Below are 115343 nucleotides of genomic sequence, written 5' to 3'. Positions count from 1 at the left end.
GATCATCTTGAACATCATAGTAAGAGTCTTGGTGTTCATATCCCGCCCTTATGACTTAAGACATGCATTTTCACTAGAGTTCATTCGTAATGGTGCGTTAGCCTTTTCGCTACAAAGAACGCTCGGGCATGTTGATATTACAATGACTAAACGATATGTAGCATTAGTAGACGATGATTTGTGATAGAGCACGCAAAGGCGAGTCCCGAGTAGGATGAGCGCTGGTCTCTTTGGAGGTCAGCGTTTTTGCCGATATTATCGAGCATTATACGAAGCGAGAGTGTAGTTAATGGCGCAGTTAACTAACGATATATCCGTGGGTTTAATCTGTATTTACATGATAAACCGAGTAATGTAGCGTTAAGCTGGCGAGATGCGGTCGCAGTATTTCAAGAACGGTAGAAAAAAGAAAACGTGCGTGCGGCGTAGTATTCGGGAGTAAACGGGAGATGATCGAGATAGATGTAAGGAAAGAGGGGAAGAGCCAGGCGGATATATGTTAACATTTACCGAATTATCGTTAACATTAACTGAAAAATTGTTAACAGTATTTCAACAGGTTATTAACGATTGTTAACATTAACTGATTTTTCCGAAGAATCGACTGACACTACGATAGTTTACTCAATCACCGGATTTGGAGTTTTACGATTTGCTATCTATCATTCTATAATCGGTGGTGTAGAGTCAGTAAGGCCAGTATAAAATAATACAAGAAAATCCGATTTCGGTCCAAAATTCACACAGATGGTCTAGACTACCATGGGGTTTTTCTCTTAAATACTCGATATATCGCAGAATCTCTAATTGGAAACTTTTATATATGAGGAGGTATACTTGTGCCATAGCTCAGATCACCGCCGACCAACGTAAAGACTGGCGCAATCTACCTCTCGCGGATTGGAATACGCTGACCGTCTAGGTGATGATTACGGAGCTAAATTGCGACCGTTACGGAGTCGAAACGTACATTCCGGCTGCGGGCGGTTATCGCTTCGAACAAGGCGTAATCAAACGTGCGCTCAAGCTGTACGGTGCGGGTCCTTTACGCGAAACGATCGAACGTGCCTTCGCAGAACATCGCGTAACAACGAAATATACGCAGTTAACGGCGGTTTTTTTGATAACGTATCTCTTGCCGCGTATAATGCCGCAAGTCCTTGCGAACGGGCAACGTAAGGAACGGGTAAAGGCAGCGCAGGAGTCGGCGGAGTTTTTGTAAGAAAAAACGTATAGGAAGTTGATCCTCTGACACATTATTTGGTAAATATGGTTGTGATAGAGCTGGTTTTATTCGATTTTGGTCCAAAAGCGCTAAATATAGCTTAAATATGGGCTTGTCAAGCTACAATTTCAAACCATATTTGTTGAATGACAGTTGTTTATATCTGAGATAAAGTAAATATAGAAGGAGGAACGCAATTGACGCACGCTAAAAACTGCATATTATCCGTACAGTGTACGTTGCGGATACCGCCGCAGTAATTAACTCGTATATTATCCGCATATATCGGATCTCACCAATGAAAAGGGGCAACCGTTGGAACGTTCGGCTTACTTTTTCGATGTGAATGCGCTCCTGGAGTTATATACAGAGTTATCCTACCAAAACCGTACCATCGCGGTTCTTGATGAGATCGGAGTACGCGTAGCTTCGGACAGATTCCACATAGCGGAATTAGTTATCGTGTGACGAACACCATGCCGGCTATATGCCATCGAATATAGCGATCGAAGATTTAGCGGAGGTATTCGACGCGAGTTTAGCGGATCGTATACGTGATATGCATGGTGAAGTGGATTTCATAGCGAGAATAAAGACATTTTCGAAAAACGGCGTCAGCATGAGTATTTAAGAGAAAATGAGAGATCGTTTAACTTAACATATCTCATGTAGACGGAAAAATGTACCCTAAATGGATACTTTTGTATACAAAAGTAACTATTATGTATACAAAAGTGGTTGTTTTGTATACAAAGTATAATAAGAGAGGTTTTAGTAAGATAGCTTAAATTCAACTTTGCAACAATACTGCTTGTTTCATATAATCTGAGGTGAGACGGGCGATGTCCAGGCGATAATGCGACTCGGCATTTAACGTACGGATTACGGTAATTCGTCATGAGAACGAAGACGATACTCGCAGATTCAACGTACCTGTTCGGAACTGATACGCTGGCACACGAAGGGCACGGCGTAATCGAACTCGGCAAAGGGCGTAATAGCGGCGAGGATACGCGCGTTGAGATCGTATATCTACCGAATTGGGGCATCGTGCAGGAGACGGATTTAGCGGATGAGGCTGCGCAGTTTGTGGCGTTGATTTTAGTGGGTTTATAAAAGTTTATTTTTATATGTAAAAAGTTTATTTTAAGTATTTACTCCAACCATTGGTGTGTGTATAATCAGAATATACCAAGGGAGGTAATGAAATGGATGCAAATACAGAATATTTTAAGAGGCTTGCCCAAGATCAGCGCATGAGAGAGAAGCGAGATAGAGGTGAGGAGAAACGAATTACGGTGGTGTTAAGTGAGTATGATTATAATCGTCTTGCTTATATTTCAAAACTATCAAGTCTTAAAAGAAGTACTATAGCAAAGAATATGATAATTAACGCCCTACTCAGTGCTGAAGAAGTTTTTGGATTGAGTGAGTATGTTGAGCTTGAAGACTCACAAGGTGAGCCGACAGGAGTGCTGACAAAATATGGGGAGTATATCAATGGTAGAGTGATTGGAGATGAGGCATACGAGGATGATGGCTCGAGAGATAAACCTGCGGCTAAGACTTCACCACGGCGTCCTGTCACAAGAAAAAATTTAACGATCGAGTGAGTACTTGGAGATATATGAACTCTATTAATCACGAAATCTTTTTCGCGGCCGTCGAACGCTACCCTTGGCGCAATCTCCATTACGCCCTCGACCTCCCAACTTCTGTAAGATCCTAACATTGACTACTGCGGTTTGGTTGAATTATGTTCGATGAAACAAGAGTAGAATTGATGCCTCGTTTCAATAAACAACGAGGATTCGCGTCAGTTGAAGGAGGTGAGGAAGATGTTGACTATAAACGAGGCATTAACGTTAATGATATCATTTGCTTCATTGGTATTAGTTATTGACAGAAAAAAGCGGAGTTAAAATAACCGATCATCCGACCAAAGAATCCGGTTACCCCTCCGCTATTTAATACTTAACGCCATTGTACGCTTATTTCTCGTCGGACACAACAGGGAGCGCCAGGAAAACGGAGAGATGGCGCTCTTTTAACAATCCTTACAGATGCTGAATACGTGTGAAAATACGAAATTGGACTCGCGCAGGTATGTTGCGGAGTCCGGTATTTACGGAGTTTATTGTATAAGGTTGATCTTTATTTCTTACTGTTAAATATTTGAGGGCGTCCTATTTCTGCTGCATGTATTTCTTCTATGTCGCGCTGGGCGTCCTCTTTTGTATAGTTGTTACGACCAACACGCTCTAGTTTCGCAAAGATGCGATAGAGCGTGTTTTTTGCCTGTGTCTCGGACATTTTTTCGATAGCATCGCGCAGTGCTTGCGCTTGTGGGTCCGTCATTTTGTCGCCTCCTTTACGTGAAATTCATGTGCGGATCTAACTTAGTACACTCCACCAATCTTGACGGTATTTTGCGTGTATTTTTCGACCTGGCCTCCGTATTCCGCTATTCGCCCGTCCTTTTCACGTGCGGTTACACGACCTTACGCCAGTGCCGCGGTAAATAATTCGATGTCCGTGTATACCTCCGTAACAATCAGCGCCTTTCTGGGGTGTTGATGAATAACATTCGACAAAACAGCGCCAGTTTCTTCCGAGGAGGAGGCGTTTTTATTTACGAAAAGGGGATCTTATGAGGGTGTGTTCATTTCTCAGGTGAGGCATTGTAGTTTCGTAGATTGTTACTAGGACACAATGCTAACATGGTGAGAGCTGGACATATCGAAGCAACATGATATGTTTTCGACGGTTAATACAATCTATAAATAATGAAGTCAAGCCGGAAAGCCCACATAGGGTCGACCGGTTTTTGCTTGTTGTGCGTGCCTTTTCGCAGGCTTATGTAACCCTCAGTTTGGTCGTGTATGTTCCGTGTCAAAGCTGCGATCGGTGCTGCAGACCATGTACATCCAGGTATTTCTTGACACGGCTGCCCGTTATCGCTTTTTAACTAATGGGTTAATTGATAATCCTAATTCATCCTCGAAATGCGATATTACATTTTCATCCCATACTTCAATTTTAAATTCAACTTCGGAGGTAACTTTTTCAAGCTTTACTGCTTTCTTTAGGAACTTTTCTGAAATATCTTGCAGATTACCGTGATCTCCGGGAATAGCGATGATGAAGTGTATAGGAACTCCTTCTGCATGCTTGTAGTTGTGTACAAAAACTCGTATTTCAGCTAAAGTTTCATTGAACTCTTCGAGAGTAATTTCTTTCACAATGAGTAGTTTTTGATAATATTGTTGATCGGGACTGAAAATATAGTATGGCGAGTAATCTGATTCTGGGTACTGGAGAATAATTGTAGATGACTCACCGTCTTCCTCATTTTTTTCTAATATTATCTCCCAACTAATTCCGGGATACGAACTGATGTATGAAGCGCTCAATAGTTTTAAAACTTTTTCTAGTCTGTCAGTTATTTCTGGAGGGCTGTTTTGTATCTGTCGCTCTTTAACCGTTGCTTGTTGGAGTGCCTGCTTTAGCTTTTCGTTTTCCCGACCAAGCTGATCCATCTCCTTTTTATAGTGCAGCACCGATGTTGCGTATTCTTCGCTATTTTGAACAGCCCTACCTGAGATCCAACCGTATAGGTTTTTGTCTTTAACAAGTTCATTTAAAGTCTGCATCACTGTTATCTGTATGTCCTTAGTATCCTCAAAGAATCGCGATACTTTAGATAGTACATTTGATTTGAAGTCTTCATATTTTTGTGCATTATCAAGTTCAATAACAGCTTTCCCCAATTTCTTAATTTTTTTTTGAAGAGCATCTGAAGAGATTACAACTGCGAATCTGGGTTTTTTTAATTCTCCTGCTAGGTCGTATTCCCAATGTGTATAACTCTTGCCAGTCGTTTCTTCTATAGAACCATATCTGCCGCCTAATATCAGCAGGTACACATCGGACTCTTCTATCCATTTTGTTATTGTGTCTTTTTGAGATTGATCGCCAGAGCGAAACAATTCCATTCCTGCAGGAATATGACCGGACTTAAGAACCGACTCAACGGCTGCCTGTCTTTCATCCTGAAGGTCAGTGAATGTTGAGGAAATAAAAACCTGCAGTTTTTTTGACATAAATTCCATCTCCCTTATAGCTATAAGTGCTTGCTCATGATTTGCTCGATACTTGTTTTATTTTCTCGTTTCTCTACTCCAACCCGTTACTTGTAGTAGTGTCTGATCCGTCGCCTACGTAGGAGAAAACTTCTATGCAGTCGTGAAACCGTTGATTATCGGCGAGGACGTTTATTTTATATATGTGGAGCCGAGGGTTAGAACGCGTGAGAACATAAAAAAATTGCACTATCACGTTTTTTTACAGAGTCCGATATTTATGGATTTTATCGTTTAATACCTTGCTTTACGCTGTTTATAGAAAGGGCTTGCACACCTAGTGAACCCTGAATGGTTATACAACTCAGACAACAAAGCCTCTACTTTTGACGGGGCGCTTACTGCAATATTCCTTAAAGTGCTCGTCGCGTAAAGTAAAGATTTGTTAGACTCGTTGAAGTGGGTGATTTTATTCCTCTGAGACGTTAATCTCATATAGTTACTAAGAGTGAGTTGGTCGATATTGCAGCTAAACAGTTCTTCAAACTTCTTTATTTTTGCTGAGATATTCTCGAATTCGGAGGGTACCTTGCTTCCATTTTGCAGTAATTTAAGAAGAATAGTATTATTCGGAGATAAATCTTCAGCCATTAATTTTAGCTTTTTATGAACAAGCTGAGTCAGTGCTGCTTAAACTGATGCGCAAAAATTCAGGATAGCCTGCCGATAATATCGTCGTTTTTGAAATTCGTCAATTGCTTTATTTCCTTCATCTTTATTGAATAACGCGTCGTTAAACATCTCGGCCGGATAGCTCAGGACAGAGAGGCTGAGACTTAAATTATTATCTCCCATTTTATCGCTCGCCCTCCTTCGTAACCGGAAAGTTATAATTAATCCGCATATAATAAGCACCGGAGTTCTTCACGCTAACCGGTGTATACTTTTGGATTGGTCCACTGTGCTCTTTAATTCTGACGTCTTCTTTTTCTCGTACCGTAACGTGTACTTGTGCTAACGCTGCCATGAATAATTCGTCGTCCATCTGTAATATCCGCATAGTTTCGAATGTTTCCAAATTTCTTCCGCAATAAAAGTAATATTCGACAAATTAGCGCTACTTCCTTTCGGGGATATGTTGTAATTTTAATGCATCTGTCGCTGATTGAGTTGTGTGTGGATGTGTACGCCACTCAGGTGAGGGCATTGTAATTTCGTATAGTATTAACGCGAAACATTGATGAGAAGTTTTATTTCCCGACTAGAGCCGGACAAAATCGTACTGGCTGTGGATAGGTATTTCGCGAAGGCGGTAAACATGCGGACAGGATTGCCGAAGGAGAGCGTATATTCTCCGGTGGGTCTGTTTTACGATGCATATACGGAGGGGCTCGCGGAGGGGAATGCGTTACGGTGTAAGCGGAGTGCTGCAGGCGATTGATTATGACGTTAATCTTGGCGTTCTCCTTTAAGGACTTGCGCTGGGAAGCCGCATAAACAAAGGGATTTTTCGGAGCTTTAGCACCTTTGATGTGCTAAGTTGTTAACGTAGTTAAAGCGCAGTCTTAGCGGAGAGTATCCGTTAGGGCTGCACCTTTATTTGTTCGTATCGTCCTATCTGCCTGCGTAAGCCCTTGAATTAGCGCGCCTAGCCCTTCGGGAGTATTAGCGTTAGGACATGGTACAGAGCGGCTAATTTGACGGTGATCTTAACGCTATTCGACATTGACCATGTTCGTGTCATCTACAAACTCAACAACTCCTCGATCTTACAATCCAAATCCTCACAAATACGCGCGATTACACTGAGCGCAACAAACTCTCCGTTGGACATCTTAGCAATAGTTGCAGGAGACAAACCTACCTAATGTATTCCGAAGATACGTTTTCGTCTTGTCTCGTCGTATTAGTGTGATCTCTATCGGCTTGTAGCTTGGACGAAGTTTCATATGTATTCCTCCTAAATATCTATACCTCAATTTTATATTTCTTGAACAAAAGTACAATAACGCAAACATTTTGTTTGTTAAGTGTTGAAATTGTGTTTTTTAATAGCATACTATATGTACAAAAAGTTAAACATTTTGTACGCAAAAATATATAGGAGGTTTCAAAAATGCCTAATCTTATTACTATCGCACCTGCTACTATAGACGTTTCCTCGTATCCAAGCCGCAGCCTTACTAGAAGCGCAATAGGATTAAGAACTATTTACTTATGAATACTTTACATTAACTAATCACCATTTTACACTTAAAAAATTAACATCAATACAAGAAGTAGTCTTTTTTTTATGATAGATACTATCAATAGATGCGCCGTTCAGCTCTTCAAAACGCACCATCCGTTGCAGCTATGTTCTTACAACTGAAGCTGTAGTGCATAATAGATTAAACCACTAATATACTGTTTTTTATAGTAATATGAATTGAGTGCAATAAGTTTAGTGCTCATTTAGGATTACATAATTGTTGTTTTCTGTAATAAACTATTTCGAACAGCATTGACAATAATCAATCAAAATAATACAGTTTGAATGAAATAATTTTTACCAACTAACTTTTTAATTCCAAACCGATAAATAACGAGAAAATTGAATCTGATACAATCGGGCGAGCTGGTTAAATAAACCAATCTTCTATCAGATATAGGGAACTACATTTGTGAGTTAAGTCGGAGGAATCTTCATGAATTATTACGAATCAGGTGTTGAAAGAATTAAGAATATTAATGCGAATTTATACATTGGAATTTCAAAAAAAAGATACGAAGAAGTAAGATCTAGAGGTGAATATGAAGCAGATGCTAATTTGATTGCAGAGTATTACCGTAGAGTCGGCGTGTTTTTGCAGTTTATCTCTAAGGAAGCAGCAAGTATATACATAGGTATGGATATGTTATTAGGTTTTAAAATGGAGGAAAATGAGTGGGACATTTTCTTAGAAACGTGTCCGAATTTTAATAAAATTGATATTATGCTTATGAAATTAATAAGTATACATTATTTACGCTGGTGCTCTTTGCTTGATGCGCGCGACAATATCGCATTACAGTTTCCAGATATATATGAACCGATGATCAAATTATTTGAGAGAGGTGGGGGACGGATTAATACCCATCACCACGAACTGGTTGGTGGATTTGGAGCTTTTTCACGCTCTATTTATGCAAATAGAGGAGATATGACCCCTTTTGATATAAGCGATGTTGCTCTAGAAAATATAATTAAGGAAGTAGAACTAGCAGAAGGTTACTTAGCGGACTATAAGAACGGAAATTTATCAGAAAATAATTGTATCCGCTGTGGTAACAAATTATTGATCCTACCAAACTTATCGGATTATGGTTATCAATGGTATAAAATTAAATGCGAGACCAAAGACTGTTTTGATAAAAATTTCTCATGATACTTCATTATAGTTATATCAACCAGAGAGGTGAAGAGAAGTTTGGCAAAAAATGTGTTGGGAAAGATTTTTAATGATAAGTGAACCACTGTCCCGGCATGAGCTATCAATAAAATCAATGCAGTAAAAAGACACTGAGATCTATTCATCAGTGTCTTTAATGTGGATACTTTTCCACCAACATTTTATTTCATCGTTCTTGTAATCATTTTCATTCAGAAGGTTGGAATTTAAAGTAACTTAATCAGCTCTTCTAGCTCGTCAACCATACCTTTCGCAAGTTCAAAATTATTGTCTTTTAAAGCTAATTCTATTTTCATTTCAACTGCTTTTTTATTTTGTTCATTTTCTAAATAATCTTTATCAAAATGACTGGCATAAATCATCTTTCTGAATTTTCGCATACTCATTTTTCTAATCGTCTTCTCGTCAATGATTAGTACATAATCCATCCCATTTACTACAGAATAGAAATCATGAGAAATCATGAGAATCGCACCTTTATAGTCTTCAATGGCTTTCTCCAGTGCGATTTGTGTATAGGTGTCTAAATGGCTTGTCGGTTCATCAAGAAGCAATAAGTTTGCTTTGCTAGCAGAAACTTTTGCCAATTGCAGTATATTTTTTTCGCCACCAGATAAAGATTCTATCTTTTGAGTAAGAATTTCTCCTTCAAAGCCATAGTTTGAAAGATGTGCTCTAATCTCGTCATAAGTTGCAAACCCGGCATCGATGAAGTCTTCTAGTATGGTATTAGAATCCTTTAGCACTTCGTCTTGAAGCTGAGAAAGATAAGCCACTTTAATATCAGCATTTATTTCAATTGAATCATGATTATTTTTAAAGATATCTCGGAGTAAAGTCGTTTTCCCGGTACCGTTTGGACCGATAAGGGCTACTTTATCTGTAGGTTTCATCTCAAAGTTAACATTTTCTAAAATCAACTCATCAAAGGAAACACTATAATTATTCACATTTAAAACAGTGATGTCTTCTTCAAATTCATTGTCCACACCAAAACTGATTTTTGGTTGCTTAATATCAACGAATGGCGCTTTAATTTTTCGCGCTTCCAATCTTTCTTGAAACTTAACCCTAGCTTTTAACGCTCTCCCTCTAGATGCTTCTGAATTATAGGTTGCGATCGCTCTAAGATTATCAATAATGTTATCGTATCTCTCTATTTCTTCTTGTTCAGCGACTGCGATTTCTTGTAACTCAATTTTCGTCTGAAGTAATGAGAAGTTATACTCAATATATCGCCCATCGAACTCTTGGATCTCCATGTTTTCAAGGTGTATGATTTTGTTAAAACAATGATTTAATAGATAACGGTTATGCGTAACAACTAGCAATATTCCTTTGTGAGCATTAATCAGATTTTTAAGTGCATTTAGGTTTTCAAAATCTAAAAATACATCGGGCTCATCCATAATCATTAAGTCTGGACTAGTCAGCATTTCCTTCATCACTTGAATAAGCTTGAATTCCCCACCACTTAGATCGGATACCCTAACATCTTTTAGCTTCAAGAGGTTGGCTAAATTTAGTTTCTTATTAATATTGCTTTCAAAATCATTTCCATCCATTAAATCAAAGGCATCTAGAGCTAATTGATACTTTTCGAGTAATGAATCAATATCTGATGATGTTTCCATTTCAGTGAGAATCGCTGTTATTTCATTTTGTATCTTAATAAATTCTTCTCCTATATATTCAAAAACGGTTGTTTCTTTAGATTTGTCTAGTTGCGAAAACTGACTTACATATCCAATTTTGCAGGTGGGGTCCATCTCTAGCTTGCCTTCGAACAAATATTTTTCTGGATCCATCAGTATATCGATCAGTGTACTTTTACCACTGCCGCTTGTTCCTATAAAAGCGCAATGTTGTGCTTCTTCAAGCGTAAATGAAATGTTTTTATATAGTTCTTTTTGCGGGAATGCGAAGGATAAGTTATCAACTTTTATCATAGTGTTACCTTTCTTAACTAAAAATAGTGACTATTATAAGATGTATTGAAGAGTACAGATTTTTGAGTTTACCGTTGATAGAGTAACACTGTTTACAAGCAACTTCAATCATTTCGCATTAAAGGTATCAAAATCATCTGATAATACAATCTTACAGACTAATAAATTATGGTCATAAAACCTATAAATACCTAATGGCTACAACTCGGAATTTATTGCCTTGGTAGAAGATAAGCATATTCCATTTAATGTTATAGTGGAGTTAGTAGGGTAAATCCTTTGTTATTTTAGATACGTACATGCTTGAATTTATTAAGGCTTGCCCTATATTTATATTTATATTTATATTTATCGTAGCGCTTCTGACTATACTAAATCTACGGCTATGATACGAGATGAGATAGCTATTGGTGGTTTAGAGAAAGGTTCAATTGGCCTTGTAATTAATAATACGCAAGTTTTAAAAGATGCTAAAACATTTTCAGTGGTGATTGACAGTAAGACTCGCGAGTATGAATATACAGGTGGAAAATATCTAATTATAAAAGATAGTAGGATTTGGAATCCGACTGCTCAATTAAAAATTATTTTCTCAAATGATAAAAACGAAACAATATTTGAATCAGATTATTAAAGAAGATTTATTGGTGTTTACTACTATTTACATATTCTTATTTTGCTGATTTTCTATTACATGAGTATCACTTGAAAATACATATAAGAACCTTCTTTGCGTATAACCTTCATGCGTAATCAACAAAGTAATTACGTAGATTATGATGATACTTATCTTCAAAGTTAAATTGGTAAACAAATAAGGAGAACTCTTTATGACAATCTCATCAGGAATAACACGTGAACACGTAATCAGTTATAAGAACAAGAGTCATATAAAGTGAATTTGAAAGAAGGAGAATAGTTTATGGATTTAAAGAAAATAAATTCTTTAACAAAGTACCCAAGCATTCTTACATATCATCAATTAGGTGAACGAGGTCGGTTAAATGATGTTTTAACGGAGTCAAGAGGCTTCGCAGAATTAGACGATGTTTTTATTTACGAAAAAGTAGATGGTGAAAATTCAAGGATCATTTTATTAAAAAATGATGATAACGAAGTTGATTATCTAATTGGTTCCAGAGAAGAATTGTTATATGCAAAAGGAGATAGAATCGGTAATCCTTATGGGAACATTGCGGAATTTCTTAAGCCGTTAGCAGAAAAAGTAATTGCAGATATCCTTCTTGAGGGTGACTGGGCATTAACCGTAATTTATCAGGAATCTTATGGAGGGAAAACTAAAGCATCCAAGAACTATTCTGACAGAAAAACTCAAGGGTATCGTGTATTTGATGTGTTCTCCTTGAATAAGGATGAATTATATAGACTTCTTGAGTTATCGCAGGAGAAAATTGCGGTGTGGCGTGATCACGGAAATCAACCATTTTATGATGAAATTGAGAAGAAGAGATTTATTGAAAGTATTGATTTGCAGTCTGCACCACTTCTTGAAACCACAAAGGGTTCCGAGTTTCCAATTTCTCTTGAGAGTACATATTCTTATTTAAAAAGATTCGAAAACACGCAAGTAGGAATCGACGCATCAGGCAAATCAGAAGGAATCATTGCTAGAACAACGGATCGTAAACAAATTAGAAAAATACGGTTTGAAGATTATGAAAGAACGTTTAGAAAGTAATAGTTGGAATTATTATCAATGCTGATACTTTCAGAATTTAGCATGAGGTTCCCTAAGCAATGGGGTTTGTGAACAGCCCCCAAAATACTGCTTATTCATTGGTCCAAAACCAATAAATATGCGGTATTTTTTTGTGCAGTTTTGAACTCCAATTAGATAAATCCCTATCGACTATAACTAATACTATGTCCTTGCCATTCGCAAAACCTACCCACTTCACAAGACATACAACCATTTGGCAAATAATGTTTGACATGTGAGGAATGTCACTGATAAGATGATGTAAATTAAACCTAGTTGAATAATCGGATAAGGTTCTTTAGAAGCTCTCATTATTTTTTTTGCTCTTAATACCTATTAAATACATAAGTATAGTTTAGTTTAAATTTATCGGAAAGGGTGAATGGAGTGACGGAGGAAACACTGGTTATCGAACATTTGAATAAAGTATTCGCCGCGCCTGCCGGTGATGTTATCGCATTAAGCAATATTCAGCTGAAGGTGAAAAAAGGCGAGTTGATTACGATTATAGGTCCCAGCGGCTGCGGAAAAAGTACCTTGCTAAAAATTGTGGCAGGATTGGATACGAGCTATAGCGGCACGGTTCTACTGAATGGCAAACAGATCGACGGTCCAAGTATTGAGAAGGGATTTATTTTTCAAGAACCAAGACTTTTTCCGTGGTTGACGGTGGAGCATAATATTGCAGCAAATTTATCGCTTAAAAATCCAGAGGTTCGCAAAAAAGTAGATGAATTGATTGAACTTGTACGATTAAAGGGTTTTGAGAAATCCTATCCACGTGAGCTGTCAGGCGGGATGGCCCAACGAGTATCTATTGCTAGGGCGTTGCTCCGTAATCCGGATGTATTACTGCTCGATGAACCTTTTGGCGCACTAGACGCTTTTACTAGATCACATCTGCAAGAGGTACTTCTTGATATTTGGCAGAGCAATAAGACGACTATGTTATTTGTAACTCATGATCTGGATGAAGCTGTATTTTTGGGTGAGCGGGTAGTCATTATGAATCCCCGACCTGGGCATATTCGCAATATTCTTCCCATTGATTTACCGTTTCCGCGAAAAAGATCCAGTACTTCATTCCAAGAGCTACGTCGACTGGTGCTGAGTGAGTTTGAGAAGGTTGAAGAACCGGCAATCGATGTTGGTGCTGGTATCTAGATAAAGAGAGTCCATTTTTTATAAAAAGGGGAGAAATGATCCATGAAATTATTTCGTAATTCACTACTTGTTATGCTTGTTTTGACTGTATTTGCAACGGGTTGTGCATCGAATGAAAAGAGTGCGGGAAAGAACGACGCCAACAAATATGAAGGTGTGACCATTAAGATTGGCGTGCAGGGCAGCGGGGGGATGTTTGGTAAAGCCCGTGAGGAAAAATGGTATGAGCAAGAATTTGATAAGCTGGGCGTAAAAGTAGAATGGACGGAATTTCAAAGTGGACCCCCAATGACAGAGGCGATCGCTTCTAATAAGTTGGACATAGCGACTCTTGGTAACATGCCGGTGATCGCAGCCCATGCTGCGGGTATTCCTATTAAGATTATCTCACAAGTATTAGAAGGTACGAATAACGTTGCTCTTCTTGTACCTGGTAGTAGTACTGCTCAGAAACTGGAGGATCTGAAAGGCAAGAAGATAGCTGTTACAAAAGGCAGCAATGCTTACAACTTCCTTTATCGCGGTATTGAGGAATCAGGTCTTAAAGAAGCAGATTTTGAGATTATCCAGCTACAGCCTGATGAAGCACAACCTGCATTTGAAACCGGTGGCGTTGATGCATGGGCTACATGGGATCCGTATATTACTCTAAACGCATTGACCGGTAAAGGGAAGGTTTTGACGGATGGTGAGCAATTGGGTGTCTTATCTCCTTCTTTTGTGATCTCCCGTTCAGCGTTCGCAGAGAAATATCCAGAACTAGTTACGCTTTATTTAAAAGTAACCAACAAAGCTATAGCTTGGGAGACAGATAATCGCGCTGAAGCGACTGAAAGATATGCAGCTGAGCGGAACATTCCGGCAGCGGTAATCGAAGGTACGTTTGAACGTTCCCAGATGATCAACATTCCAATTAGTGATGCTGTTGTTGAAGAATTGCAGAAGACAGCCGATTTTCAATTTGATATTAAGAACATTCGTAAAGAGATTGAAGTTTCTAAAATAACAGACAATCAATATATTGAAGCAGCACTGAAGGAACCTTTGAAGTAACGGATGAAACCACAGATGTAGAAAAGAGGTTGTTTACATGCAATTCAGTGCTGAAAAAGCTGTGATCTCGCCACTAATTCATAAGAAGAATCCAGTAAAGAAGCGCGGACTTTCCATCCAAACGACGAATATATTGCTTGGACTTATCTTACCAATTGCTTTACTCCTGATTTGGGAGATAGCCGGAGCGATGGGAAAGTTAAATCCTATATTGCTGCCAAGGCCAAGTGAAATATGGCGGGAACTGGTTAGCTTGACCGCGTCCGGTGAGCTGGCGAAACATTTAGGCATATCCGCTTGGCGGGCACTGCTAGGTTTCTTAATTGGGGGAGGGCTTGGCTTAGCGGCTGGTTTGTGGGTAGGCTTTTCATACAAAACAGAACGTTTGCTGGATCCGTCGCTGCAAATGCTGCGCACGCTACCCCATTTAGCAATCGCTCCACTATTTATTTTGTGGTTCGGATTCGGTGAAACCTCAAAAATATTGTTGATTGCCAAAGGTTCATTTTTCCCATTATACGTGAACACATTTCTAGGAATCCGTTCGGTGGACAACAAGTTGTTTGATGTTGGGAGAGTACTGCAATTTAGTAAATGGCAGATGGTGAGTAAGTTAATTATTCCAGCCTCACTGCCCAACATCTTTTTAGGTATCCGTTTGTCTGTGGGCATAGCTTGGCTTGGACTTGTCGTAGCGGAGATGATGGGCTCTAGCTCAGGTGTTGGCTATCTAATCAATGACGCGCGATCGTTTTCTTTGACCACAGTGGTATTTGTTGGGATCATCGTGTTTGCTGTAGTAGGTAAACTGTCAGATTCATTAGTGAAGCTGTTGGAATCGAGATTGCTAAGATGGCAGGACAGTTATAGAGGAGATAAAGGATCATGAGCAATCACCTATCCAGTAATAAAATAGAGCGTCACGACGATGGTTTAAGCTGGATTCCAAAAAAACTGCATGGTTGGATTGTACCTCTAGCTCTAGTGGTGATTTGGGAAGTGGCAGCTGCGCTCCATCTAGTCTCTGCGACGACATTGCCTGCTCCATCTACGATTATTGCGCAGTTCTTTTCTTTAATAGCTAGCGGTGAGCTGTTTCGACATCTGGGGATTAGCGCCTATCGGGCAGGGCTTGGCTTTTTATTGGGATCTGCTACTGGACTGCTGCTTGGCTTATCTACAGGACTTGGGAAGTTGGTAGAGCGTACACTGGATCCATCTTTACAGATGCTTCGGACGATTCCATTACTTGCCCTTATTCCGTTATTCATTTTGTGGTTTGGTGTAGGTGAATTTTCTAAAATACTAATGATTTCATTAGGTGCTTTTTTTCCAGTTTATCTGAACACTTTCCTAGGAATTCGTAATGTTGATATCAAGCTTGTTGAAGTATCCCGTATTTTCCAATATACAAGATGGCAGTTGCTTAGCAAAATGATTATTCCGGCTGCAATGCCTAATATTCTACTTGGTATTCGCTTATCACTTGGTGCATCGTGGCTTGTACTCGTCGTAGCGGAGATGATGGGAACAAGTGCGGGGATAGGCTATATGATTCAGGATGCCAGAGCTTATTCGCAAACAGATATAGTATTCGTTGGAATTTCAATCTTTGCAGTGATAGGAAAACTTTCGGATTCCGCAATTCGATTGCTGGAGAGAAGATGGCTGCATTGGCGTGATACATTCAAAGGTTAACGAACTCTAGAATTCGAAAGGCAGGGTCATTATGGGAACCAGAAAAGATCAGCTACATTTAGGTGCATTTATTTATTATTCAGGACATCATCATTATGGCTGGCGTCATCCGGAATCGGGAGCGGATAAGATCTTCAATTATAAATTTTATCGCGAATTGGCAAAAACCGCCGAGCGTGGGAAGTTCGATATGATGTTTTTGGCGGATTTGTTGTATGTGATGGGTGCGGATCAAGCAGCTTCGGGTATGCTGGACCCATTGACGCTGTTGTCAGCCCTTTCGACAGAAACAGAAAAACTCGGATTAACGGCTACCGTATCGACCACGTATAACGAACCTTATAATGTGGCTCGCAAATTTGCTTCTTTAGATCATATTAGTGAAGGCCGAGCGGGTTGGAATATTGTCACCTCCCAGCTTGATGTGGAAGCTTATAACTATGGGAAGCCGGAGCATCCAGAGCACGGACTTCGGTATAAAATGGCACGTGAATTTGTTGAGGTGGCAACGCTTCTCTGGGACAGCTGGGAGGATGACTCTTTAATCGTCAACCGCGAAGAGGGACAATTTGCTGACGCGAAGAAGATCAAAGAAGTGGAATACAAAGGGGAGTGGTATTCTACAAAAGGAACCCTCAATGTTCCTCGCTCACCTCAAGGGTATCCTGTACTTATTCAAGCCGGATCTTCTGGTCCAGGACAAGATTTTGCAGCTAGTTTTGGAGAGGTGATCTTTACGGCACAGCAGTCGCTTGAAGCGGCTAAGGCCTTCTATGAAAGCGTCAATTCCAAATTAGCAGATTATGGCCGTGAACGTGGTAGCTTAAAAATTATGCCGGGCTTGTCTCCGATCATTGGAGCGACCGAAGAGGAAGCCCAAAGTAAATATAAAGAACTGCAGGAGTTGATTCCTCCTGCCGCTGTTGTTGGTATGTTGTCTGGCATGTTGAGGTTTGACCTGTCCGAATACCCAGTAGATGGACAGCTGCCTGAGATTCCTGATCCAGTAGAAGCATCAAATGGAATGAAAAGCCGGGTTCAGCTGATTATGGATATGGCTCGTAAGGACAAATTATCGATATTAGAATTAGGCCGCCGTTTGCTTGGTGCACGCGGACATATGCAGTTTGTTGGAACCTATGAACAATTGGCAGATTTAATGCAATTGTGGTTCGAAGAGTACGGCTGCGATGGATTTAATATTATGCCACCAGTACTGCCGGGCAACTTGGATGAATTTGTGGATCATGTTGTGCCCATCTTGCAAGCACGCGGCTTGTTCCGCACTGAGTATACGGGGAGTACCCTTCGTGAACATCTAGGATTGGAGCGTCCGGATATTCGTCATTTTCAGAATCGTAGAGTGGCTGAAATAGGGGCTGGTAAATAAGGTTGGATTCACTCCTTTATCGGTTTTTGAAGAACCAATAGAGGAGTGTTTTTGTTATAATAGAATAATCTGAATTGTAAAAAATCATTCTATAAATGCCACATTTTAAATGTTTACCGCCCTACAATAAGGTTTATATATGGTAAATATTGTGATAGACTTAAATAGTATTAGAGCACAACTACAGTGTTTGCAGCTGCATTGGTATTCTGGTCTAAACCATACCAAAGACGGATATGCTTAAACCAAGCAATAAAATGCTTGGGAGGTGTCATTCTAAAATGTGTGAGAAGGAGGAGGAAAATGGTATGAGTCTTGTACAAAAGAAAAAAAATATCCCTAACTCATTGTCTGAACATCCTAACTTCAAATCGAAAGTACCGCGTTTGAATGTAGTTGATGGAAAGGCTAAAATTGACTCTGATAACCGTCTCCAACAAAAATGGTTTGAGGAATTTAAGAAGTAATAGATGAATCTAAAAGCCGGGCAAGTTTTTTGGTATGAAGTAGATTATCCAAAAACAGGAGAAACCGAAATAAGACCAGTCGCAATAGTGGAAATTATTGATGGATTACCAATTTTTGTTGTTTTCGTTGCATTGACCCACTCTAAAATAAAAAATTTTGAAGGAAAGTATGATAAGTGGAAAATTCCATTATTTAAAGGAAGAGACTGCGGATTAGGGAAAGTTCATTTGCAAAAGTGAATTGCGTAGCCCAAGCGGAGGCCTCCTCCTTTAATTCATCTGATTACATCGGTCAACTAAACCCAATCGATTTAAAGAACGTTAAGAAAAAATTAATGGAATTCCTCGATTCAGGGGATGGATTTTGGTAAATTATACATAATTTTTTGAAGAACACTTCTTCAACGAAGTGTTTTTTTGTACCATAAAGCTGGAGGATACTGTTCACTAGATAAGGACGTCATGAAGAAATGAGGTTCGATATGATAACTGTTTATCTTGATGACTTACGAGACTGTCCAGAAGGGTTTACCTTGGCAAGAACATTTTGAAGACGCTGTTAAACTTTTCGAAAATAATGAAGTGAACATCCTTACGCTTGATCATGATTTAGGTGAAGACGCCGAGGGAATTGAACTAAAGAACGGGTATGATTTTGTGAAATACTTTTGTGAGCATGGTTTAAGGGCGAATAAGATTTATCATCATACGGATAATCCTGTAGGCAGAAGAGATATGTACGAGACCTTATTGGCAGCTCAACGCAGAGGTTTTATAAAGAAGGATATAGAAATTTACTATTATCCCATAACAGTCAATAAGTATAGTGGAGATTGATGGGACTAAGAGATGTGTTAATCTTTACATAACTTTATACCAAAAAGCGAGGCGTAAGGAAATGAATGCAGCAGAGTTTCAACAGTATGTTAAGGAGTTCAGTGAAATCAAAGGGTTTGATACCAGCACCATTGAGCAGAGAATGCTGTACTTAATGACTGAGGTTGGGGAGTTGTCCAAAGAGGTTTTGTCGGTATCTTTTCATCCAGATGCGGAGCGGAAAGAAAACTTGGGATACGAGATGTACGATGTGGTGTGGAATATTTTTGATCTGGCCAATAAACTTGGTATTGATCTGGAGCAGGCGTTTAAACGTAAGCTGGAGATTAATGAACAGAGGACTTGGGAGTAGGGTGTATCTATTGAATACTTTTAAAAAAATCCAAGGACCTCCCTCGAGGGAAGCCTTGGATTTTTTTCACCCTATACTTTATTTAAATGAAGCATAACCTTCATCAGCCATTACAACACTACCGTTAATTGCACTAGCTTCTGGTAAGGAGAGCAAGTATACAGTGTCTGCAACTTGTTCAGGTAATGTTAGTTTGTTACCCATTACTTTGCTCTTCATTTGGTCAACCATTCCTTGATCTTTATATCCTTGGATAATTGGCGTATCTACAGCGCCTGGAGCAACGGCAAGCACGCGGATGCCATGAACCGAAAGTTCAAGTGCTGCGGATTTAGTCATCATAATGACCGCACCTTTGGAAGCGTGATATGCGAATGTACCTGGGGAAGCTAGGAATCCAAATACAGAAGCTGTATTGATGATCACACCTTTGATGCCGAGCTCACGCATTTTTTTACCAGCAGCGATAATCCCATGGGCTACACCATGCTGATTGACATTAATGACACTGTGATAATCCTTAAGGTCTTGGTCTAGTACAGGAGTGACGCGGCCGATTCCGGCATTGTTGAACATAACGTCAATTCTTCCATAAGTATCTACAGTTTTTTGAACCAGCGCTTCGACATCTTCATATTTGGAAACATCTGTTTTGACGAAAATTGCTTCGCCACCCTCTTTAATAATTTGTGCTACCGTTTCTTCACCTAATTGTTGATTGAAATCGGCAACGACAACTTGATCACCTTTACTTGCAAATTTAATGGCGGTTTGTTTCCCGATTCCACTGGCTCCACCTGTTATTACGGCTACTCTTTTGTCTGTCATTTGAGTTTCCTCCTCAAGAAATATAGTTATACTAGAAATGAAAGTTGATATAGTAAAAATGGTTACTTACTAACTTATTTACATTGTAACACTTGTCTAAATTAATTAAAATTTAAGTAAATTTAATAGTTATTAAGTAAAGATTAACTTAAGGGGTGATTCAAATGAATTTGGAGCAATGCGAGAATATTGTAGAAGTCGCAAAGATTGGTTCTTTAACCAAAGCAGCTCAGAATCGTCATATCACTCTATCCGCAATGAGTCAGTCCATTACCATGCTGGAGGCTGAGCTGGGAGTTACTTTGTTCATCCGTTCGCGCGGGCAAAAGGCGGTTCCCACAGCAGAAGGAAATGCCATTATTAGCAAAGCAAATGAAGTCCTGATGAAAGTAAATGAATTAAAAGAAGAAGCACAGATTTACAGCGATACGTTAAGTGGTCATTTGAAAATTGCTACGATACCTGGACCCATGCATCTGATGGTGAAGGTAATCTCTAGTTTTAAGGCAGATTTTCCAAATGTGAAAATAGAGATTTTTGAAAAAGGACCCAAAGAAATTCTGGATAATGTACTTCAGGATGAAATGGATATTGGACTTATGGTCTCACCGGAGGGAATGCCTGGCACATATAAGGGGGTTAAGTTTGAACGGTTAATGGAAGGGAAAATTGTAGTTGGTGTACATCCACACTCACCGCTAGCCCTGAATTCAATCCTTACACCGGATCAGTTAGTGGGGCAGACGTTGGTTTTATACGATGATCCTTACATTAAGGACTATGTAGAGCGATATTTATCTGGCTATGGGCCGATCAATTTGCTTTTTGTAAGTAACAACACACGGGCGATTGAGAATGCAGTTGCAGAAGGACTGGCCATCACAATTGGTCTGGATTATTCGTTTCTTAAAATATCAGAGATGACTTCTGCCTTCATGAAAACCATCGAGTTACGATCACCAGATACCCGTGCGAAATATTCAGGAGCTATTGTCTCTGCTTCCAAACAGACCTCCCAGACCGCCCGAAGATTTATCAACAGGCTAAAGCATGAATTTGATGAAATGATTAGACGAAGTTAACAGTATGCCTTGGTAAATTTTATCTAACCTTTACGCTTCCTAGTTAATATTAACCCTATGATGTTGTCCAAGCTCAGATCGATATTAGGACAGCCAAGTGGGGAGGATGTCAACACAGTGAGAAGGTATCTAAGGCAAATTAATGTTGTTGTTATCTTTGTTTTGTTGATTTCGTTGTTACAACCGGGGGCAATTGTTCACGCTTCCATCTCTGATTTACCAGCAACAGACTACGGAACCGTTATTGATGTTCGCCAAACGGAGCTTGCACCTGGGGCGATGTATACCTGGATGGATCTCCAGAATGATCGTGGTTTACAAAAGATACATGCAGTGGAGTTCAACCCGCAACAAGGAAATTTGGAGCTGCGGGCAGGTACGAAGGATGGAAAGGTATACGGTATGAAGGGCGTTACAGAAATGGCCACGTATGCGGATTCACCTGAAAACCGAGTGATCGCAGGAATCAATGGTGATTTCTATGAAATCTCCGGTTTTGCTACGGGTGTTCCTAATGGGTTATTTATGGATGAGGGTGTAATCCTGAACAGTTCGATTTCAGCTTTTACTTTCGGTTTAAAAGAAGATGGCAGCTCGATTTATGGGGTGCCGAAGCTGACCAAAAACGTGACGATAAATGGAAAAACAACCAATCTGACTAGCATCAACCGATACCGAAATACAAATGAGCTGGTTCTTTATACGGAAGATTATAATACAACTACAAAGTCAACCAATGAGGGTGACGAGGTTGTTCTAGATATTGTCGAGGGAGAAGTGAAAAGCGGCCAGACCTTGAAGCTGAAGGTATCTGAAATCCGCAACAATCAAGGCAATACGCCGCTTTCCCAAGGAAAAGTGGTTTTATCTGCCCAGGGTACGTCCCGTGCTGTTCTGCAAGGGTTATCTGTTGGCGATAACGTTACTGCCAGCTTTGCGCTCAGCGGAGAATGGAATGATGTGAAGGTAGCTATTGGCGGCGAGGGGCCGCTGGTAAAAGACGGAGTAGTTCAACAAGGTGTAGGGCCTTTAGGAATTCATCCGCGGACAGCCATTGGGACAAAAGCGGACGGAAGTCTCGTTCTATTCGAAGTGGATGGAAGATCTCCAGGTTTTAGTGAGGGCGTAGATACCGATGAGCTTGGCAACATTCTGAAGGATATGGGCGTAGTGAACGCCATGAATCTGGATGGTGGCGGTTCTTCTACTTTTGTGGCCAGAATGCCGGGTACATCTGGTGTCCGAATGATGAATCAGGGCTCAGATGGTTACGAGCGTAAAACCGGTAACGGTTTATTGCTTGTCAATACAGCCCCTGAGCAACCTTCGGCTTCTAAGCTGGTTGTGCAGCCGAATACGGAACGTATTTTGCAAGGCTCCAGCTTTATATTCAAAGCGGCAGGAGTGGACGAGAACGGCCATCCGGCGCATTATTCGGGTACGCTGAATTGGCAGGTGGACGCTAACCTTGGTACTGTCGATGCGAACGGAGTCTTCACCGGAGGAATCACTGCCGGCACAGGAAATGTAATTGTAGAGGCTGGGGCAGTCAAAGGCAGTGTTGAAATTGAGGTTGTAGATAAGCTTACAGAGCTTAGGTTTCCTGATGAGATCAAAACTTATTCTTCAGGTGCTGCTGCACAATTAACTGTGAAGGCGCTACGTAATGGACAAGTGATTCAAGCTGACAACCCTAGCTTCGAATGGCGGGTTGAGGGCGAGATCGGAACCGTGGACGAGAAGGGTCTGTTTCAGGCGACGAGTGAGAACGGGAAAAACGGAAAGATTTATGCTAAATACAGGGACGTTGAGACCTCTTTTGAAGTAAATGTGGGGTTACCGCCTGTAATGCTGGAGGATTTTGAGAATGGCATTGATAAATATATAGCCTCTAGTGCAGCAGCTAACAGCGTGGCGATTCAGGAAGTGTCGGATCTGGATTTTGTCCGCAACGGGGACAAAGCCTTGAAGCTGGAATATGATTTTGTTAATAAAACAGGCACATCCGGTGCTTATTTAGCCGCAAGCTCAACCGCCAATCGGATTCAGATTCCGGGGTATCCTGAAAAGATCAGTATGTGGATCTACGGAGATGGCAAAAAGCACTGGCTGCGGGGACAGATTCGGGATGGCAATAATGCGGCAGTGCCAGTGGATTTTACTGATCAGGTAAATGGTGTGAACTGGACGGGGTGGAAATACGTCGAAGTATCCGTTCCTAAGGGGAAAACCACCCCGTTAACGATGGATATGCCTGTCCGCTATATGGAGACAAGCAATCTTAATAAGAGTGCGGGAGCTATTTACGTTGATGATATTCGTGCCATTTATGGCCCGCTAGAGGAGGACAGAATACCTCCTATTCTTAAAGATGCATATCCCGGCGTGAACGAAATTGTCAAAACAGCTACACCGACCCTTTCCGTCAATGGTGAGGATGATGGTTATGATCCAGTGATGCATCCGGGAACGACCTTAATCGATCCTGACAAAATACGAGTATATGTGGACGATCAATTAGTGGAGCATGGCTTTTATCCTCCAAAAGGTCAGATTACTTATAAACCAAAGGTTCCACTGACAGAAGGCCGTCATAAAGTAAAAGTTGCCATTCGCGATTTAAGCGGTAACCAGACGATAAAAGAATGGTATTTTACAGTAAATTTGGGCTCTCCGTTCTATGTGTACAAAACACCAGAAGTAGTATATGCCGGCAACACTTACATTTTGGACGTAACGGCAGAGAAAGCGAGCAAGCTGAAGGAAGGACATCTTACGTTTGCTTTTAATCCGGCTGCAGTTAAAGATTTGCAGGTAATTCGGGGGAATATGTTATCAGAAACACAAGTGGAGTCCATCATTGATCCGGTATTGGGCACTGTGCGTCTTAACTTAACGAATATCAATTCTTCCAATCTGGGAGATACGGATCTCATCGGGCAAATTCAATATACAGTTCGAAATGATTTTGTGGGTCCCTACACTCAGGAGCAGTTGGCTGGAGATATTAGCAAAGCTTTTGTAATTGAAAATACATCCGGATCGGTAACTTCTACAGAGGGTACTGGGGTTCCTATTTCTTTTATTGGAGCAGCTGTTGAATCTGTTGTGAAGACACAGTTGATGCTCACTTGGAACCATTATGATCTTGCGAAGGGCTTTGATGCATCTTTTGCGGTAAAAGATCTGAATGGAAGTGTCGTTGAAGGAGCAAAGCTGCTGTTCGATGGAGTGGAGGTACAAGGTGTTGCTTCAGGGGCAAGTGGAACACTAACTACTGACTTTGTCACTTCAGCAGAAGGAACTTTTAAATTGCAGGCGGTAAAAGGAAATACCTATAGTCCTGTAATGACGTTCAAGGTTGCTCCATATGACGCTACTGCAGCTCCGCGTAATGTTAATGTTACGATGGGCCAAGATGCAGCAACTTCTCGCCAGTTCACTTGGCAGACAGAACCGTTGACCATGGATACTGTAGTAGAACTTGTGAAAAAAGCGGAGTTTACAAGCTTTCAAGCTGCGAATGTAATAAAAATTACCGGTAGCAGTTCGATTTACAACACCAACAATGACGGAACGATGCGAGTTCATAAAGCGGAGGCCACTGCGCTTACCCCCGGAACGGAATATGTATATCGTGTGGGTGATGGCGAGTCAAATGTAAGTGAGCAAGGAGCTTTTGTTACAAGTGGTGGTGAGGACACTTCTACAAAATTCCTGTTTATCGGAGATTCCCAAGCAGATTCTAAGGCTGGTTTTGGTCTTTGGGGAGATACGATTGAAGCGGCTTACGCGTATATGCCGGATGCGGAAATGCTGGTTCATGCTGGAGATATGGTGGATAAGGGCTTTGAACAAGAGCAGTGGAACTGGTGGTTTGATGCAGCTCAAAAGCAGCTGATGAATACGACACTTGTTCCGATTATCGGGAACCATGAAGTGATGGGAACCAATGGAGATGGGGATTATCTGGCGCAATTCAATAACCCGCAAAACGGTGCGGCGAGCGTAAAAGGTACGAATTATTCTTTTGATATTAAGGATACGCACTTTGTGGTTATGAATACAGAGCATTCAGGTAGTCCGTTCACTGAACAGGCCGAGTGGTTGGATCAGGATCTTTCCGCTACAGATAAAAAGTGGAAGGTGATTTTTTTCCATCAAGGACCGTACGGCAGCATCTATTCGAATGAGCAGGTACAAGCGAAGTGGGTTCCGGTCTTTGATAAGCACAACGTAGATTTGGTCATGAACGGTCATGATCATATCTATTTGCGAACTTTTCCGATGAAGGAGGGTAAACAGGTTGCAGAAGGCGAAGGCACTCGGTATGTTATCGGCGGTTCCTCGGGTCCTAAGTTCTATGCGCTGACACCACGTTTTTGGCAGGAAAAAATATATGACGAAGATGAGCAAATCTATACGGCTGTTGAGATTGAGAAGAACGAGATTACGGTTACCGCAAGAACAGTAGACGGGGTTGAGATTGACCGTTTAGTAATCGGCAAATTGGTTCCGGAATCCATTACGCTGGATCAAACTGCTGTAGAGCTTGAGCCTGGGGCTAGCCTGCAATTGCAAGCTAAGGTGGGGCCGGATGAGGCTAATCATCTGACAAAGCTTTGGACCATCGTTCCTGATCCGGCAGAATCAGTTGTTACTGTAAATGAATATGGCTTGGTTACAGCATTGAAGCCAGGGACAGCTAAGATAAGAGTCACAGTGGCAGGTTACCCGAATATTTTTGCCGAAAGTACGATAACTGTAGATGCGCTGCAAGCAATTAAGCTTCAGGGAAAGAGACAGCTTAAACCGGAAGAAGTCGACCAATCTGTAACAGAAGCTGTCTACGCATCTGGGAAACGTACCGCAATATTAGATGGACTTCATTATTTCAGCTTGAATGAGCATATTGCTACGATCAATGAACAGGGTTTAGTTCAGGCTCATCAGGAAGGCTCCACTGTGATTTCAGTAACCTATAGGGAGTTCGCCTCGGAGTATAACCTTGTCGTAACAAATGATGAGACACCTATTCTTACAGAAATAACGATGAATGGGCCAGATTCGCTGGAACAAGGAAGTAAAGGCTCCGTTGTTGTTCAGGCGGTATACAGTGACGGCAGCAAGCAAGAATTGTTCGAGGGAGTAATCTTTGATACATCTGATCATTCCATTGCAATGATTAGTGAGGCTGGAGAACTTCATGCTTTGAGTGCTGGTACAACAAAAGTCAGCGCTGTTTATAACGGTTTGAGCACTGAATATATTCTGATAGTGACTGAGGGCTCGCCGGGTACGACACCAAGCCCAGAGCCGACACCAACACCAACACCAACACCAACACCAAGTCCAGAGCCAACATCAACGCCGGGTGCTTGGGTGCCGGGACCTGCGGTGACACCAACGCCAACCGCTACACCAACTCCGTCGGCATCAGCACAAACGGGCGTAGTCACCATAACGGCTTCTCAACTGTCAGAGAGCAAGAATGCTCAAGGTGAAGTTGTGGTTTCTGTTAATGGGGCGGTTACGGAATTACTTTTGCCAGGCAATGCAGCAGAGCTGCTTGGACGCGCACCGCTTAGAGTGGTTATGCAGGATTTATCCGTTACGATTCCTGCTACAGTACTGGCAGAACTAAGTAAGCTAATCTCAGCTGAGGCTCTTGCCAAGAGTACGATTTCGCTACGGCTGAAACCTGTAGCTGATAATACAGCAGTGGATCTGTTGGCTCGTGCAAGTGCACTTGCGGGTGCACAATTGCGGGCGAAAAGTGATCTGCGGGAATGGTCGCTTAGCATATTCACACAAAATGATCAGTCCTTCTCGTTAAGACAGTTTGCAGAGCCGATTATGATTTCATATAAGGTCGGTGCAGATGTAGATCGAAGCTTATTAGGTATTTATTTTATCGAAGACGTGGGTAAATTAGAGTATATGAGCAGTACATGGACGAATGGTTATCTATCTGCTGCCGTCAGTCATTTTAGTAAATACGTTGTTTTAGAAGTTGATAAAACATTCAAAGATTTGAAGTCCGATCACTGGGCTTACCTTGCTGTGAAGCAGCTTGCGGTAAAACAGCTTGTACAGGGTGTAGCTGCGGACCGATTTGATCCGAACCGTGCGGTTACACGGGCGGAGTTCACAGCGATGTTAGTTCGTGCGCTTGGCTTGAAAGGTCAAGCGGAACCTGGTTTCGCTGATGTACCTGCAGATAAATGGTATGCAGAAGCAGTAGGGTTAGCCAAACAAGCAGGAGTGATTAACGGCCAGACTGCTTCACAGTTTGAACCGGAGGCGAAGATTTCCCGCCAGGAGATGGCTGCAATGCTGGCTCGTGCATATGCTTACGCGAAGAGTAATGTATCTGTAGCTAGCCGTAACATTTCGGCATTCAACGATATTGGTTATGCTCCACAGTGGGCTCAAGAGGCAATCAGCGAAGTGTACAGACTTGGTTTGATGCAAGGACGGGCTGAAGGACAATTTGCACCGAACCAAAACGGAACACGTGCTGAAAGTGCACAGATGATCCTCAACCTGCTGAGTGTTATGGAGTAATGATTGTGGCCAGTCTCAGGTTGATGGGGACTGGCTGTTTTTTTGATAATTGGATTAGTTGGATATGTGCAGGGTACGCACGCATGTACACAGAGGGGGAAAGCGAATTAAAAGTAAAAACAGGTGGTGAGACACAAAGGATTGGAGAAGGGGAAATGTAGAACGGAAAGTTAAGGCAGGCTCGCTGAGGCAGGCTAAAGTACGCTCGCTGAGGCAGGCTAAAGTACGCTCGCTGAGGTACGCTAAAGCTAAAGTACGCTCGCTGAGGTACGCTAAAGCTAAAGTACGCTCGCTGAGGTGTGCTAAAGCTAAAGTACACTCGCTGAGGTACGGATAAACCTAAGACACGCTCGCTGAGGAACGCTAAAGCTAAAGTACGCCAACAGCGATGCACACTTGGTAAGTTCGGCTCGGACGAGCTACTTTTATCAAGAAAGTTTGTTTTAACAGATAGCCTCGATGGTTTGGGATCGTAACGGACTGTATTGCCGCTATTTTAACTTTTTGGTCCATTTTTCCAAATTTTCGGACTCCATAGCTCTTATTGTCATACTTTTGCCCGGAATCGTAATATATTTTAATGAATAGCTGCATCTGAGTCCGATAGATGAGCAGAATGGCTGAAATCAGCTTAATAAGGTCTCCTCGGTCCGATGAGGTAGAATTGAGTGAGCTAGGTGAGTTAGTTGAGTCAGGTGAGCTAGTTGAGCTAGTTGAGCTAGGTAAGCAAGGTGAGCTAGTTGAGCTAGTTGAGCTAGTTGAGTTAGGTGAGTCAGGTGAGCTAGGTGAGTCAGGTGAGCTAGTTGAGCCAAGTGTGCCAAGTGAGCCAGGTGAGTAAAGTGAGCAGAAAGCGGAAGGTAAGACCAAGAAGATGGATGGGGCTTAAGCAGAAAGTAAAACTGAGGCGAGTAACGAGCATATTCCAAATCCTTACAGACGAGCGCTGAGTCTTTTTCCGGTATTTTGTAAAGATAGGGTTATATTGGGCGTGGAATACTGGGAATTACTCTTCAGAGGCAAGTAAAAACAAGGAATAATTGTTATTAGCCAACACAAATTGTTATGTTGTGTTATGATAGTAGGGAGGTGACTCCCATGAATGATTTTGAGAACTATCCCGATGAGCTGGGTAATTTCATTCGGCACATCAGAAAGACGAGAGGGTTAACCTTAAGAGGACTGGAAGAAAAGAGCGGTATAAGTTACTCACAGCTTAGCAAAATCGAACGTGGAGAGAGCATTCCGCTTAAAGACAATCTGGACAAGATCATTGAAGCGCTTGGAACGGATCTGAAGAATCGGATGTACCATTTGGCAGATTATATGCCAGATATTGAATATATCAAGACCTTGAAGCAAGGATATGAGCTGCCACAGCTCAAACAGTCTCAAGATTACATCTACGAGACAGCCTTTAACAAGCTTAAGGAATTCAGAGCGAAGGAAGGGAAAGAAACATCGTACGTTTCCTTTGATTCGAATGAAGTTATAGTTTACGAAACGGAATATGGGGCAGGAATGGTAATAGAGAAGATTGAGAAATACAATCTGACCGATGTCCTGAACGATAAGTTTGAGGGTAACCTCGACTCCTTAAGAAAGAGCCCCCGTAAAGGGCGTCAAGCCTTTCTATTTGGCGAGTGGCTACGGGAGTGCGTTTATGAACTGAAGGAAGAGGAACAGGATCAGGTCATACAAGCACTTAAAGAATTTACTCAGTTTAAAGTACAACAAATAAAGGGTGCTTATAAATAATGTATGCCTTTTGCTAATGATCTCAAAAATGAATGAATGTTGCCCTTTCTTGCAGCCATCTATTCATCTTGATCCATAAACTAACAACTAAAAATGGTTTGACAGAAAAGGGGATATTAATAATGAAAATTAACATGAAGTTTACCAGCAAGGGCAAAGTCGCTATAGAAAATTTTAATAACGAGGAATTGCTGGAGATCTTCGCACGTTACATCAAGACATTATCCAAAAAGTATGACATCGAAGTTGATGTTCCTCTTGAAGCGAATCAAAACATTGTTGGTGATGGTGCGGTAATCGCAACTGCAAAAAATGTGAAATGTGATGTTGAAACTTTCTTTAAAGAATTGGGCAGAGATATTAAAGTTCCCTTGAAGAAAAGACTCGGCGGCAAATTGGAAAATGTTTTCAAAACAGAAATTACAGAATAGAGCATTATTTTTATCTGAGATTAACCATCATATGTGCATATAAAAAAGGTAGGGCCGCGGAGGCTCTACCTTTTTTATGTTAATGTAGTTGACTTAAGGCGACCTAAGGAGCTTATTGTTGGTTGAAGCTGAAGAAAAATGTGTACCATGCGTCAGTGTGAATTTAATGGGGAAGGGGATGTTATATATTTTCAGAATCTATGAGATTTCTACTTCTCATGATCTCTTTAATAATTTCAATGAAATCCGGTAACGCATGGGCATCAATCGCTAGCTCATAGATTCTTAGTAAATCCTCGTCAGATATAGATTCCAGAGATGAGGGCCGTGGAGAGGGATGAAAATAGTAATTCATTATGATCCTCCATCATTAATTGTTTTTATTATAGGTTTATCTATATGGTATCATTTGGAATAGGATCCGTCTCCTGTCATTCATCCTACGAATTTATCTTTACATTTGAGGATTATTATGGCATAATGTGCGATTTTGAGGAAATTGCTAAAAAGTTTCAATTTTTAATAAAATAATCCCGGCATGCGTGAACATGCCGGGATTATTAAAAAACTGAATTTTATTCTGACGGTTTTTTCTTTTGTGAAGCAAGATACTTCTTAAGGCGAGGTTCATTGGATTCCGAAACAGTAGTGAACTGCGTACCTTGATTAAAGCATACAATCTTCCGCCCGGGATCATAGCCTTCTATGTTGTTGATATTGACGACATTGCTGCGGTCAAGGCGTTCGAATCCCTTACCCTCATACGCTACGGAAAGATCGGAAAGCGTGGTGGGGAGAATAAATTCGCCTTCTTTCGTATGGACGAATATTGTATTCTTATAATTCGAGAAATACAATATATCTTCCTCTAGAATATCACTAGAGGAACCGTCTTTCTGTAAGACACGCATCGTTTCCCCATCCTTGTTTAATTACTTGCGCAGTTCTTTTGGAATCTTAGGGCTGTGAGCAAATGGTTTCAGAATTGTTGCAAAAACAGTAGCAGAAGTACCTAAAATGTTAGAAGCATAACGAGCTAAGTTTTTTTTCATCTGATTGTCCTCCTTTGTAATGGGATTATGACTGTAAAGGATTGAACTAAAAATGCCAATCCAATGACAGGCGAATGGAGCCGAAAATTTAAAAAAACCAGAATTATGGAAAGTAGCTTTAAACCCAAATACCATTCTTTGGGGATTTGGGCATTAGCATCAGGATTCGGAGCACATAAGATCATTACAAGTAAAGAAAAAAGATTAATCCAAATCAAATGGTTATGTATTAGATAAGTTATATGAGGGATCAGTGAACAGATAAAGATAGATACAATATTGCAGGCTCTTGCGGATTTTAAATGCACACCACCAGATGACATTCTTAGGAGCATGAAGCTGAATAAGGCTAAGAATGTTTCCTTTAGCTGTCCAGTGAGCCCGCCAATGCATAAAGAAGTCATAATAATGAATAAAGTATTCAGAATAATGCTAAGGGCATAATGCATGATTTCAATTGAATGCGATTGCTCTGGATTACTTTTCTTAATGACCTCAACAATTTTAAGTGCTAAATGACTCATAGTTATTTCTGTCCTTTTTGTATGAGAAATATAGATATCCCCATAATATTACCCCATAGAAAATTGGGATCAAGAAAAAGAAATTAGATTCAATAAAGTAGGTGAATAAAGTAACGACAATTACTGTAGGAAGATTAAGAGCGAATAATATTTTTTCACTAGTTGTTGGTTTGACTTTTACATCGGGTTTATCAGGTACAAAGTCAAATCCAATACGTTTATAGCCCACATACATACCAATGAGAATCGCGGCTAATGCTGATAAAATCTGCATTGTCATTATGTTTTTTGTAATCGGGTCCGAAGTATTTAGAGGCATGGACATTACAGAGTTTAATAGATACACAATACTGGCTTGAATCACCGAGTAAGCTTGATAGGCCATCCCGGTTAATATTGAAGCGTAGAAGGGATGAATCCGGAATAACATCCACATAAAACAAAACATTAGTGCAAATTGTGAGAAAATATCTAATGGGAAAATCCCATAGTTGATCCTAATTGTATAAGAACAAAAGCCCATAATAAAACTAGCAAACACCATCTCTTTATGATATAGATCAATTTTGAAGATTTTGAAAGCCAGAAAAAACATTGCATAAGTCTCTAGTATTGAAAATATCATAAAAAGAATAAAATCTAGCATGCCGACACTCCCGATGACTTCTAGTTTAACTAACCCTATTATTGCAAGTATCGTATAAAATGAGCTAAAATACAACAACTACAGTATAATTTTCCTCCTATTTTTTCAAAAAAATTCAAAATGAGAGGGGTTTAGACATGGATCGACGTCCAGAAAGCAGTGAGTATCTCAAAGAATTATCAAAATATGTCGATTTAGTGCCAGCTGAAGGAGACATCATTACTATTTTTAGAGAGCAGACGGATGAGATTTTCACTTTTATTTCGAATCTTACGGAAGAACAAGGGGACTATCGTTACGCTCCGGAGAAATGGAGTATCAAGGAAATGGTCGGACATCTGGCTGATACCGGAAGAATCATGTCCTACCGTTTATTGTGCATCGCCAGAGGGGATACGACTCCACTGCCGGGTTTTGAAGAGAAAGACTATGTACTTACCGCCAATTTCGAAGCGCACACTTTAAAAGCATTGCTGGCCCACTACAAGCTTGTTCGAGAATCGACATTACTCTTAATGGAAACTCTGCCGGAGGAAGCATGGATCCGGAAGGGAATCGTTAACGAGGCTACTCTTTCTGCGAGAGCTCAGGCCTGCATTATGATTGGACATGACCATCATCATTTGAATATTCTTAAAGAAAGATATTTAGGGTAATATCTTCTTAATCAAAAAAGCATTCCAATAGCCTTTATGGCCTTGGGATGCTTTTTATACACGGCTATAGCGGTGGATTCTTGTGACATTTGCGGCATACCGGATAGTAAGCTTCATTGCCACCAATCTGGATTTGCTTGCCGCTATATACGGGCTTGCCGTTTTCTACTCGTAGAGCCATAGTAGCTTTGCGCTCGCAGAACCAGCAGATCGTCTTCATTTCCTCAATTTTATCAGCGTAGATCAGCATATATTTGCTGCCTTCAAATAACTGATTCTGAAAATCATTTTTAAGTCCGAAGGCCATTACCGGAATGCCCAGCTCATCAACGATACGCACTAGCTGGAGAATACATTCCTTGCTTAGAAATTGACATTCATCAATAAGTACACAGTGTGGTTTAGGTTGGTTACTGCTGACGATATTATAAATATCTGTGTTCTCATCGATGGGGATTGCTTGTTTCCGAAGCCCAATACGAGAAGAAATAAAACCAACCTCGTCCCGGTCGTCTATGGATGGAGTGAAAATGAGCACCGATTTCCCCTGCTCTTCATAATTATGTGCAACCTTGAGTATCTCAATAGATTTACCACTGTTCATTGCTCCGTATTTGAAAAACAATTGTGCCACTTCCATCTATCCTTTCGTAAAAAACATTGATTATATCTTAAAAATGCGACCATATTAGAGTATCATATTCGGATCAGATGTATCCAGTGAAAACATTGCGATTGATTGGATGTGGTATGATAAGAGGTAATAAGAGATGGGAAAGGAAGTAATAAGTGTGACTGAAAGATTAGACGAATATAAGGAACGGTTAGCTCTTTTGCAGCAGAATGGAGATTTATCCAGTGACACTGAAAGCTTGCTGGAAGAAATGATGGCGGATTTGGTGGAATTGAATCGGAGTAATAAAGCACTGCGTCGAGCAATACTGAAAACTGGACAGGCTTCCACGATGTCAACTCGGTTAAGGGATGCACTGTACGAATAGAAAAAGAGGGTATGCGAATGGCTTTGATTTTCTCTTTTCTCAAAAAATATAAGGTAGCTGCAATAGCTGCCCTTGTAATGATGCTCATTGAATTGACGGTAGAATTATCACAGCCTTTGATCATTTCCAAAATCATTGACTTGGGGATCCGAGAAAAAGATACCTCTGTAGTATGGCTGTGGGGCAGTGTATTGATCGGCAGCGCGGTAGTTGCGTTTACAGCCGGGGTACTCAGTTCTTTTTTTGCTGCCCATGCAAGTCAGAGCTTTGCGTTCGATCTTAGGGACAAATTGTACGAAAAGGTACAGTCTTTTACGTATGAAGTATTTAATCGTTTTGCTACTTCGTCACTGATTACCCGTCTGACTGGCGATGTATCACAGCTGCAGGATACTATTTTTATGAGCTTGCGCTTTATGACACGGGTGCCACTTGTTGTGGTAGGCAGTGTGATTATGGCGTTAGTTGTTCATGTGAAGCTGGGATTACTGCTGACGGTGGCGTTACCTTTGTTGATTTTTTTCCTCTATTGGATTATGAGAAAAGCTTCCTTGTTATTTCGTACGGTCCAGCAGCGTTTAGACGGAGTTAATGGCGTGATTCAGGAGAACCTTACGGGTATTCGCTTGATCCGCGTATTTGTGCGTATGGGGTATGAGATTGAACGTTTCACGGTATTTAGCGGGAATTTGATGAGATCAACAGTGTCTGCCTTGCGTTTGACTGAGACGACGATGCCTTTTGTTATGCTTATTGTGAATGCGGCGATTTTGGCGATTTTATGGTTTGGACGGATAGCCATTTCCAGCGGGGATGCTACTTTGGGTCAGACTGTTGCTGTTATTAATTACTCCTTGCGAACAATTGGAGCGTTATCAGCTATCTCTGGTCTTGTTGTAACGTTTTCCCGCGCTCGTGCCTCCTCTCAACGTGTTTCAGAAGTTATGGAAGCGGGAGCTGGAGTTCGTGAAGGCGGGACTTTGCAAGGTGAGCCGATTCAGGGCCACGTTAAATTTGAAGGCGTTTGCTTTAAGTATCCTAATAGTGATATCTCTGTCCTGGAGGACATTCATTTTGAAGTAGCTGCTGGTGAGCGAGTAGCGATTATGGGGGCGACCGGATCAGGAAAATCCTCACTCGTGAGTTTGATTCCGCGCTTGTATGAAGAGACAGACGGCACCATTTGGATTGACGGTGAAAAAAGTGCTGATATCGATATTTCCAGACTGCGGAAATCGATAGGTTATGTGCCTCAGGAATTGCAGCTTTTCAGCGGATCAATTCGCGATAATATTGCATGGGGCAATGAACACGCCACACTGGAACAAATCCAACAAGCAGCGGGAGCTGCACAAATTCACGAGACGGTAAAAGGGTTGCCAGATGGTTATGACACGATGCTTGGTCAACGAGGGGTTAATCTCTCCGGCGGACAAAAGCAGCGGTTAACGATTGCCCGTGCACTTGTTAGAAAACCGGCTATGTTGATCCTTGATGACAGCACCAGTGCCCTTGATGCGGTTACGGAAGGGCTTTTGCTGGAGGCGCTAAAGGATATCTCCTGTACAACCTTTTTGATTACTCAGAAAATCAGTTCAACGGCATCAGCCGATTTGATCCTGTTGCTGGATGAGGGACGATTAATTGGCAAAGGCTCGCATAAGGAGCTTATGGCAAGCTCCGAGCTGTACCGCAAGATTTATGAATCACAGGTAGAGGAGGCGAAGCAGCATGTTCAAAGCATTAATTGAACCTTTTCGTCATCCTAAACCGAATTTTGAACTTGGCGTGGGACGAAGTCTAGGGACAGCATCTGGCGGCAAACCCAAAGCAAAGGCGAAGGATTGGTCAGGGACGCTGATCCGGATCTGGAGTTATCTAGCTGAGCGTAAAGCCAAGCTTATTCTTGTACTGATCATGGTTGTCTTCAGCTCAGCGCTAGCGCTGCTGGGGCCATACATGATTGGCAGAGCGGTGGATAATTATCTGGAAGGTACCGGCGGGCGATCATGGGTTGTTTTTCTGACAAGCCTTGCTTGTGTGTACATTTTTTATTCTCTGACTTCTTGGCTGCAAAACATATGGATGATCGAAATTGCTCAAGAAACTGTATTACGGATGCGTACGGAGCTATTCTCCCATTTACACCGTCTGCCTATTTCCTTTTTTAATCGGAGACAGCAGGGGGAAATTATGAGCCGTCTTACCAATGATATCGAGAACGTCAGCTCTACGTTGAATAGCTCGGCTATTCAGATATTTTCAAGTGTCTTAACCTTGCTAGGAACCGTAGGGGTTATGCTGTGGCTTAGTCCCTTGTTGACGCTGCTCACATTCCTCGTAGTGCCTTTGATGTTGTTAGGCATGCGCTGGATTACACGCCGTACAGGCCCACTATTTAAAGAACGTCAGCGCAATGTAGGGGAGCTTAACGGTTATATTGAGGAGACCTTATCCGGACAACGGATTATCAAGGCTTTTTCACAAGAGGAACGCGTCATCTCTGGTTTTCATGAACGCAACAAGCGAATTATGCTGTCAGGCTACTGGGCGCAGTCCATTTCTGGTTTCATCCCCAAGCTTATGAATGGTCTTAATAATCTCAGCTTCGCCATAGTTGCAGGAATTGGTGGTCTGCTTGCGATCCGTGGGTCGATTACAGTGGGTGTGATCATCGTATTCGTGGAATATACCCGCCAGTTTACTCGTCCGCTTAATGATTTAGCGAATCAGTGGAATACCTTGCTCTCAGCGGTGGCAGGGGCCGAGCGGGTGTTTGAAGTGCTGGACGAAGAGACCGAGGCTAAAGATGAAGGTGCAGCCAAATCACTTGAAACTGTACAGGGTGCGGTGAAGTTTGAAAATGTAGCCTTTTCTTATGATGGAGGTTCTAACACGCTGCAGGATATCAGCTTTGTAGCGAAGCCTGGCGAGATGATCGCTTTAGTTGGACCTACCGGTGCTGGCAAAACAACGCTAATTGGGCTGTTATCCCGTTTCTATGATCCTAATCAGGGGAAAATCACGCTGGATGGCTTAGATATCACTTCGATTCGGCGGGAAAGCTTGAGAAGTCATATGGCCTTTGTATTGCAGGATTCCTTTTTGTTCAAAGGGAGTATCCGCGATAACATCCGATACGGGAGGCTGGATGCGTCCGATGAAGAGGTTGAAGAGGCGGCTAAGCTGGCCAATGCCCATTCTTTTATTATGCGAATGCCCGAAGGTTATGAACGGATGCTCTCGGCGGATGGCAGCGGTATAAGCCAAGGGCAGAAGCAGCTGCTCTCCATTGCGAGAGCGATTCTTGCTAACCCCTCTATGCTTGTGCTTGATGAAGCAACCAGCAGTATTGATACAGTGACCGAGATCAAGATTCAGGAAGGGCTGCAGGCGCTGATGAAAGGGCGAACGAGCTTCGTCATTGCTCATAGACTTGGCACGATACGTGCAGCTGATCGAATTCTTGTGCTTCAGGGCGGCAGATTATTGCAGCAAGGCTCTCATGAAGAGCTGCTGAAGCAAGGCGGACTGTACAGCGAGTTGGTACAGGGGCGGCGGAAAGAGGCGCTTGATAAGGCGGGTATTTAAGAAAAAGGCGGGAATTTTCAGGGAGCGCAGATTGCGTCCATGAAGTTCTCGCCTTTATGTTATTTGTGATAGATAACGAGCACCAGATCGGGTGAACTGGGAGGGTTTGAAATATGGGGGAATCTATTGTACAAATTACAATCAGCAGGGTATTAAGGCTTGATTGTGTGCGATTCGAGATTCAGATGATCAGGTGAATAAATGATGAGATGAAAAAGCTGATCCTAAGTTTAGCATAGCCTCTTAAGAGATCGTTTCCTGCGTTCCGGCTTGTTTCGCCTTTTGCTTCTCCTTGAACCTTGGACCTACGTAATTCTTCTTACGGTCCCTAGCCAGAATCCAGCCACCAAGGAAAGTCATGCCAGCTGCGAAGAGCAGCAATCCACCACCGAAATGCAGCCAAGCAAAGTGGGGCACTACAGAATCATCACCATGCATGGATATGTAATCAAAAATATCATCCTTCATCATGAGGAAGCCCTTCATTGCTATTAAGCCCGGAAACACAAGAATAAGGATGGCAATGAAGCGTGAAATTAACAGTTTCATAAGTGTCTCCTACCCCTCTTAGCCCTTTAGATTCACCCATATGATAACGCTTTAGCAAGAAAAAGTCCATTTGCATATGACGTTTATAAGTTTTGTAATAGAGCAAAAAGAGAGTACAATATACTAAGTAAAATGAACTTACGTGTAATGACTGGAGGATACATATCATGACAATTTCATGTGACGTGGCCATACTTGGCGGAGGTACTGGAGGGTATGTGGCGGCTATTCGCGCTGCACAGCTTGGAAAGTCCGTTGTCGTCATCGAAATGGACAAACTGGGAGGAACCTGTCTGCATCGGGGCTGCATTCCTAGTAAATCGCTGCTCCGTAGTGCAGAGGTATATGCTGAAATCAATGAGAGCGAGAGCTATGGCATTGAGACAAGCGGTGTACAGCTGGTATTCCCAAAGGTACAGAAACGCAAAGAAGCTGTAGTTGAGCAACTTCATCAAGGCGTACAATATTTGATGCGCAAAAATAAAATACAAGTTGTCAAAGGTAAAGGGCGCGTAACGGGTCCTTCTATTTTTTCTCCGCGCAGCGGTGCTGTAGCTGTGGAACTGGAAGATGGGGAGATGGAAACAGTAGTTTCCAGCCATCTTATTATCGCTACGGGCTCACGCCCCCGAGTATTGCCTGGTCTCGAACCAGACGGGAAAGTGATTCTTAGCAGTGATGAAGCTCTCACACTCGAAGAGCTCCCATCCTCTATCATTATTGTGGGCGGCGGTGTAATTGGGGTCGAATGGGCTTCAATGCTGGCTGATTTTGGAGTGCAGGTAACTGTGGTTGAAGCTGCAGGTCAGTTATTGCCTCAAGAGGATGAAGAGATAGCTAAGGAACTGCAACGGTTGTTGAAAAAGCGTGGGGTTAAGGTACTGACTGAAACTACAGTGGATGCTGCAACCTGCCAGGTAACGGAGGATGGAATTTCGATCGAAGCCCGTAAGGGAGAGCAAAGTCAAAGCCTAATGGCAGAAAAATTGCTTGTATCCGTAGGCAGAGTGGCCAACATCGAGAATATTGGTCTGGAAAACACAGACATTCGCTTTGACAAAGGGATTATTGCTGTAAACGCTAGTATGCAGACGGCAGAGCCGCATATTTATGCCATTGGCGACTGCATCGGTGGGCTTCAATTGGCTCATGCAGCCAGTCATGAAGGGATAATGGCGGTTAACCATCTATCTGGTGAGAAGCTACATCCTTATCATACACATTTAGTACCACGTTGTGTCTATACTCGGCCTGAGGTAGCAAGTGTGGGCTACACCGAGAAGGAAGCTAAAGAGCTTGGACATGATGTAGTGATTGGCAAGTTCCCATTCTCGGCCATTGGTAAGGCAATTGTATATGGCCAGAAGGATGGATTTGTCAAAGTTGTAGCGGATCGTAGCAGTGGAGATATTCTTGGTGTGCAGATGATTGGTCCTCATGTGACGGATCTAATTGGAGAAGCGGCCTTGGCACAGCTACTGGATGCAACACCTTGGGAGATTGGTGAAGCTATACATGCTCACCCTACCCTTTCGGAGATTATCGGAGAAGCAATGTTAGCTGTGGATGGAAGATCTATTGGATTTTAGTTTTTCTTAGCTTTTCTTTTTGGGTAGAAAGGGATTATAATATACTCAAGTCAAGTCTTAGTACCAGGTTTTAAGATCAGGGCACAATTGGTCTTAATTCCTGTAAGACTTCAGGCTTTATGAATAAGGAGGTATCTCTTTATGGAACCCCAAGGTACTGTAGAAACGATTAACAGACATAAGCAGCTTGGACTTAGTGACGGCCAGGTCATCGATATGTACAGATATATGTCGCTCGCTCGTAAATACGATGAGCGCAGTCTGCTGCTTCAGCGCGCTGGCAAGATCAACTTTCATGTCTCCGGTATAGGCCAGGAGGCGGGTCAGGTGGCGGCGGCGTTCGCGCTGGACCGGCAAAATGATTATTTTTTACCTTATTACCGCGATTATGCTTTCGTGCTCTCAGTGGGTATGACTACACGCGAACTTATGTTGTCCGTATTCGCTAAGGCAGAAGATCCAAACAGTGGTGGGCGGCAAATGCCGGGTCACTTTGGCAGTAAACGTCTGCGTATTGTGACAGGGTCAAGCCCTGTAACCACGCAGGTCCCTCATGCGGTTGGCTTTGCTCTGGCGGCCAAAATGCAGAAGAAGAAATTCGTCTCCTTTGTAACCTTCGGTGAAGGTTCCAGCAATCAGGGGGATTTTCATGAAGCTTGTAACTTTGCCGGAGTGAATAAGCTGCCGGTTATTATCATGTGCCAGAACAATCAGTACGCAATCTCTGTTCCTGTTCATAAACAGTTAGGCGGCAAGGTTAGCGACCGTGCACTGGGTTATGGATTTCCTGGTGTGCGTGTAGACGGAAACGATCCGCTTGAGGTTTATCGTGTCGTTAAGGAAGCGCGGGAAAGAGCCCTCGCGGGTGAAGGTCCTACGCTGATTGAAGCGATGATGTACCGTTTGTCTCCACACTCCACCTCAGATAATGATCTGGCTTACCGGACCAAAGAAGAGGTTGATGAGAACTGGAAGAAGGACGGCGTAGCAGGATTCCGTAATTACTTGATCGGTCTGGGATTGTGGAGTGACGAGCAAGAACAAGATCTTGCTGCTGAATGCAATCTTGAGCTTAAAGCGGCTATCGAGTATGCCGATAATGCTCCGTTCCCGAAACCGGAAGACACACTGCTGCATGTATACAGTGATTCCGACCTCAAAGGAGGGGCATAAACCATGGCTATAATGGAATATATCGATGCCATCAGGCTCGCGATGAAGGAAGAAATGGAGCGCGATGATTCCGTGTTCGTGCTTGGTGAGGACGTTGGTCTCAAAGGCGGCGTATTTACCACAACTAAAGGTCTACAGGAACAGTTTGGCGAAGAGCGGGTTATGGATACACCCCTCGCTGAATCAGCGATTGCTGGTGTAGCCATCGGAGCAGCTATGTACGGAATGAAACCAATAGCTGAAATGCAATACTCCGACTTTATGCTTCCGGCGACGAATCAAATTATCAGTGAAGCGGCTAAAATCCGCTATCGTTCAAATAACGATTGGAGTTGCCCGGTTGTCATTCGTGCTCCTATTGGCGGCGGGGTGTTCGGCGGTTTGTATCATTCACAGTGTCCAGAATCGATTTTCTTTGGTACACCTGGATTGAAGATTGTAGCGCCTTACTCCGCTTATGATGCTAAAGGATTGCTGAAGGCAGCCGTACGTGATCCTGATCCGGTGCTTTTCTTTGAGAACAAAAAGTGTTACAAGCTGATCAAGGAAGAAGTGCCGGAAGGGGATTACACCGTTCCAATTGGCGAAGCTAATCTGCTGCGTGAGGGAACGGATATTACGGTGATTGGCTACAGTCTCCCGCTGCATTTTGCTATGCAGGCTGCGGAAGAATTGGAACGCGAGGAAGGAATTACAGCACATATTCTTGATCTGCGTACCTTGCAACCGCTGGATCGTGATGCGATCATAGCTGCTGCCCGTCAGACCGGTAAGGTATTGATTGTGCATGAAGATAATAAAACAGGCGGAATTGGCGGCGAAGTGGCGGCCATTATCGCTGAGCATTGTCTGTTCGAGCTGGATGCACCAATCTTCCGTCTTTGTGGTCCCGATGTTCCGGCGATGCCAATCAGCCCGCCAATGGAGAAGTTTTTCATGCTAAGTAAAGAAAAAGTGAAGGCGGAAATGCTCCGGCTGGCACAATATTAATTTGTTGAGTAGATGCGAAGCTTCCTAAAACTCAGGTGATGCTGACGAAGCTTCGTAAAACTTTAAGAATATGCTTACGAAGCAAGTTTTACTATGTAGTCTTTCTAAGAGTCAATGCTTCGTAAAACTTTTAAGGAGTGAAAAGATGTCTGACAACCAAAAGTTGACTGACGTGATCATGCCGCAGCTGGCGGAATCGCTAGTATCGGCGACGATCGGTAAATGGCTGAAGAAACCGGGCGATCCGGTAGAGCAATACGAACCAATATGTGAGCTTATTACAGATAAAGTAAATGCTGAATTACCTTCAACGATAGATGGAGTTATGGGTGAACTATTGGCGGAAGAAGGCCAGGTTGTCAATGTCGGCGAAGTCATTTGTCGTATAGCCGTGCCTGTGACTGCATCTGCTGCTGCAAACGTGACTAACACTAACACAGTTGCAGCTAATTCCTCTAATAATGTTGCAGGACAAAGTGCGACTTCAACTGCTGGCGATATGATGCGTGCACGCTATTCTCCTGCGGTACAGACTTTGGCTGCTGAACATAACATCGATCTGACTTTAGTTGCTGGTACTGGTATGGGTGGTCGGATTACCCGTAAGGATGTGCTGACTTTCCTCGAAAGCGGCGGAGCTAGATCTGCAGCTTCGATTTCTGCTAGCCAGCCTGCCCCAATGGCGTCACAACCGCCTGCTCCACAGTTCGTTCAAGCCCAAGAGAAGAAGGCAGAAGAGCCACTTCGCCATTCGGGTCTACACTTGAGCGAATCTCCTCGTATTCCAACAATTGAAGTTGAGGGTGGCAGAGGCAGCAGTTCTGAATACCTGATTGATGTAACGCCAATCCGGAATACAATTGCTACAAGAATGCGTCAAAGTGTCTCTGAGATTCCGCATGCTTGGACAATGATTGAGGTTGACGTGACTAATCTGGTCGCACTGCGCAATAAACATAAGGATGAGTTCAAGCGTAAAGAAGGTATCAATCTAACCTATCTGGCTTTCATGATGAAGGCTGTTGTGAGTGCGATTAAGGATTACCCGATTATGAACTCTGTCTGGGCTGTAGACAAAATTATTGTCAAACGTGATATCAATATCTCGTTAGCGGTAGGTACAGAAGATTCGGTTATCACTCCTGTGATTAAGAAGGCTGATCAGAAAAATGTCGCTGGGTTGGCTCGTGAGATTGATGAATTGGCACAAAAAACACGCGAAGGCAAACTGAGCCTGGAAGATTTGCAGGGAGGGACTTTCACTGTAAATAATACAGGCTCGTTTGGCTCCATTCTTTCTTATCCAATCATTAACTATCCACAGGCAGCGATTTTAACATTTGAATCGATTGTAAAAAGACCTGTGGTCATTAACGATATGATAGGTGTGCGATCAATGGCTAATATTTGTCTGTCGCTCGATCATCGGATTCTGGACGGAGTCATTTGTGGTCGTTTCTTGCAACGCGTCAAGGATAATATTGAAGGATATACCCCGGATACGAAACTTTACTAAAATAATAACGAGCCAAACTGTGCAGGCATGAGACTGAAAAAGGGGACCTGACGGTATGAATAATTCGGATATTCGTAAGCTGCAGATTTCATATGACCCTATTATGGAGTATGGGACGGCCTGGGAGCTGCAAAAAGAAAGTGTGCATGCCATTGATTCTGGCGAGCAGCCGGAGAGACTTATTCTTTTGCAGCATCCGCCTACCTATACTATTGGTTCACAAAATCATCCTGAACATCTTCTCTTGGATCATGAGCAGCTCGAAGAAAAAGGAATCGCGCTGTTTGAAATCGATCGCGGAGGAGATATTACATATCACGGACCCGGTCAGCTTGTAGGTTATCCGATCCTTAAGCTCGGAGAAGATGGCAAAGTGGATTTGCATGGGTACTTGCGCAGTCTGGAGGCTGTTATTATTGATTATTTGGCATCCTACGGTATTGCCGGAGATCGTAAACCGGAGTACACCGGAGTATGGGTTGGCGATGAGAAGATCTGTGCTATAGGTGTGAAGTTTAATAAGAGTAAATTTAGAAGAGGTTTTATTACCAGTCATGGTTTTGCTTTTAACATTTCTGAGGGGATTGCGGCGCGCGGGTTTCAAGGGATTATTCCATGCGGGATCACCGATTTTGGGATAACTTCTCTAGAGGAATGTGCAGGTCGTCGATTTGAGCTTCAAGAGGTGGCTAGAGAGCTGGTTCCATATTTCTTGAAACATTTTCCATATGAAGAGCTGATGGATACTTTCTGTGATATGGCAAAGGCTGATTAAGAACAAACGTGCAGGCCAAATAGCGGCAAGGAGTTCCTAGCCGCTATTATTAATGCTTCCTGAGCAATGTTTAACCTGCAAGGAACGGCTCGATAACCATAAAGAGCGTAGAGGCAATCATGGCAAACAACATGACGTAGATGAAGATCTTGAACCATTTATTACGTTGCATGGGTAACTCCTTTAGATTTAGTTTAAGTTATTAACATGAAGATGGTAATGCCGTACAACCATTGTACCGTATTCACGAAAGAGAGGGAAGTCCAGTGATTTCACAAGACCGATTGATTCAGGAGTTTATGGAACTTGTCCAAGTTGATAGCGAAACAAGAAATGAACGGCAGATTGCCGATGTCCTTAAGAGTAAGTTTAACGAACTGGGTTTAGAAGTGCTCGAAGACGATTCCCAGGAAAGAACCGGACATGGAGCAGGTAACCTATTCATTACCTGGCCAGCTGAGAATGGAGGAGCTGCTCCAAAGCTTCTGTTCACTTGCCATATGGATACGGTTGTTCCCGGACAAAATATCAAGCCTACACTTGGTTCAGATGGATGGATTACAAGTGATGGCACTACGATTCTTGGAGCTGATGACAAAGCAGGGCTTGCGGCATTGTTCGAAGCCATTCGTGTGATCCAAGAGCAAAAGCTTCCGCATGGTCAGATTCAATTCGTGATTACAGCGGGAGAAGAATCTGGATTGCTGGGCGCACGTTCGATGGATCCAAGTAACTTGGATGCTGACTTCGGCTTTGCACTAGATTCCAATGGTGAAGTTGGAGCGATTGCGGTGGCAGCACCGACACAGGCTAAAATCACGATGCAAATCTTTGGGAAATCGGCTCATGCTGGCGTGAACCCAGAGGACGGCATCAGCGCAATTCAAGTCGCTAGCAAAGCGATTGCAGCCATGAAGCTGGGTCGTATTGATAACGAAACCACAGCGAATATTGGAAAGTTCGCTGGCGGCGGCCCAACGAATGTAGTGTGCGATCACGTCCAGCTGGATGCAGAAGCACGCAGTATTGTGCAGGAGAAGGTTGGCGATCAAATCGCTTCGATGCGCGAAGCGCTCGAGACAACTGTGCGGGAATACGGCGCAGAATGCGAATTCCGCAGTGAAATCATCTACCCTGCTTTTAGCTTTAATGAACATGATCCGGTAGTGCAGCTTGCACAGCGGGCCATTACTTCTATGGGGCTTACTCCACGTCTGTTCCACTCTGGCGGAGGTAGTGACGCTAACGTGTTCAACGGTCTAGATGTTCCGACTGTTAACCTTGCAGTGGGTTATGAACATATCCATACTACCAAGGAACGGATTAAAGCCGAAGATATCGTTAAAGTGGCTGAACTCGTTGTGAATATTGTAAAAGAGAGCGTAAAGGGCTAACCACCTTATAAAACAGCAGAGCAGCGATTCTACCGTAACGGAGGATTGCTGCTCTGTATTTTTTTTATGGGGAGTTTAGTGCAGCTATATTTAGGGTAATCCCAAAAAAGTCATGCGACCTCTAATGCCGCTTTTGGCGAGTCTCGAAGTAGAAATTTCCGGAATGCCCGGATGCCACCCCTCTCTTGAGGCTAAAAGACCCAGATGACGCTAAAAGCAAAATTATCGCCATTTGAGAAGAGTTTCGGACACCAGCGCAGCTATTCCATAAGAAGAGGAGCATATAGTGTGTTTTTCTTGCTGATAGCGTCACTAGGGTCCGATAGCATAGCAAAAGTGCGGAAAAGGTGTGTTTAAGTGCAACTGTGTCCGATAGCGCCAAGTCCGCCCCCTCTTTTGAGGCGAAAGGACCCAGATGACGCTAAAAGCAAAATTATCGCCAATTGAGCAGAGTATCGGACACCAGTGCAGTTATTCCTTAGGAAGAGGAGCATATAGTGTGTTTTTCGTGCCGATAGCGTCACTGGGGTCCGATAGCATAGCAAAAGTGGGGAAAAGGTGTGTTTAAGTGCATCTGTGTCCGATAGCGCGAGTCACACACAGCAAAGAGTCACATTCGATAACACAGAGACACATTACACAGCGCAGAGTCAGCAACGAGTCACATTCGATAGTACTGAGACACATCACACAGCACAGAGACACAACCGATAGCGCCAAGTCCGCCCCCTCTCTTGAGGCGAAAGGACCCAGATGACGCTAAAAGCAAAAATATCGCCATTTGAGCAGAGTTTCGGATACCAGCGCAGCTATTCCTTATAAAGAGTAGCATATAGTGTGTTTTTTGTGCTGATAGCGGTAATGGGGTCCGATAGCATAGCAAAAGTGGGGAAAAGGTGTGTTTAAGGTCAACTGAGTCCGAAAGCGCGAGTCACTTCCAATGGGCAGAGAGCGACAGCACCAAGTCCGCCCCCTCTCTTGAGGCGAAAGGACCCAGATGACGCTAAAAGCAAAATTATCGCCATTTGAGAGGAGTTTCGGACACGAGCGCAGCTATTCCTTAAGAAGAGGAGCATATAGTGTGTTTTTCGTGCTGATAGCGTCACTGGGGTCCGATAGCATAGCAAAAGTGGGGAAAAGGTGTGTTTAAGGTCAACTGAGTCCGAAAGCGCGAGTCACTTCCGATGTGAGAGAGCGATAGCGCCAAGTCCGCCCCCTCTGTTGAGGCGAAAGGACCCAGATGACGCTAAAAGCAAAATTATCGCCAATTGAGCAGAGTATCGGACACCAGTGCAGTTATTCCTTAGGAAGAGGAGCATATAGTGTGTTTTTCGTGCCGATAGCGTCACTGGGGTCCGATAGCCTAGCAAAAGTGAGGAAAAGGTGTGTTTAAGGGCAACTGAGTCCGATAGCGTACAAAGGTAGGCGCAATAGCAACCTAATCAAACAACTTGTGCTAGATATCAGCATCGTGAGCGATCAACAAGTTGTGTCTGACGCCAGCATGGTGAGCGATCAACAAGTTGTGTCACATGCCAGCATCGTAAGCCCATTAGTTGCTTAATCAATCAACCTGTGCCCAATACCAGCGGCCTAAGCGCAATTCCCCCTAATCGGGGCGACGCAAAAAGACTGGGGTGCCCCAGCAGCCATTTCATGGCTTTTGAGACACCCCTATAGTTGTGTGAACATGTATGGCTAAGTCCCAAAGGAGAGGATGAATTCATCCTGCCTTGGACGGAAGAATTGCGGATTGATCGTGCAGGGAAAGAATGTATGCCAAGGGCATATCGCGCCCATACTGCTGGATCCATCCAGCCAAGATGGCCTTTATTTCCTCCGGCTTACCTACCATCATCACTGCGGATGAGCTTGTACGGCTGAAGATTTCATTCATCTGAAATTCCTTCTTTCCCTTTAAGTTTGCTATAATACACCGTATGCACAATAGAGAAAAAGGAGACCAGAAACTTTATGGGAGAACAACATTTGCACAGCAAACCCGAGCTTGATGAAGTGACATTGTCTACACAGCCAGTTTTTGATGGGAAGATTATATCTTTGCAGGTGGACACAGTGAGACTGCCTGATGGAAATACTGCGACACGTGAAGTTGTGAAGCATCCCGGCGCCGTAGCGGTGCTTGCTTTAAACAACAACAAAATGCTTGTTGTAGAGCAATACCGTCAGCCCATGCAACGCACTGAGGTGGAAATTCCTGCTGGGAAGCTGGATAAAGGTGAAGATCCATTAGTTGCGGCTGGTCGTGAACTTCAGGAAGAGACTGGATTTCACAGTGGAGATCTGAAATTGCTTAAATCTTTCTATACTTCTCCCGGCTTCGCCGATGAGATTATTCATTTGTATGTGACTACTAACGCTCAACCAGGGGACATGTCACTGGACGAGGATGAATTTCTAGAGGTTTCGGAGCTTACCCTGGAGGAAGCGTATCAATATATGGCTGACGGGCGCATCGCGGATGCAAAAACGATGATGGCAGTGTACGCTTGGCATCTATACACGCTGACAGGCCAATGGAATTAACAACTGAACTGAAGAGTTTCTATTGCGATTTGCATGTTCATATTGGGCGAACGTCGGAAGGTCAGGCTGTCAAAATTAGCGGCAGCCGCGAGCTTACCTTTGCGGGCATTGCCAAAGAAGCTGCAGAGCGCAAGGGACTAGAAATGATCGGTATTATAGATAGTCATTCACCTGGCGTACTGCGGGATATTCAGCGCTCTTTGGAATCTGGAGAGATGACATTAGCTGAAGGTGGAGGCATTGCTTACCGAGGGACTACGATCATTCTGGGAACAGAGATTGAAATCCGCGAGCCAGGGCGAAAAGAGTGCCATGTGCTCGCTTACATGCCGGACGTGGAACGCATGACCGACTTTAGTGCGTGGATGAGCCGCTATATGCGGAACGTGAATCTAAGTTCCCAACGCCTGTATGCTCCGGCTAGGGAGCTTCAGGATGAGATTTACGGCCGGGGAGGCATTCTTATCCCTGCACATATTTTCACGCCTCACAAGGGCTTGTACGGCTGTGCTGCCGAGCGTATGGCGGACATCTTTGATCTGGACCGCATAGCTGCGGTTGAACTTGGGCTGAGTGCAGATTCCGAAATGGCTGGATATCTCTCTGAGCTGGATAATTTCACGTTTCTAACCAACTCAGATGCGCATTCACTGGGTAAGTTAGGGCGTGAGTATAATGTGATGGAGCTGGCACGGCCTTCGTTCGCTGAACTGCGGCTTGCACTGGAACGTAAAGATGGGCGGAAGGTAAGTGCTAATTTCGGACTTAATCCGCGGCTTGGCAAATACCACCGGAGCTATTGCGGGGGCTGTGGCAGTATTATTGATGAGGCTTATGTCAACTCGGACCGTTGCCAATATTGCGGCAGTCTTAAGCTGGTTAGAGGTGTCTTCGACCGGATCCTAGATATTGCGGACAGCAAGACGCCGTTAGTGCCTGCTGACCGTCCACCCTATCATTATCAGGTTCCGCTTGAATTTATCCCGGGGTTAGGGAAGGCGAAGATGAACGCGTTACTGCAAGCGTTTGGAACTGAGATGAACATTTTACATGGTTGTGGTGAAGCGGAAATTGCCGGCGTTGTAGGTGCGGATCTGGCGTCGATGATCGTCCAGGCCCGCTCTGGAATTTTGGAGCTATCAGCAGGCGGTGGCGGGACGTACGGTAAAGTGGTTCGGCCCAGAAAGTAGAGTCATTACCTGAAGGACAAGTCATATCGCGGGACGTTTTCTCATATGGTGTAACATGTAACCGGAAAGGGGAATGTCCCAAATGCGTAATTTACGGCTGATGATGAAGGAACAGACGCCTCTGTATATTTTTGTCGGCGTATTATTTCTGGTAGGTGTTGTATTTGGAGCTCTTATCGTTAGTGCGCTTACGATGGATCAGCAGCAGGAGCTGGGGGATTATCTGGGGAATTTCTTTGTTACGGTTGATCAGCAAGGTCTGCCAGCCGCACCTGATTCGTACTGGAGTATAGCGGCCTTGAATCTGAAATGGATCGGACTGATCTGGATTCTTGGGCTGTCGGTCATTGGGCTGCCGGGAATTTTGATTCTTGATTTTTTAAAAGGGGTACTGATCGGTTTTACGGTTGGCTGTCTGGTCAGTCAATATTCTTGGCATGGGATGTTGTTCGCGTTAGTCTCTGTGGCTCCACATAATCTGGTGCTGATCCCTGTGTTGCTGGTTAGCAGTGCAGCTGCGATAGCTTTTTCCTTGCAGATGATCCGCAGCCGGGTGATGGGACAGCGCCGGACGCCAGTGACTCGTCCTTTTACCATGTACACTATATTGTCATTTGTGATGGCGCTTTTGATCCTGGGTATTTCATGTTTTGAGACCTGGGTTACACCAACCATGATGCGTTGGGTCACGCCTTCACTTGTACAAGCGGTGACGACCTTGACTGTGCAGTAAAAGCGTTTGACTTCTGAAAGCGACACCCCCTATAATGGAAGAAGTGGTTTGAAGACCGGTGCGGTAATTATCCAAGGGGGAGGGAGACAGGTGGAAGCACGGATAGACAAGATTAAGCAACAGTTACAATCCCAAGGATACAAGCTTACACCCCAACGGGAAGCGACCTTAAGAGTGCTGCTGGAGAATGAGGAAGATCATCTTAGCGCGGAAGACGTATTTATGCTCGTGAAGGAGAAAGCTCCCGAGATCGGTCTTGCGACTGTGTATCGTACCCTCGAACTTCTCAGTGAGCTTCATGTCGTAGAAAAGATCAATTTCGGCGACGGTGTAGCCCGGTATGATTTGCGAACAGATACTGCGAAGCATCATCATCATCACTTAATTTGTGTGCAATGCGGCAGTATGGATGAGATTCGCGAGGATTGGCTCGGTCCGCTGGAAGAACGACTGGAGAAAGAGTTTAATTTCACAGTGCTTGATCATAGACTTGATTTCCATGGGATTTGCTACCGCTGTACTGATAAGAACAATACAGACGGAAATCCATCCTAAAGTTATCTTATATTAAGAATTAACTTCACAAGTCCTCCCCGGTTCCTATACCGGAGGGGGCTTTTTAAATGATTAGTCTATTAGAGCCATACATATCAGCCTTTTTTGGAGCATAAAATGAAGGACGAGCAGAATTCATTTATATGTAATAGGAGGCGTCCTTATGATTGTTTCTGTGCCCAAAACAGTGCGTAAGCTGTATTTTATGATCATGTTTGTGGCTCTGAGCTATTTACTCTACTATGCTATGAGCTGGTTAGGGGAATGGCTCAGTCCGATAGAGAACTATGGAATTCCTGAAGGCACCGCTGTTCGGGCATTTGATCACGCCGAGGTTGGTGATGATGGTCTGGATGCGCGGCAGCGCTTGCGTTTCTATTACTGGTTCGGAGAATGAAAGCTCCGCAGGAAGCAGGAACAAGCGAGAAGAATGTCGAAGAAAGCTAGGGTGGATTTATGCAGAGTAAGCGTTGTGTACACATCTGCTAAAGCCTCATGCTGAATGTGCTGCAGGAAGACACTAAGAGTAGCTGCGCCAGGACAGGAGCGTGAAATAATGAAGTCACACTTGCAGCCTTTTTTACATTATTTGTCCGGAGATAAAGGCTTGTCCCCGAATACACTGGAATCTTACGGTAGGGATGTATCGCAGTTTCTAGAGTTTGCTGAAGAGCGGGGGGTTGAGCAGCCTGAAGAAATCCGAAGATCTCATGTGATGTTATATCTTGGCTCCTTACGCGGAGCGGGAAGAGCCACTGCAACGCTCAACAGAAACGCGGTGTCCCTGCGGGCCTTTTTTCATTATTTGCTGAAGGAACGTTTAATTGAGCAGGATCCAACACTGGACATGGAAACCATGAAGCCCGATAAGAAGCCACCTATGGTGCTTGCGGTTTCGGAGGTTGAGCGGCTGCTAGCTGCTCCAGATGTGAGTACAGCACAAGGGATGCGCGATAAGGCTATGCTGGAATTGCTCTACGCAACGGGGATAAAGGTTTCTGAATTAATTTCTCTTAACGTAGACGATGTGCATACAGACATGAAGTTTGCGCGTTGTACAGGGACTTCGGGCAAGGAACGAGTGGTTCCCATTGGAACCATTGCTGCAGAGAGTGTAGCAGCTTACACTTCTCTTATGCGGGACAAGCTGCTTCGTGATCATCAGGAGGAGCCGGCTATATTCCTGAATAGCCTAGGTGGGCGTTTAACCCGCCAGGGGTTCTGGAAAATCATAAAAAAATACGCTCGGGAAGCAAACATTGAGCAGGATATTACACCGCATACGCTTAGGCATTCCTTTGCCGCCCATTTACTGGAAGGTGGAGCGGATTTGCGTTCCGTACAACAAATGCTGGGTCATGCTGATATTTCGACGACTCAGATTTATAACGGTATCGCGCGTAAGAATATGAAGGAAGTATATGAGAGCCATCATCCCAGAGCTCGCTGATCATGCTTCAAAGATGCTTTTTGTGAGTAAGATAGTTATGATGGAATCATACTTATAGGATAGACTGGGGAATGGGTAATTTTCCACAGGTTATCCTTTGGCAGAAACGGATACCTGACAGGCGATACATTGTATCGCTAGCTACGGAAGCGTCTGACTTCCGGGAGAAGGTACAGCCGTTTCTTCTTGTTGGTGCAAACGAATGAACGAACGATCTATATTAAAAAAGGAGTGAAGACAATATGTCCTCATTTAAACGAATTGGTTTTATTGTTTTGGATAGTGTAGGTATCGGAGAAGCTCCAGATGCTGCGAATTTTGGTGATGCAGGGTCGCATACGCTTGGCCATATTTTGAACCGTGTTCCCGGATTAAAACTGCCTAACCTTCAGCAGTTAGGATTAGCTAATATTGCTCCGCTGCCGCCGCTTGAACCTGTAGCTTCACCAACTGGATATTATGGCAAGATGCAGGAAGTATCTGTAGGTAAGGATACGATGACCGGGCACTGGGAGCTGATGGGGCTGAAAATTGAGGTTCCATTCAATACGTATCCGGATGGATTTCCGGCAGAATTGATTGAGAAATTCGAAGCAGCAACTGGCCGGAAAGTGATCGGTAATAAACCGGCTTCCGGTACGGAAATTTTAGTTGAATATGGCGAAGAGCAGATGAAGACCGGAGCTTGGATTGTGTACACCTCTGCGGACAGTGTATTCCAGCTTGCGGCACATGAAGATATCATTCCACTGGAAGAGCTATACAGCGCGTGTAAAATCGCCCGTGAGCTAACTATGGCTCCTGAATTCTCCGTAGGGCGCGTTATTGCTCGTCCATATGTTGGCGAACCAGGAAAGTTCGTACGGACCTCGAATCGCCATGATTATGCCGTGAAACCACCGGAACCAACGGTAATGAATTCGCTGGCTGATATCGGAAAAGATGTTATCGCGGTAGGAAAGATCAACGATATTTTCACAGGTGAAGGGGTTACAGCTTCTTACCCTACGAAGAGCAATGAACATGGTATCGAAGTTACCATTGAGCAGCTTCGCCAACCGTTCAACGGGTTGCTGTTCACGAATCTGGTGGATTTTGACTCTTTATATGGACACCGTCGCGATCCGGAAGGATACGGTCATGCACTGGAAGTATTCGATCAGGCGCTGCCTGAAATTCTATCCACGCTTGGTGAAGATGACCTGTTGATTATTTCAGCAGATCATGGGAATGATCCAATCCATAGTGGAACAGATCATACTCGTGAATATGTGCCGCTGCTTATTTACAGCCCACGCCTTAAGCATCCAGATAGCTTGGGTATTCGTGAGACCTTTTCGGATGTTGCTGCAACCATTGCTGATAATTTCGGTGCGAAGGCACCGCAGTATGGGACAAGCTTTTTAGCGAAACTGCAATGAAAGAATGTGGGTTGCGCCACAACATTCATTAAGGAGGATCATCCATAGCATGTTAACTCAAAAAGAAATTCAAGAAGCAGCCATTTATATAAAAGACAAATGTCCGGTGGCTCCGGAAATTGGATTGATCCTTGGTTCAGGACTCGGTGTGCTGGCAGACCTGATCACCGATGGAATCAGCATTCCATATGATGAGATTCCTCACTTCCCTGTGTCCACTGTAGAAGGGCATGAGGGAGAACTGCTGATCGGTATGATTGAAGGACGCCGTGTCGTGATGATGAAGGGCCGCTTTCATATGTATGAGGGTTATGGACCGGAGGTTACGGCATTCCCTGTTCGGGTTATGAAAGAACTTGGTATAGCCAGCCTATTAGTAACTAATGCTGCTGGTGGAGTGAACACAGATTTCACGCCGGGCGATCTTATGCTCCTTACGGATCATCTGAATATGACGGGACGGAACCCGTTAATAGGACCTAATGATCCTGCACTGGGCGTGCGCTTCCCGGATATGTCAACCGCTTATAGCCGCCGCCTGATCAAGGTAGCGAAGGAAACGGCAGCGCAGCAGAATTTCGAATTCAAAGAAGGTGTATATGCAGGTCTGCTGGGACCTTGCTACGAAACACCTGCTGAAATCGTAATGCTTCGTCATCTAGGGGCTGACGCTGTGGGCATGTCTACTGTGTCGGAAACCATTGTTGCCCGGCATGCAGGTATCGAGGTATTGGGTATCTCCTGTATTACTAACATGGCTGCGGGAATCCTGGATCAACCGCTCAACCATGAAGAGGTTATGGAAACTGCAGATCGTGTGCGTGAGCGTTTCCTGAAGCTGGTGTTGGGCTTTATTCCGAAAATGTAATTTCGGATACTGCATTTTGAATTTTTGGGAGGTCCAATCTATGACACAAGTGAATGAGCTTGAGCCATTGACGTTTGAACAGATAATGAAGGTAACTAATTTGACTAGACCAAAATTTATCGGACTTGCTCGCGCAATTGTCCGTGAAGTGCAGGTGTAATATGAGAGCTGTAGATATTATTCAGAAAAAAAGAGATGGTGGAGAGCTGAGTCGTGAGGAAATTTCCTTTTTAATTCAGGGCTACAGTAAAGGTGAAGTGCCTGATTATCAGCTCTCTGCATGGGCAATGGCTGTTTATTTCCAAGGCATGAACGCGCGGGAAACCGGCGATCTAACGATGGAAATGGCGATGTCCGGCGATCAAGTAGATCTTAGCCCAATCGCAGGCATTAAGGTTGATAAACACTCCACAGGCGGAGTGGGCGATAAAACAACTGTAGTACTGGCACCCTTGGTAGCTTCTGCTGGAGTACCGGTAGCGAAGATGTCCGGCCGCGGACTTGGGCACACTGGAGGCACGCTCGATAAGCTGGAGTCCATCAGTGGTTTCTCTATCGAGATGGCTCGTGAGCGTTTCTTTGACCAAGTAGGGGAGATCGGGGCTGCCGTTATCGGCCAGTCGGGTAACATTACACCCGCAGACAAAAAGCTGTACGCCCTTCGGGATGTAACTGCAACAGTTGAATCCATCCCCCTTATTGCAAGCTCTGTGATGAGCAAAAAGATTGCAGCAGGTGCGGATGCGATCGTGTTGGATGTCAAAACAGGCAGCGGTGCTTTTATGAAGACGCTGGATGATTCTATAGCACTCGCTCAGGCGATGGTTGACATTGGAACGCATCTGGGTCGCAATACCGTTGCGATTATCAGTGATATGGACCAGCCGCTTGGTTACGGGATCGGAAATGCGTTGGAAATTAAGGAAGGAATCGAGACCTTGAAGGGTCACGGTCCGAAGGATCTGCAGGAGGTCTGTCTTATTCTGGGCAGCCAGATGCTTGTTCTTGGCGGCAAAGCCAAGGATGAAGCGGAGGCACGTTCGATTCTTATGACGCATATTGAAGATGGCAGTGCGCTAGAGAAGTTCAAACAAATCGTGAAGGCACAAGGTGGAGATGTATCGCAAATTGATTCTCCGGAGAAGCTCCCTACGGCTAAGCGATTCATTGAAGTGATAGCAAAAACCAAAGGGTTCATAGAAGGGATTCAGGCCGAGGAAATTGGCGTTGCGGCTATGCTGCTTGGAGCTGGACGTGAAACTAAGGAATCCGTAATCGATCTGGCTGTGGGGATTCAACTTTCTAAAAAGGTTGGAGATGCTGTAGAGATCGGCGAGACGCTTGCAGTCTTGCATATCAATGATGCCAGTGAGAAGAAAGTAGAGGAAGCTGAAGGTAAGGTGTTAGAAGCCTACCGTATCACTTCTGAACCTGTTCCTGCCCAACCTTTGGTATTTGCACTTGTTACTAAAGATGGGGTAACACGGTACTAGCCTAGGCAATATAAATATTGTCATGGCTATGGCCTTAAACAAACAACAAAGCAGCGATCCTCCCATAACGGGAAGGTCGCTGCTTTGCGTTTTGCTCAATGGTGCAATATTTATAACTGATTATTAATCTTATTGAATATCAGCGAAGCCCCGCTGCTTGTATTACATAATACGACCACTGTCTCGCCACTAGCTGGATAGATAGCCGACCGGAAGGAAACACCGGGATCATAGCCCATAATGTGAAATTTGAACACTTTTTCTTCGCGGAGGGTAATCCATACACCATAACCATAATAGCCTTCGCCATCCACATGTACATGGGGAGTAAGCAATAATGAAGTGAGTACTGGACTCAATAATGTATGGTTGATTAACCCGCTCCAGAATAGCTGCATGTCGGGGGCAGTGACGAAAGCTCCACCGTCAGCGCCTCCTTTTACCGGGATTGAGTAGATGTTGGTTCTCCAGTTTCCGTTCTCTTCCTCTAAGTATCCTAGTGCACAGTTGGCAGGTAAGGCATCTAACGTAAAGTAACCGGATTGCTCCATTCCGCAAGGCTTAAAGATGTGCTGCTCTACATACTCGGAAAAAGTCATTCCACTCAATTCCTCCACCAGAAGGCCTAGCACGATATAGCCGGCATTGTTGTAGTGGAAACGTTCGCCAGGAGTCCACATCATGGGAAGGGTTCGGAACATCGGCACAAAATCCTCAAGCTGTCGCAAGGTGTACATAGGCCGTGCCTTCCACAGATCCTCGAAATCATCCATAATTGTTTCATCAAAATAATCCGGAATACCAGAGCTATGCGTTAGCAGCTGATGTATGGTGATGTCGGGACTAAAGAGAGGAAAATCTACTTTTTTAAGATAATCTATTAGTCTACTTTCAAAAGAAATCAATCCCTGATCGACCAGCTGGCAGACAGCGATCGCGGTAAATATTTTACACCCGGAAGCAATGCCGAACCGAGTATGAACATTGTTTTCGCGCTTATCCGACTTATTGGCATAACCGTAACAACTGCTGATGACTTTTTTATCAGGTTGTTGTACCAGCACTACACCAGAGAAATTGTTCTGTTTAGCTTCTGCTTCAATACAATCTGCAAGGTGGTTCATCTGTATATTCACTCCTCTATAAGCAGTTAAGTTCTTAAATACCATTCGTTAAAATATTACATTTTCCTTTAAAGGGAGGTTAATTGAGTACGGAAAAATTGGAAATACTTAAAATTTGAATTAACTTTTGATCTCCCCTATAATAAAAATGCTCTGCAACTGCTGCTGGGCTTTTTTTTATTGACAACATCATTACTTCTTGCGATAAATTATTATAGTTATTTACTTGGAAATGGAATAATTCCCACCCTTTCTGACGAAACTGGAACACAGTACCTGTGATATGAAGGTTAACGTTCAGGAGGGGAACCATTGTGAGAAAAATGCGTTTTGCTGTGCTTGTGCTCTGTATCGTTGTGTCGGTTCTAGGACCGATGTCAGGTGCTTATGCTGAGGAAAAAAGCAAGGATTCTGGCAGTAATGCTGCCGCTGTAGATCTTGCGCCTGGTGCGCGTTCTGCGATTTTGATGGATGCAGGCACTGGCACTATTATTTATGAGAAGAACAGCCATGATAAGCTGCCTCCCGCAAGTATTACGAAGATTATGACGATGCTGCTTACGGTGGAAGCACTGGATGAAGGAAGACTGCAACTGACGGATAAGGTGCGCACGAGTGAATATGCCGCATCGATGGGAGGATCGCAAATTTTCCTGGAGCCTGGTGAAGAAATGTCGGTGGATGAGATGCTCAAAGGCATCGCTATGGCCTCCGGTAATGATGCATCTGTGGCAATGGCAGAGAAAATAGCGGGTTCGGAGAGCGCTTTTGTCGATCTGATGAATAAAAGAGCGGAAGAGCTGGGTCTGAAAGATACCCACTTTGCCAATTGCAACGGTCTTCCAGCTGCTAATCACTATTCCTCAGCCTACGATATTGCGGTAATTAGCCGGGAGCTTTTAAAGCATGATAGAATTATCAAATATACCGGTTCCTATCAGGATTATCTGCGTAAGGATTCCACCAAACCATTCTGGTTGGTAAACACGAACAAGCTTGTACGTTTCTATACAGGCGCTGATGGACTGAAAACAGGATATACCGCTGAAGCAAAATTCTGCTTATCCGCTACGGCTGCAAGAGACGGTCTGCGTGCTGTTGCTGTTGTGCTGGGTGAGCCGAACACGAAGACACGTAACAGTGAAGTGTCGGGCATGTTTGACTATCTCTTTTCGCAATATAAGATCCACACTATTCACAAAGAAGGGGACGCTATCGGTACCCTTAAGATTGAGAAGGGTGTGAAGTCCGAGCTGCCGATTACGGCGAAAGAGACGTATAGTGTTCTTTTGAAAAAAGGTGTGACGCAAGAAGGCATTCGTCACGAACTAGTACTTCCAGAAAGCGTGAAGGCACCAGTGGCTGAAGGCCAGTCCATAGGCAAGCTGGTTGTCTACCAAGGAACCCAAGTGATTAAAGAGTATGAACTTAAAGCAGGGGAAGCTGTGGCAAAAGCAGGCTGGTGGAAGCTCTTTAAACGTACAACAGGCTCGATGTTCGGCATGGATTAAAAAGAGCTTTTTTGTAGATTGCGCCCATGTGCTTTGTAGATTCATAGGGGTTTTCTTCTAGTTTTGTCGTGAGGCAGGATTCCTGATTTGCCACGTAGAAACCTTGTCCTTGAAGAGAATGGGTACTGTCTCTTAAGGCCAAGTTTTCAAAGCAACGAAGAGGAGAGTGGCAAGCATGAATTCTAATGTGGAAATGGAGCATCACAGGGGTGTGCTGATTGTCCGTTTATCTGGGGAACTCGATCATCATGCCGCCGATTTTGTAAGAATGGATATGGATGAAGCGATTATGCGGGGTCAGGTATCGCATTTGATCCTTAGTCTTAAGCATCTGCAGTTTATGGACAGTTCGGGTCTCGGCGTAATTCTGGGAAGGTATAAACTGATCCATAGTAAAGGCGGCAAAATGGTGGTGTGTGATGCAACGGCACCTGTGAAGCGACTTCTGGAAATGTCAGGCCTGTTCAAGATCATGCCCCTATATGACGACGAGAGCACTGCACTCTCGGATTTGGAGGTTGCGTTATGACAAATGGTAAGGCTGGTAACTTCATGAACGTGCAGTTCGCTGCACTCTCGGAGAACGAATCATTCGCGCGTGTAGTTGTAGCGGCGTTCGTTTCTAGGCTTGATCCTACAATGGACGAGCTGAATGATCTGAAGACAGTCGTGTCGGAGGCGGTCACCAATTGTATTATTCATGGGTATGATAGTGATCCGGAAGGTATTGTGACTATTTCAGCTTCGCTGGACAACGAAACGGTACATTTAACCATTGAGGATCAGGGACGGGGCATTGAGGATTTGGAGCTGGCACAACAGCCGCTATATACCTCAAAGCCAGAGCTGGAGCGGTCGGGCATGGGCTTTACCATTATGGAGAATTTCATGGATGAATTTGAAGTCACTAGTGAACCGGGACACGGCACTTCGATCTCAATGAAGAAAACCATCGTTTCGAAAAAAGCTTTATACAATTAGGGGTTGGAGCCATGGATGCAGAGTCAAAAAAAGCTCCGCCGACCTATTTGGACGATGCGGAGGTCAAACGTCTTATCGCGCTCAGTCAGGCCGGAGATAATCTTGCCCGAGACACACTAGTTAGCTGCAATATCCGGTTGGTCTGGTCGGTAGTGCAGCGGTTTATGAACCGCGGGTATGAACCTGACGATTTGTTCCAGATCGGTTGCATCGGGCTCTTGAAGTCCGTTGATAAGTTCGACCTCAGCTATGAGGTCAAATTCTCCACTTATGCCGTGCCGATGATCATTGGCGAGATTCAGCGTTTCCTTCGCGACGATGGAACCTTGAAAGTTAGCCGTTCTCTTAAGGAGATGGCTAATAAGGTCCGCAAGATGAAGGATGAAATGTCTAAGACGCTGGACCGTCTGCCTACCATCGGTGAAGTTGCTGAGGCACTGGGGGTTACCCCTGAAGAAGTGGTATTTGCTCAGGAAGCTAACAAGCCACCGACCTCGATTCATGAGACGGTGTTCGAGAATGATGGCGACCCGATCACACTGATTGATCAAATCGCTGACGAATCACAGGAACGCTGGTTTGATAAGCTGGCACTGAATGAGGCTATCGGAGGTCTCAGCGAGCGTGAACGGCTGATTGTTTATCTTCGGTATTACCGTGACCAAACGCAGTCAGAGGTTGCCAGTCGCCTTGGGATTTCTCAAGTGCAGGTATCCCGGCTGGAGAAGAAAATATTGCAGAATATCCGCGAGCAGATTGCTCAGTAGATAATGGCTAAAATGTAAAGACGCTTGCGAAATAGCGAATAGGAAGAAAAAGCCGCCCCGAAAAGGGGGGGCTTTTTATGTGGAGGGAATCTCAATATGCATTCACTTGGCGACAAGGATATGACCTCATGGTCTATTGACATGGAAGCGAATTTGCTGACAATGTCGAATGTTTTGGAGAAATGGGTGGACTGTTCAGATCATGCTTTAACGCATAACCCCAATTTTTTACGTGAATATGTGTACGGTGAGGATCTTGAACGGTTTGATGCGTATATAGATAAATTATACTCTGGTCACCTATGTAATCTTGAGTATCGTATGCAGTTACCTGCAAAAGCGCTGAAGTGGGTTCAAAGTATAGGCACGCCCGTTTTTAATCAAGAGCATAAGGTTTGTCGAATAGATGGCGTCATCATAGATATCACGGAACAAAAAAATGCTCAAGCCCAGTTAGAGAGTAGCTTTTCTCTGTATCAGCAGATGTTTGCTACGATCGATGTGGCGATTTGGTCTTACGATTACGTATCACGGAAAATGTTATTCATATCGGATGCCATTTTCAATATCACGGGATATTCACCAGAACAGGCGAAGGAAGATGACTTTTGGCTAAGAATTGCTCCTAAAGAAGAGCGGCCTTTAATTCAAGAGATTATAACTACAGTGGGGCAAGGAATAAGCAATCTCAGTGAATATCGGATCATCCATGCCAGCGGTGAACTCCGATGGGTCCAAGTCAGGATCATTCCCAGTATGGATGAGACAGGGGCAGTGGTACGGCTCAATGGGATCTTAATCGATCATACGGAAAAAAAGCAGATGCAAGAGGTTCTATTAAAAAGCGAGCAGCGCTACAAATCCCTGTTTGACCATAATCCAGATATCGTGTGTGAATTGGATCTGCAGGGCAGCATTGTGACTATCAATCCAGCGGCAGAGCAAATTACTGGAGAAGCTTTTAATAGATTCGGAGAGAACTTATCCATTGTGAATTTATTTGGCGCAGAGAATTCGCATATGATGTCTGATTATTTTGATAAAACGGTTGGCGGAGTTCTGCAGCATTATACGGTTACTTCTGTCCGCGAGAATGGATTAGTTAACCATTGGTCGATGAAAAACATCCCTGTACATGAAAACAATCAAATTGTGGGTACCTTTGTTATCGCAAGAGATACCACTGCATCTGTGGAGGTAGAAAAGCGGCTGGCTCAGCGGGAGGCGGAGTACAGGCTTATTACAGAGAATATGGAGGATATGATTGGGGTTCTGGATCAGCAAGGGAACTTCATTATTGCTTCGTCCTCTTGTGAGAAAATTATTGGTCTTCCTGTAGGTTCAATAAAGAACACAACTATTTTGGAATATATTCATCCTGATGAACAAGAAGTGTTGCGGGAACAGATCTTGGATATTTTTCGGACAAAAGTATGTAAGATGTTTTACAATCGGTTTATTCACATCAAAGGTCACATTATAGACCTGGAATGCTTGGGTACACCTGTTCTTGGTGAGGATGGAGAAGTAGTTAGTATTGTGATCGTAGCGAGAGACATTACAAAAAGGGTCCAGATGGAGAGTGAACTTAGAGAAAGCGAGGAACTCAATCGGCTGCTTATTGATATGTCACCTGAAGCGGTAGTACTCCATAGTGAATATAAATTCCTTTATGTGAATTTTTCCTGTTTAGGATTGTTTGGAGTTTGCAGTGAGGATCAATTGATTGGCACCTCTATTTTTAATTGGGCCCACCCAGACTATATAACGCTGGCTAGAGATCGGATGCGTGAAATCTATTATGGACCCAATCGGATATTAGCTCCTATTGAACAAAAGGTCGTGCGGTCAGATGGATCTATTATCGATGTAGAAGTAACAGCTAGCTCAATTCTATACAAGGGTAAGGTTGCATGTATCTCTATCTTTAGGGATATCAGTGATCGAAAAAAAATTGAGGTGGAAAGACAGCTCACAGAGCAGATCATTCGGAACAGCGAGGAAAGGTATTTCAACTTACAGATGAGTCTTGATCAATTCTCGCAAGATTTGTTTGGTGCGATGAAGATCAGTCACATGGAACAACGATTACTAAAAGAAGTTAGAGAGGTCTTGCGGGTTACCAATATTTGTATGGTTGAAGTTGAAGATAACCATGATAAAATATGCGAGATTATTGAGACCGAGCGGGGCTATTCACTGAAGATCGGAGAGTTCCGAAGAAAAAGCTATATTCTATCCATTAATGAGAAGTCTATTTTATTAGAAATAAGTTCTGTTCGAGTGTGGCTGAAGACGATTACCCGTTATGTTAGTGTGTTATTTGATAATTTTTTGCTCATAGAAGATCTAACTAAGGACCTTGAGTTAGCGGCTTCCGAGCAAGCTCCGACATGGTTGCTGCGCTTTATGTTTAATTTATCCGAGAATGAACGCAAACGGCTGGCTCAAGATCTACATGATTCAGCACTTCAAGAACAGATCATCTGGTATCGTAAGCTTGATAATTTTTTAAGTGATAAATCCGTTACGGGGGAACTAAAGGAGCAGCTAGAACAGATCACAGAAGGTTTACTCGATGTTATCTATGAACTGCGGATGATCTGCAATGAGCTTAGGCCACCAGCATTAATCAATGAGGGGCTTGCTTCCTCACTTGAGACGTTGTTTGAATTTGCTCAGCTGCGGAACGACTATCAGATTTATTTTGAGTCAACAGCTTTTAAGCATAAGTTAAAAGACGAGATTCTCATTGGTCTGTACCGTATTGTGCAGGAACTTTTGGCTAACGCAGCTAAACATTCTTGTGCCACAGAAGTACGTATCTCCTTAGCTAGCGAAGGGCAACAGGTGCTTTTGGATTATGAAGATAACGGAATTGGAATGAGCCTTTTAGGAGAGGATTCTCTTAAGAGCATGGGGATTTATGGGATGAAAGAAAGGGTTCGCAGTATGGATGGGACCATACGATTTCTTTCGCCAGAGAATAAGGGATTAGCTGTCTTTATATCCATACCTGCAGATTAATCATGGGGCATAATAAGGGGATAGGGGTGTAATAGGCATGATTCAAATTTTGTTAGTGGACGATCATCCCTCTGTCATGGAAGGGACTAAGATGATACTGGAACAAGAGGGAGATATGAAGGTTACCCTAGCCAATTCAGCCCATGAGGCGCTTAACATGGTGGGTAGCCATACGTTTGACGTGATGCTGTTTGATCTTCATATCGCTGATGGGAATGGGATTGATTTGGCGAAGGAAGTCTTAAAAATAAACGCAGACGCAATTATCTTAATCTACACCGGATACGAAATTACAAACAAATTCAACTTGATGATCGAATCGGGTTTGTTTGGGTTTATTTCAAAAACGACAAATAGAGAGCAGTTGGTTGCAGCAGTGCGTTGTGCTTTAAGGGGAGATGTCATATTGCCTCATACCCTAGTTAAACAGTTAAGAAAAGTATCACCCAAAGGAATGGAGATTAATATTGACCAAGCAAACCCGAAGATAAGCAAAAAAGAGCATGAAATGCTGACAGAGATTGCAAAAGGAAAAAGCAACAAGGAAATAGCAGAGATTGTACTTATGAGTCAACGATCGCTGGAATACAGTTTAACGAGTCTGTTCCAGAAGCTAAATGTGAAATCAAGAATTGAAGCGGCAATAAAAGCTAAACGACTGGGCATATTGAAGGAGTCCGATTTCAACAATTCACTATGAAAATTCGTAACAAACAAATAGATCAAAATCCCGTTCACGGTGCTGTGAGGCGGGATTTTTTGGTCTGCGCTTTTTTTGCGGGATGACGCAATATTTTTGCGTGGTCGCGCTATTTTTTTTCGGTTACCTTAATCTGCTTACCGTATATGATGAAATAGTTCCTAAGAATTACTAAAAAATGACTAACGCCAATGAGGGGCTGAGGAAAATGAAGTGGTTTTATAATTTAAGAACAGCAGTGAAGTTAATCTCCGCATTTCTGTTAGTATCCGCAATATTGTGCTTTGTAGGATTCTATGGAATTACGAATTTGAGTAAGATGGACCGCTCTATCGTGGACATGTACGAAAATCGCTTAACACCTATAGCTTATCTGGGAGAAGCGAATGAACTATTTTTAACAAATAGAATTAATATCCGTGATATAAACACGATGGCTAAAACAGCGGCAGAAAAGAAAGAATACGAAGATAAAATACATAAAAACGTTCAAAGTATTGAAGAGATCATGGGTAAATATAGCAAGACTGCGTTGAGGGAAGAAGAATTGGCGATAATGAAAGATTATCCTGAGATCTGGCAACGTTATATCACAAGTCTTGATGATACTATTGAAATTGATAAAACAAATATTAGTAATGAGAAATATACAAATTTTTTGCTTGTAAGTGATTTGCAAACAGCTACAACAGAGCTGACTGACTTTCTGCAAAATTTAATAGACATCAATATGAAGCAGGCTCAAGGTTCGATTGTTAATGCCAATGACCTTTATCAGTCCTCTCGTTTGATTACTTTTAGCGTTACTATTGTTGCGCTGCTCATCAGTATTGGTCTGGGTCTTCTAATATCGCAGATCATAGCACGGCCTCTAAATCAAGTAATGCGCCTGCTAGGTAAAGTGGCTAATGGTGATTTAAGCGAAACGTCGAACCTGGAATCTAAGGACGAGATTGGAATGCTAGCTTATTCTGTTAATGAAATGGTTCTGAACCTAAGACGCACTGTTAGCGGCATTTCCTCTTCTGCGGAAAGTGTCTCAGCTGCTGCACAGCAAATCTCAGCAAGTACAGAGGAAGTAGCTAGTGGAAGTATGAGTCAAGCTAGTGCAGCACAAACGATGAATGAGTTGTTCCGAGAATTATCTGCGGCGATTAATTCAGTAGCCCAGAGTGCTGAACAGGCTTCTGAGCTTTCAGATCAAACGATGCGTATCGCTCAAGATGGAGGGATCGTGGTTAAGAACTCCGTAGAAGGAATGGCAGTACTGGATACACAAATGTCTAGACTTGCGGAAGACTCCGATAAGATTGGTGAGATTATCGCGGTGATTGAAGATATTGCCCAACAGACAAATCTGCTTGCCCTAAACGCAGCGATTGAAGCGGCCCGCGCAGGTGAACAAGGTCGAGGTTTTGCCGTTGTTGCGAATGAAGTAAGAAAGTTAGCTGAGCGGAGCAGTGGGGCTACGAAACAAATCACGGGCATTATCAAAGAAATGCAGAAGAATACGCAGCACAGTGTAAATGCCGTAGTAGAAGGAGTAGCTTTTTCACAAAAAAATGGAGAAGCCTTTGAACATATCCTTACGATGGTGAACGATACCGCTCATAAAGTAACAGAAATTGCGGCTGCCAGTGAAGAACAGGCTGCACAATCGTCTGAGGTGATGTTCTCAATTGAGAGCATATCCGCCGCAACTGAAGAAATGGCGGCAAGCAGCAGTGAAACGGCAACGACGGCCAATGCTTTGGCTCAGCTAGCAGAAGAGTTAAATAGTCTGGTATCTATTTTTAAAGTTAAATAAACAGTGTCAGGGGTATTATCATTGATAGGAGAGGAGAAGTAGTGCAAAAAATAAAGGTGCTCGTTGTAGCTGCTTCAGTAACCATGCGTAAACAGATCTCGAACCTAATTTCGGAGGATTCAACCCTCGAGGTCATTGGAGTAGCTCGAAATGCATCCGAAGCGATCAGCATGGTTCAAAGACTCAGGCCCGATGTCGTGGCTATAGATATAGAAATGCCGGAATTGAACGGTTTGGTAGCACTCACAAGCATAATGTCTCAGCGGCCAACACCTATACTTATCCTGAGCTCCGCTACAAAGGATGGAATAACAGCAACCATTACTGCTTTACAAAATGGTGCAGTGGATTTCATATCCAAGCCGGCTCAATCTTATGGACCTGGTCTATACAGCATAAAAGATGAGTTATTATTCAAAATTAAGAAAGCCGCTGAAATTCCTTTAAGAACTCTTATTCTTAACAATATAAACATCTCCAAAGTGAAAGCTCGACAAGAGAAGCAAAACAACGTTAAGAGTGGATGTACAGAAGTTATTGAGCAGATCGTGGGAATTGGGTGCGGAGTAGGGGGGCCGAAAGCATTAGAAATCTTAATTTCCTCGCTCCCGGCGAGCTTCCCGTATCCCCTGCTGGTTGTTCAACATATGCCGCCCAAGTACACAAAAGCATTGGCGGAACGACTGAATCGGTTCTCAAGTGTACGGGTGGTGGAAGCCAAGGACAAGCAATCGGTGCTCGGGGGAACCGTCTATATCGCTCCAGGTAATTCTCATATGACCATCATTCAGGAGGGGCAGGATCTCAGAATAAAACTTATGAAAAAGCCTGCAGTGAATGGGCACTGTCCTTCGGTCGATATCTTGTTTGATTCTATATCTGCATTAACTGGTCTACAGCAGCATTTAATCCTAATGACCGGAATGGGAAATGACGGCGTTAAAGGGATGCTGGCTGCTAAACACGCTGGCGCCCAATCAACGCTAGTAGAATCGCAAGAAACTTCTATTGAAAGTGAAATGCCTGAAGCAGCCGCGAAGCTGGGTTGTGTGGATTACGAGCTGCCCTCGCATTTGTTAGCCTCGAAGATTATGGAGGTTACGGGGGAGCTAAGATACCGGAGGGACGCATTTCCATTGGTTTGAACGGTCTTATTTTACTTCTAAAAAAGCGTTGGCAGAATAAAATCCGCCAATGCTTTTTTGTATTTCAGGTTGACACTTTCAAGTGATAACAATTATCATTTACGGAGCTAGAGTAGAGATCATGTAACTCATCGTATACAACGAGCGAAGAAGGAGAGGTTTGCGATGACTTTAAATATATTGAATATGGAAATTCATGATCTTTTTGATCAATTTACTGAACGGATAGAGGGGCATGTTGAGCATAACCAATGGGAACAGCGGCTTACTATTCCTTCACATATTGGTAAGGGAAGCGTCACCCGTACACGGATTCGTCCAGGTATGGAGATTATGTATACGGACATAACTTACGAACAGGATATGAAGCTCCACATTCAAGAAGCTTGTCCGTTGTTTGAACTAAGCTATAATCTAAGCGGAGAAATCTATTGCGAATGGAACGGCAAGGAAAGTTACACGGATAAACAAATGGGCAATGTCCTTTTTCTAGAGGATGTTCAGGTGTATGAAGAGAAAAAAGCAGGTGTCCCCAATCAATTGCTGGAAATACGGTTTGCTCCTAGTGAACTGCTGAATTACGCCGGAGATTTATCGGAGACACAGCAAATGGAAACCTGGCTTAGACATCATCGTGGAAATATTGATCGTTATCCAGATACTGCGGCAATCCGAAAATGTGTCTCCGAAATGATCCACTGTACCTATCATGGAACATTGAGACGTTTATATATGGAGAGCAAAGCCCTTGAATTTATTGCTTTGTTTGGTGAGTCTGATGGTTACGGTTCTATTAGCGATAGTATGACGCTGCGGCATGATGATATTACTAATCTGAAGCGGGTACATGAATTGGTGCAAATCCATTTCGAACAACCGTTATCTATACGTGAGTTGGCTAAGCGGGTAGGTATCAACGAATTCAAGCTGAAAAAAGGCTTCCGCGAATTATTTGGCATGACGATCTTCGAGCTTGTACGTATAAAAAGGATGGAGAAAGCGCTCTGGTATATGGAGGTTGAAGGTTTGAATATAGGGAAAACAGCTGTTTCGGTCGGATATAGCAATGTCAGCAATTTCACGACGACCTTCCGTAAGCATTATGGCTGCAATCCAAGCGAATACTTAAAACGTATCGAACAACAGAGTTTGGAACGAAACAGGCTGTAGGAAGATTTGTAAATGCAGACAGCTTAAAGCTTCAAGTGTTAGAACATAGGGTTCGGAATCGAACGTTATCTTCTGCATGCTTGAGGTTTTTTTGTGTTTGCTCCCTTATCAAGGAGTGAACCTCCCTTAACAGGTAGAGAAAAAGACCACTCTAAATGATAATAATTTCATAGATTGCAGATAAAAAGGTGGTCATACAATGGGACAACAACAAGTAGATTCACGCAGGTGGTATGCGCTGGGGGTTATTTTACTGCCAACATTACTTATTTCATTAAATACTTATATGATTCAAGTTGCGCTTCCATCTATGCAATATAGCTTGAACGCAAGCTTTTCGGAAGCACAGCTTATCGTTACCGGATTTTCGCTAGGATTAGCTGTGGCGTTGATTATTAGCGGAAAGCTTGGGGATATATACGGCAGAAAACGGATGTTGATGATCGGGGTGAGCGGGTTTACGGTCATGGCAGTGTTAGGCGGACTGACCTCAGATCCGGCACTTCTGATTGTTATTCGGATTGTGCAGGGATTGGCTGCGGCGCTTATTCAACCTCAGGTTCTATCTACGCTGCAAGTCAGCTTTCTGCCAAAGGAAAAAGGGCTTGTTTTCGGCATTTACGGCGCAATGATTGGCATTGGATTTGCATTCGGATTCATCCTCGGAGGTACTATTGTGAATTGGAATCCGTTCGATCTCGGTTGGCGGACAGTATTTTTTTTCAATGTGCCATTTGGACTTCTCGTCCTGCTGTTAATGCCGATTGTACCTGAAACACGGGCTGAGCAGGCGCACAGTATTGATTGGACTGGAAGCTTCCTTCTGCTGATCGGTTTGTTCCTGTTGATCTATCCGTTGTCAGAGGGACAAAAACAAGGGTGGCCGTTGTGGATTTTTGGCTGTCTAATGTTAGCTCTTTTCGTGTTGTTTACTTTTATCTGGGTTGAAAATCGAAAGGGAAAGCAGGGGACGTTACCGTTAGTCGATCTGTCTATTTTCAGAGATCGAACATTTAGCGCTGGTCTGGCAACCCTTCTTGTCCTTTATCTAAGTATGTTCTCTTTCTTTTTTATTTTGAGCTATTATATGCAATTTGGTTTGCACTATAGTGTTCAAGATACGAGTATGGTTTTCTTGCCTATAGGGATAGGCTTTTTTATGACTTCCCTAATCTCTTCTCGAATGGTCAAAAGATGGGGGATGAGTGTACTTAAGATAGGAGCGCTGATGATGGGGAGCTGTAGTCTGCTGCTTATGTTAGAGCTAAATGTGGACGTTACGCAGCTGCTAGACCCTCGTAATATCCTACTATTATTGATATATGGTTTCGGTCTTGGAATGGCTACTACGCCCCTAGTTAACGTCACGCTTAGTTCAGTACCCACAAAGATCACGGGCACGGGTTCAGGCTTGATCACTACCTTTATGTATTTTGCGAATTCGTTAGGAGTGGCGTTAATCGGTATTTTATTCTCCGCTTCGCTAAAGCATTCTCTTTTGGAAGCAGATCTAGCGGATTATGTAAGGGCGTTTTCCTTCTCATTAGCAGCAATCGGAGGACTTGCTTTTACTGGTTTTCTTTGCCTTTGTTTTTTGCGGGAGCGGAAATTGTAGAGGAGGTATCCTGCTTTTTTTGCGCTGTGAGCAATCTAACAAACGAACGCCCTTCTTAGCTTTATAGTAATACCGAGTGATTGAATTCCATTTAATGTAACTCACTCCAAACCTATCAATGAGAAGGTGCCAGGATGTCCATACTGCAAGTAGAGAATCTCTCGAAAGAATATAAAGGCAAAGGCAAAACGAATCGGTTTCGAGCGCTGAACGGGATTAGTCTTAGTGTGGATAGCGGCGAGTTTGTGGCGATTATGGGACCCTCGGGGAGCGGGAAAACAACACTTTTAAATATACTAAGCGGAATCGACACGGAGTATAGTGGGGTTGTAAGAATTGCAGATACTAGTATAAGTGAGATGTCCAAGAACGAGCTTGCGATTTTTCGCCGGCAGCGTATGGGATTCGTTTTTCAGGATTACAATCTGCTGGATAGTCTGACCCTACGGGAAAATATCATGGTGCCCATAGTGCTGGATGATCAAGAGGTAGAAGATATCAATGCCAAGACAGATGAGACGTTATCGCTATTCGATCTGGATGAGGTGAAGGACAAATATCCTTATATGGTTTCAGGGGGGCAACAGCAGCGGGCGGCGATCAGCAGGGCGATTATAAATCATCCAGATGTGATTTTTGCGGACGAGCCGACGGGGAATTTGGATTCCAAATCCTCGAGTACGGTGATGAAGACCTTCGCCAAGCTCAACACTCTAAAAGGAGCAACGATAGTGATGGTCACACATGATCCTTTTGCGGCCAGCTATTGTAATCGGGTGCTTTTTATCAAAGATGGGAAGGCTCTACTAGAGATTGCTAGAGAGAATAAAGAGCGCAGAGCATTTTTGGATCTGATTCTGGAGAACCTGGCCTTTATTGGAGGGGGAGAAGATGACCTTTAGGAGAATGGCATTTCAGATATTTAAGGCGAATCTTAGAAGATATTTGTTATTTTTCCTATGCAGCAGCTTTACGGTCATGATCTTTTTTACATTTTATTCGCTGTACAGTAATCCTGATTTTAATGACCCTTATCAAGTGAATGGGATGGTGTCAGGTAATTTATATGCTCCTTTTTTGGTGATAAGGGTGTTTGCTGTTCTGTTTATTGTATATGCTCAAATGGCCTTTTTAAAATTCAGAAAAAGCGACTTTGGGCTATTAATGGTACTTGGAATGACAAGCCACAATATCCGCAAAATCATTTTGTTCGAGAATAGCATGATCGCTTTAGCCTCGATTCTCACTGGTTTAGGTACAGGGACAGTTTTCTCCGGTATTTTTTTCTTGATTGTTTCGCTGTTTGTAAATATTGGGGACAGTGCTTTTATACTGACGCCCGATAGTTATCTGTATACCATTAAATTCTTCGCGGTGATTTACATAGTTGTGATTGCAGTCAATTTGCTACTAACTTTGCGATACAGTATTTTACGTCTTTTAAAAGAGTCCAGAACCGCAGAACGCAACCTGATTCATGGGAAAATCACCGGGGTCATCGGAGTTTTGCTCTTGGGAATCTCCGTTTATAATATGCTCACTCATTACAACCCTTCCGATGCTCGCATGATGTTAATAAATCTGGGAATTAGTATGTTAGGCGTTTATTTGCTGCTGTCAGGACTTGGGGACTGGTTGAAACTTTTTATATCGCGATCAAGCAGAGCATATCACAAGCACCTGCTGTTTAGTTCCAATTTGATCTATACCCTTGGTCGCTCCAAAATAGTGCTTTCTCTTATCACCTTCCTCGTCTTCATCACGATTTCTCTAAGCGGAATTATTTTTTATTTGACCTGGAATGCTGAGGATATTCCGGTTGCAAACAATCCATATGATATTGCCTATTCAGAAGTATTCGGAAAAAATAGCATCTCACCAAAAATACTAAGCGAGATCACGGATCATGGCGCCACGCCGCTGCTTTCACACCAAAAGCTGGAGTATATCGACTTGTTTAATTTCAAAATATTTCTGGACCAGAATATAAACGCATTAATCGGCACTGATTATCATGTGGAGAAAGATCACTTTCTAAATCTGGCCATAGTTGCACAAGGAGAAGAGTGGAAGAATCAAAGACTGGAAATGCCCACCTTTGATCTGATGCTTGCTTCCGGGAAGCATACGCTGTATTCACAAGGTATCCTATTTGACATGGTATTTAACCCTGTGCCGAATCTAATGAATGGTCTTCATATCATTGTAAACGAAGAGGATTATATGGCGCTGAAAGCGGAAAATAAAAAAGCGATCGGTAATCTTCAGCTCCTGAATTTTAAGGATTGGAAAAAAACTGCGGATATAGATGCTAAGTTAAATGCCGCTTTAGCCAAATATAACAAAGACAATACAGAGTCCTGGTATGGCAATGAACGGCAAGAGGCCCTCGTATTCTCTACGAAGTCTAGAATAAGTGACTATCTACAGTTACAGGAGTCTGGCCGATTTGGAATCTTCGTAATTTCATTTGTTGGTTTAATATTTTTCGGCGCCTCCGGGATAGTGCTGCATTTCAGTATTCAGACCGATTTAGAGCGTGAGAGGATCAAATTCAGGAAGCTGAACAAGATTGGAATTACTTCTAAGGACGTGGCTCGCATTATAGGCGGCCCTTTAAAAGTGCTGTTTTTTCTCCCGTATGCATTAGGTATTGCGTTGTCTTCTTTTTATGTTGTTAGTTCTTCCAGGGTTGAAATGTCTACAGCTCTGGAGCCGATGTGGTTTTGTTTGTTAGTAGGCGGAGCGTATCTTTTATTTCAAGTCCTCTTTTATCGTATATACACCAAAATATACACTCACAATATGCTGGCACATATTCAGCTACTCGATATTCCCTTAATAGACCAAAAAGAGATTTCAATTTAATCCCAAATATGATAATATTGGTGCACAAAACGTGGGGGGATTCCATTTGAAAAAGATTTTTTCCAGAATTGCAGTCGCATTAATGATCTTGACCCTTGTTGCGATAGTCACTTGCTTTTATATTGGTGAATTCACCTATGCGTATGGATTAATTTTGGTGCTGTTTTTCGTATTTGCGGGGATGGGGCAGCTCTATAAGCTTAAAAATGATGAGTATATGTACAAAAAACTAAATAACACCGATGAGTATAATGAATATACTAGATGATATAAATTTAACAGAAACTTCTTATGTATAGCCAAACACCCCACTTTAGACAATATTTAAAGTGGGGTGTTTTTGTATGTGCCTATGTTTATTTTTTACCGTTGCGTTCAAGAATCATATCTACGAACAGATCAATCTGTGCGGTAATCGCAATCGGATCATAGCGGTAGTAGGTATCAAAATCATTATAGAATAGATGATCGTTCTTCGCAGCATCAAGTCCGTTCCAAACTGGAGATTCCTTCAGTTCTTTCAGCTTATCCCCTTTTTTGTCAGGATCATAAGTGGTGAGGAACATGTAGTCAGCAGCATATTCGGGCAATAGCTCCATGGACAGCTGCAACGTTTGGTTATCGTTGCTGTTCTTAGTAGGCATTTTTAGCTTAAGTGCGTTATAAAGGGCTTGTCCACCCCGGCCAGCATTATTTCCGAAGGTCCATAGCTCACCTTTATCAGTCAGCTCATAGATTCCAAAAGTATCATTTTCATTTACGACACCTTTAAGCTTCTCGCGGCCTTCAGCAGCCTTTTTCTCAAAGTCAGCAATAAATTGTTCAGCTTTGTCAGGCACACCTACAATGTCACCGAACAGTTTAACAGTTTCATAGATATTTGTAGCGGTTCCGTATGGAATATGAATGGTTGGAGCAATTTTGGATAAAGCATCGTAGTTATCATCGTACATAACGACGATCAGGTCAGGTGTAAGTTCCAGAGCTTTCTCGGCGTTAACTGGAGCACCGACATCTTGTGTGTTTGCGAGCAGGTCTTTCAAGAAGGGATTATCAAATGTACTAGGTTCGACACCTACTACATTTGCTCCTACGGAGAGCAACTCCCCACCATAATAATCTGTAATAATCCGTTGTGGTTTTACAGGTATCTGTACAGTACCTTTAGTGGTTTCATAGCTACGCATTTCAGCAGCTGAAGCCTCAGGAGCAGCCGTTGGCTCAGTGCTTGGTGCTTTAGTTGCTTCTGTTGTTGCTGTTGTCTTATTAGATGAAGCGTTGTTCGTTCCCCCGCAAGCTGTCACAAATACAGACAATAACATTATGAGTGCCAGGATGGGGAAGAGGGTCTTTCTTTTTAGCATGATAAACCTCCCTATATATATGTACCAACAAATAATAATGAGAATCATTATCACTATTATTTTCAATTTGAACTTTATCAAATCCTAGATTTCCTGTCAATGCAATAAAATAAATGCCTCCTATTAAATCTATCTATTGCCAAACCTAGGAAGGCTCATTTACAATAGCATAGTGATAATGAGAATCAATTTCATAGAAATAGGGTGGCATTCATGAATCAACAGATATCTTCCAAGATTAGACCTAATAAAGGGTCAGCCATACAAGAGTTCCGTTCACGTCCTTGGGCTGCTACGTTAATCTTGGTTGGCGGTCTGGTACTATTAGCACTAGGTATCGCTGTTTCAGTCTCCTTCGGAGCGGCTGATATTAAGCTTTCTGTGGTGTGGGCAGCCGTGTTTCACTTTAATCCGGAGATCATGGATCATCAGATTATTAGAGAATTACGATTACCCCGTGTACTTGGCGGGGCCATGATAGGGGCAAGCTTTGCAGTTGCGGGTGCCATTATGCAGGGGATGACCCGAAATCCACTCGCAGATTCAGGTTTGATGGGCATTAACTCAGGCGCAGGATTTGCGCTGGCGCTTTGTTTTGCATTTTTCCCGAATTTATCGTTTATGTATTTGATCCTATATTCCTTCGTTGGTGCCGGAGTAGGGGCTGGGGTTGTGTATGGGGTCGGATCATTGGCCAAGGGAGGGCTGACTCCTGCTCGTCTGGTGCTGGCGGGTGCTGCTTTTAGTGCACTGCTGTCAGCGCTGAGTGAAGGGGTAGCTTTATATTTTCATATTGGGCAAGATTTGGCTTTCTGGTATGCGGGAGGCGTGGCTGGGACGAAATGGATTCAGCTTAAAGTCATGTTCCCTTGGATAGGAGCGGCGTTAATTGGGGCTATGGTATTATCCCGGTCGATCACAATGCTCAGCCTAGGTGACGATGTTGCTAAAGGGCTTGGCCAGCGCACAGGGCTTGTTAAGCTGGCAGGGACTTTAATTGTATTGATTCTGGCTGGATCATCAGTTGCCGTAGTAGGAGCCGTTGGGTTCATTGGACTAATTATTCCCCATTTGACCCGTTTTTTTGTAGGTGTGGATTACAGATGGATCATTCCATGTTCAGCTATTCTCGGCAGTCTGCTTGCAGTATTTGCAGATTTAACAGCACGGATGATTAATCCCCCTAATGAAACGCCGCTGGGAGCCATTATTGCACTGATCGGTGTACCGTTCTTCCTTTATCTTGCACGTAAAGAAAGGAGGGAACTGTAATGATAGAGAAAACTTCATTCGATTCCTTCCAAGCCGCCAAAAATAAACGTGGCTTAGTTATAATGATTATTTTAGCTGTACTGATTGTTATTGCTTTTATTATTAGTATGAATACAGGATACATACGTTTGACACCTATGGAGCTGCTTAATACGTTATTCGGTAAAGGGACGGATAAGCAAGAGTTAATCTTGTTTCAATTTCGGTTACCGCGTATTGTGATCTCCGTTCTGATAGGCGCAGGTTTGGCTGTATCCGGAGCTGTGATGCAGGGCGTCTTTCGTAATGCTTTGGCCGACCCCGGCATCTTAGGGATTAACGCTGGCGCAGGAATTATGGTTATGCTGTTAATTTCTTTTTACCCAACGGCAACCGCGGCTCCGGTGTATCTGCTGCCTATGGTAGCGTTTGTTGGTGCGGCAATTACTGCTGCCTTGATTTATGTCTTAGCTTATAAACGGCATGAAGGAATAAAACCCATGCGCCTGTTGCTGACTGGTGTAGCGGTTGCAGCTGGAATGAGTGCAGCGATGATCGTGCTGACTCTTCGGCTGGATCCGGAGAAGTATCAGTTTGTGGCTACTTGGCTTGCCGGGAGTATTTGGGGCACAAGCTGGAAGTTTGTACTTTCTTTACTACCATGGATCGTAATTCTTGTGCCGTATGTCATCTATAAAGCAAGGGTAATGAACGTCCTTAATTTGGGTGAACAGACAGCCGTAGGACTTGGGGCTGCTGTAACCAAAGAACAATTCCGGCTTCTTGCCGCTGCGGTTGGTCTAGCTGCGGCAAGTGTTGCTGTGAGTGGCGGGATTGGCTTTGTCGGACTTGTCGGCCCCCATTTGGCGAGACGACTAGTTGGACCCAAACATCAGCTCATGCTGCCAACCTCAGCGCTGCTCGGCTCACTGCTAGTCATTATAGCGGATACCATTGGACGCTGGATCTTACAGCCATCTGAGATCCCCACTGGAATCGTTGTTGCTGTAATTGGAGCGCCATACTTTTTGTATTTGCTAGCCCGTACTAAATCTTGATGAAAGAAGATGGTCACTCACCGGAAGGAGCGAATTTTTACAATGTTGCGTCGTTTTTTTGCTTACTATAGACCCTATAAGGGATTGTTTATTCTTGACTTCTCCTGTGCTATTGCTGCTGCACTGCTGGAACTAGTCTTCCCGCTGGCCGTTAACCGGGTAGTGGATGATATGCTGCCAAGTGGGAATTGGAAATGGATTCTCTATTCTTGCCTCGGTTTGCTGGGGATCTATATCGTCAGCGCCTTTATGCATTTTGTCGTCACTTATTGGGGGCATAAGCTGGGGATTAATATCGAGTCGGATATGAGAAAAAAGCTGTTTGATCGTGTACAGAAGCTCTCTTTCAACTTCTTCGATAATAATAAAACAGGCCATTTGGTCTCACGGATGACAAATGATCTGATGGACATCGGTGAGATTGCCCACCATGGTCCTGAAGATTTATTCATAGCAGTGATGACGCTGCTGGGTGTATTCGGTATCATGCTTAGCATTAATTGGCAATTAGCTATTCTGACCTTTGTAATTGTCCCGCTGATGATTTATTTATCCATGTACTTCAGTCGCAAAATGTCCAAAGCGTTCCACATCATGTTCGCGGACATTGCTGACTATAACGCACGCGTAGAGAACAATGTAAGCGGGATTCGTGTTGTGCAAGCTTTTGCTAATGAGAATCATGAAATTTCCCGCTTTGCAGTTAATAACGAACGCTTCCGTATTACGAAGCTAATGACCTACCGAATTATGGCTTGGAATTCATCCTTTAGCTTTGTGCTCATGAAGCTGGTCTCGTTATTCGTTCTTGTGTGCGGAACCTATTTTGTAATCCAGAAGCAGATGACCTACGGTGAATTTATTGCCTTTGTGATGTTGTCTAATGTCTTCTTAGGACCTTTGCAACAGATTAATTCGGTCATTGAGACCTATCCTAAAGGGATCGCTGGTTTCAAACGTTATCTTGAACTGCTGGAGACGGAGCCGGATGTTGATGACGCAAAAGACGCTAAGCCAGTGTCTCATCTGTCAGGGAATATAACCTTCCAGGATGTAGCTTTTGCTTATAGTGATAAAGAAAAGGTGTTAACCAATGTGAACTTATCGATTTCAGCAGGAGAGACCGTTGCGCTTGTGGGTCCATCCGGTGCTGGTAAGACAACACTTTGCAGCTTGCTGCCACGCTTTTACGATGTAAGCGAAGGCAACATCTCTATTGATGGAATAGATATTCGCTCCATGACGTTGGAATCACTTCGTTCCCATATCGGGATTGTACAACAAGATGTATTCCTGTTTGACGGAACTATCCGTGAGAACATTGCTTACGGCAGATTGGGAGCTTCCGATGAAGAAATCTGGGAGGCTGCAGGGCGCGCTCAGCTGGAAGAACTGATTAAATCTCAGCCCGCCGGGCTGGATACAATGATCGGAGAGAGAGGCGTCAAGCTTTCTGGCGGCCAGAAGCAGAGGTTGTCCATCGCCCGGATGTTCTTGAAGAATCCGACGATTCTCATTCTGGACGAAGCTACATCTGCACTGGATACTGAAACGGAGTCCGCTATACAAGAGGCGCTCGCAGAGTTGTCTGAGGGACGCACAACACTTGTTATTGCTCATCGCCTTGCAACGATCAGAAATGCGGACCGGATTGTTGTCGTTGCGGAAGGTGGCATCGCAGAACAAGGTAAGCATGAGGAACTGCTGCAGACTGCCGGAATTTACAGCCGATTGCATGAAGCGCAGTTTGGAGCTTAAGTAGCTGAAGGGATCACTAGAATATAATTTTGGAGGGACACAATGAATAAACAACTGGAATTATACGATGTAACCATTATTGGTGGCGGACCTGCTGGGATGTATACAGCTTTTTATAGCGGAATGAGAGACTTGAAGACAAAGTTAATTGAAGCGAAGGATGAGCTCGGAGGAAGAATGCTTATTTATCCCGAAAAAATGATCTGGGATGTAGGAGGCGTAACCCCAACTCTTTGTCATCAACTAATCGGTCAGCTCAAGGAGCAGGCTCAAACCTTCGATCCGACTATTGTGCTGGGTCAGCAAATTATGAATCAAGAGAGACAAGAGGATGGAACGTACATCCTGACCTCTTCTACTGGGGAACAACATTGGACCCGCACAGTCATTTTGGCCATTGGTTACGGAATTCTGCAGATGGCAAAGCTTGAAATTGAAGGTGCAGATCGTTATGAGGTGACAAATCTTCATTATACCGTTCAAGAGCTGGAGCCGTTCCGCGGTAAAAGAGTGCTAATCTCCGGTGGAGGCAACTCCGCAGTAGATTGGGCGAATGAATTGGAGCCTATCGCTGCAAGTGTGACGATTGCACATCGTCGTGAACAGTTTGGCGGGCATGAGAAAAACATTGTACGGATGAAGGAATCCTCAGTCAATGTCCGTGCGCCATATGCAGTAAGCCAATTACACAGCAGTAATGCTGAAACGATAGATCAGGTTACGATCAGTCATATAGAGACAGGTGAAACAGAGCAGTTTGAAGTGGATGCTGTCATTGTGAATCATGGTCTGAAAAGCGATTTTGGTCCGTTAAAAGAATGGGGTCTTGATATGGGCGAGTGGTGTGCGAATGTAACCGATAAGCTGGAGACCAATCTTCCGGGTATATTTGCAGCAGGTGACTTTGTGGATTATGCAAGCAAGGTTCGTTTGATCGCAGGTACTTTCACTGATGCGGCTCTGGCGCTTAATAGCGCTAAGCTGTACATAGACCCAACCGCGGCCAAAGTCGCTTACGTATCTTCTCACAATGAACGGTTCAAAGAGAAGAATAAAGCGCTTGGAGTCGTTGATGACCACTAAGGATAGAGGCTTCTCAAACCATAAAATCTGAAGTTTTATATAAGGCGTATAGGGGATCTTATCCATTTCGAGCGGAGAGAAACCTTATACGCTTGCTTTATATTTTATGGGTTATTAAGTCTAGCAGTCTGGAAGGGAGCAGGAATGAAGCTATCAAATAATAACCCGGTTCATAGAATTTATCTGTTAAAAGAGGTAGGGAAACGCCAATGCGGTGGCGGTCACATCAGTAAACCCCAAATTGCCCAGTCCCCACTCTTCCTGACACCAATAGAAGCTATCATTCAAATAACCATAGAAGGAGAGACAGTATCTCTTAAAAATGGTGAAATTCTTTTTCTAAGCGCAGGTGCGACATATCAAATTAATGCTCCATTAGAGACTGTTATCTCTGTTCTAGCAATTTCCTATGAGGTATATGGGCTAAGCAATAGCACGGAGCAAGAATTGGTCTATGGACTTTGCCGTGAAATTTTTCCGGTCAATGGGATTTTACCTATACGTACGACGAATAAAATAACTCGCTTATTCAGCGAATTGGAAGACGTTGCTGCCAATAATTTAGAAGCACAGGCAGATAGAATTCAATCCTTGCTGTATCAGCTACATCAACTGGTCGTAGAGGCTGACGCTGAAGCAGACATTACGGATAGTTCATATTTCAGAATGCTCTCTTATATCCACCAGAATTTCCAAAGGGAGATTACGCGGGAGATGATGTCTCGAATAATGGGCTTCAATCCTCGTTATTTCTCAGTATGGTTCCGCAAGCAGACGGGTTGGAGCTTCACCGAATATGTAGCTCATTTAAGAGTAAATAAAGCGAAAAAACACTTGATGTCCAGCAAAGCAACAATACAGGAAATTTCGCAAAAAGTAGGCTATACAGATGGACTATATCTGAGCCGCAAATTCAAGCAAGTCACCGGGATGACCCCAACAGAGTTCCGTTTGCGTCCCAAACCGAAGCGGATAGTAGCGTTGCAATTTTTAGGGGATTTACTTGCGCTGGGTGTGAAGCCTGTCGCAGTTGAAGAAGATGTGATGAATTACTCCTTGCTTTTGCTGCCGGAACTGGCGGGTGTACGATCATTTGAGCTGCAGGGATGTCCGGAGGAAGCGGAATGGCCTGGGCTGGAAGCCGATTTAGTTATTGCACCAACCTATCTGAGCCCCCGTCAGCTTAAATGCATGGAGAAGTTGGGGCCACTAGTTACGGTAGAGTGTGATAAAATGGACCGCCTGGAACAGATTCGTTTGTTCGGCAGACTGCTGGGTGAAGAGGAGCGGGCAGAGGCATGGATAAGGCACTATCATTTGAAAATAGATTTGTCCAAGCAGCGCTTGTCCTCACTAATTGAATCTGGTGAAACGGTAGCGGTGTATGAGATTAGGCAAGATAACAGTATTTATATCTGGAATCATACAGCCCGCGGGGTGTACAATCTGTATCCAATGCTGGGGTTAACTCCACCGGACAAGGTAAGGTCAGATGTTCTGGAGCGGAATGATCATTTATGCATCTCACTGTCGGAATTGCCAATATATGCGGCTGACCATATGTTTGTGGTCGTATCAGGACAAGAGGACTGGATGTCGAAGACGCGTAAACGGATTAGTAAAAGTGCGGTTTGGCGCAATCTTCCAGCATTCAGGAATGGACGCATATATTACCTGAAGCTTGAGGAATTTTGGGGCAGCGAAGGGCTTGCGCTCGAACGCCAATTGGAGATACAGACAGATTTGTTAACCGGCCATAATTTAAGCTGACAATCGTCCATAACAAAATTGATGTATTAGCGTGTATATATGTTTTCCCGCGGAGACGGTATATTAAATACAGATCTAAATGATATTGATTATCAATATCATGATAATATAAAGTCTCAAGGGGGATTTACATTGTACAAAATAATATCGTTAGGAAAAACAAGCATGATAGCCGTTATGCTTACGCTGGTGCTGCTGTTGAGCGCATGTGGACAAGCAGCTAATCAAGGGAATGCTCCAGCTAGCACGTCGGCTGAAGTGGCTAAAAGCACTAATAATGATTCTGTAGTTGCCAGCTCTGAGCCGGCTGCTGATGCAGAATACTGGACATACGAAAGCGATAAAGGCCCGGTGCAGATCCCGCGCAATCCACAAAGAGTTGTGATCCCGGTACAAGACTTTATTGGTGATCTTCTGACGCTTGGCGTGACGCCCATTGCTGTTGCCGGGAATGACATCCTGAACCATCCATATTTCAAAGAGGCGCTGACAGGTGTAGAAGTTGTAGGCGATGACATGACGGTGTCCCTGGAGAAAATAACGAGTCTCGAACCGGACTTGATTATCACTTATCAGGAAGATACCTATGAGCAAATCTCCAAGATTGCTCCAACGGTCTTTATTCCTTGGGGCAAATACGACTATAAGGAACGATTGATCGAAATCGGGAAAATCTTGAACAAGGAGCAGCAGGCTGTAAAGTGGGTGGAGGATTTCAATCAGAAGCTGGAAGCGAAGAAAGCGGAATTGTCTGATCTGATCGCAGCTGACAAAAAGGTGGCGATCTTTGAAATTGCCGGTAAAGAGCTGTATTTATATGGTTCGTCATATGGGCGTGGTGGAGAGATTATATATAACGGATTGGGGCTGCATGCACCTGATCTTGTCCAAGAGGCAGCCTTTAAAGAAGGCTGGGCTTCCCTCTCACTCGAAGCGTTGCCCGAGTACTTAGGAGAAGCTGATTATATCTTCCAAGGCTTCAGCCGTGGTGTGGAGCAGGATAAGCTGGACATTCTGGACAGTGTCTTCTGGCAAAGCCTACCTGCTGTTAAGGCGGGTCATGTATTCACCTACGATCTTAAAACGTATTATCTCTCCGATGCTTATGCGCTGGACAAGCAACTGGATGAGATAGTTACGTTGCTGAAGTCTCTTCAATAAGTTAATTTCAAAAGAGTATAAGGGGATGTTCGCGGAGCTATAGTAGCTCAAGGACATCCCTTTTGCGTGTTCATATTCCAAGTTAAGCGAGGTTATAGATTCCATTTGTTGCATAAAAAAGCGGTGTAGAACAAATAGTATGAGCAGGAGGTGTTAATGATGGATCCCTTTAACTCTACTATTTTGGACGATAATCTTAAAGAGCTTCAAGAAAGGCTTGGCCATAGCCCTGATATTGTTATTCGTAGAATTAAATCCATAACCACACAGGTTGAGGTAGCTGCCGTATATATTGAGGGATTAATAGAAAAATTGAGGGTCAACGAGTTTGTGGAGCATGCGATGTCGTTTGATAAACTAAGTGAAGAACACCCGGTGGTAAAATCCGCTGAAGATATCTTTTTGTATATGAAAGAAGTGGCGAGAGGAATCGGAGAAGAACAGACGCTTGAAGATTGGGATGTGCTTTTTGAGGCTTTATTCTCTGGAGATACCATTCTTTGGGTCAACGGGATAAGGGAAGCTATCAGAGGGAATACAAGCGGCGGTGAGGTTAGAACGGTATCGGACGCTACAACTCAAGTAGCCATTCGTGGCTCCAAGGAAGGTTTCACAGAATCTATTGGGACGAATATCTCTCTGGTGCGCAGGAAAATAAAAAGCCCTAATCTCTGGGTAGAGTCGATGAAGATAGGTGACGTCACGCAAACGAATGTATCTATTATGTATATTCATGGAATCGTCAATGATAATACCTTACAGGAGCTCAGAACTAAGCTGCAAAGCATTGATATAGACGGGATTCTGGAATCTGGATACATTGAGCAATTTTTAGAAGACACTCCCTTTTCCCCATTCCCAACATTATATAATACGGAACGTCCTGACAGTGTTGCAGGAAATCTTTTAGAAGGACGAGTTGCTATTTTTGTGGACGGGACCCCGTTTGTGCTGATTGCACCTACAACCTTTTTTATGTTTTTACATGCCGTAGAAGATTATTACCAGCGTTATGATATTACGACTTTGATCCGATTATTGAGATTTATTTGCCTTGTTATTTCGTTATTTGGCCCAGCACTCTTTATTGCGATTCTAAATTTTCATCAAGAAATGATCCCAACAGCCCTACTTATTAATTTTGCTTCGCAAAGGGAGGGGGTTCCATTTCCGGCTTTTATTGAGGCTATGCTGATGGAATTTACTTTTGAGATTATACGTGAAGCAGGAATTCGTATGCCATCCCCTATAGGTCAAACTGTATCGATCATTGGGGGCTTAGTGTTAGGACAGGCAGCCGTACAAGCCGGTATTGTCTCTCCTGCAATGGTTATTGTAGTTTCACTTACAGGAATATCCAGCTTTGCTACTCCTGCTTTTAATATGGCTCTTTCCATACGCATCTTGCGTTTCATCATTATGTTTATCGCAGCCTTTATGGGGCTTTATGGAATAACGATCTTTACTTTTATTTTGGTTGCTCATATGTGCAGCTTGAAATCGTTGGGTTTTCCATATATGTCTCCGTTTGGTCCTTTTATCGCTGAGAATCAGAAGGACGCGATCTTGCGTGTGCCCTTGAAATATATGAAAACTCGGCCGCGTCTTATTAGCCAAAAAAATAATACTCGACTTAAGGTGAATGATGGAAAGCCGGGGAGTGGCAAATGAAGGTCGGATGGATGATGCGTTCATTTATTTGTATATGCTGCTTAATGTTGCTGACAAGCTGCTGGAACAGTCGGGAGTTAAACAATTTAGGCATTGTGACCGGTATAGGTGTGGATAAAGTGCCGAATAAAGAGGAATATCATGTTACTTTTCAGATTGTGAATCCATCCTCAACAGCCACAAGTGCAGGAGCTAGCACCGGACAACCCACGGTCACTATTTATTCTTCTACGGACCGTACGATCTTTGGCGCTTTTCGCAAGACTTCAAAAAAGGCGGCAAGACAGATGTTTTTTGCACACACGCAGCTATTAGTTTTAGGCGAATCTACAGTGAAGAGCGGTATTGATGGGATTTTTGACATCTTTGAAAGGTCCCATGAGCTGCGGCTCAACACGAATGTTATTGTAGCCAGAGATACGGAAGCATCCTCTATTCTGAAACTATTGCTTCCCGTAGAAAGCCTGCCTGCAATTGGGATTATTAAAAAGAGTAAAAATACCGCTAGAATATATGGAGAAAGCCGGGATATCAATGTTTTTGAGCTAATTAATGGTATCAGTGGGGAAGGGTCAGTGGTGATATCCGGAGCCAGAATTCTTGGAGACGCTGAAGAAGGAACTAAAAAATCCGGGATGGAGCAAACTAAAGTAAAAGCACTTGTCACAATGAGCGGGCTTAGCGTATTGAAAAAAGGGGTTCTTCAGGGATGGCTGGATGGACCTCTTGCCCGGGGGGCACTGTGGGTACAGAACGAGATTAATGAAACCAGTATTAATGTAGATTCAGATGAGGTTAAGGATTCGATAGCCGTGAATATTAATCATTCAAAAACAAAAATTAAGATTGAACTCCGCAATAAAGTACCCGTCATTCATGTAAATGTTGTGGAAGAGGGGACACTTAGTGAGGCTCAGAGTTATATTGAGCTAAGTAATAGAGAGGTAATCGTTCAATTGGAACAACAAGTGGCTCTTAAAACTAAACAGGAAATAACCCAAGCCTTACAGGCTGCTCAAACTATGAAATGCGATATTTTCAATTTCGGGAATGAACTGAAGCGTATAAACCCAAAAGCGTGGGAGACCGTTAAGGACAATTGGGAGTCAGTGTTCGCCGAAGCGGAAGTGGACGTTTCTGTGGAGGCATATATTCGCAGTGTAGGAATGAGGTTAGAGCCAAAATTGTTAAAGGGAAAATGACAGGGTTCAGTGAGAAAGGTGGGAGAAGGCCACTTTATGAAAAAAGAAACCATCAGCGCGAGTCAATTATTTGCTTTGATTTTTTTGTTTGAATTGGGAACGGCCCTTGTGGTACCGATTGGACTTGAAAGTGGCCATGCCGTCTGGATTGCTATTCTGTTAGCTTTGCCCGGTGGACTTCTTTTGTATTTAATTTATGTTTATTTATACCGGCAATATCCGGGCATGATTATTAGCGGGTATACAAGAAAGATACTGGGCAATGTTATAGGCTGGCCGTTAAGCTTAACATACATTCCAATCCTTCTCTTCAATGGCTCCCGAAATCTGCATGAATCAGGTGAGTTGTTAATAGCTGCTTCTTACGACAGAACACCCGTGTTCATCATTTATGCAATGATGGTTGTTGCGGTAATTTACATCTTAAATAAGGGGATTGAGGTGTTTGCGCGGGCGGCTGAGATTTATATGCTGATTATAATATTGTTGGGCTTGACCAGTTGCTTTTTGGTTATTGCCGCCGGACTTGTAAAACTAGATAACTTGTTTCCGTTACAGGCCTCGGATTGGAAGAATGCATTAAAATCAGCCTATCTGAATATATGGCTATTTCCGTTCGGGGAGATGGTATGTTTCACTACGATTTTACCTCATATCAAAAAAACCAAGGTAGCAAAAAGAACCGGAATCATCGCAATGACTTTATGCGGATTATTACTCAGTTTTACCCATGCCATCGAAATATCCGTTCTAGGAACAGAAATCTACAGTAGAGCCAATTTTCCGATGTTCACTACGATAACGTTAGTAAATCTGGCCAATTTCATTCAACGTTTGGACGCGCTTGTGCTCTTAACCTTAATCATTGGAGTATTTTTTAAAATGTCAGTATATTGCTATGCTGCAATGGTAGTCACTGCAGATCTATTCAAGGTGCAAGACAGCAGGAAGCTCGCTGTTCCCGTTGGTATTGTTGTTTTGTTCGGGGCTTTTATTAGTTCAGCGAATTATCCGATACATATGGACGAAGGAAGGATATTTCTGAAATATATTTTGCCGTATTTCTGTGCCGCTGTACCTATTCTCTTGTTTATCGTTCATTACATCCGCAGAAAATTAGGAAGCATAGGTTAGTTTATTTTATTTGATGGATTTATTGCTTCTATTTCGGATAGAGGATGTAATTGTATTAACAAAAGGTAAGGAGATAAAAACGAGCATAGTTATTGATTCCTGTATGCTTGTAGCTGCAAAGGAGTCATAGATCGTCCGCATTGAAGCGGTGAGGGTTTCTCCTGATAAAAGGTCGATGATTACTGCCATCAGCAACCCCATGAAAGCAAGCATGAAATATAGTGATAGTAATTTCATAATGATCAACTCCATTTGCTAGATTAACCTTAGGCTAAATGTATTATTACCTCTTGAGTGTTTTTGTAGTCAAAAGACATAACAAATCCCCTACTGCTCCAACGTTGTTGGAAGCAGTAGGGGATTCTAATTTAAGCGCATTTTATTGTGTAAGCCAAGCAGCCAGCTCTTCGGTCTGGGATAACACGGCAATTGGATCATAGTACCAGGAACGTTCTTCTTTCCATACATAGAGATGGCCATTTTTTACAGCGGGTAGGCTACTCCAGATTGGATCAGCTTTGTATTCAGCTTCTGTACGGTTATTGGAAGTTAAGATAATATAGTCTCCTGCGTATTTAGCGAGTGCCTCTGTAGAGATTTCCGCCCATTGCTTCTCCATAATTTCTGCGGCCACAGCTGTAGGGGGCTTGCGACCCAGCGCCTGATAGACAGGCTGTCCGCCTCGGCCAAAGTTATCGCCATAGGCCCAAATGGATTTGCCGCCGTCTTCCATGATGGAAAACGTTGCATCTGCAGGGAGTACTTTGTCTACTTTGGCTTTAGCTTCAGCTATCCGTTTGTCGTAATCTGCAAGCCAGCTTTTGGCTTCCTCTTCTTTACCAAGGAGTTCTCCAAAATAGGTTAATTCGGCATGAGCATCTTTCAGATCACCATATGGCACAACGATGGTTGGAGCAATTTTGCTTAGTGCTTCATAGCTTTCAGCTTGTCCAGAAATAATCAAATCAGGATTAAGTGCGATGATTTTTTCAGGTGACATTTTGCCGTAAGTTCCAGTGTCTGCAACTCCAGTAAGTGCCTCCTTAAAATACATATTCTCCAGTGTTAATCCGGGAGCACCAACAGGGATGGTATCTAGCGCAATCAGACTGCCCAGATATTCCTCAGCGACAATCCTTTTAGGTTGAACAGGGATTTCAATATCACCATTTATAGTAGTGACCTTTTTAAGAGCAGCCGTTTCCGTTGTTTCTGTTGGTTGACTAGTTTCGGTAGGTGCTGTAGTAGCCGATGATGTGTTGCTGGTGTTACTGCCTGTATTCCCCTCAGAGTTATTGGAATTCCCGCAAGCTGATATGACTAGAATTAATGCCAGCATGAGGGGAAAAAGAAGCCAATGGGATTGTTTGGTGCTATTTTTTCCTGGATTATGCAATTTGTTGTTCCTCCTATGTATATTGATTATCATTCTCAATAAGAACTTTACAAGCTTCACCGGGTATTTACTATGGACGGATATGATCTCAGCTTATGCAAATTTATGATGTCATTACCCGTAGCAATTCTTGAAGCTGTGCCTGTGAGGACAGTGGGTCAAATCCGTAGAACATATCACCTTGGTTCAGAATATATACCCGTCCGTTACGTACTGCATCTAATTGCTTCCAAGCTTTAGAATGTAGTAGGCGAGTAAAACGTTGTCTTCCCTCAGAAGATGAAGGGATGCTGGTGATAATAATATGGTCAGCAGGAAACGATACGATATCCTCAATAGATGCCTCTAAATATCCGGAATCGGTGATCCCTTTTTCAATAATTACGGAGGGGGGCTTGAAGCCAAGATCACCGTATAAAATTTGGCAACCTCTGCCGAAGCTGCTACTGAAACAGTAGGCGGATCGGGAGCTAACCTCCCACACGATAGCCGTACCTCTCTCCATTCCTATTGCATGGTTTAATAACCCGTTGGCAGTAAGACAAAGTCTGTCATAATGACTTAGCCACTGTTCAGCACGCTGTCGTCGATTCACAACCTCGGCAATCAGAGCAAATTGCTCTCGCCAACTCATTTGCATAAAGGGCAGCTCAATAACCGGAGCAACAGGAGTCAGAATCTTATTGTCGGGTAGACTGTAGCCGATAATGACATCTGGCTTTACCGCAGCTACTGAGTCATAGAGTAATGAAAATTTGCCCTCGCTCATTTGAAGCTGTTTGGAAGCGGGAACTTGTTCCAAGCTATGCTGCCATTCGGAATAAACCCCGAGTTGAGGCATGATTTCCAGTACTCGCAGGCTAGCGGTGTGATTATAGTTCAGGGCAACGACCCGTTTATTCTTATTCTGGTAGGCTGTAGGTGAAACGCCAACAAGCTGCTTGAATTTTCGGCTCAAATAAGTTCCCTCTTCGTAACCAACCTCATGTGCCAGTGTTGTCAGATTGGGGGAACTGGTCAGGATTCGTTGCTGGGCTTTACGGATTCTAAGGAGTGTAATATAAGCACTGAAGGATAGACCTATTGATTTGCGAAAGGCTCGCGAAAAGTGCTCAGGGCTCACTTCAGCTAAAGCAGCCATTTGATCCCGTGTGATATCTTCATTGTAATGAGCTTCTATATACTCCGTCACTTGCTCCATCCAACTGCTTGATCTTTCTTTACGGGATGTCAGTTCACTATGAAGCTCCACGAGGAACTGGGTGAATAGCTGCTGGACCCTAAACGGCTTTTGCTTATCAGCGTCTATCCAGGCACTGTAAAGCTCACCTGCCAAGGCTGTCAAACGTGTAGAGGCATGGTGGACAGGGGAGTTGTCATTTATAAAAATGTCCTCATCTTTACTCTGGGGTATACAGGAATACTCAATCCATATCCCCTTTAACTGTAATTCAGGTTCCATCTTCAATAAAGAAGAACTACTAAGGGCTATTAAGCTTCCGGCCATGACCTTGTGTAGCTTACCGTCTATTTCAAGAAAACCTTTCCCATCCCAGATTATCATAAGGCTGGAATTAGTAGAAGAAATGTTTGAGGCTGTGTAGTTGGTTATTCCCGATAAGCTGATGACCCGAAGGGGCATATAAAAAGGATGGGATGAATAAGGCATCCCGTCGGATTGGATCTGCATGTAGTAATCCCCTTCTTTTCATTGATAATCATTCTCATTTATAGTATAACAGTCTTTCTTACTATTGACTATAATGATGCTTATGATAGTGTTTAAAATAATCCACGAACGGAATAGGGTTAGCTGATAGGAAGGGGTTGAAGTCATCCATGACGACCTGGAATTTACAAGGAACTGTAAGTCACTTATTAATATGTAACGGTAGCAGCTGCAAGAAACATAAAGGTGAAGAGGTAGCTGAAGCGATAGAAGATGAGATTGAGAAGCAGGGCGCACAAAGTCTTATACATACGACTGTGACCCGTTGTAATGGAAGATGTTCAGATGCTTGTGTGGTGATCGCTTATCCCGAAGGTGTGTGGTACAAAGAGATTACACCTAAGCTGGCGAAATCATTAGTGCGGAAAAATTTGCAGGGGGAGAAGCTTGAAGGTCACGTGCTATACACCTATGATGGACAATTGATTGCTTCAAATGAAAAGGACGCTAAAGGGAAAAAGAAAAAATAGCAAGGCTTGGGAGTACCTTTTAGTTGCGGTTCTAACCCTGTACAGAGGAATATCTCGTGCAGGGTTATTTATTTATAAACAGGGGAGGATTATGATTGAATCGGATCATGACCAGACTCGTAATAGGACTGTGTGCTTAATTAAGGACATCAAATTTGACTTGCAGGGCTAACGTTGACTATGCTATTAAAAAGTGAATGAAATAACACAGTATATATGATGGTTTATAGGGGAGAGGGTACGATGGAGAGGCTGCAGGTGTGGCCAGAGAAGTTCAAAAAATTTTTTCTGAATAATAAATTTGTAGTAGTGCTGCTCATTATGCTGCTGGTTGGAATTAATATTCTGGTATTCTCCAAAATACCGTTTATTTTTAAGCCGATATCAGTATTGCTGCACACCGTGGCCGCACCATTATTACTGGCAGGTATAGCTTATTATTTGCTGAATCCGTTGGTAGATCGGATGGAGAAAAGATCCCGAATAAAACGTGTATATGCAATAATCATCCTATATTTGTTGATTGCTGGTATCATCACGCTGGTTTTGTTTATGGTCATTCCAATTATACGGACTCAGCTATCAGGATTGATCGACAATTTTCCAAGGTATAGTGAATTAATTCAAGAACGGTTTATGGATCTGACCGGAACGGAGTTCTTTGGGCAAGTTCAAGACAGTATCGGAACGAACCTTAGTGAGATAACATCTAAGATAACAGCGTGGGGCAGTTCTTTTCTGAATAATGCCTTGACGGGTGTTGGCAGCTTTGTAGGAGCCCTTACAGAGATTGTCTTGGCGGTTGTAACGACGCCTTTTATTTTGTTCTACTTGCTTCGCGATGGAAAAAAATTGCCGGATTATATTCTGAAGTTTGTACCTACTTCTCTGCAGCCGCAGACTCGTATGGTCATGTCGGAGATGAACAGTCAGGTATCCTCTTACATACGCGGGCAAATTATAGTCAGCTGCTGTATTGGTCTGCTGCTCTATATTGGCTATTTAATCATTGGTTTGGAGTACTCTCTCGTTCTGGCTATTGCTGCTGCTTGTACAGCAGTTGTTCCTTATCTGGGCCCGGCAATCGCGATTACACCTGCCCTAATTGTGGCGATGGTCACTTCTCCATTTATGCTGCTGAAGATGATTATCGTGTGGACAGCTGTTCAGCTGATTGAAGGGAAATTCATCTCACCACAGATCATGGGCAAGACGTTGAAGATTCATCCGATAACCATTATTTTTGTAATTATATTCGCAGGTAAAATGTTTGGGATTCTGGGGATTATCCTTGCAGTTCCGGGTTATGCGGTACTTAAGGTGGTATTTACACATCTTTTTGAATGGTTCCGGTTTCGATCCGGCTTATATAAACAGATTGAAGAGAATAAGGAATAATGTGGAAGGGTGAAATGTAATGGGAGGACCAATAGCAGTAACCTCTTACGGTAAGCTTCAAGGAATACAGGAGGGGGACGTGAACATTTGGCGCGGGATCCCTTTTGCAGCCCCACCTGTTGGAGAACTTCGGTTTCGTGCACCACAGCCACCAGAGGCCTGGGATGGGATTAGAGATGCTTCTGAATTTGGTCCAGTTAGTCATCAGCCAGCGGATACGAGAGGTACTCGGTTCGGTGGCAAGACGCCGCTTCATTCCGAGGATTGTCTGTATTTAAATATTTGGGCGCCAGCAGTTCATGATGAGCCCCTGCCTGTTATGTTCTGGATTCACGGGGGGACGTTTGTGACCGGGGCTGGAAGTCAGCCGCAGTTTGACGGCACAAGCTTCGCTGAGCGAGGCAAAGTAATTTTAGTGACCATTAACTATCGGCTGGGTCCATTTGGATTCATGAATTTGTCTCCATTTGGCCATGGGCTTGCTTCTAATCAAGGATTATTGGATCAAATTGCTGCGCTGGAATGGGTAAAACTGAATATTGCTGCTTTTGGCGGGGACCCGCAGCGGGTAACTGTATTCGGAGAGTCAGCAGGGAGTATGAGTATCGCAGCCCTTTTGGCTATGCCAGCAGCGAAGGGGTTGTTCGCTGGCGCGATTATGCAAAGTGGGGCTGCTCAGACGCTGCCTAACGAGCAAGGAAAGTACATTGCAGCTGCACTGCTAGCTGAATTAGGGATTGCCCCAGATGGAGATGCCAGTCTTCTGCAAACATTTTCTTCTGAACAAATTATCGATGCAGCCGCAAGAATGACTAAAAAGTTAACGGGTGGCTCAATTGGCATGTTATTTCAGCCTGTCATTGATGGGGATATACTTCCTGTAGAACCTGCACAGGCTGTGGCAGAAGGATCGGCACATGGTATTCCGCTATTGATCGGAACCAATCGTGATGAGGGCAACTTGTTCTTCAGAGAAGAATCACCTGAGGCAGACTTTGACGAATCACTCAAGGCGCTGGAGCAGATGATGGGTACTGGGAGTCTGAAGGAAATTGCTAACCATTATTCTTCCACCTGGGAGGGACAAGCTGAAATTCTAACGGATCTTTACTTCTGGGCAACCTCGGTGTCTCTGGCGGAAAACCAATTGAATTATGCACCAGTCTGGATGTACCGTTTTGACGGCACGATCCCAGGTCATCCTTTGTTAAATAAAGCTGTGCATAGTGCAGAAATCGTTTATGCCTTTAATAATCTATCTCATCTAACCCATCTTAGGGCAGAAATTAATCCAACGATGCAGAAGTTGGCTGAAGTTATGCATGACGCTTGGATTGCTTTCGCTCATCAAGGAAATCCGGCTACAGCAGAGAGGGTATGGCCGAAATACAATCTGGAGGAACGGGCTACCTTGATCTTTGATGAAGATACGCATGTAGCTTATGATCCTGAGTCAGAGAAACGCAAAAGAATTGTCACTATGCTGGCTTAAGAAGTTTGAGAGGCTGAATAAAGATGCAGGTAGAAGGTTTTAACCATGTGACCGTAAATGTCAGTAATTTAGCAAATTCCCTGAATTTCTACACAGGAATTCTGGGCCTTCAGCTAGTTCATAGAGGTAAAACTGATGCTTATCTGGAATGGGGAAGTGCCTGGATATGTCTTCTTGAAAAGCCTGATTATATGGCGATTGCAGATAAAGGGGTCGGGGTAGATCACATCGCTTTTAGTATTGCAGAGGAACATTTTGAGGAAGCCGTCCAAGGATTGCAAACCCAGAATGTGCCCATAATTAGAGGGCCAATCAAACGGGGAATAGGCTGGACGGTCAATTTTCTAGATCCAGATGGTATACAGCTAGAGCTGCATACCTCGAATCTGCGGGAACGAATGAGTGTTTGGAACACTGCTACCGAATAAAGATGGGTGTCCTATCAGCCTAAACGGCTAATGGGACACCCATTTTTTTAACGACCTAAATATTCTTTGATTCCTAAAACTACTGCTTCGGCTATTTTATTTTGGATGTCCGGGGTAAACAGCAATGCTTCATCCTTGGTATTGCTTAAGTAACCACATTCTAATAATATTGCGGGCATTTTGGTTTCTCTTGTTACATGATAGTTTGCTTGACGAACCCCTCGGTCCTGTAGTCCTGTAGCAACTGCGAGATATTTGTGAACGGTTTGAGCGAATAATAAGCTATCATTACGTGTGTAATAGGTCTCTGTGCCACTAGGGTTACTTTTACTGCCCGCCGGAATACTATTGGCATGAACAGAGATAAATAGATCGGCTTTTACATTGTTGGCGAGGTTAGATCTGTCCTGTAGAGTTGGGTATGTATCGCCACTGCGCGTGAGTATAACCTCGATATTTGGTTCTTTCTTTAGTAATTCTGCAATTTTCAGTGCTGTCGGTAAGGTGAAATCTTTCTCTTTAAGCTTGTTAACACTTGAACTCCCTGGATCTTTCCCGCCATGTCCTGCATCGATGACGATTATCTTCTTGTCTGTGTTGCCGGTAGAAGGTGGAGGAGTTATAACCGGTACTTCTGGTAAGGTGGTTTCAGGAAGCGTAACGCTAGTCCCATTAAGATCCACAATAATAAGTCCATCATTAGCATTTATCAGACTGTAGCTATTAGCGCTGTTTAGATCAATTACGATCCGAATGGTAGATGGGGAACTGCTGAATAATGAATAGCGAACGGCAGAGACATTAGGATAGTCAGTAACCGTTAACTGTCCGCTTTGGTTCTTTCCTACGGACAGATTCTGATGGAAGTCGGTTCCAAAGCCAGTATTCGGTAAATCCACGACAATTCGGTCTTTGTCTGTCATAGTGAACACGGTAGGTTTTATACTGCCGTTCACTGCAATAACCAGCTGGTTATCGATGAAGCTTAGATTGGTGACTGTAGCTACTGAGCTATTCCCTTCATTTGCTGTATTCCCGTTTGATCCGTTGTCTGAAGGTGCTGTTGGAGTGGGTTGTGGAACCGTAATTTCCGGATCGCTTCCCCCAATCTCAGGTACTGGAGAGGTTAAATATACGGTTTTGGTTACATTGTCCCAACCGACAGTAGTTCCTGTCTGTTCCCCAACAAATCTTAAAGGAACAAGGGTTGTGCTGCCACTGAGAAACGGAGGATTGTCCAGTTTGACTTGTTTCCCTGAAGCTTCTGCCATCGTATTATCCACGATCAGCTTTAAAGTAGTTCCCTTTTGCTCAATGATCGCCGTCTTGGTCACATTATCCCATTTCACGGTATAACCAAGCTGTTCCGCAACAACACGAAGAGGAACCATTACACTGCCATTTACAATTTGTACCTGTGCTTCTTTTGAAATCTTAAGATCGTTGCCGTCTAGGTTGATGTGTGTTTCCGCAGAGCCGGCATAACCAGTTCCTGGATGAACCAGCACCAACAAAAGCAGCAGTAACGCCAAAAAACCAAACTTTTTCATCTGCAATCCCTACCATCCCCGTTTATTGGTCTCTAGCAATTCTTACTTTTTCTTCCTTTGATGCCGTTTAAGGCTCGTATAAAGTATAAACGACAATAGTTTCCAAAAGTTGCGCTCTACAACAGATAAAAAGGAAAATTTTCGGTATAAAAATAGAAAAAGAGCCTTCCCAAACATTTGGGATAGCTCTCATTTGCTAGAGAGATTTTATTTTAACGATGTATAACCTGTTTTCTCTACCAATTTCTGACCTTGAGCAGATTGAATCCAATCCAGAAAGGGCTGAATATTAGGGTTGTCGCTTCCCGCGGTCACTGCATAAAATTCTGTTGCCAAAGGGTACTGTCCACTACGAATACTTTCCTTGTCTGGTTGGATACCATCGATGGCCAGCAGGGCTATTTCCCCGTTTCGATTCATTTCTGAGGCGTAAAATAAGAAGCTGTAGCCCAGTGCATTTTTATAGTTACGATAGCTGGAGGTTTGTTGAATGATACCGCTCATAATATCCGCTACGTCTTCTTGAGGCGGCTTCATGAGTGGAGTGTCCTTCATAAACTTTTGCAACATCGTTTGGCTTCCGCTATCTTCAGGTCGTTGAAAAGCACGGATTCGGTTATTAGCTCCGCCTACATCTTTCCAATTTGTGACCTTGCCTGCGTAAATATCTTTAAGTTGAGCGGTGGAAAGTCCGGTTACGTCGTTTCGTTTGTTTACAAAAAATACGAAGGCCTCGCGGCCGATCGGCGTAAGCTTCAGTTCGACACCTTTTCTTTTAGCTTCTTTTTGTTGTGCAATTGACGGAGCCGCTACAAATATAATATCGGTTTCTCCTTCAATTAATCTCTTGTAAGCTTCAGGCGTGCTGCTGCAAATTACTTGACTTGCTTGAAAATCATACGGATTATAATAACCCTCAGGATAAGTAGATTGAACGAAAGCTGAATACAGTGGATAAAGTGCGGTTGCGCCGTCCAATCTTGGAAGATCGCTATCGATATGATAGGAAGAAGGCTCGTCCAGATTCACTGCTTTGGTCTTCTCAGCAAAGGGTTCATACTGTAGCAGATTAACCTCCCGATCATCGACAGTGGCAATTCTGTTGACGTACGCTTGCTTGATCTCATATCCTGCGGTCGCGAGCAGACTAAGTCCGAGGATAGATAACAATACAATATTGCTTGTTCTTCGGGACAACACATTAAATATGATGAGTACAACATAGATGGCTAATACGATCGCTAAGATCGCCACAAGTGGGGTATAAAACAGCAGTCCTCCGTAAAGCGCAGTAATTATAGCACCTATGAATCCTAAAAAAGCTATTCCTCCAACGGCAAAAATGGAGAACAATAATTTCGTCCAGAATGCTTCTTTCATAACAACCTCCTCGACATGATTACTAAACTATGGAAAAATCAACATAATTTCATTATACAGAAGTTTTTTGGATGAAGCAGTAGAACAATTACGAACAAACATGTAATAAAATGCTGCGAAACATGAAAGTAATGTGTACATTTTCATAAAGTACTGGACGAATGGCTTGAAGAGGTTTATTCTGAGATTGTGAAAAAAACAACGGAATACAAGATTCTCGGGGTAGGGTGAAATTCCCGACCGGCGGTAATGTTCAAAGCGAACTGAGCCCGCGACTCACTTGTTCTGCTTGCAGAGAAGTGACTGATCTGGTGTAAATCCAGAGCCGACGGTAAAGTCCGGATGGGAGAGGATCATAAGATAAAGACGCTAGGAGTCTATCCTTGTACGTCTTTATTGATAATGCCCCCGAGTTTACCTATTTGGTAATTCGGGGGTTTTTGGTCTCTTATCGAGGGTTTGTATCGACAAGGAGAAGGAAATTATGAGTAATGTTACAGCTTCATCATCAACTAAGGTTGGCAGTACATCAGCGCTACGCAGTGGATTTTGGCTCGTTGTGATTGGTGCAGCATTATGGGGCGTTGATCCGCTCTTTCGTATCATCCTGTTAAAATCCTTAACCTCATCGCAAATTGTTCTTCTGGAGCATGTGGTGCTTTTCTTGGCTGCTTCACCTGTTCTTTGGCGTCACCGGGCGGAGCTTAAAGGAATTGGATTTCGCCAGATTGGTGCTTTATTGATTGTTTCATGGGGAGGCTCTGCCGGGGCGACGATCCTATTTACGATGGCACTTTCCAGTGGGGATTTGAATGCAGTGCTGTTACTGCAAAAGCTTCAGCCAATATTCGCTATCGGTCTCGCTGCTTTAATTCTTAAAGAACGTTTGCCGAAAAATTTCGGACCACTCATTGTGTTGGCGCTGGTAGGAACCTATCTGCTGACCTTTGGCTGGAGTATCCCTTTCGGACATGTGAATAACTTTATTGGGGTTAGCAGTCTGATGGCCTTGGGAGCAGCTGCACTGTGGGGGGGATCGACAGTCATGGGACGTTATCTGCTCGGTTCTATGAAATATGAGACAGTGACTTCGCTGCGGTTTATCCTTGCGCTTCCTTTACTTTTCGTTATCACTACGCTAGAAGGTGCTCCGTGGCAGATTCATGGCGGGTTTGGTGCATCGGCAGCTATTGCGGTTAATTTATTGCTGCAAGCTTTGCTGCCAGGACTTCTTAGTATGTTGTTGTATTACAAAGGACTTAGCACGACCAAAGCTTCCTTCGCCACATTGGCTGAACTCAGCTTTCCTATGACGGGAGTAATCATCAACTGGATTGTGTTCCAACAGCTGGTCACTATCCCGCAGATTCTCGGATTTGCCTTGATCTGGGTCGCTTTATTCTTTTTATCTAATCAACAGTCCAAACCACAAACGCTCTGAGCAGATTGAAGTGGAATGGTTCTACCTATATAAAGATGATTCGAAGCCGTATGGCTTTCGAATCATCTTTTTTTGTATGTGATTTTACTCCTTGCTTAGATCAAATCGACTGCAAAAACTGCTGAAATGTTTCTAACGTAACATATAGCAGAGTTAATAAAGCGTTTACAATTAGGGAGTGCACAAAATGACTGTGCTGCTGAGTACATAATCCATGATTAAATTATTTAGGAGGAAGCAGACATTGAAAAAATCATTTGTATTATTTATGATTCTGACCTTTCTTATTTCCCCTTTTACGTTTGGGCAGTCTGCTCAAGCGGCAGGAGATGAGAATATTGCCCTAGGAAAGCCTGCTATATCCGATAGTGAGCTTGCAGGATATGAAGCGGGTAACGCAATAGATTCCGATGAATGGAACACACATTGGACGGCGAATGACGGGAGCTTTCCTCATTGGCTGGAAGTAGATTTGCAAGGTGCATATGATTTGTCAGGTGCAACCGTCATCTGGAATGCATGGAGTTACATTAATCAATATACGATTGAAGTATCACGTGATCATAAGGTATGGACAACAGTTGTGGACAAAAGTCAGAGCAGCAGTGTAGAGCAAACTCAGTACAATGCTTTTAAGCTGCGGAATGTTTCTTATGTAAGGGTCAACCTGACCGGCATCAACGGCGGAAAATGGGCAGCCATTAATGATCTGAAGGTCTGGGGTGTTCCCGCAGCCAGCGCGCCGCATGAGCCGGCACAGGGTGAAATACAAACTGTTCTGCCAGTACGGTTGGACACGGAAATTGGGCAAGCCCCTGAGCTTCCAAGTGTTGTAACTGTGGTATATAGCAATTCTGACACGGAGGATGCTCAGGTTGCTTGGGATGTGATCCCACCAGCAGAGTATTCCCGTCCCGGAACCTTTACAGTAAGCGGTTCTATCTCAGGTACTGTGCAGAAGGCAGTGGCGAAGGTAACAGTAGTAGGTGACAGCAGCACGCCTATTGTTGGATTTGAGAGTATAAATGTCAGCACAATTACGGATGTGCCTGCTTTATTGCCATCAGCGGTAACGGCTATATACGAAGATGGGTCAAGCAAACAGCTGCCTGTAACCTGGGATGACCTTACTGAAGCGGAGTACGCGGTTGAAGGAACTTACAGCGTAATGGGGAAAGTTGCAGGGACAGACCTACAACCCACAGCTGATATTCAGGTTACTCCGCTTGTGCTGCAATCCGGGTTCATAAAAGGTGCGGACATTTCCACACTGGAAGCGATTGAGGATGCCGGTGGAAAGTATTACGACAATGGAGTAGAAAAGGATTTGCTGGATATTCTTAAAAGCCGGGGTGTAAATTACATTCGGCTGCGTTTATGGAATGATCCTCAGGAAGCTGGCGGCTATAATGACCGTGAGCATGTTGTGGAAATGGCGCAGCGTGTTAAAGCCAAAGGCTTTAAGCTGTTGCTTGATTTCCACTACTCTGATTTCTGGGCTGATCCCGGAAAGCAAAACAAGCCAGGAGCATGGGCGGATTACTCCTATGATGAATTGAAGCAAGCGGTATATGACTATACCAAAGATGTTATGGATGAGCTAAAGGAAAAGGGAGCTTCACCCGATATGGTCCAAATCGGAAATGAGATTAATGGGGGCTTGTTATGGCCTGACGGCAAATCCTATGATCAAGAGAATGCTTTTGAGAAGGTTGTTCCGCTTCTGGAGAGCGGAGTGAAGGGAGTTAGAGACAGCGAGGGTGCAGGTCAGGATATCAAAATTATGATCCATCTTGCTGAAGGTGGCAAAAATGATATGTTTCGTTGGTTCTTTGACGAATTAACGAAGCGGAATCTTGATTATGATGTGATCGGCGCGTCCTTTTATCCGTATTGGAGCGGAACGATGGATAGCCTGCAGTTTAACTTGGACGATATCTCTAAACAATATGGTAAAGAAGTGATTGTGACGGAAACCGCGTATCCTTACACGCTGGAGGACGGCGACAATTTTGAGAATAACATCGCTCGCCAAGATCAGCTAGACGGCAGTGGCTTCCCAGCTACGGTTGCAGGTCAAATGGCTGAGGTCAAAACAGTAATGAATGTATTGTCCAAAGTACCCGATGGTAAAGGAACAGGCTTGTTCTATTGGGAACCAGCTTGGATTCCAGTGCAAGGTGTAGGCTGGAAGGTAGGCGAAGGGAATGCTTGGGAGAATCAGGCAATGTTCGATTTTGCAGGGAATGCACTCTCTTCATTAAATGTCTTCAAAACCCCGGTGGCCGGTGAGGGGGGCGAAGAGGAACCCGGAACGGGAGGGAATCCCGGTACTGGTGGTGAACCCGGAACGGGAGGGAATCCTGGCACTGGTGAGGAACCCGGAACGGGAGGAAATCCCGGCACTGGCGAGGAACCCGGAACGGGAGGAAATCCCGGCACTGGTGAGGAACCCGGAACAGGGGTTAATCCTGATCCTATCATCACCGTCAGAGATTCAAGCGTTATAAATTCAGCAAATAAAGCAGTGGTCGAACATACAACGGCAGGACAACTTCAGGTGAAGGCACAAGCAGGAATTTCCGGCATAGCTGATATCACGCTAAGTATAGAGGATATCAATAAGGCGTTGTCGACGCTTCCGGCGGATGGAAAACTGGTTATTTCTGTTCTGCCATCGACGGGAGAGCTTAAGGGAGCAGTCGTTCATCTTCCGTTGAGTTCTATACTAGAGCAGGGCAAACATCCTCAAATAGTAATTGTATATGGGACGGCCTCTGTTACGGTTTCTACGGAAGCTAGTGCAGGAATTATAAAGACGGGAGCTAAGGAACTAACGCTCTCACTGGTTCAGGTAGATACGCCAACTTTGCCTTCACCATTGGCAACTGGAGCAAAAGACTACCCGGCCTATAACATCCATGTGTCAGTAGACGGGACTTCTATCGATGTTTTCAAAAAAGGAGCAATATCGGTAGCCTTCCACTACAAGCTGAAGCTCGGGGAGCAGAGCCAGCGGATTGCTGTTTATTCGATACTTGCTGATGGAAAACACGAAGTTATCAAAGCTGTGCGGTACAACCCAACCGCGGAACAGATTGTGTTTAATCCAACTCATTTCAGCATTTATGCTGCGGGGTACGCAGAGGTGGGGTACACAGATTTAAAAGCAGCAGATTGGGCCACGTTAGCGATTGAATCCTTGACGGCTAAAGGGATCGTGCAAGGAATAGGAAACGGGATCTTTAATCCGCAAGGGGAGGTTACACGTGCTGAATTTGTCAGCATGCTGCTGCCCGCGCTGGAGCTAAATGCAGAAAGAGGGACAGGTAGTTTTAAAGATGTGAACCTTGATGCGTGGTATAGCTCTGCTGTGAATACTGCTGGGAAATTGGGTGTTGTACAAGGACATGCGGATGGCACTTTTGGCCCGAATGATAAATTGTCCCGTGAAGAAATGGCAGCTATTTCATACCGTGCGCTTAAGTTGGCGGAGAAAGTGAACGGTCAGAAAGATGTGAACGTTATTTCTTTTAAAGATAAAGACCTGATCTCGTTGTATGCCAGTGAAGGGATAACAGCGCTTGCGCAGGCTGGGATTATCAATGGATTCGAAGATGGCAATTTCCGCCCGCAAGCCCATACAACACGCGCTGAAGCGGCTTACATCATACTCAATCTTTTGCAGCAATAATAGGCAGACAGGCAATAACTGTGCTCGAAAAGGCAGTTAGGGCCTGTCTTTACCACATTTTTTAGATATTTATCTTTTCGCAAGTAGGGATTGTTTGTACAATAGGGGCTATGACATTTGAGCCGGAGAGTGAAGGAACGTGTATAGATATAATTTATTTACCAAAATCGTGAGTATCATGGTCATTATGCTGATCCCGATAACCATCCTTTACTTCTATTCCAATAAAACGACCACGGATGTGCTGCGTACGGAGTTAAATACTTCGAATAATAATCAGCTTAGTTTTTTTCAGAATCAGGTAGAAAGTAATATGGAGTTATTGTCTTCGTGGCCGATTCTGCTGATCCATGATCCTGATATCCTCAGCCTTAAGGATACTTATCTGGAAAAAGGGCGTTTGAATCTGGATACGATAAACCTGATCAAACGGATTCAGACCAAAATCAGCATTCAAGAAAGCTCCTCCAATTGGAAGAGTAAGCTGTATTTATACTCCCCGTCCATTCATCGTATGGTGTCTGAAAATGATGCGAAGTTATACGAAGATGAGGATCTGAAGCGGGAAGTGAAGTCGGGCTGGCATGTGGAGAAGATTGAAGGGCAGGAGGGTGACCGCTTCGTATTCTCATGGTTTTCTTTTACACCTTTTATGTCAGAATTCGCTCCGGAAAAAGTCAAAACGGTTATGAAGGTAGAGTTCGACAGCCGGAACATAGAGGATATGCTGGATAAATTCAAAAGTGATGGCAGAAGAGATCCTTTTTATTATAAGCAGGGAACAGGACTTATTTTTAACCGCAGTGCCGACAAGGTGTTAGCTAAAGAATTGGTAGACAGGCTGGAAGAGACCCAGCTGAAGCCTAGTGAGAATCGCACGGTCAAAATAGAAGGTGAATCCTACAGTGTAAATATCGTCTATTCGGACAAAATGGGCTGGTATTTGATCGACTATATGCCGCTGACTGAAATCCTACATCCGATCCTGACCTCTAATCGTTTATTTTATTTTGCGATCAGTGCTTTGTTGTTAATGAGCTGTCTCGTAGCCTATCTATTATATGTTCAAGTGCAGGTGCCTATAAGGTTATTGGTTGGAGGCTTTCAACGGTTGAAGCAAGGGGATTATTCTGCGCGAGTGGAGATTAAAGGGAAGAATGAATTCAGCTTCCTGTCCGGCCGGTTTAACAGTATGGTAGAACAGATTCAGATGCTGATCGAGAATGTGCTGATGGAGAAAATCCATGTTCGCGAAGCCCGCTTAAAGCAGCTTCAATCACAGATAAATCCACATTTTTTCTATAATTGCTTCTCCTTTATTACAAGTATGGCGAAGCTCGATAATATGGGGGCAGTCGTTGGGATGTCGCATAATTTGTCCCGATATTACAGATACACCACTCGTCAGGAACGTGATTTGGTTGCGCTGTCTGAAGAGGTGGAATTTGTGAATCATTATCTGGAGATCCAGAAGATGAGGATGAGCAGACTTCGTTATGAGATCAATATCCCACCGCAAATGCGCAAAAGAGAGCTACCGCCGCTCGTACTGCAGCCTTTGGTGGAGAATGCGGTTATACATGGAATTGAGCCCGTCGCCAAAGAGGGACTGGTGCGGATTACGGGTTCATGTGTAGGCAGAGAAATGACGCTTACGGTTGAGGATGATGGTCAGGGCATGACGCCAGAGGGAATTATAGAACTGGAAAATAAACTAAGCAGGGCGATGGATGAAGAAATGGGCTGCGGTTTATGGAATGTGCATCAGAGAATGCGGCTGCGTTTTGGGGAGACGTCTGGCTTGCGCATCTCGCCTTCTCCGCTTGGAGGATTACAGGTGACACTGCAGTGGTTGCTGCCCTACACAGACAATGAAATGGAATGACATCTAGGAGGGGAAAGAATGATAGAGCTGTTGTTAGTTGATGATGAGCCCTATGTTACGGAAAGTTTAGCTCGTACTATTCCATGGGCTGAAATCGGGGTAAAGCAGGTGCATCAAGCGGCATCGGGTGCTGAAGCTCTGCAAATTATGGAACAGCAGGCTATAGATATTATGGTTACGGATATTTCAATGCCAGGAATGACTGGCCTGCAATTAATTGAAGCCGTGAGCGAGAAATGGCCAAATATTCGGTCCATTTTATTGACAGGTTATTCCGATTTTCAATATGCGAAAAAAGCTATTCAACTGCAGGCATTTGATTATATTTTGAAGCCGGTAAGTGATGATGAGTTTATCAAAAGCGTATCCAGTGCGATTGAATCTTTGAAAGACGAATGGGAAGCTCATGATAGATATCATTTGCTGCTGTATAATCGCAAAGCCGATTACAGTGTTTTGCGGGCTAATCTGATGCATGAATTGCTTCTCGGCAGGGTGCTGTCTGAGCGGACACTAGCCATTAAGCTGAAGGAATATGAAATCTCCTTCCAGCCGGATGCTGAAGCGGCGATGCTGCTGATTCAGCTGGGTAAACATTATGCCGCAATGGATCATCATTCGGTCTCTCTCATGGAATATGCGATCGGCAACATTGCCGAGGAGCTTTTTAAGGAACAGTTCCATGTCTGGTTCTGCAAAGCGCCGCATGATTGCTTGATTCTGCTTGTTGAATTAAAGCCGGCAGTACAGCAGGAATTGGAGCAAATGGCTAACTATGAAGCTGCAAGGCAGCAAATCCTAAAAGCGGTGATCGCGAATTTCCGAATTAGTGTAAGCAATTACCTCAAGGGTGAGATTTCACTGATTGTAACAGAGTGGTTCACCTTTCCGGAGGGGATGACGGCTGCCTATAGAAGCGGTCTTAGCTCGATGTATTTGGCAGCACATGATGAATCCAGCTCCGTGCTGTTTTTGGATGACCGCCAGCATCAGGAGACGATCAGCATCAAATCGCTCGAATGTCTTTATCGTCCACCTACACTCATTCATCTGCTGGAATCCAAACAATGGGATTCAGCAAGGCAAAAAATTGCTGACGTGTTCCGGGATATGGAGAATGCACGGTTTTCCAGTGAACATCTGTACGAGGTCTTTCTATCGATAACGAATGCATTTATGTATATAGCGCATAAGAGTGGTCAGTTCATCTCCAAGATCGACCAATACGCTTTAGATCCGTTGTTGACGCAGAGTATTATTGTTTCTTTTGATAAGCTTAAAGATTGGGCGTTTGATATGCTCGATAAGCTTCAGAAGGAGCTATCCGAAAGCGATCAGAATACGAAAAGTTATATTATCAAGCAGGTGCATGAGCTGGTAGGAAACCATTCGGGGCATGAGCTGTCCGTCAAAACCATTGCCGATCATGTATATTTGCATCCAGTCTACTTGTCCAAGATTTATAAAGCTGAGACTGGGGAAGGACTAGGGGACTATATTATTCGGATGCGGATGGAACGGGCACTTTATCTGCTTAAAAATACGAATAAAAAAATCTATGAAATTACCTCTGAGCTTGGATATCAGAATCCGCAATATTTCAGTAAGATGTTCAAAAAACACTACAATATGACACCAAATGAATTCCGGGACGGATAGAGGTTGAGAAAGGTGCAGAAACCTTGTTTAAATGACGTATTCGGGCTCAGCGTCGTTCCCTATAATTAAAATGTAACCAACACTTATGGAATCCAAGGGGGAACAAAATGAGCGCGATGAAGAGAAAAAGATGGCTGCCGCTCCTGTGCATGAGCATGCTTTTGGCGGGTAGCCTTGCGGGCTGTTCAGGCAATAACGCTGCTAACAGTAAAGACACTGCTGGAGATAAAGCAGCTGGTGAAGCGACTGCAAATACAGCTTCCAATTCTGAAAACGCCTACAAGGATAAATACGATCCTGAGGTGACATTTACAACCGCATGGGGCGTGGACCCTGAGCTTAAATTCAAAAACGGTGAAAGCATTGAGAATAACGTGGCTACAAAATGGGCTAAAGAAAAATTCGGCATCAACATTAAGTCCCTTTGGTCCATCACAGATACGAACGGTGCATTTGGTACGAAGCTGCGTTTATCCATGTCTTCAGGTCAGGACATGCCTGATGTGGTAACCATCGGTACAGCCGACAACACGATTGCACAGGATTTGATCGATTCCGGCATGTATGCAGATGTAGGAACTTTGTTTGATAAATATGCTTCAGATACTTGGAAAGAAGCGATGGCACAGGATCCTAACGTTTGGAACCAATACAGCCGTGATGGCAAAAGAATGGGCCTGCCTGTTCTCGATTATGCATATAACCATGATTACATTCTGTGGATCCGCCAAGATTGGCTGGATAAGCTGAATATGCAAGCCCCTAAGACGATCGATGAGCTGGAAAAAGTGATGGATGCGTTCAAGAATGAGAACCCTGATGGTTTGGCACCAGACAAGGTAACTCCACTTAGTATCGGCTTCAAAACAACGATGAACACTTGGATGGGCGATCCATCTTGGATCTTTGGTGCTTACGGAACCTTGCCACAGCAATGGAACCTAGATGCTGATGGTAAACTAGAATACGGCTCGGTAAATGCTGGGATGAAGCAAGGGCTCGAAAAACTGAAGGAATGGTTGGCGAAAGGTTATATTCCTCAGGAAGCAGCTCTTTGGGATGAGAACAAAACTGCCGAACCAGCAGTTGCAGGTACAGCAGGTATTCTCCCGGGTCCTTACTGGATGAGCGGCTGGCCGCTTCAGGATACCGTGAAGAACTCTCCAGATGCAGTATGGGCTCCAATTGAAATTCCAGCGGGTCCAGATGGAAAGGTTATGCGTCATGGCACACAATTCACTAACGGTGTAACTTTGATCAGCACGAAAATGAAAAATCCAGAAGCCTTCTTTACTTATCAAAACTATCTGTTCGATAACTTTGCTAATCCAACGCCAGGCAGTGAACTGGATAACGGTCTTTTTGCAGGATATGACTATGAGCTAGACGCGAACGGCAAGATGATCGAAAATGATAAAATTGCTGGCGGTTATGTGAATAGTGTTCGTTATATGCTGGTTCGTGACGGTGCCCGGATCCCGGATGCCCAAATGAAAGCACTCCTTAACCTGGCAGATGGCGCAGAGCCAACAACCCGTCTGGAGAAGGACGTAGCTGTGAATTATGGTAAAGATACCCCTGCGGCTGCCAAAGTTCTGCTGGCGCAAGAGGATAAATCCTTTAAGAATATGTTCACAGGTCCTACGACCGAAACTATGAAATCGAAGATGGACTATCTGAACAAAATTGAGAACCAAACGTTTAATGAAATTATCTATGGCAACAAACCGCTGGATGCATTTGATTCCTTTGTAGCAACCTGGAAATCAGGTGGTGGCGATCAAATCACTAAAGAAGTTAACGAATGGTATGACAGCGTAAAATAAGGTTTGGATTTAGTTTGACTAGGTAAAAAGCAGTAAACGGGACCGTCTCTTCAGCCGTAGCATTAGGCTTTAGGGAGGGTCCCTGTTTGCGTTTGAAGTCTTCTTTTTTCAATGTGATAAAGAGATTGCTTTTGTACCATATATATTGGTTTTGCCCGCTATTTGAGGAATTCGGGCGTTGCTATAATTTGAGTATGGTTACAGAAGAACTTGACACGATATGGGGGACCAAGGATGAGAACACTAAAAAAAACATGGCCTTTTCACTTGATGTTATTGCCAGCGATGATATTCCTGATCATCTTCAGCTTTATTCCAATGGGCGGGATTGTGATGGCATTTCAGGATTATAAGCCATGGCTGAAAATTTCAGGCTCGGCATGGGTTGGATTGGACAATTTCCGTTATCTATTTGAACGTAATGACAGTATGCAGGTCATTTGGAATACATTGATTATTGCTGTTCTAAAAATGATTTTCAATCTGGCTGTACCGTTTGTATTCGCCATTTTGTTAAATGAGATTCGCAAGGTATACATACAGCGTACTATTCAGACACTGGTATACTTGCCTCACTTTTTATCTTGGGTTATTCTCGGCGGGATATTGCTGGATTTGCTTGCTACAGATGGTTTTGTCAATCAGATCTTAGGCAGCATGGGCTTCAAACCAATCTTTTTCTTAGGCGATAACAACTGGTTCCGGTTCACAGTTATTCTCACAGATGTGTGGAAGGAATTTGGTTATAATACGATCGTTTTCTTAGCTGCTCTAGCAGGAATCAATCCATCATTATATGAAGCTGCTGAAATAGACGGCGCTAACCGCTGGAAGCAGACACGTTTTATCACAATGCCATCTCTATTGCCAATGGTTGTGGTGGTAGGTACCCTGGCTCTCGGAAATGTATTGAACGCAGGGTTTGACCAGATTTTTAACCTCTACAATCCACTGGTCTATCAGAAAGGCGATATTATTGATACCTTCGTGTACCGCACGGCTATTCTGAATGGTGAGATGGGCTTTGGTACGGCAATCGGACTGTTTAAGTCGGCCATTAGTATGATCCTAATTCTCGTCTCGTACAGTTTGGCTAAGAAGTGGGCAGGATATCGCATTTTCTAATCTACCAAAGGAAGAGGGAGACAACTTATGTATTACAAAACAAGAGGTTATCGTATATTCAACGTGTTTAATACTTGCTTTCTAATCCTGCTCGCACTGATGTGTATTGTACCTTTGATTCACGTGCTGGCTGTATCCTTTAGCGCGAAGTCGGCAGCGGATGCCAATTTGGTAGGGTTATGGCCAAAGCAATTCTCTCTGGAAGCTTATAAAAAGACAATAAACAATCCGATCTTTCTACACTCCATCTGGGTATCTGTTCAAAGAACCATACTCGGGACTGGACTTACACTTTTAATTACTTTTTTGGCAGCCTATCCGTTATCCAAAGAAAACTCAGCCTTCAAGGGCCGTAATGTCTACTCTTGGTTGTTCGTTTTCAGTATGGTGTTCAACGGCGGCTTGATTCCATTTTACATTGTGATTCAAAAGATTGGTTTGATGGATTCCTTCTGGGTACTTGTTCTGCCAGGTGCGGTAAATACGTTCTTGGTGATTCTGATGCTGAACTTCTTCCGTGGTATTCCAAAAGATCTGGAGGAGGCCTCGCTAATAGACGGAGCCGGACATTTCCGTACGTTGTTCAGTATTTACTTGCCGATTTCTCTGCCGTCGATCGCTACGATTGCCTTGTTCAGCATGGTATTCCATTGGAACTCCTGGTTCGATGGACTATTGTATTTGAATAATTCCAAGCAATTTCCACTGGCGACATTCCTGCAGACGGTTATCATTCAACGGGATATGAGCTCCATGAGCATCAATCCAAAGGAAATGGAGCTGATCTCGCAGACGACGGTGAGAGCCGCGCAAATATTTATCGGAGCCGCTCCAATTTTGATCGTATATCCTTTCCTGCAAAAATATTTTGTTAAAGGGATGACACTTGGTTCTGTAAAGGAGTAGCAATGATGACAACCACATTTATCAATGGAATGGATATCTCGTTTCTGGATGAAATTGAGCAGGGTGGAGGAGCGTATTACAGCGGTGCTGTAGAGTCCGTTGAGAACGCTGAGGATTTGCTCTACATTCTGAAGGACAATGGCGTGAATGCCATCCGGCTGCGGATTTGGAATGATCCTCCGGGCGGCTTCTGCAATCTAGAACGTACGCTGATTATGGCTAAGCGAATTAAAGAAGCAGGACTTAACTTTCTGCTGGATTTTCATTATTCGGATAAATGGGCAGATCCTGCTAATCAATCGAAGCCAAAAGCTTGGGAGAACCTTGATTTTACGGGTTTAACATCAGCCGTGTATGAGTATACTCGTGAGGTTCTTGAGCTTTTGCAATCTCAAGGCACTATGCCCGACATGGTGCAGATCGGTAATGAGATTACTCCAGGCATGTTATGGAATGAAGGCAAGGTGGATGGTGAGTGGGATACTACGGAGCAGTGGGAACAGTTCATTACACTGGTTCAAGCAGGAATAGCGGGCGCAAAAGCTGTTGCTTCTGATTTGTCCATCATGATCCATATTGACCGTGGTGCTGATCATCCAGCCAGCCGTAACTTTTATGATCGGTTTTTCGAGCATGGCGTAAATTTTGATGTGATCGGATTATCTTTTTATTCTTGGTGGCACGGCACGCTGGATGACTTGCGATCTAACCTGAATGAATTGGCGGTGCGGTACAATAAGGATATTATTGTTGTTGAAACAGCTTATCCTTGGACGCTGAATGCACCTGAAGGTTTCCCCTTAATAGTAAGTGAGGAAAAGCAGCTGCATGAAGGTTATCCGGCTACAGTAGAGGGACAGACTAAGTATATGAAAGATTTTATTAGTGTAATTGAGAATATACCTAACGGTAAAGGTATCGGGTTTTATTATTGGGAGCCAGCCTGGGTTCCTTCGCAAAAGGAATGGTCCGTGGGACATGAGAATGGTTGGTCCAATCTGACCCTGTTTGATTTTGCGGGAGGGAAATTGGATTCGCTCGAATTCTGACGTATTTAGGATTGAAACAAGAAGACAGCTTAAGGTTAATTACCTTGAGCTGTCTTCTTTTTAATTTCCAGAAGAAGGGTTAGCCTTTCCTGATACCTATAAACAAGCAACATTTCAGTATTTCAAGAAATTGATTCAGAGCAGCAAGAGTAAAAATAAGGCTTTACTCCCATACTACCGTTATCTTGGACCTGAGCTTCACCATAACCTTTAGGAGGAATGCGGATGAAACAACATTCTGCTCCCACCATCTATATACAGCTTAAAAATCGGGTGATGGTTCCCAAGGGTAAAGGTGTCACGTTGGGTGATATTGCTTTTTTGATAGCGGAGCCTGAGCTGAAAGAGTCGTTGGAGACAATTCTCTTAATGAAGCCGGAGCAAAGTGACGGCAATCTGATTTTGATTGATCTGTTGATGGTTATCCCCCGGATATATGAACTTATACCGAATGCGGACATTGAACCGATCGGTGAAGGGAGGACGATTGTGCAGATTGAGAGTCAGGTGGAGAGACGGAAACCTTCGGTGGCGATGTTTGTTTTAGTGTGGCTGCTGCTTTTCTTTGGGTCTGCTCTGACGATTATGAACTTTCATGCTGATGTAAATATGCTGGAGGTACAAATTCGAATTGTGGAGATGCTAACGGGTCATCGGGATGAGCATCCCTATATATTTCAGATTGCTTATTCTCTGGGCATCGGGTTTGGGATGGTCATTTTTTTCAACCATTTATTTAAAAAGAAGTGGAATGAGGAACCTACTCCGCTGGAAGTGGAAATGTATCTGTATCAGAAGAACATCGACCAATATGTCATCAATGAGGAATACAGCAAGATGAGGCGCCGTAGTGAAAACCAATCTGATAATAGGGAGGACTGAAGATGACGGCACCCATAGCACTGGGACTAAATTTGCTGCTGGGCATTGCGGGTGGTATTGCTGTAGGCGGTGGAGTGATCGCTCTATTTGTTGTGCTGGATATGGTGCCGCGTCTGGCGCAATTAACCTCTTCTTACGATAAAGTTCATTGGTATGAAGGCGCGATGGTTGGTGGATCTTTAGTAGGTACTGTTAGTGATTTTTGGAATTGGAAAATTACCTCAGGTCCTCTAGTTGAACTTGGTGTAGGACTATTTGATGGGATTTTTGTCGGGATGCTCGCTGCAGCATTGACCGAGGTATTAAATGTGCTGCCGATACTCGCTAAACGCTTAAATATGACACATTATCTATTCGGTCTGTTAATGGCGATGGTGAGTGGGAAGGTCGCGGGTTCTTTGTTCGACTGGTTTGTATACCGACAGTAAACAGGGGGTTAGGAAATGAGCAAGTTTATTCACAGCGGTGATTCTGCACCGGAAGATGACCATCTGGAAGATAATGCTGCAGCTGCTGCAGCAATGAAGACAACTGCAGAGGATCTAGTTGCAGATCACACAGATCCTGAGGGCACTTCAGCTATCGGTGGAAGTGAAGATTCAGCGGGAAATTCTACAACATCTGAAACTAGCCAGGAGCAGCAGGATACAGAGGCATCAGCCGAATTAGGCACTGAGCAGCAGGATGCGGATGCCACTGCGGAGCAGGGAACAGAGCAACAGGATGCAGATGCCACTGCGGAGCAGGGAACAGAGCAGCAGGATGCAGAAGTGACTGCGAAGCAGGGAACAGAGCAGCAGGATGCAGAAGCATCGGATGAGCTCGGCAATCAGGAGCCAAATGAGCCGAGTAAAGGTTTTTTTGCCAGGTTATTTGGTATGGATTCAGAGGATTCAGAATCAGATGATGAGGCACAGGATCAGAATGCTCAGACAGCAGGAGGAACAGGTAACGATGCTGGTACTGGGGAGGAGTCTCAAGCTCAACCGAAGCCTTCAAAGAAGCAGGCGCAGCAGCAGTCTCAGAACAAAAGTAAAGATAAGCTACAAAACAAACGCGATAGTGAGCATTCTAACTCATTAAAGGAATCCGTTATTTATTGGCAAGGCAATGATCATATCCCAGGTTCTCTACAAGAAACAAAAAACACGCTGACCGAAGTGATGGGGCTGGGAACAAGTTTTGATGTGACGTTTAGAGAAATGTCCTTTGGGGGACATAAGACAGCTTTACTCTGCTTAAGCGGATTCACCAACGAAGATGTGACGGATGAAATTCTGAAACGACTAACCTACCTTTCTTCAGAAAATTTGTCCGCAGGTGTATTAGGTAGCTTTATGAACGAATACATCCCTCATATTCAAGTTGAAGAGGGTAGTGTATTAAGCGAATGTTTCGATAAAGTATTAAAAGGAATGAGCGCACTATTTATTGAGGGTGAGAACAAAGTTATCCTAATGGATACTCGATCTTACCCCATGCGAAGTCCTGATGAACCCTCGATTGATCGGGTGGTGCGTGGTGCGCGCGATGGTTTTACAGAAACCCTGCTTAGTAATATTTCACTTGTAAGAAGACGGATACGTGATCCGGGGCTGAAGCTTGAAATGTTTCAAGTGGGACGGCGGACACGGACAGATGTCTGCGTGGCTTACATCGATGATATCGTTGATAAAACACAAGTTACGTCTGTCATCGATAAAATCAACAGCATCGATATCGATGGTATTCCACTGGCGGATAAGCAATTGGAGGAAGCGATTATCGGCGGAGGGTGGAACCCTTATCCTATGGTGCGTTATTCTGAACGCCCTGACGTTGTAGCCTCCAATTTATTAGAGGGACGGGTCATATTATTCGTGGATACCTCGCCCATTGTAATTGTTCTTCCGACTACCTTTTTTGATCTTTGCCAGCATGCGGAGGAGAATCGCCAGACTCCTTTTATGGGGACATATCTGCGGTGGGTCCGTTTCATCGGCATCTTCGCTTCCATGTTCCTGCTCCCATTATGGATGCTGCTTGTTATCCATCCTGAGTTAAAGCCTGCTATGCTGGATTTTATCGGGCCGCAAAAGACAGCCAGAATTCCTATTCTCGCTCAGTTTCTGATTGTGGAGCTTGGGGTTGATTTACTGCGGATGGCCGCCGTGCATACTCCAACACCTTTAGGCTCAGCGATGGGTCTGATTGCAGCCATATTGATTGGTGATATAGCGGTGCAGAGCGGTCTGTTTGTAAACGAAGTAGTACTGTATATGGCGGTAGCCTCAATCGGTATGTTCGCGACTCCGAGTTATGAGCTGGGTCTGGCGAACCGTATAGTCAGGCTTGTGTTATTAATTTCCGTAGCGGCGTTCCAGGTACCAGGCTTTATGATTGGCACGACGTTACTGACTATCTTCTTAACCACTCATCGGTCCTATAACTCCTCATATATGTGGCCGTTTATACCCTTTAATGCAAAGGCAATGAGTGAAATTCTATTGCGTAAACCGGTCTTAAGTTCGAAGGAAAGGCCGTCTTTTAACAAAACCAGAGACAATACCAGAATGCCGCCATCTCAAGAGAATGAGTAACAATCGTAGGAAAATACAAAACTACTGCAAATTAGTCCATTCAATGGAGTTCCCACTGTCTGTTATACTGAATACACTAAGACAGGGTGGAACCTTGATATTCCACAGAAATTGGAGGACTAAAGAATGTTTCTACACGGTACTAGCCGCATTAACGATGCTGGGCATTTGGAGATCGGCGGATGTGATGTAACTGAATTGAAAGCGGAATATGGAACCCCGCTATATATATTGGACGAGCAATTGGTTAGACAACGTTGCCGGGAATATATGGATGCTTTTAAAGCCTCCGGCCTTGGTTTCCAAGTAGCTTACGCAAGCAAGGCATTTTCAGTAATGGCAATGGTTCGTTTGGCTGATGAAGAAGGTTTGTCACTGGATGTTGTATCCGACGGCGAACTATATACAGCTTTGCAAGCTGGCTTCCCGGCAGAACGTATTCATTTTCATGGCAACAATAAGACATCTGAAGAGATCGAAATGGCGATTGATGCCAAAATCGGCTGCTTTGTAGTCGATAATTTGGTAGAGCTTAACCTTTTGCAGTCCATTGCTGCACGCAAAGAAGTTAATGTAAACATCTTATTGCGGGTGACACCAGGTGTAGAAGCGCATACTCATGAATATACCGCAACGGGCCAGACAGATTCCAAATTCGGCTTTGATATCGGTAATGGATCGGCCTATGAAGCAGTGAAAGCAGCAGTCAGCAAAAAGAATATCACGCTGCTTGGTGTGCATTCCCATATTGGTTCGCAGATCTTTGAAACCGATGGTTTCCAGCTAGCTGTTGAGCGTGTGGCAACTTTTGCCCGCAGTGTTAAAGAAGGCTTGGAAGTGGACTTCCGTGTAGTCAATCTTGGTGGAGGTTTCGGGATTCGTTATGTCGAGGGAGATACCCCATTACATGTTTCTGAATATGTTGCAGCGATTACGGATGCAGTGAAGACTCATTTTGTTGGAATTTATAGTGCTTTGCCGGAAATTTGGGTGGAGCCGGGCCGTAGTATTGTTGGAGATGCAGGTACTACATTGTACACTGTAGGATCCAACAAGGACATTCCTGGCGTGCGTAAGTACGTTGCTGTTGATGGTGGAATGACCGACAATCCACGCCCTGCTTTGTATCAGTCTAAATACGAGGCATTGCTTGCTAACCGTGCTAACGAAGACGCAACTGAGACTGTCTCCATCGCTGGTAAATGCTGCGAGAGCGGAGATATGTTGATCTGGGATGTAGAGCTGCCGAAGGCTGAAAGCGGAGATTTGTTGGCTGTAGCCTGCACAGGTGCGTATAATTACTCCATGGCCAGCAACTATAACCGTCTTCGCCGTCCGGCTTTAGTATTCGTACAGAACGGACAAAGCGATCTTGTAGTGCGTCGTGAAAGCTATACGGATCTTATTGCCAACGATATTGTACCAGAGCGTATCGCCAAACAGACAGTTGTTGCTAAGTAATAGCCTGCTGCTGTAAGGTGGGTAAAGTTGAGCAGCATATAGAGCAAGCAGGAAAGTCTCCTGCTTGCTTTGCTTTGTGCGTGGTTTCATAGTAATATAATTGAGGTATTCTAAATTTGTTAATTTTGAAAGGGGTCATTTACATATGGCAAAGCAAGCGAAAATCACTCTAGAAAATGGCGGCGTAGTGCTGCTGGACTTGTTCGATCAAGATGCACCTAACACTGTAGCCAACTTTGAAAAGCTGGCAAAAGAAGGTTTCTACAACGGATTGACATTCCACCGTGTTATCCCTGGTTTCGTTGCTCAAGGCGGATGTCCTAACGGAACTGGCTCTGGCGGCCCAGGTTACACAATCAACTGCGAAATTAACCCAAACAAACATGAACGCGGAACACTTGCTATGGCACATGCAGGTAAGAACACAGGCGGAAGCCAGTTCTACATCTGCTACGCTCCACAACCACACTTGGATGGAGTACACACTGTGTTTGGTAAAGTAGTAGAAGGTATGGATCTTGTTGATGCTTTCAAAGGACGCGACAAAATGACTTCGGTAGAAATCATCGAAGCTTAAGATTTAATAGTTAAAAGCCAGTCTCCGAATGGGGCTGGCTTTTTTGTGTTGTTAAAGAATCCGCCTAACCTGTCTACGCCGTGAATTGCGCCGCTCTGGCAGCCAGAAGAATATCAAATACATAGCTAGAAACACAGTGAAGGCAAACAGCTCTTCAACAAGCAGGTAATAAGGATAAGGTCCAAAATAATCCAATACGGAATAGGTACTAGGTTTCTGGGATAGGAACATGTAGTTTGAGCCTAGGAAGTAATTAGCAGTCCAGATGCACGCAGCCACAATATTGAGGCCGAGCATGGTGATGAGTAAAGATCTCCAAGTCGGCTTGTAGCCCTCAATCCAGGTCATGTAAAGAGACGCCAGAATAATAGAACCATGAGCTATAAAAAACAGGAGAAAGCGGAAATGAGGGAACGGATAAACTAGGTTAGGGGTGAGCAACGCAATAAATGCTCCGCCGATCCCGGCAAAGTAGAGAAAGGAATAAAGGGTTCGACTGCGTGAA

105 protein-coding genes and 1 riboswitch (1 of these 106 running past the window's edge) are annotated in these 115343 nt (G+C 43.6%); of the genes, 82 read left to right on the top strand and 23 right to left on the bottom strand.

What is annotated here, in order from left to right; genetic code table 11:
- Positions 1 to 7 precede the first annotated feature (7 nt).
- From MHH46_RS22150 to MHH46_RS22125, 6 genes are all read left to right on the top strand, one after another.
- The gene (locus MHH46_RS22150) at positions 8 to 184 is read left to right on the top strand and encodes a tyrosine-type recombinase/integrase (RefSeq protein ID WP_179086313.1); all 177 of its coding nucleotides are present in this window, start codon (positions 8 to 10) and stop codon (positions 182 to 184) included.
- A 741-nt stretch (positions 185 to 925) separates the two neighbouring features.
- A complete protein-coding gene (locus MHH46_RS22145; RefSeq protein ID WP_076129461.1) occupies positions 926 to 1222 on the top strand; it encodes a hypothetical protein in 297 nt (98 codons plus the stop codon).
- 318 nt (positions 1223 to 1540) lie between these two features.
- Positions 1541 to 1693, top strand: a complete 153-nt coding sequence (locus MHH46_RS22140; RefSeq protein ID WP_179086314.1) for a hypothetical protein — start codon at positions 1541 to 1543, stop codon at positions 1691 to 1693.
- Positions 1694 to 2122: 429 nt separating this feature from the next.
- Positions 2123 to 2341, top strand: a complete 219-nt coding sequence (locus MHH46_RS22135) for a hypothetical protein (RefSeq protein ID WP_076129462.1) — start codon at positions 2123 to 2125, stop codon at positions 2339 to 2341.
- Between the two features lie 92 nt (positions 2342 to 2433).
- The gene (locus MHH46_RS22130; RefSeq protein WP_076129463.1) at positions 2434 to 2838 is read left to right on the top strand and encodes a hypothetical protein; all 405 of its coding nucleotides are present in this window, start codon (positions 2434 to 2436) and stop codon (positions 2836 to 2838) included.
- Between the two features lie 225 nt (positions 2839 to 3063).
- On the top strand, positions 3064 to 3147 hold the full coding sequence (locus MHH46_RS22125) for a putative holin-like toxin (RefSeq protein ID WP_405132629.1): 84 nt from the start codon (positions 3064 to 3066) through the stop codon (positions 3145 to 3147).
- Positions 3148 to 3379: 232 nt separating this feature from the next.
- Here the strand turns inward: MHH46_RS22125 and MHH46_RS22120 are convergent, their stop codons facing one another.
- The 3 genes from MHH46_RS22120 to MHH46_RS22110 form a co-directional block, all read right to left on the bottom strand.
- Positions 3380 to 3583 carry a hypothetical protein gene (locus MHH46_RS22120; protein WP_076129464.1) on the bottom strand — a complete coding sequence of 68 codons (204 nt, stop codon included), beginning with the start codon at positions 3581 to 3583 and terminating at the stop codon, positions 3380 to 3382.
- Positions 3584 to 4179: 596 nt separating this feature from the next.
- Positions 4180 to 5328: a DUF4062 domain-containing protein gene (locus MHH46_RS22115; RefSeq protein WP_076129465.1), complete on the bottom strand. Its 1149-nt coding sequence runs from the start codon at positions 5326 to 5328 to the stop codon at positions 4180 to 4182.
- Between the two features lie 835 nt (positions 5329 to 6163).
- The gene (locus MHH46_RS22110; RefSeq protein ID WP_256715832.1) at positions 6164 to 6352 is read right to left on the bottom strand and encodes a hypothetical protein; all 189 of its coding nucleotides are present in this window, start codon (positions 6350 to 6352) and stop codon (positions 6164 to 6166) included.
- 195 nt (positions 6353 to 6547) lie between these two features.
- Here MHH46_RS22110 and MHH46_RS22105 point away from each other — a divergent pair, with 195 nt between their 5' ends.
- Entirely contained in the window at positions 6548 to 6748 is a 201-nt protein-coding gene (locus MHH46_RS22105; RefSeq protein WP_143762757.1) for a hypothetical protein, read from the top strand.
- A gap of 303 nt (positions 6749 to 7051) precedes the next feature.
- On the opposite strand, the gene MHH46_RS22100 is transcribed toward MHH46_RS22105, so the two are convergent.
- Entirely contained in the window at positions 7052 to 7141 is a 90-nt protein-coding gene (locus tag MHH46_RS22100; protein ID WP_305953561.1) for a helix-turn-helix domain-containing protein, read from the bottom strand.
- Between the two features lie 853 nt (positions 7142 to 7994).
- Here MHH46_RS22100 and MHH46_RS22095 point away from each other — a divergent pair.
- The gene (locus MHH46_RS22095) at positions 7995 to 8714 is read left to right on the top strand and encodes a hypothetical protein (protein WP_076129467.1); all 720 of its coding nucleotides are present in this window, start codon (positions 7995 to 7997) and stop codon (positions 8712 to 8714) included.
- Positions 8715 to 8944: 230 nt separating this feature from the next.
- Here MHH46_RS22095 and MHH46_RS22090 read toward each other — a convergent pair whose 3' ends face one another.
- Entirely contained in the window at positions 8945 to 10687 is a 1743-nt protein-coding gene (locus MHH46_RS22090) for an ABC-F family ATP-binding cassette domain-containing protein (protein WP_076129468.1), read from the bottom strand.
- A gap of 385 nt (positions 10688 to 11072) precedes the next feature.
- Here MHH46_RS22090 and MHH46_RS22085 point away from each other — a divergent pair, with 385 nt between their 5' ends.
- The 11 genes from MHH46_RS22085 (at position 11073) to MHH46_RS22035 (ending at position 19368) form a co-directional block, all read left to right on the top strand.
- Complete coding sequence (locus tag MHH46_RS22085) at positions 11073 to 11321, top strand: hypothetical protein (protein ID WP_143765051.1); 249 nt, start codon at positions 11073 to 11075, stop codon at positions 11319 to 11321.
- Between the two features lie 288 nt (positions 11322 to 11609).
- Positions 11610 to 12386, top strand: coding sequence for an RNA ligase family protein (locus MHH46_RS22080; RefSeq protein WP_076193166.1), 777 nt, complete (start codon positions 11610 to 11612; stop codon positions 12384 to 12386).
- A 408-nt stretch (positions 12387 to 12794) separates the two neighbouring features.
- Entirely contained in the window at positions 12795 to 13571 is a 777-nt protein-coding gene (locus MHH46_RS22075) for an ABC transporter ATP-binding protein (RefSeq protein WP_076193168.1), read from the top strand.
- A gap of 42 nt (positions 13572 to 13613) precedes the next feature.
- Positions 13614 to 14624 (top strand): aliphatic sulfonate ABC transporter substrate-binding protein, encoded by a 1011-nt coding sequence (locus MHH46_RS22070; protein WP_076193170.1) that lies wholly within the window; start codon positions 13614 to 13616, stop codon positions 14622 to 14624.
- 37 nt (positions 14625 to 14661) lie between these two features.
- Positions 14662 to 15513, top strand: a complete 852-nt coding sequence (locus MHH46_RS22065; RefSeq protein WP_038572516.1) for an ABC transporter permease — start codon at positions 14662 to 14664, stop codon at positions 15511 to 15513.
- Positions 15510 to 16322 (top strand): ABC transporter permease, encoded by an 813-nt coding sequence (locus MHH46_RS22060; protein WP_076129474.1) that lies wholly within the window; start codon positions 15510 to 15512, stop codon positions 16320 to 16322. Before MHH46_RS22065 ends, MHH46_RS22060 begins: the two co-directional genes overlap by 4 nt.
- A 31-nt stretch (positions 16323 to 16353) precedes the next feature.
- Complete coding sequence (locus MHH46_RS22055; RefSeq protein ID WP_076098651.1) at positions 16354 to 17712, top strand: LLM class flavin-dependent oxidoreductase; 1359 nt, start codon at positions 16354 to 16356, stop codon at positions 17710 to 17712.
- 308 nt (positions 17713 to 18020) lie between these two features.
- Positions 18021 to 18179, top strand: coding sequence for a hypothetical protein (locus tag MHH46_RS22050; RefSeq protein ID WP_175618933.1), 159 nt, complete (start codon positions 18021 to 18023; stop codon positions 18177 to 18179).
- Positions 18180 to 18182: 3 nt separating this feature from the next.
- Entirely contained in the window at positions 18183 to 18419 is a 237-nt protein-coding gene (locus MHH46_RS22045; protein ID WP_076193172.1) for a hypothetical protein, read from the top strand.
- A gap of 261 nt (positions 18420 to 18680) precedes the next feature.
- Complete coding sequence (locus MHH46_RS22040) at positions 18681 to 19016, top strand: cyclic-phosphate processing receiver domain-containing protein (protein ID WP_368665109.1); 336 nt, start codon at positions 18681 to 18683, stop codon at positions 19014 to 19016.
- Between the two features lie 61 nt (positions 19017 to 19077).
- Positions 19078 to 19368 (top strand): MazG nucleotide pyrophosphohydrolase domain-containing protein, encoded by a 291-nt coding sequence (locus tag MHH46_RS22035; protein WP_036676004.1) that lies wholly within the window; start codon positions 19078 to 19080, stop codon positions 19366 to 19368.
- A 78-nt stretch (positions 19369 to 19446) separates the two neighbouring features.
- On the opposite strand, the gene MHH46_RS22030 is transcribed toward MHH46_RS22035, so the two are convergent.
- Positions 19447 to 20196: an SDR family NAD(P)-dependent oxidoreductase gene (locus MHH46_RS22030; RefSeq protein WP_076129478.1), complete on the bottom strand. Its 750-nt coding sequence runs from the start codon at positions 20194 to 20196 to the stop codon at positions 19447 to 19449.
- A gap of 164 nt (positions 20197 to 20360) precedes the next feature.
- Between MHH46_RS22030 and MHH46_RS22025 the strand changes: the two genes are divergently transcribed.
- The 5 genes from MHH46_RS22025 to MHH46_RS22005 all read left to right on the top strand — a co-directional run bounded on the left by MHH46_RS22025 (position 20361) and on the right by MHH46_RS22005 (position 30031).
- Positions 20361 to 21278: a LysR family transcriptional regulator gene (locus MHH46_RS22025; RefSeq protein WP_076193174.1), complete on the top strand. Its 918-nt coding sequence runs from the start codon at positions 20361 to 20363 to the stop codon at positions 21276 to 21278.
- A gap of 117 nt (positions 21279 to 21395) precedes the next feature.
- Positions 21396 to 27845: a phosphodiester glycosidase family protein gene (locus MHH46_RS22020; protein ID WP_076193176.1), complete on the top strand. Its 6450-nt coding sequence runs from the start codon at positions 21396 to 21398 to the stop codon at positions 27843 to 27845.
- A 664-nt stretch (positions 27846 to 28509) separates the two neighbouring features.
- Positions 28510 to 28683: a hypothetical protein gene (locus MHH46_RS22015; RefSeq protein WP_218642208.1), complete on the top strand. Its 174-nt coding sequence runs from the start codon at positions 28510 to 28512 to the stop codon at positions 28681 to 28683.
- A 257-nt stretch (positions 28684 to 28940) separates the two neighbouring features.
- The gene (locus MHH46_RS22010) at positions 28941 to 29600 is read left to right on the top strand and encodes a helix-turn-helix domain-containing protein (protein WP_036676012.1); all 660 of its coding nucleotides are present in this window, start codon (positions 28941 to 28943) and stop codon (positions 29598 to 29600) included.
- A gap of 122 nt (positions 29601 to 29722) precedes the next feature.
- A complete protein-coding gene (locus MHH46_RS22005) occupies positions 29723 to 30031 on the top strand; it encodes a hypothetical protein (protein ID WP_036676014.1) in 309 nt (102 codons plus the stop codon).
- Between the two features lie 181 nt (positions 30032 to 30212).
- Here the strand turns inward: MHH46_RS22005 and sda are convergent, their stop codons facing one another.
- The 5 genes from sda to MHH46_RS21980 form a co-directional block, all read right to left on the bottom strand.
- Entirely contained in the window at positions 30213 to 30386 is a 174-nt protein-coding gene (gene sda / locus MHH46_RS22000) for a sporulation histidine kinase inhibitor Sda (RefSeq protein WP_081383395.1), read from the bottom strand.
- Positions 30387 to 30606: 220 nt separating this feature from the next.
- Positions 30607 to 30942, bottom strand: a complete 336-nt coding sequence (locus tag MHH46_RS21995; protein WP_036676016.1) for a LytTR family DNA-binding domain-containing protein — start codon at positions 30940 to 30942, stop codon at positions 30607 to 30609.
- A gap of 21 nt (positions 30943 to 30963) precedes the next feature.
- Entirely contained in the window at positions 30964 to 31083 is a 120-nt protein-coding gene (locus tag MHH46_RS21990; RefSeq protein ID WP_143762758.1) for a cyclic lactone autoinducer peptide, read from the bottom strand.
- On the bottom strand, positions 31080 to 31607 hold the full coding sequence (locus MHH46_RS21985) for an accessory gene regulator ArgB-like protein (protein ID WP_076129481.1): 528 nt from the start codon (positions 31605 to 31607) through the stop codon (positions 31080 to 31082). The genes MHH46_RS21990 and MHH46_RS21985 overlap by 4 nt, the downstream gene beginning before the upstream one ends.
- Positions 31588 to 32232: a hypothetical protein gene (locus MHH46_RS21980; protein ID WP_405132512.1), complete on the bottom strand. Its 645-nt coding sequence runs from the start codon at positions 32230 to 32232 to the stop codon at positions 31588 to 31590. The genes MHH46_RS21985 and MHH46_RS21980 overlap by 20 nt, the downstream gene beginning before the upstream one ends.
- A gap of 158 nt (positions 32233 to 32390) precedes the next feature.
- Here MHH46_RS21980 and MHH46_RS21975 point away from each other — a divergent pair, with 158 nt between their 5' ends.
- Positions 32391 to 32909, top strand: coding sequence for a DinB family protein (locus MHH46_RS21975; protein ID WP_076193181.1), 519 nt, complete (start codon positions 32391 to 32393; stop codon positions 32907 to 32909).
- A gap of 64 nt (positions 32910 to 32973) precedes the next feature.
- Here the strand turns inward: MHH46_RS21975 and MHH46_RS21970 are convergent, their stop codons facing one another.
- Positions 32974 to 33543 carry a thymidine kinase gene (locus MHH46_RS21970; protein WP_036676019.1) on the bottom strand — a complete coding sequence of 190 codons (570 nt, stop codon included), beginning with the start codon at positions 33541 to 33543 and terminating at the stop codon, positions 32974 to 32976.
- A gap of 136 nt (positions 33544 to 33679) precedes the next feature.
- On the opposite strand from MHH46_RS21970, the gene MHH46_RS21965 reads away from it, so the two are divergent.
- Genes MHH46_RS21965 through MHH46_RS21955 form a run of 3 tightly spaced genes read left to right on the top strand, consistent with a single transcriptional unit; the run spans position 33680 to position 37501 of the window.
- Complete coding sequence (locus tag MHH46_RS21965) at positions 33680 to 33910, top strand: hypothetical protein (RefSeq protein ID WP_036676022.1); 231 nt, start codon at positions 33680 to 33682, stop codon at positions 33908 to 33910.
- A gap of 17 nt (positions 33911 to 33927) precedes the next feature.
- Complete coding sequence (locus tag MHH46_RS21960) at positions 33928 to 35661, top strand: ABC transporter ATP-binding protein (protein ID WP_076184143.1); 1734 nt, start codon at positions 33928 to 33930, stop codon at positions 35659 to 35661.
- A complete protein-coding gene (locus MHH46_RS21955; RefSeq protein ID WP_076184140.1) occupies positions 35642 to 37501 on the top strand; it encodes an ABC transporter ATP-binding protein in 1860 nt (619 codons plus the stop codon). Before MHH46_RS21960 ends, MHH46_RS21955 begins: the two co-directional genes overlap by 20 nt.
- Positions 37502 to 37744: 243 nt before the next feature.
- Here the strand turns inward: MHH46_RS21955 and MHH46_RS21950 are convergent, their stop codons facing one another.
- Positions 37745 to 38050: a DUF2627 domain-containing protein gene (locus MHH46_RS21950; RefSeq protein ID WP_076129486.1), complete on the bottom strand. Its 306-nt coding sequence runs from the start codon at positions 38048 to 38050 to the stop codon at positions 37745 to 37747.
- Between the two features lie 167 nt (positions 38051 to 38217).
- Between MHH46_RS21950 and lpdA the strand changes: the two genes are divergently transcribed.
- The 5 genes from lpdA (at position 38218) to lipB (ending at position 44093) form a co-directional block, all read left to right on the top strand.
- A complete protein-coding gene (lpdA, locus tag MHH46_RS21945; RefSeq protein WP_076184136.1) occupies positions 38218 to 39639 on the top strand; it encodes a dihydrolipoyl dehydrogenase in 1422 nt (473 codons plus the stop codon).
- Positions 39640 to 39780: 141 nt separating this feature from the next.
- Positions 39781 to 40812, top strand: coding sequence for a thiamine pyrophosphate-dependent dehydrogenase E1 component subunit alpha (locus MHH46_RS21940; RefSeq protein WP_076184133.1), 1032 nt, complete (start codon positions 39781 to 39783; stop codon positions 40810 to 40812).
- A 3-nt stretch (positions 40813 to 40815) separates the two neighbouring features.
- Entirely contained in the window at positions 40816 to 41802 is a 987-nt protein-coding gene (locus tag MHH46_RS21935; RefSeq protein ID WP_036676034.1) for an alpha-ketoacid dehydrogenase subunit beta, read from the top strand.
- Between the two features lie 145 nt (positions 41803 to 41947).
- Complete coding sequence (locus tag MHH46_RS21930; protein WP_076193183.1) at positions 41948 to 43318, top strand: dihydrolipoamide acetyltransferase family protein; 1371 nt, start codon at positions 41948 to 41950, stop codon at positions 43316 to 43318.
- 55 nt (positions 43319 to 43373) lie between these two features.
- Positions 43374 to 44093 carry a lipoyl(octanoyl) transferase LipB gene (gene lipB, locus MHH46_RS21925; RefSeq protein ID WP_076193185.1) on the top strand — a complete coding sequence of 240 codons (720 nt, stop codon included), beginning with the start codon at positions 43374 to 43376 and terminating at the stop codon, positions 44091 to 44093.
- Between the two features lie 70 nt (positions 44094 to 44163).
- On the opposite strand, the gene prli42 is transcribed toward lipB, so the two are convergent.
- The gene (prli42, locus tag MHH46_RS21920; protein WP_094872112.1) at positions 44164 to 44265 is read right to left on the bottom strand and encodes a stressosome-associated protein Prli42; all 102 of its coding nucleotides are present in this window, start codon (positions 44263 to 44265) and stop codon (positions 44164 to 44166) included.
- A gap of 94 nt (positions 44266 to 44359) precedes the next feature.
- Between prli42 and MHH46_RS21915 the strand changes: the two genes are divergently transcribed.
- Positions 44360 to 45487, top strand: coding sequence for a tripeptidase T (locus tag MHH46_RS21915; RefSeq protein ID WP_076129490.1), 1128 nt, complete (start codon positions 44360 to 44362; stop codon positions 45485 to 45487).
- Between the two features lie 1723 nt (positions 45488 to 47210).
- Here MHH46_RS21915 and MHH46_RS21910 read toward each other — a convergent pair.
- On the bottom strand, positions 47211 to 47384 hold the full coding sequence (locus tag MHH46_RS21910; protein ID WP_162636775.1) for a hypothetical protein: 174 nt from the start codon (positions 47382 to 47384) through the stop codon (positions 47211 to 47213).
- Positions 47385 to 47461: 77 nt separating this feature from the next.
- Between MHH46_RS21910 and MHH46_RS21905 the strand changes: the two genes are divergently transcribed.
- The 9 genes from MHH46_RS21905 (at position 47462) to MHH46_RS21865 (ending at position 55744) form a co-directional block, all read left to right on the top strand.
- A complete protein-coding gene (locus MHH46_RS21905; protein WP_036676048.1) occupies positions 47462 to 48034 on the top strand; it encodes an NUDIX hydrolase in 573 nt (190 codons plus the stop codon).
- Positions 48025 to 49224, top strand: coding sequence for an endonuclease Q family protein (locus MHH46_RS21900; RefSeq protein WP_076192310.1), 1200 nt, complete (start codon positions 48025 to 48027; stop codon positions 49222 to 49224). Before MHH46_RS21905 ends, MHH46_RS21900 begins: the two co-directional genes overlap by 10 nt.
- Before the next feature lie 82 nt (positions 49225 to 49306).
- Positions 49307 to 49957: a stage II sporulation protein M gene (spoIIM, locus tag MHH46_RS21895; RefSeq protein ID WP_036676050.1), complete on the top strand. Its 651-nt coding sequence runs from the start codon at positions 49307 to 49309 to the stop codon at positions 49955 to 49957.
- Positions 49958 to 50047: 90 nt separating this feature from the next.
- A complete protein-coding gene (locus tag MHH46_RS21890) occupies positions 50048 to 50512 on the top strand; it encodes a Fur family transcriptional regulator (RefSeq protein ID WP_036676051.1) in 465 nt (154 codons plus the stop codon).
- A gap of 163 nt (positions 50513 to 50675) precedes the next feature.
- On the top strand, positions 50676 to 50909 hold the full coding sequence (locus tag MHH46_RS21885) for a DUF4227 family protein (RefSeq protein ID WP_036676052.1): 234 nt from the start codon (positions 50676 to 50678) through the stop codon (positions 50907 to 50909).
- A gap of 159 nt (positions 50910 to 51068) precedes the next feature.
- Entirely contained in the window at positions 51069 to 51962 is an 894-nt protein-coding gene (xerD, locus tag MHH46_RS21880; protein WP_076192308.1) for a site-specific tyrosine recombinase XerD, read from the top strand.
- Positions 51963 to 52204: 242 nt separating this feature from the next.
- Positions 52205 to 53383 (top strand): phosphopentomutase, encoded by a 1179-nt coding sequence (gene deoB / locus MHH46_RS21875; protein ID WP_076129494.1) that lies wholly within the window; start codon positions 52205 to 52207, stop codon positions 53381 to 53383.
- Between the two features lie 49 nt (positions 53384 to 53432).
- The gene (locus tag MHH46_RS21870; protein ID WP_036676055.1) at positions 53433 to 54251 is read left to right on the top strand and encodes a purine-nucleoside phosphorylase; all 819 of its coding nucleotides are present in this window, start codon (positions 53433 to 53435) and stop codon (positions 54249 to 54251) included.
- A gap of 161 nt (positions 54252 to 54412) precedes the next feature.
- Positions 54413 to 55744: a pyrimidine-nucleoside phosphorylase gene (locus MHH46_RS21865; RefSeq protein WP_076192306.1), complete on the top strand. Its 1332-nt coding sequence runs from the start codon at positions 54413 to 54415 to the stop codon at positions 55742 to 55744.
- Positions 55745 to 55854: 110 nt separating this feature from the next.
- Here the strand turns inward: MHH46_RS21865 and MHH46_RS21860 are convergent, their stop codons facing one another.
- Positions 55855 to 56868 carry a serine hydrolase gene (locus MHH46_RS21860; RefSeq protein ID WP_076192303.1) on the bottom strand — a complete coding sequence of 338 codons (1014 nt, stop codon included), beginning with the start codon at positions 56866 to 56868 and terminating at the stop codon, positions 55855 to 55857.
- 374 nt (positions 56869 to 57242) lie between these two features.
- Here MHH46_RS21860 and MHH46_RS21855 point away from each other — a divergent pair, with 374 nt between their 5' ends.
- The 13 genes from MHH46_RS21855 to MHH46_RS21795 all read left to right on the top strand — a co-directional run bounded on the left by MHH46_RS21855 (position 57243) and on the right by MHH46_RS21795 (position 72727).
- Positions 57243 to 58379: a D-alanyl-D-alanine carboxypeptidase family protein gene (locus tag MHH46_RS21855; RefSeq protein ID WP_235219379.1), complete on the top strand. Its 1137-nt coding sequence runs from the start codon at positions 57243 to 57245 to the stop codon at positions 58377 to 58379.
- A gap of 175 nt (positions 58380 to 58554) precedes the next feature.
- Positions 58555 to 58908 carry an anti-sigma F factor antagonist gene (spoIIAA, locus tag MHH46_RS21850; protein WP_036676057.1) on the top strand — a complete coding sequence of 118 codons (354 nt, stop codon included), beginning with the start codon at positions 58555 to 58557 and terminating at the stop codon, positions 58906 to 58908.
- Positions 58905 to 59360: an anti-sigma F factor gene (gene spoIIAB, locus MHH46_RS21845; protein ID WP_036676058.1), complete on the top strand. Its 456-nt coding sequence runs from the start codon at positions 58905 to 58907 to the stop codon at positions 59358 to 59360. Before spoIIAA ends, spoIIAB begins: the two co-directional genes overlap by 4 nt.
- Before the next feature lie 11 nt (positions 59361 to 59371).
- Positions 59372 to 60127 (top strand): RNA polymerase sporulation sigma factor SigF, encoded by a 756-nt coding sequence (sigF, locus tag MHH46_RS21840; RefSeq protein ID WP_036676059.1) that lies wholly within the window; start codon positions 59372 to 59374, stop codon positions 60125 to 60127.
- A gap of 96 nt (positions 60128 to 60223) precedes the next feature.
- Positions 60224 to 63154 (top strand): PAS domain S-box protein, encoded by a 2931-nt coding sequence (locus MHH46_RS21835; RefSeq protein ID WP_076192301.1) that lies wholly within the window; start codon positions 60224 to 60226, stop codon positions 63152 to 63154.
- A gap of 37 nt (positions 63155 to 63191) precedes the next feature.
- Positions 63192 to 63854, top strand: a complete 663-nt coding sequence (locus tag MHH46_RS21830) for a response regulator transcription factor (RefSeq protein ID WP_076129497.1) — start codon at positions 63192 to 63194, stop codon at positions 63852 to 63854.
- Between the two features lie 208 nt (positions 63855 to 64062).
- Positions 64063 to 65661 (top strand): methyl-accepting chemotaxis protein, encoded by a 1599-nt coding sequence (locus MHH46_RS21825; protein WP_076192298.1) that lies wholly within the window; start codon positions 64063 to 64065, stop codon positions 65659 to 65661.
- Positions 65662 to 65702: 41 nt separating this feature from the next.
- Positions 65703 to 66806: a chemotaxis-specific protein-glutamate methyltransferase CheB gene (gene cheB / locus MHH46_RS21820; protein ID WP_076192295.1), complete on the top strand. Its 1104-nt coding sequence runs from the start codon at positions 65703 to 65705 to the stop codon at positions 66804 to 66806.
- A 165-nt stretch (positions 66807 to 66971) separates the two neighbouring features.
- The gene (locus MHH46_RS21815; RefSeq protein WP_076129500.1) at positions 66972 to 67976 is read left to right on the top strand and encodes a helix-turn-helix domain-containing protein; all 1005 of its coding nucleotides are present in this window, start codon (positions 66972 to 66974) and stop codon (positions 67974 to 67976) included.
- A 199-nt stretch (positions 67977 to 68175) separates the two neighbouring features.
- Positions 68176 to 69591 carry an MFS transporter gene (locus tag MHH46_RS21810; protein WP_076192292.1) on the top strand — a complete coding sequence of 472 codons (1416 nt, stop codon included), beginning with the start codon at positions 68176 to 68178 and terminating at the stop codon, positions 69589 to 69591.
- Positions 69592 to 69725: 134 nt separating this feature from the next.
- Positions 69726 to 70493 (top strand): ABC transporter ATP-binding protein, encoded by a 768-nt coding sequence (locus MHH46_RS21805; protein WP_076192290.1) that lies wholly within the window; start codon positions 69726 to 69728, stop codon positions 70491 to 70493.
- Positions 70483 to 72459, top strand: coding sequence for an FtsX-like permease family protein (locus MHH46_RS21800; protein ID WP_076192288.1), 1977 nt, complete (start codon positions 70483 to 70485; stop codon positions 72457 to 72459). The genes MHH46_RS21805 and MHH46_RS21800 overlap by 11 nt, the downstream gene beginning before the upstream one ends.
- A gap of 46 nt (positions 72460 to 72505) precedes the next feature.
- Complete coding sequence (locus MHH46_RS21795; protein WP_042190339.1) at positions 72506 to 72727, top strand: hypothetical protein; 222 nt, start codon at positions 72506 to 72508, stop codon at positions 72725 to 72727.
- 88 nt (positions 72728 to 72815) lie between these two features.
- Here the strand turns inward: MHH46_RS21795 and MHH46_RS21790 are convergent, their stop codons facing one another.
- The gene (locus MHH46_RS21790; protein ID WP_076192285.1) at positions 72816 to 73823 is read right to left on the bottom strand and encodes an ABC transporter substrate-binding protein; all 1008 of its coding nucleotides are present in this window, start codon (positions 73821 to 73823) and stop codon (positions 72816 to 72818) included.
- Positions 73824 to 74036: 213 nt separating this feature from the next.
- Here MHH46_RS21790 and MHH46_RS21785 point away from each other — a divergent pair, with 213 nt between their 5' ends.
- The 9 genes from MHH46_RS21785 (at position 74037) to MHH46_RS21745 (ending at position 85911) form a co-directional block, all read left to right on the top strand.
- Positions 74037 to 75095, top strand: a complete 1059-nt coding sequence (locus MHH46_RS21785; RefSeq protein ID WP_076129506.1) for an iron ABC transporter permease — start codon at positions 74037 to 74039, stop codon at positions 75093 to 75095.
- A gap of 62 nt (positions 75096 to 75157) precedes the next feature.
- On the top strand, positions 75158 to 76132 hold the full coding sequence (locus tag MHH46_RS21780) for a FecCD family ABC transporter permease (protein WP_370510750.1): 975 nt from the start codon (positions 75158 to 75160) through the stop codon (positions 76130 to 76132).
- A gap of 42 nt (positions 76133 to 76174) precedes the next feature.
- Positions 76175 to 77890 carry an ABC transporter ATP-binding protein gene (locus tag MHH46_RS21775; RefSeq protein ID WP_076104415.1) on the top strand — a complete coding sequence of 572 codons (1716 nt, stop codon included), beginning with the start codon at positions 76175 to 76177 and terminating at the stop codon, positions 77888 to 77890.
- 42 nt (positions 77891 to 77932) lie between these two features.
- Positions 77933 to 78973, top strand: coding sequence for an NAD(P)/FAD-dependent oxidoreductase (locus MHH46_RS21770; protein WP_076192282.1), 1041 nt, complete (start codon positions 77933 to 77935; stop codon positions 78971 to 78973).
- Positions 78974 to 79117: 144 nt separating this feature from the next.
- The gene (locus MHH46_RS21765; protein WP_076192280.1) at positions 79118 to 80743 is read left to right on the top strand and encodes a helix-turn-helix domain-containing protein; all 1626 of its coding nucleotides are present in this window, start codon (positions 79118 to 79120) and stop codon (positions 80741 to 80743) included.
- Positions 80744 to 80875: 132 nt separating this feature from the next.
- Entirely contained in the window at positions 80876 to 81904 is a 1029-nt protein-coding gene (locus tag MHH46_RS21760) for an iron-hydroxamate ABC transporter substrate-binding protein (protein ID WP_248548462.1), read from the top strand.
- Positions 81905 to 82063: 159 nt separating this feature from the next.
- The gene (locus MHH46_RS21755) at positions 82064 to 83575 is read left to right on the top strand and encodes a spore germination protein (protein ID WP_076184083.1); all 1512 of its coding nucleotides are present in this window, start codon (positions 82064 to 82066) and stop codon (positions 83573 to 83575) included.
- The gene (locus tag MHH46_RS21750; RefSeq protein WP_076192279.1) at positions 83572 to 84777 is read left to right on the top strand and encodes a Ger(x)C family spore germination protein; all 1206 of its coding nucleotides are present in this window, start codon (positions 83572 to 83574) and stop codon (positions 84775 to 84777) included. The genes MHH46_RS21755 and MHH46_RS21750 overlap by 4 nt, the downstream gene beginning before the upstream one ends.
- Before the next feature lie 36 nt (positions 84778 to 84813).
- Positions 84814 to 85911 carry a GerAB/ArcD/ProY family transporter gene (locus MHH46_RS21745; protein WP_076127405.1) on the top strand — a complete coding sequence of 366 codons (1098 nt, stop codon included), beginning with the start codon at positions 84814 to 84816 and terminating at the stop codon, positions 85909 to 85911.
- A gap of 6 nt (positions 85912 to 85917) precedes the next feature.
- Here MHH46_RS21745 and MHH46_RS21740 read toward each other — a convergent pair whose 3' ends face one another.
- The 3 genes from MHH46_RS21740 to MHH46_RS21730 all read right to left on the bottom strand — a co-directional run bounded on the left by MHH46_RS21740 (position 85918) and on the right by MHH46_RS21730 (position 88997).
- On the bottom strand, positions 85918 to 86148 hold the full coding sequence (locus MHH46_RS21740) for a hypothetical protein (RefSeq protein ID WP_076127617.1): 231 nt from the start codon (positions 86146 to 86148) through the stop codon (positions 85918 to 85920).
- Between the two features lie 142 nt (positions 86149 to 86290).
- Positions 86291 to 87250: an ABC transporter substrate-binding protein gene (locus tag MHH46_RS21735; protein ID WP_256717201.1), complete on the bottom strand. Its 960-nt coding sequence runs from the start codon at positions 87248 to 87250 to the stop codon at positions 86291 to 86293.
- A 160-nt stretch (positions 87251 to 87410) separates the two neighbouring features.
- Positions 87411 to 88997 carry an AraC family transcriptional regulator gene (locus MHH46_RS21730; RefSeq protein WP_076192273.1) on the bottom strand — a complete coding sequence of 529 codons (1587 nt, stop codon included), beginning with the start codon at positions 88995 to 88997 and terminating at the stop codon, positions 87411 to 87413.
- 149 nt (positions 88998 to 89146) lie between these two features.
- Here MHH46_RS21730 and MHH46_RS21725 point away from each other — a divergent pair, with 149 nt between their 5' ends.
- The 4 genes from MHH46_RS21725 (at position 89147) to MHH46_RS21710 (ending at position 92824) form a co-directional block, all read left to right on the top strand.
- Positions 89147 to 89506 (top strand): ferredoxin, encoded by a 360-nt coding sequence (locus tag MHH46_RS21725; protein ID WP_076192270.1) that lies wholly within the window; start codon positions 89147 to 89149, stop codon positions 89504 to 89506.
- Between the two features lie 243 nt (positions 89507 to 89749).
- A complete protein-coding gene (locus MHH46_RS21720) occupies positions 89750 to 90904 on the top strand; it encodes an AI-2E family transporter (RefSeq protein WP_076127413.1) in 1155 nt (384 codons plus the stop codon).
- A 19-nt stretch (positions 90905 to 90923) separates the two neighbouring features.
- The gene (locus tag MHH46_RS21715) at positions 90924 to 92396 is read left to right on the top strand and encodes a carboxylesterase/lipase family protein (RefSeq protein WP_076192267.1); all 1473 of its coding nucleotides are present in this window, start codon (positions 90924 to 90926) and stop codon (positions 92394 to 92396) included.
- A 23-nt stretch (positions 92397 to 92419) separates the two neighbouring features.
- Positions 92420 to 92824 carry a VOC family protein gene (locus MHH46_RS21710; protein ID WP_076192264.1) on the top strand — a complete coding sequence of 135 codons (405 nt, stop codon included), beginning with the start codon at positions 92420 to 92422 and terminating at the stop codon, positions 92822 to 92824.
- Positions 92825 to 92871: 47 nt separating this feature from the next.
- Here the strand turns inward: MHH46_RS21710 and MHH46_RS21705 are convergent, their stop codons facing one another.
- On the bottom strand, positions 92872 to 94374 hold the full coding sequence (locus MHH46_RS21705) for an N-acetylmuramoyl-L-alanine amidase family protein (protein WP_076192328.1): 1503 nt from the start codon (positions 94372 to 94374) through the stop codon (positions 92872 to 92874).
- 207 nt (positions 94375 to 94581) lie between these two features.
- Positions 94582 to 95754, bottom strand: coding sequence for a substrate-binding domain-containing protein (locus tag MHH46_RS21700; RefSeq protein WP_076192262.1), 1173 nt, complete (start codon positions 95752 to 95754; stop codon positions 94582 to 94584).
- Between the two features lie 209 nt (positions 95755 to 95963).
- A riboswitch (FMN riboswitch) is annotated at positions 95964 to 96112 on the top strand.
- A gap of 126 nt (positions 96113 to 96238) precedes the next feature.
- On the opposite strand from MHH46_RS21700, the gene MHH46_RS21695 reads away from it, so the two are divergent.
- The 13 genes from MHH46_RS21695 (at position 96239) to MHH46_RS21635 (ending at position 114838) form a co-directional block, all read left to right on the top strand.
- On the top strand, positions 96239 to 97195 hold the full coding sequence (locus MHH46_RS21695) for a DMT family transporter (protein WP_076104422.1): 957 nt from the start codon (positions 96239 to 96241) through the stop codon (positions 97193 to 97195).
- A gap of 244 nt (positions 97196 to 97439) precedes the next feature.
- On the top strand, positions 97440 to 100889 hold the full coding sequence (locus tag MHH46_RS21690; protein WP_076192259.1) for a glycosyl hydrolase 53 family protein: 3450 nt from the start codon (positions 97440 to 97442) through the stop codon (positions 100887 to 100889).
- A 178-nt stretch (positions 100890 to 101067) separates the two neighbouring features.
- On the top strand, positions 101068 to 102774 hold the full coding sequence (locus MHH46_RS21685; protein WP_405132628.1) for a sensor histidine kinase: 1707 nt from the start codon (positions 101068 to 101070) through the stop codon (positions 102772 to 102774).
- Between the two features lie 18 nt (positions 102775 to 102792).
- Positions 102793 to 104433 (top strand): response regulator, encoded by a 1641-nt coding sequence (locus MHH46_RS21680; protein WP_076192254.1) that lies wholly within the window; start codon positions 102793 to 102795, stop codon positions 104431 to 104433.
- 107 nt (positions 104434 to 104540) lie between these two features.
- On the top strand, positions 104541 to 106259 hold the full coding sequence (locus tag MHH46_RS21675; RefSeq protein ID WP_076192251.1) for an extracellular solute-binding protein: 1719 nt from the start codon (positions 104541 to 104543) through the stop codon (positions 106257 to 106259).
- A 234-nt stretch (positions 106260 to 106493) separates the two neighbouring features.
- Positions 106494 to 107384, top strand: a complete 891-nt coding sequence (locus MHH46_RS21670) for a sugar ABC transporter permease (protein ID WP_036676126.1) — start codon at positions 106494 to 106496, stop codon at positions 107382 to 107384.
- Positions 107385 to 107411: 27 nt separating this feature from the next.
- A complete protein-coding gene (locus MHH46_RS21665; protein WP_036676128.1) occupies positions 107412 to 108290 on the top strand; it encodes a carbohydrate ABC transporter permease in 879 nt (292 codons plus the stop codon).
- 5 nt (positions 108291 to 108295) lie between these two features.
- On the top strand, positions 108296 to 109339 hold the full coding sequence (locus MHH46_RS21660; RefSeq protein ID WP_076192248.1) for an arabinogalactan endo-1,4-beta-galactosidase: 1044 nt from the start codon (positions 108296 to 108298) through the stop codon (positions 109337 to 109339).
- A 225-nt stretch (positions 109340 to 109564) separates the two neighbouring features.
- The gene (locus tag MHH46_RS21655) at positions 109565 to 110221 is read left to right on the top strand and encodes a stage V sporulation protein AA (RefSeq protein ID WP_076192245.1); all 657 of its coding nucleotides are present in this window, start codon (positions 109565 to 109567) and stop codon (positions 110219 to 110221) included.
- Positions 110222 to 110223: 2 nt separating this feature from the next.
- On the top strand, positions 110224 to 110649 hold the full coding sequence (locus MHH46_RS21650) for a stage V sporulation protein AB (RefSeq protein ID WP_036676132.1): 426 nt from the start codon (positions 110224 to 110226) through the stop codon (positions 110647 to 110649).
- Between the two features lie 450 nt (positions 110650 to 111099).
- Positions 111100 to 112800 carry a spore germination protein gene (locus MHH46_RS21645; RefSeq protein ID WP_076192325.1) on the top strand — a complete coding sequence of 567 codons (1701 nt, stop codon included), beginning with the start codon at positions 111100 to 111102 and terminating at the stop codon, positions 112798 to 112800.
- A 126-nt stretch (positions 112801 to 112926) separates the two neighbouring features.
- Positions 112927 to 114261, top strand: coding sequence for a diaminopimelate decarboxylase (lysA, locus tag MHH46_RS21640; RefSeq protein ID WP_076127432.1), 1335 nt, complete (start codon positions 112927 to 112929; stop codon positions 114259 to 114261).
- Between the two features lie 145 nt (positions 114262 to 114406).
- Positions 114407 to 114838, top strand: coding sequence for a peptidylprolyl isomerase (locus MHH46_RS21635; RefSeq protein ID WP_036676135.1), 432 nt, complete (start codon positions 114407 to 114409; stop codon positions 114836 to 114838).
- 51 nt (positions 114839 to 114889) lie between these two features.
- On the opposite strand, the gene MHH46_RS21630 is transcribed toward MHH46_RS21635, so the two are convergent.
- Positions 114890 to 115343, bottom strand: the 3' portion of a protein-coding gene (locus tag MHH46_RS21630; protein WP_076192242.1) for a TIGR02206 family membrane protein. 302 nt of this gene lie beyond the right edge of the window; 454 of the gene's 756 nt are visible here — the last part of the coding sequence; the start codon falls outside the window, past its right edge; the stop codon is at positions 114890 to 114892.

It is taken from the genome of Paenibacillus sp. FSL H8-0175 (assembly GCF_045040615.1).
Taxonomy (GTDB): Bacteria; Bacillota; Bacilli; order Paenibacillales; family Paenibacillaceae; genus Paenibacillus_AQ; species Paenibacillus_AQ odorifer.
This window is presented reverse-complemented; position numbering and strand designations above follow the sequence as displayed.

Coding starts and splice junctions, on each gene's coding strand:
- MHH46_RS22145 (WP_076129461.1), top strand. CDS start 926: ATGATTACGGAGCTAAATTGCGACCGTTACGGAGTCGAAACGTACATT.
- MHH46_RS22135 (WP_076129462.1), top strand. CDS start 2,123: ATGAGAACGAAGACGATACTCGCAGATTCAACGTACCTGTTCGGAACT.
- MHH46_RS22130 (WP_076129463.1), top strand. CDS start 2,434: ATGGATGCAAATACAGAATATTTTAAGAGGCTTGCCCAAGATCAGCGC.
- MHH46_RS22125 (WP_405132629.1), top strand. CDS start 3,064: ATGTTGACTATAAACGAGGCATTAACGTTAATGATATCATTTGCTTCA.
- MHH46_RS22120 (WP_076129464.1), bottom strand. CDS start 3,583: ATGACGGACCCACAAGCGCAAGCACTGCGCGATGCTATCGAAAAAATG.
- MHH46_RS22115 (WP_076129465.1), bottom strand. CDS start 5,328: ATGTCAAAAAAACTGCAGGTTTTTATTTCCTCAACATTCACTGACCTT.
- MHH46_RS22110 (WP_256715832.1), bottom strand. CDS start 6,352: ATGGACGACGAATTATTCATGGCAGCGTTAGCACAAGTACACGTTACG.
- MHH46_RS22105 (WP_143762757.1), top strand. CDS start 6,548: ATGAGAAGTTTTATTTCCCGACTAGAGCCGGACAAAATCGTACTGGCT.
- MHH46_RS22100 (WP_305953561.1), bottom strand. CDS start 7,141: ATGTCCAACGGAGAGTTTGTTGCGCTCAGTGTAATCGCGCGTATTTGT.
- MHH46_RS22095 (WP_076129467.1), top strand. CDS start 7,995: ATGAATTATTACGAATCAGGTGTTGAAAGAATTAAGAATATTAATGCG.
- MHH46_RS22090 (WP_076129468.1), bottom strand. CDS start 10,687: ATGATAAAAGTTGATAACTTATCCTTCGCATTCCCGCAAAAAGAACTA.
- MHH46_RS22085 (WP_143765051.1), top strand. CDS start 11,073: ATGATACGAGATGAGATAGCTATTGGTGGTTTAGAGAAAGGTTCAATT.
- MHH46_RS22080 (WP_076193166.1), top strand. CDS start 11,610: ATGGATTTAAAGAAAATAAATTCTTTAACAAAGTACCCAAGCATTCTT.
- MHH46_RS22070 (WP_076193170.1), top strand. CDS start 13,614: ATGAAATTATTTCGTAATTCACTACTTGTTATGCTTGTTTTGACTGTA.
- MHH46_RS22065 (WP_038572516.1), top strand. CDS start 14,662: ATGCAATTCAGTGCTGAAAAAGCTGTGATCTCGCCACTAATTCATAAG.
- MHH46_RS22060 (WP_076129474.1), top strand. CDS start 15,510: ATGAGCAATCACCTATCCAGTAATAAAATAGAGCGTCACGACGATGGT.
- MHH46_RS22055 (WP_076098651.1), top strand. CDS start 16,354: ATGGGAACCAGAAAAGATCAGCTACATTTAGGTGCATTTATTTATTAT.
- MHH46_RS22050 (WP_175618933.1), top strand. CDS start 18,021: ATGAGTCTTGTACAAAAGAAAAAAAATATCCCTAACTCATTGTCTGAA.
- MHH46_RS22045 (WP_076193172.1), top strand. CDS start 18,183: ATGAATCTAAAAGCCGGGCAAGTTTTTTGGTATGAAGTAGATTATCCA.
- MHH46_RS22040 (WP_368665109.1), top strand. CDS start 18,681: ATGACTTACGAGACTGTCCAGAAGGGTTTACCTTGGCAAGAACATTTT.
- MHH46_RS22035 (WP_036676004.1), top strand. CDS start 19,078: ATGAATGCAGCAGAGTTTCAACAGTATGTTAAGGAGTTCAGTGAAATC.
- MHH46_RS22030 (WP_076129478.1), bottom strand. CDS start 20,196: ATGACAGACAAAAGAGTAGCCGTAATAACAGGTGGAGCCAGTGGAATC.
- MHH46_RS22025 (WP_076193174.1), top strand. CDS start 20,361: ATGAATTTGGAGCAATGCGAGAATATTGTAGAAGTCGCAAAGATTGGT.
- MHH46_RS22010 (WP_036676012.1), top strand. CDS start 28,941: ATGAATGATTTTGAGAACTATCCCGATGAGCTGGGTAATTTCATTCGG.
- MHH46_RS22005 (WP_036676014.1), top strand. CDS start 29,723: ATGAAAATTAACATGAAGTTTACCAGCAAGGGCAAAGTCGCTATAGAA.
- sda (WP_081383395.1), bottom strand. CDS start 30,386: ATGAATTACTATTTTCATCCCTCTCCACGGCCCTCATCTCTGGAATCT.
- MHH46_RS21995 (WP_036676016.1), bottom strand. CDS start 30,942: ATGCGTGTCTTACAGAAAGACGGTTCCTCTAGTGATATTCTAGAGGAA.
- MHH46_RS21990 (WP_143762758.1), bottom strand. CDS start 31,083: ATGAAAAAAAACTTAGCTCGTTATGCTTCTAACATTTTAGGTACTTCT.
- MHH46_RS21985 (WP_076129481.1), bottom strand. CDS start 31,607: ATGAGTCATTTAGCACTTAAAATTGTTGAGGTCATTAAGAAAAGTAAT.
- MHH46_RS21980 (WP_405132512.1), bottom strand. CDS start 32,232: ATGATATTTTCAATACTAGAGACTTATGCAATGTTTTTTCTGGCTTTC.
- MHH46_RS21975 (WP_076193181.1), top strand. CDS start 32,391: ATGGATCGACGTCCAGAAAGCAGTGAGTATCTCAAAGAATTATCAAAA.
- MHH46_RS21965 (WP_036676022.1), top strand. CDS start 33,680: ATGGGAAAGGAAGTAATAAGTGTGACTGAAAGATTAGACGAATATAAG.
- MHH46_RS21960 (WP_076184143.1), top strand. CDS start 33,928: ATGGCTTTGATTTTCTCTTTTCTCAAAAAATATAAGGTAGCTGCAATA.
- MHH46_RS21955 (WP_076184140.1), top strand. CDS start 35,642: ATGTTCAAAGCATTAATTGAACCTTTTCGTCATCCTAAACCGAATTTT.
- MHH46_RS21950 (WP_076129486.1), bottom strand. CDS start 38,050: ATGAAACTGTTAATTTCACGCTTCATTGCCATCCTTATTCTTGTGTTT.
- lpdA (WP_076184136.1), top strand. CDS start 38,218: ATGACAATTTCATGTGACGTGGCCATACTTGGCGGAGGTACTGGAGGG.
- MHH46_RS21940 (WP_076184133.1), top strand. CDS start 39,781: ATGGAACCCCAAGGTACTGTAGAAACGATTAACAGACATAAGCAGCTT.
- MHH46_RS21935 (WP_036676034.1), top strand. CDS start 40,816: ATGGCTATAATGGAATATATCGATGCCATCAGGCTCGCGATGAAGGAA.
- MHH46_RS21930 (WP_076193183.1), top strand. CDS start 41,948: ATGTCTGACAACCAAAAGTTGACTGACGTGATCATGCCGCAGCTGGCG.
- lipB (WP_076193185.1), top strand. CDS start 43,374: ATGAATAATTCGGATATTCGTAAGCTGCAGATTTCATATGACCCTATT.
- prli42 (WP_094872112.1), bottom strand. CDS start 44,265: ATGCAACGTAATAAATGGTTCAAGATCTTCATCTACGTCATGTTGTTT.
- MHH46_RS21910 (WP_162636775.1), bottom strand. CDS start 47,384: ATGAATGAAATCTTCAGCCGTACAAGCTCATCCGCAGTGATGATGGTA.
- MHH46_RS21905 (WP_036676048.1), top strand. CDS start 47,462: ATGGGAGAACAACATTTGCACAGCAAACCCGAGCTTGATGAAGTGACA.
- MHH46_RS21900 (WP_076192310.1), top strand. CDS start 48,025: ATGGAATTAACAACTGAACTGAAGAGTTTCTATTGCGATTTGCATGTT.
- spoIIM (WP_036676050.1), top strand. CDS start 49,307: ATGCGTAATTTACGGCTGATGATGAAGGAACAGACGCCTCTGTATATT.
- MHH46_RS21885 (WP_036676052.1), top strand. CDS start 50,676: ATGATTGTTTCTGTGCCCAAAACAGTGCGTAAGCTGTATTTTATGATC.
- xerD (WP_076192308.1), top strand. CDS start 51,069: ATGAAGTCACACTTGCAGCCTTTTTTACATTATTTGTCCGGAGATAAA.
- deoB (WP_076129494.1), top strand. CDS start 52,205: ATGTCCTCATTTAAACGAATTGGTTTTATTGTTTTGGATAGTGTAGGT.
- MHH46_RS21870 (WP_036676055.1), top strand. CDS start 53,433: ATGTTAACTCAAAAAGAAATTCAAGAAGCAGCCATTTATATAAAAGAC.
- MHH46_RS21865 (WP_076192306.1), top strand. CDS start 54,413: ATGAGAGCTGTAGATATTATTCAGAAAAAAAGAGATGGTGGAGAGCTG.
- MHH46_RS21860 (WP_076192303.1), bottom strand. CDS start 56,868: ATGAACCACCTTGCAGATTGTATTGAAGCAGAAGCTAAACAGAACAAT.
- MHH46_RS21855 (WP_235219379.1), top strand. CDS start 57,243: ATGTCAGGTGCTTATGCTGAGGAAAAAAGCAAGGATTCTGGCAGTAAT.
- spoIIAA (WP_036676057.1), top strand. CDS start 58,555: ATGAATTCTAATGTGGAAATGGAGCATCACAGGGGTGTGCTGATTGTC.
- spoIIAB (WP_036676058.1), top strand. CDS start 58,905: ATGACAAATGGTAAGGCTGGTAACTTCATGAACGTGCAGTTCGCTGCA.
- sigF (WP_036676059.1), top strand. CDS start 59,372: ATGGATGCAGAGTCAAAAAAAGCTCCGCCGACCTATTTGGACGATGCG.
- MHH46_RS21835 (WP_076192301.1), top strand. CDS start 60,224: ATGCATTCACTTGGCGACAAGGATATGACCTCATGGTCTATTGACATG.
- MHH46_RS21830 (WP_076129497.1), top strand. CDS start 63,192: ATGATTCAAATTTTGTTAGTGGACGATCATCCCTCTGTCATGGAAGGG.
- MHH46_RS21825 (WP_076192298.1), top strand. CDS start 64,063: ATGAAGTGGTTTTATAATTTAAGAACAGCAGTGAAGTTAATCTCCGCA.
- MHH46_RS21815 (WP_076129500.1), top strand. CDS start 66,972: ATGACTTTAAATATATTGAATATGGAAATTCATGATCTTTTTGATCAA.
- MHH46_RS21810 (WP_076192292.1), top strand. CDS start 68,176: ATGGGACAACAACAAGTAGATTCACGCAGGTGGTATGCGCTGGGGGTT.
- MHH46_RS21805 (WP_076192290.1), top strand. CDS start 69,726: ATGTCCATACTGCAAGTAGAGAATCTCTCGAAAGAATATAAAGGCAAA.
- MHH46_RS21800 (WP_076192288.1), top strand. CDS start 70,483: ATGACCTTTAGGAGAATGGCATTTCAGATATTTAAGGCGAATCTTAGA.
- MHH46_RS21790 (WP_076192285.1), bottom strand. CDS start 73,823: ATGCTAAAAAGAAAGACCCTCTTCCCCATCCTGGCACTCATAATGTTA.
- MHH46_RS21785 (WP_076129506.1), top strand. CDS start 74,037: ATGAATCAACAGATATCTTCCAAGATTAGACCTAATAAAGGGTCAGCC.
- MHH46_RS21780 (WP_370510750.1), top strand. CDS start 75,158: ATGATTATTTTAGCTGTACTGATTGTTATTGCTTTTATTATTAGTATG.
- MHH46_RS21775 (WP_076104415.1), top strand. CDS start 76,175: ATGTTGCGTCGTTTTTTTGCTTACTATAGACCCTATAAGGGATTGTTT.
- MHH46_RS21770 (WP_076192282.1), top strand. CDS start 77,933: ATGAATAAACAACTGGAATTATACGATGTAACCATTATTGGTGGCGGA.
- MHH46_RS21765 (WP_076192280.1), top strand. CDS start 79,118: ATGAAGCTATCAAATAATAACCCGGTTCATAGAATTTATCTGTTAAAA.
- MHH46_RS21755 (WP_076184083.1), top strand. CDS start 82,064: ATGGATCCCTTTAACTCTACTATTTTGGACGATAATCTTAAAGAGCTT.
- MHH46_RS21750 (WP_076192279.1), top strand. CDS start 83,572: ATGAAGGTCGGATGGATGATGCGTTCATTTATTTGTATATGCTGCTTA.
- MHH46_RS21745 (WP_076127405.1), top strand. CDS start 84,814: ATGAAAAAAGAAACCATCAGCGCGAGTCAATTATTTGCTTTGATTTTT.
- MHH46_RS21740 (WP_076127617.1), bottom strand. CDS start 86,148: ATGAAATTACTATCACTATATTTCATGCTTGCTTTCATGGGGTTGCTG.
- MHH46_RS21735 (WP_256717201.1), bottom strand. CDS start 87,250: ATGCTGGCATTAATTCTAGTCATATCAGCTTGCGGGAATTCCAATAAC.
- MHH46_RS21730 (WP_076192273.1), bottom strand. CDS start 88,997: ATGCAGATCCAATCCGACGGGATGCCTTATTCATCCCATCCTTTTTAT.
- MHH46_RS21725 (WP_076192270.1), top strand. CDS start 89,147: ATGACGACCTGGAATTTACAAGGAACTGTAAGTCACTTATTAATATGT.
- MHH46_RS21720 (WP_076127413.1), top strand. CDS start 89,750: ATGGAGAGGCTGCAGGTGTGGCCAGAGAAGTTCAAAAAATTTTTTCTG.
- MHH46_RS21715 (WP_076192267.1), top strand. CDS start 90,924: ATGGGAGGACCAATAGCAGTAACCTCTTACGGTAAGCTTCAAGGAATA.
- MHH46_RS21710 (WP_076192264.1), top strand. CDS start 92,420: ATGCAGGTAGAAGGTTTTAACCATGTGACCGTAAATGTCAGTAATTTA.
- MHH46_RS21705 (WP_076192328.1), bottom strand. CDS start 94,374: ATGAAAAAGTTTGGTTTTTTGGCGTTACTGCTGCTTTTGTTGGTGCTG.
- MHH46_RS21700 (WP_076192262.1), bottom strand. CDS start 95,754: ATGAAAGAAGCATTCTGGACGAAATTATTGTTCTCCATTTTTGCCGTT.
- MHH46_RS21695 (WP_076104422.1), top strand. CDS start 96,239: ATGAGTAATGTTACAGCTTCATCATCAACTAAGGTTGGCAGTACATCA.
- MHH46_RS21685 (WP_405132628.1), top strand. CDS start 101,068: ATGGTCATTATGCTGATCCCGATAACCATCCTTTACTTCTATTCCAAT.
- MHH46_RS21680 (WP_076192254.1), top strand. CDS start 102,793: ATGATAGAGCTGTTGTTAGTTGATGATGAGCCCTATGTTACGGAAAGT.
- MHH46_RS21675 (WP_076192251.1), top strand. CDS start 104,541: ATGAGCGCGATGAAGAGAAAAAGATGGCTGCCGCTCCTGTGCATGAGC.
- MHH46_RS21670 (WP_036676126.1), top strand. CDS start 106,494: ATGAGAACACTAAAAAAAACATGGCCTTTTCACTTGATGTTATTGCCA.
- MHH46_RS21665 (WP_036676128.1), top strand. CDS start 107,412: ATGTATTACAAAACAAGAGGTTATCGTATATTCAACGTGTTTAATACT.
- MHH46_RS21660 (WP_076192248.1), top strand. CDS start 108,296: ATGACAACCACATTTATCAATGGAATGGATATCTCGTTTCTGGATGAA.
- MHH46_RS21655 (WP_076192245.1), top strand. CDS start 109,565: ATGAAACAACATTCTGCTCCCACCATCTATATACAGCTTAAAAATCGG.
- MHH46_RS21650 (WP_036676132.1), top strand. CDS start 110,224: ATGACGGCACCCATAGCACTGGGACTAAATTTGCTGCTGGGCATTGCG.
- MHH46_RS21645 (WP_076192325.1), top strand. CDS start 111,100: ATGGATTCAGAGGATTCAGAATCAGATGATGAGGCACAGGATCAGAAT.
- lysA (WP_076127432.1), top strand. CDS start 112,927: ATGTTTCTACACGGTACTAGCCGCATTAACGATGCTGGGCATTTGGAG.
- MHH46_RS21635 (WP_036676135.1), top strand. CDS start 114,407: ATGGCAAAGCAAGCGAAAATCACTCTAGAAAATGGCGGCGTAGTGCTG.